The sequence below is a fragment of the Sphingomonas degradans genome (assembly GCF_053502645.1).
In genome coordinates this window covers 3,271,135-3,386,477 of sequence record NZ_CP177172.1, presented here as the reverse complement: position 1 = coordinate 3,386,477, position 115,343 = coordinate 3,271,135, and the positions used below count along the sequence as shown (strand labels likewise).

The following is a 115,343-nucleotide window of genomic DNA, read 5'->3' as shown; positions in this document are numbered from 1 at the left end:
CCCTGCCGCTGAAAGAAGGCCGCGCCACGCTGACGCCAGCCCTCCCGTACGATCATATCGGACGCGTTAGCAGCGGCGAGCAACGCGCCCGCCAGCTGCTCGACTGCCAGCGTATCGGCACCGGTCGCGACCACCAGTTCGCCGAGCTGTTGGAACTTGGCTTGTTTGAGCTGTCGCGCCTTGTTGTCGAGCGCCTTCAGTTCCGAATCAAAGTCACGTGGCTTGCGCATCGAGCCCTCCGCAGTTGATGGATGATGTTCGGTGATTTAGGAACCACGTCGATCAGCGCAAATGTTGTGAAACATCTTGGGATCATCACGTCGCGAAAAAGATGAAATCTTTTGAGGGCGCGCTTATACGTCGTGCCGACGTCGCTTGTTTTAGTGTAAGTGAAGTGTCGCTATGGCGATCTACCACTTCTCGGCAAAGATCATCAGCCGCGCCAGCGGATCGTCGGCGCTGGCCACTGCTGCCTATCGCTCCGCTTCGCGGCTGCACGACCAGCGGTTGGATCGGCACCACGATTTCTCGAACAAGGCCGGCGTCGTGCATTCCGAAGTGCTGCTGCCGGACGGCGCGCCTGAGCATCTCGCCGATCGGGAGAATCTGTGGAATGCGGTTGAAGCCGTCGAGCTGCGCAAGGACGCGCAGCTTGCCCGCGAAATCGAATTCGCCATCCCACGCGAGCTGAACCAGGCTGAGGGCATTCGGCTGGCGCGGGAGTTCGTCCAAGCAGAATTCGTGGACCGAGGCATGGTCGCCGATCTCAATGTGCATTGGGATATCGGCGCCGACGGCGAGCCGAAGCCGCATGCACATGTCATGCTGGCGTTGCGCGAGGTGGATGTCGACGGGTTCGGCAAGAAGAACCGCGACTGGAACCGCACGGACCTGCTGGAGAAATGGCGCGAGCGCTGGGCTGGGCACGTCAATGCTCGGCTGGCCGAACTCGACATCGACGCGCGCGTCGATCATCGGTCGCTGGAAGCGCAGGGGATCGATCTGGAGCCGCAGCACAAGATCGGCCCGGCGGCAGCACGGATGGCCGAGCAGGGGCTCACGTCCGAGCGGCTGGAAGAACATCACGAGATTGCGCGCGCCAATGGTGAGAAGCTGCTCGCCAGTCCGGCGCTGGCGCTCGACGGGATCACTCGTACCCAGGCGACCTTCACCACGCGCGATCTGGCGATGTTCGTGCATCGCCATAGCGAAGGGAAGGAGCAGTTCGACCAGGTGATGGCGGCGGTGCGTGCGTCGCCCGAACTGGTGAAGCTCGGCAAGGACGGGCGCGGCGAAGACCGCTTCACCAGCCGCGACATGATCGAAACCGAAGCGCGGCTGGAACGCGCGACGGTGAAGCTCGATGCCAGTCGCGGGCATGGCATGGACGAACGGCATCGCAAGCTGGCGCTGGCCCGCGCCAAAATGCGCGGGCTGGTCCTGTCGAGCGAGCAGCGCAGCGCCTTCGATCATGTTACCAGTGGTAAGGATCTGGGTGTGGTCGTCGGCTATGCCGGCACTGGCAAATCAGCGATGCTCGGTGTTGCGCGGGAAGCGTGGGAAAGCGCGGGCTACCAGGTGCAAGGGCTGGCGCTGTCCGGCATCGCCGCCGAGAATCTGGAGAGCGGCTCTGGCATCGCGTCGCGCACCATTGCCAGCATCGAGCATCAATGGGGGCAGGGGCGCGAGTTGCTGACCGACAGGTCGATCCTCGTGATCGACGAAGCCGGCATGATCGGTTCGCGACAGATGGAGCGGGTGATCGCCGAAGCCGAAAAGCGCGGCGCCAAGGTCGTGCTGGTCGGTGATCCTGAGCAGTTGCAGGCAATTGAAGCGGGCGCCGCTTTCCGTTCGGTCGCCGAGCGGCATGGCGCGATCGAGATCACCGACATTCGTCGACAGCGCGAGGACTGGCAGCGGCTGGCGACCCGGCAACTCGCAACCGGCCGCACCGCCGAGGCGCTGGAGGCCTATTCGCAAGCCGGCATGATCATCGACTCGGAGACCAGAGTCGAGGCGCGAACGGCATTGATTGCGCGCTGGGATCGCGGGCGGATCGCCGATCCGGGCGCGTCGCGCATGATTCTCACCCACACCAACCAGGAATGCGATGAACTGAATGCGCTGGCTCGGGATGCGATGAAACGCAGTGGGGCGTTAGATACTGATATTGCCGTGGAAACCACCGGTGGAGAACGCTTGTTCGGGGCTGGCGACAGGGTCATGTTCCTGCGCAACGAACGCAGCCTGGGTGTGAAGAATGGTAGTCTCGGCACCATTGAACAGGTCAATCACGCCCGCATGGCCGTGCGGCTCGACGATGGCCGCCAGATCGCCTTCGACCACAAAAACTATGGCGATGTCGCCCATGGCTATGCGGCCACGATCCACAAGGCGCAGGGTGTCACCGTCGATCGCGTCCACGTGCTGGCGACGCCGGGGCTCGACCGGCACGCTGCATATGTCGCGCTGTCGCGGCACCGCGATGCGGTGCAGCTTCATTATGGCCGTGACGATTTCGCCGACCAGGGCAAGCTGGCCCGCACTCTGTCGCGCGATCGGCCGAAGGACAATGCCCTCGACTATGATGCCGCTGCCGAGCGCTTCGCCGCGCGGCGCGGTGTCGAGCGGTCGCGCATCCTCGATACGCTTGCCAAAGTGTCACTTACCGAACTCGAGCGCAGCGCGCCTGCACCGGCACGGCGCCGAAGCATGTTTGACGGGTTGCGGCTGTCCATCCCCGAGCCCGAACGGGTCCCAACCAAGCTGCGCTTCGATGGACTCAAGCTGTCGGTGCCAGCCGCGGCGGCCGAGGTGTCCGCAACGCAGAAGCTGGAGCGGGCGGTCGAAGGCTATGCACGTGCCGTGCAGGATGCAGGCCGCATGACCGGCCAGGGCCGGGCCCCGCTCGAAGTGCAGAAGGCGGCGCTTGCGCGCACCGCCAACGCCGTCAACGCGCTGCAACCCCATGGTGCGCGCGATCTTGACGCAGCATTCGAGCGGACGCCGGGTCTGGTCAGCGAAGCGGCCAATGGTCGCACCGCCAACGCCATTCGCCAGATGCAGCTGGAGGCCGACGTGCGCACCAATCCCGAGCTGCGCGCAGACCGGTTCGTCCAGGCCTGGCAACAGCTTCAGGCGCGTCGGGGCAAGCTGAGCGGGTGGGAGAATGAAGACAAGCGCGCCGGTGTCGAGAACGCCATGCGATCGATGGCGAAGGGGCTGGAGAAAGACCCGGCGCTAGGCGCCGCGCTCAGCCGCAGAGGCAGTCAGCTGCTCGGGCGGCAGTGGTCGCCTGAATGGGCGCCGGGCAGCCGGGATGGCGGTGTCAGCCGGGCGCTCGGCGACGATGCTCGCACGCGTTCGGTCATCCGCCAGCTCACCTTCTCGATCGATCGCGATCGGGGCCTTGGGATTGGCCTATAGCATGGGTATCCACGAACCTCCCGTAGAAGCGGACCAGACCGTCCAGGCGTTCAACGACATCTCGCGCAAGCTCGCCGGGCTGACCGCTGCGATTGACGGCTTTGCGGCCCGACAGCAGGAATTGCAGGCGCGAGATTACGGCCCAGACCTGGAGAAGATCCGCGACGGCTACGACAAGGTATGTGGCGCGATCAACACTCTCGCGAAGCGCCCGGCGATGACGTTGACGCCGCAGGACATCGCCAAGCAAATCGAATCGGCTGGCGCGCCGGGGCGTGCGGACGATCATCGCGCTTGGACCGGCGCCAACCATGCCCTGAGCAGCACAGTGCAAGAGCTGAAAGGGATGGTCGCGTCGGCCCATTCCGCGGAGACCCAGCAGCTGTGGATCGCGGGCGCAGCCGCTTTGGCACTGTTGGTGGGCTTCGCGTTTGGCACTGTCGTTCCATCGGTAATTGCTCAGCTCGCGCCAGAGGGCTGGCATTGGCCAGAGGAACAAGCTGCAGCAGTTCTGAGGCGCACACCTTGGGACGCGGGCGTTAGGCTCATGCAGGTCGCGAACCCGCAGCAGGCGCGTGCGCTGGCCGAGGCAGCGCGGATTTCGAAGGATAATGCTGACGTTCTTGAAGGGTGCCGGAAACGCGCAGAGCAGTTCAGAGTCACGGTAAAGTGCTCAATAGCTATTTCCGACGCTAGGCTCGATCGAAGATTTCCCTTCGTTGCCGCCAGTTAGAAAAGGCACATTCCGCCGCAAGATAGAAATGGCACAACCCGCTCGAGGCAGCGGGGGCTGCGTGGAGCCCTCCTCACAGCGCAGCGCTGCCCCCGCTGATGCCTCAACCTCCCGGCTCCTGTCCCCGGACCCGCTGCGCACGCAGCGGGCCCGGTCACACCGCCTCAACGATGGAGCTCGTGCTATCGGGTAAGGCGTTGAAGCTCTTGATCAGGAATGACGCGGCGCCTCGCTTTAAGCGAACGTTCACCAGCAGGTAACTGTTTTCATTTAGAGATCGTGATGGCTTCTGTCCGAAGTTTTACGCAACAGGTGGGGTTGGCTGTGCAATTGGGATCGATCCTTTCCGGTAACCTCTCGGCGTTGAGGCAAAACAGAACCTCGGTCGACGTGAAGGCGGCGGCGAGCTCTCCGGGGATCGAATCTAATCCGGCGAAGGCAATCGATACGCCGTCCCAGCCTGCCACGCCGAGCAAGTCACCCGCCGAAACTGCGAGAGAGAAAATCAACTCGGACTATAAGAAGGCTGAAGCTGAAGGGACACATATCGTCGACGATGTCGCCAACGGCGGACGTTTTCTTGATGTCTCTAAGTTAGATGATGAAGAACTCGCTTCTGTTGTGAATGGAAAGGGCTTTTCGGAAACGGAGAGCACCGCTGCGAAGGCCGAGTTTGGAACCAGAGTTAAGGCTACGCTGGCACCGTTCAGCAATAGCCCACGCGAGACGGCTATGGCCGTGAAGGCAATCTATCCGACGCTTAGCCCAGCTATCAGAAAGGCAATGGGCTGGAACGAATCGATGCTCGATATGGGTGAGCGGATCATAAAAGATCAGGGCGGCGCTCTGAGATCTGATGAAAGCGAAGCGTTTTTCAATAAGCTACGGCAAGCCGCTCGAGCTCGTGGCGGGCTCAAGTTCGACATCAGTCTCGTCAATCAGCCAGGTGCGTCGGTAAATCTCGTCGCTTAGACGGCTTTATTTATCAAGCGCTGGGTGACGGCTTCACCGGCGCGATACGTTTGAGCTTCGGCGTGCATAGCGTCCTGCGGTCGATCTTCGGTTCTGCCGGGGTAGGGACCGCGAACACGCCCACCGACTTCGAACTACGCACCGGCTCGCTGTTGTTCCGCTTGCGGTGGTGCGGCCTGGCCGCCTGCATCGCCTGCGCCATTGCGAGCGCCGCGCCGAGGCGCTTGTTCTCGACGATCTCGGCTTGGTTCACCCGCTGCATCTTGTCGTAAACCCGGTAGGGCAGGACGACCTCGCCGTGCCGCACCTCGATCCGGCCATCCGGGAACTCGCAGACATGGACGCGCTTGCGGGCCAGCGTTCGTGCCAGCGGCGTCGGCTCCAGGATGAACATTGCCTTATTGTAGTGGAGCGCCAGGGCGCCGGTGACCGAGCGCTCGACACGCCAGACCAGCTCCGCCTCGACATTCTCGTGTGCGGCCAGCGGGCGATGCGCGTCCCGCGGATCCGCCGGCACGCAGGCGAAGCGGGCATTGTGCTGGGCAAGGTACGAGGGGAGGAAGCGATTGGCTTGCGCGATACTGGAGACGCCCTCGAGCCGCATCGCCTTGACCAGCCTGTCCTGCAGCGTGCTGTTGGCGCGCTCGACCCGGCCCTTGGCCTGCGGCGAGTTGGCGCAGATGATCTCGATGTTGAGCGCGTCCAGGGCTCGGCCGAGATGCGTCATGCCGTCGCTGTCGGCCGCGGCGCGGTTGTTGCGGAACACGCTGTGCTTGTCCGAATAGAAGGCAATCGGCTTGCCGTGCCGCTCCAGATAGGTGCGGGTGGCCTGCATGTAGGAGAGGGCGGTTTCGGCCTCGGCCATCTCCAGGTGCATCAGCTCGCTGGTGGCGTCGTCGATATAGACCAGCAGGCTGCAGCGTGGGCCGCGACCCTCGAACCAGTCATGGTCCGAGCCGTCGACCTGGATGAGCTCGCCGCGGCGCTCGCGCCGGTTGCGGGTCTGGTGGAGTTTGGCGCGCTTGGCAGCCTTGGCCTTCCACAGGCCGGCGCCGATCATCAGCTGGCGCAGCGTCTCGTGCGAAAGCGTGATGCCGTGGCGCTCGGCCAGATACTCGGCCGCCAGTGTAGGACCGAAATCGGCATAGCGCTCGCGGACAATGTCGAGGACCTGCTCGCGAAAGGCATCGCTGAAACGCCGGTTGCTGGGGCGGCCGCGCTTGCGGGATACCAGGCCAGCGGCGCCGTCGGACCGTAATCGGCGCAGCAGCCGGTAGAGCTGGCTGCGCTCCAGCCTCAGCACCTGCATGGCCTCAGCGGGCCGAAGCTCGCCGCGGTCGAGCCGCATCAAGGTGTCGAACCGGGAGATCTCGGCATCGCTCATTGCCATCACCGCCATCGCTGCACGCCCTCATTTTCGAGAGCGTCCATGGACACGATCGGCTCAGCGGACGCACGCGTGTGCCATCTCTATTTTGCTGAGCTGTGCCATTTGTACGTTGCGCTTACACTCTGAAAAATTTCAGCGAACGAAAGGCTTAGTTATGTTTACCTGCGGCAGCTCGTCGCGCGTCGCGGGCGCCACATCGATTTCACAAGAACTTGGGGTATCATCAGGGGTGCCATACCCCACGAGCTGACATTTATCTATATAAATCAAGCGATTATAAAGCGTGCGGTCTCTGAAAAGATCCTGCCCCCGCAACCAACACACAAAACCGCTTCAGCAACACGCTGAGGCGGATTTTTTTTGCCCGCGCCAGACCGGCGCACACGCGCCGCCGCCGCCGCGCAACCGCCAGATCCAAGAGCCCGGCACCATCCGCACCCGTCGCGCTTCGGCTTTCCGCCAAGCTTCTCGCTCGCGTGGCCGCGATCCGAAGCCGATGGGAGGTTGTCAGACCGGAAGCGGTGCTGCCGGGTTGACGAGACCTGCCTCGCGCATGTCGGCCCAGAACGCCGCCGGGACCACTGCGTCGAATGCAGCGCGGTCTTCCGCGATCCGCTCCGGTCGGCTTGCGCCCGGTATGATCGCGGCGACGGCGGGATTGGCGAGCGAGAACTGCAGGCCGGCCGCCTTCATGGACACGCCGTGGCGATCGGCGATCGTCTTGATTGCCGCTACCTTCGCCAGCACTTCCGGGGACGTGGGCGCATATTCGAAGTTGGGTCCCCCGACGAGCGCCCCCGAGCTGTACGGGCCGCCCACGACGACACCCAGCCCGCGCGCCTGCACCTTGGGCATCAGCCGCTGCAGCGCGCGATCGTGATCGAGCAGCGTGTAGCGGCCGGCGAGCAGGAAGGCGTTGGGTTGCGGCTCGTCGAGGTCCAGCAGGATCTCGATAGGCTCGACCTTGTTGACCCCGAGGCCCCATGCCCTGATCACGCCTTCGTCGCGCAGGCGATCCAGCGCGCGGAACGCGCCGGTGCGGGCTTCCTCGAACCGGGCGATCCACTGGTCGCCCCAGAAATCCTGCGCGAGATCGTGCACGAACACGATTTCGACATGGCTGGTCTGGAGCCGGGTGAGGCTGTCCTCGATCGATTTCAGGGTCGCGTCATAGCCATAGTCGTTGACCATCTTGTTCGGGCGACCATGGGCGAACACGCCGCCCTTTTCGCCATTGTCGCGCAATGTCGCGTCTTCGACGTCGTCCAGCACGACGCGGCCGACCTTGGTGCTGAGCACATAGTCGCCCCGCGGCTTGCCCTTCAGCGCCTCGCCCATGCGCAGCTCGGCGAGACCTGCGCCGTAGAAGGGCGCATTGTCGAAATAGCGAATACCCGCGTCCCAGGCGGCGGTGACGGTTTCCAGCGCTTCTTCTTCCGGGATCGCCCGGAACATGTTGCCGAGCGGTGCGGCGCCAAAGCCGAGCTTGCCGTGCAGGATAGAATCGAGTGCCATGTCGGGTCCTTTGGTGACGGGGTTGGCGGTGGGCCCGCTAGATTGTTGGTTCGCAATCCATCCGTCGCTTCCGGGACTGGACCGCAACCTCATCCCAGTTTGGGCAATCGCTCCAGATGCTTGTCCAGCGTCAGCGGGTATTCGCGGAGCCGCACCCCCGTTGCGTTGTACATCGCGTTCGCGACCGCAGCGCCGACGCCGCACAGACCCAGCTCACCGACGCCCTTGGCCTTCATCGGCGAGGTCTTGTCGTCGGCACCCTCCAGGAAAATCACCTCCTGGTGCGGAATGTCGGCATGGACCGGGACTTCATAGCCGGCCAGGTCGTGATTGACGAAGAAGCCGAAGCGCGTGTCGACCGCCAGTTCCTCCATCAGCGCGCCACCGACGCCCATGGTCATCGCGCCGATCACCTGGCTGCGTGCCGTCTTGGGATTGAGGATGCGGCCCGCATCGCACACGGCAAGCATCCGCCGCACGCGCGTCTCGCCGGTATAGGCGTCCACCCCGACTTCGACGAAATGCCCGGCGAAGGTCGATTGCTGGAACTTCCTGGCGAGGTCGCCATACTCCATCATGTCCACCGCGACGATCTCGCCCTCGCGCGCCGCGTCGGCAAGCGGGACGCTGCGTCCGCCGCTGGAGACCCGCCCGTCCGCGAACGCGACGTCGGCGGAGTTGAACCCCAGCCGCTGCGCCACCGTATCGCGCAGCCGCACACAGGCCGCATAGACGCCCGCCGTCGCGCTGTTGCCGCCCCATTGGCCGCCCGAGCCCGCAGAAACGGGAAAGGCGGAATCGCCCAGCGTCACGCGGACACGGTCCAGGTCGACGCCCATCATCTCGGCCGCAGTCTGCGCCAGGATCGTGTAGCTGCCGGTGCCGATGTCGGTCATGTCGGTCTCGACCGTCACGATTCCCTGCGGGTCCAGCCGCACGCGCGCGCCCGATCGCATGTTCATATTGTTGCGGAACCCCGCGGCCACGCCCATGCCGACAAGCCAACGGCCGTCGCGCACCTGTGCGGGCTTGGGGTTGCGGCGCGACCAGCCAAAGCGTTCCGCACCGGTGCGCAGGCATTCGACCAGCCGGCGCTGCGAATAGGGGCGGTCGGGCTTTTCGGGATCGACCTGAGTGTCGTTCAGGATGCGGAATGCAACGGGGTCCATGCCCAGCTTTTCCGCCATTTCGTCCATCGCGATTTCCAGGACCATCAGCCCCGGTGCCTCGCCCGGCGCGCGCATGGCGTTGCCCTCGGGCAGGTCCAGTTCCGCCAGCCGCATGAAGGTCTGGCGGTTGGCGCCGGCGTAGAGGAGCTTGGTCTGGGAGACGGCGGTTTCCGCGTCGCCACCGGGCAAATTGCCCGACGCGCTTTCGTGCGCGATCGCGGTCAGCTTGCCATCGCGTGTCGCGCCCAGCCGGACGCGCTGGATCGTCGCCGGGCGATGCGTCGTGTTGTTGGCGATCTGGGGGCGTGCCAGCATCACCTTGACCGCGCGCTTCGCCGCGCGGGCGCCCACCGCCGCCAGCACCGCATCGGCGCGCAGGAACAGCTTCCCGCCGAAGCCGCCGCCGATATAGGGCGAATCGACGCGGACATTCTCCAGCTTCATCCCGAATGCCTGGGCAAGCTCGCGGCGGTTCCACGCGATCATCTGGTTCGAGGTCCAGATGGTGAGCTTCTCGCCTTCCCACGCCGCGATGGTCGCGTGCGGCTCCATCATCGCATGACTCTCGTCGGGCGTGGAATAATGCTGGTCCAGCGTCACCGGCGCGGCGGCAAAGGCGGCGTCGAAGTCGCCGGTCTCGTCGATCTTGCCGCCCTCCAGCGGGGCGTTCGGCGCCTCCTTGGCGAGGTCGAACTTGCCGGAGGCGCGGACATACTCGACCCGGACGAGCGCAGCAGCGGCGCGCGCCTGCTCAAAGGTTTCGGCGACCACCACGGCGACTGCCTGGTGATAATGCTCGACCTGCGCCCCGCCGAACAGGGCCGCCGTGTTCATGCTGCCTTTCATCGGCTTGTCGATGTCCAGCGCGGTTACCACGGCGAGCACGCCCGGTGCGCGCTTGGCCTGGGCGGTATCGATGCTCTTGATCCGGCCCTTCGCGATCGCGCTGGCGACCATGTGGCCATAGGCGGCACCCGGCGCGACATCGTGGCGTTCATAGGCATAGGGTGCCCGGCCGGTCGCCTTGAGCGGGCCGTCGATGCGGTCATGGGGGCGGCCCACGACCTTCATCTGGTCGATCGGGTTGGTGCCTGCGGGCGTATCGAACTTCATGGATCAGCGCTCCACTTGGGCAAGGACGGAGGCGAGGGTGCGTTCGGCCAGCGTGACCTTGAACGCATTGTCCGGGGTGGGGCGTGCGCCGGCGAAGGCGCCTGCCGCGACGGCGCGCGCGCCTTGGGGCATCGCCGCCTCCGCCGCCTCGACGCGCCACGGCCTGTGCGCGACGCCCCCGAAGGCGACCCGGCCGGAACCGTCCTTTTGAATCACCGCCGCCACCGATACCAGGGCAAAGGCGTAGGAGGCGCGGTCGCGGACCTTCTGGTAGAAATGCTGCCCGCCGATGGGGCGGGGCAGGACCACCGCCGTGATGAGTTCGCCGCGTTCGAGCACATTGTCGCGATGCGGCGTGTCACCAGGCAGCGTGTGGAAATCGGCCATCGGGATGGCGCGCGTGGCGCCGTCGGCCTTCACGGTTTCCACCGTCGCGTCCAGCAGCCGCATCGCAATCGCCATGTCGCCGGGATAGGTGGCGATGCACTGGTCGCTCGATCCGATCACGGCCAGCTGTCGGCTGATCCCGCCGATCGCGGCACAGCCCGAACCCGGCTGGCGTTTGTTGCACGCCTGGTTGGTGTCGTAGAAATAGGGGCAGCGCGTCCGCTGGAGCAGATTGCCGGCGGTCGTCGCCTTGTTGCGCAGCTGGCCGCTGGCGCCTGCCACGATCGCGCGCGTCAACACGCCATAGTCGCGCCGTACGCGGTCATCCGACGCAAGGCGCGTGTTGCTGACCAGCGCGCCGATCCGCAGCCCGCCGTCCGACATCTTCTCGATCTGGTCGAGGCCCAGATCCTGGACGTCGACCAGATGCGTCGGCGTCTCGATCTCCAGCTTCATCAGGTCGAGCAGATTGGTGCCGCCCGCCAGGAACTTGGCGCCGGGAGTGCGCGCGACGATCGCTGCGGCCTGGGCGGGGGAGGTCGCCCGTTCATAAGTGAACGCCCTCATGCCCGCTTCTCCGCCACTTCGGCCATCGCCTCGGCAATGTTGGAATAGGCGCCACATCGGCAGATGTTGCCGCTCATCCGCTCGCGCATCTCGATATTGGTCGGCTTGGGCGCGCGGGTGATGTCCGCCTGGACATGGCTGGGTACGCCGCGCTTGATCTCGTCGAGCACCGCGACTGCCGAGCAGATCTGGCCGGGCGTGCAATAGCCGCACTGGAACCCGTCATGCTTGACGAACGCCGCCTGCATCGGATGCAGCTTGTCGGGCGTGCCCAGCCCTTCGATCGTGGTGATCCGGTCGCCCTGATGCTGGACGGCGAGGCTGAGACAGGCATTGATCCGATCGCCATTGACGATGACGGTGCACGCCCCGCACTGGCCGTGGTCGCACCCCTTTTTGGTGCCCGTCAGGTGCAGATGCTCGCGCAGCGCATCGAGCAGCGTCGTGCGGGTATCGAGCGTGAGCGTATGCGGCTGGCCGTTCACGTCGAACGCGACCTTCGCCATGGCGGTGGAGGTCGGGTCGGGCAGCGGCGGCGCGCCGACGGCGGGAACCGCAGCCGCGGCGGCGGACGCCGTGCCGACGACGAGAACGCCGCGACGCGAGAGGGAAAGCGGGTCTGTCGCCATGTCGTGGTTCCTTGCGCCGATCCGCGCCAACCTGCCCGAAATCGCATAGCCTGAACAAACGTTCATTTCTTCGAACTGATCCCAGGGTAGCGGATTTCTTACGCCTTACCCATGCGCCTCTTCGGCTTCAGCGCAGATCGTCCAGCGCGGTACAGATATGGTAGAGCGAGCTTGCCGGCATGTGATCGACCAGCGCGCCGCCCTGCGCGTCCACGCGGTCGATCCAGCCCCCCGGCGTCGCGCTGGCGAAGAATGCGGGCCATGCCGCCGCCAGTACGGCGCCGATGCCGCCCTGCCGGACGGCGCGCCCCTGCGGCGTGTTCAGCGCCTTTGCCGCCTCCATCGCGGGCCATAGCCGGCAGCTTGCCGCCGCCGGTGCGTCCGGCCCCATCGCGTCGACAATGCGCCCGCGCGCATCGATGCCGCGCAGGCCGCTGCGCACCAGCCGCTCGATCCGGGCGTCCATCGCGGTGCCGGTCATCGCCGCATGGCGCGCGAGCAGCCAGGCCCATTCGAAATGATGCCCCGGCTCGAACGTGCGCCGGGGGTTCAGCGGGGTCCAGTCCGCGTCGTAATATTCGGACAGCACATCGTCCTCGGCAGAGAAGAAGCGCCGGTCGAACAAGGCGAGCATCGCCGCGATATGCGGCGTGAAATCGCCACAGGCGCCGCCCGCTTGCAGGGCAAGGAACGCTTCGAGCAGGTGCATGTGCGGGTTCTGGCGGCGGGGCAGCGCGTCGGCGGGCCATTGTTCGGCATAGCCGCCGGCGGGGTGGGCCAGTTCGCGATCCAGGAAGGCCATCGTCTCATGCACCAGCGCGATGCGGCGCGGGGTGGGGGCAAGGGCAATCAGGCTGGCGAGCGCGAGCAGGACAAAGGCATGGGCATACAGGTCGCGCCGATCATCGACGCGCGCGCCCTGGCGGGTGCAGGAAAACGCCCAGCCGCTGCGGCCATCGGAGTCGCAATAGTGCCGGATCATCGCATCGCCTGCGCGCTCGGCCAGTTCCGCCCCGCCGGGAAACCAGCCGTTGCGCGCGGCGGTGGCAAAGACGAAGATCTGGCGCGCCTGCACCATCACTCGCCGGGGCACGTCGCGCTGGGGCGTGCCGTCCAGCGAGAGCCGCTCGACAAAGCTGTCGCTGTCCCGGTCGAATCCGACGTCGCTCCACAGCGGCAGGGCCGTCGTGCGCAGCCAGTCGATCCAGAAGCCCGGCGACGAGGGTGTCATGCGCGGTCCAGGATGCGCGTCACGAACGCGTCGAGATCGCCCCCGGTGAACAGGAAGCCCGCGATCCCGGCCCGCGTGGCGGCCTCCACGTCGCTGGCCTTGTCGCCGATCAGGAAGCTGCCGGCGCGATCGATGCGATGCGTTGCGGTCAGGCGCTCGATCATGCCCGGCGCGGGTTTCCGGCAATCGCAGGCAAGGGCATAGCGCGCCACGCTGCCGTCGGGATGATGGGGGCAATAGGCGAAGGCATCGATCCGCGCCGGTGGCGGCAAGGCGGCCTGCATGGCCGCATGCACGCGGTCCACGGCCGCTTCCTCGAAATAGCCGCGCGCGACGCCGGACTGGTTGGTGACCACGAACAGCCGGTATCCCTGCGCCGCCAGCCGCGCCAACGCCTGCTGCGCGCCGTCGACCCAGCGCATGTCGGCGGGGTCGGACAGATAGCCGGTGTCGACGATCAGCACGCCGTCACGGTCGAAGAACGCCGCCCGCGCGCCGGGGCTATCTGCCGGTTCTGAAGGGAGTATGTCGCCCAGGGCCATTTTTTCCGTTCATTGCGCTATCGGTTCGTTGAACAAGCCGGTCGATCACTGATAGACAAGCGCATTGCTTTGGCAATCGGTAGGGGAGAGCGGGAGTGTCGATGGGCAATCATATGGGCGTTGTGCCTTGATGCGCATCGGTAAACTACTTGCCGCCCTGTTCCTGATCCTCGCCGGCAATGCCGCAGCCACGCGGTCCGGCGCGCCGGAAATTGTCCGCAAGGCGGGTTGGAACTGGGCAGTCATTCCCGCCGGGGACTTCGATCTCGCGTCTGCCCGGCGCCCGGTCGGCGCGCGTTCGGATGTTCTCACCGTGTATATCGAAGGCGATGGCTTCGCCTATGCCTCGCCCGGCCGTCGCGCGATGGACCCGACGCCCACCGATCCGCTGGCGTTGCGGCTGGCCTTGCAGCATCCCGGCGGCGGCGCGGTCGCGTGGCTGGCCCGGCCCTGCCAATATGGCCCGCGCGCGCGCAATTGTCGCAGCGATTACTGGAGCATCGCGCGCTATGCCCCGGAAGTGATCGACAGTGCGGGCGCGGCGCTGGATCGGCTGAAGGCGGAGACCGAGGGCGCGACCCGGCTGATCCTGGTCGGCTATTCGGGGGGCGGGGCGCTCGCGGCGCTGCTGGCGGAGCGGCGGCAGGACGTGGCGGGGCTGGTGACGGTGGCCGCCAATCTCGATGTCGCCGCCTGGGTACAGGCGCATGGCCTGACGCCGCTGTCGCGATCGATCGATCCGGCCGTCGATGCCGCTCGGTTGTCGCGCATGCCACAGGTCCATTTTGTCGGCGCGCGCGATCGGATCGTCGGGGCGGAGATCGCCCGCAGCTTTGTCGCGCGCATGGCGGCGGATGCCCCGGCGACGATAACGCTGGTGCCCGATCAGGAGCACGGCTGCTGCTGGGCGAAGCAGTGGCCCGCACTTGCCGCCGATCCCGCGGTGCTGCGGATCGCCGGCTGGCGGAGCGCTCCGCGATGACTGCCATGCCCATCGGAAACTCGCGCCCGCACGTCCTGGTGGTCGGCGATGCGATGATCGACCGCTATATCATCGGCGACACCAGCCGCATCTCGCCCGAAGCGCCGGTGCCGGTCGTGAAGGCCGGGCGGGAAGAGATGCGCGCGGGCGGCGCTGCGAACGTCGCGGCGAACGTCGCCGGGCTGGGCCCGCGCTGCAGCCTGCTCACCATCCGGGGCGACGACGGCGCGGGCGAGGATCTGGCCGGCTTGATGGCGGCGCACGGCGTCGCGTTCGACGGCGTCATCGATCCGGGCCAGCGGACGACGCAGAAGACTCGCCTGATTTCGGGCGTCCAGCAGATTGCGCGCATCGACCAGGACGGCGGCGCCAGCGACGCGGCGCGGCAGGAGCTGGCGCGCCGGTTCGAGGCGAGCCTGGACGGAGTCGCGGCGGTGATCTTCTCCGATTACGACAAGGGCGCGCTCGCTGATCTTCCCGCGCTGCTCGCGATTGCCCGCCGACGCGGCGTGCCGAGCTTTGTCGATCCCAAGGCGGCCGACCCCAAGCGCTATGCCGGCGCGTTCCTGCTCAAGCCCAATGCCAGCGAGTTCCACGCGCTGTTCGGCGAATGCCCCGAGGAGCGGATCGCCGAGCATGCCCGATCGGCGCTGGCCGCGCTGGGCCTGGAATATATCGTCGTCACGCGCGGCGCGAAGGGGATCATGCTGGTGTCGCGCGGCGGCGACGTGGTGGACCACCCGACCGAGGCGCTCGAAGTCTTCGACGTGACCGGCGCGGGCGATACCATCATCGCCGCGCTGGTGGCCGGCATCGTCGAGGGGCTGCCGATCGCCGCCGCGGTCGACCGGGCGAACCTGGCAGCGAGCATCGCGGTGTCGCGGCCGGGCACCTATGTGGTCACGCGCGCCGATCTGGACGAGCGGCTGCATCGGCGCAGCCATTCGATGACCAAGCTGGTGCCGCTGCCGCTGCTGGCCGCCCGGCTCGATCATGCACGGGCCGGCGGCGCGCGCATCGTCTTTACCAACGGGTGTTTCGACGTGCTCCACGCCGGGCATGTCCGCCTGCTCGATCTGGCCCGGCGCAAGGGCGACGTGCTGGTCGTGGGGCTCAATTCGGACGAGTCGGTACGGCGGCTGAAGGGGCCGCAACGCCCGGTGAACGCGCTTGTCGACCGCGCAGAAGTACTTAGTGGTCTGGCGGCGGTGGATCATGTCGTTCTGTTCGAGGAGGATACGCCGCTGGAATTGATCCGCGCCATCCGCCCCGACGTGCTGGTCAAGGGGGGTGATTATGATGCGGATACCATCGTCGGCGCCGATATCGTCCGCGCGGGTGGGGGAGAGGTGTGCATCGCGCCCTTGCTGGCGGGGCGATCGACGACAGCGATCCTTGCGGCGCTTGATCGGTGATGACGCCCGGAAATGGGGCTTGGAACAGGGGGGATGGATGACAGTGTACTCCAGTGAAAGCCGCGCGCGCGGGCGCCGGACGGCACCCGTTCCTCCTTTCATCGCTTCGTCGGATCGATCGCCCCTATGACCACCCAACAGAACATCTCCGTCGAACAGGCGATCCAGCAGGCGCATGCCCATTGGAATGCCGGGCAGGTCGATCAGGCGGAACGGCTGTGCCAGCAGGTGCTGGCGATGTGGCCGGGCCATTCGGATGCATCGCACCTGATGGGGCTGATGGCGCACGCCTATGGCAATCTGGACCTTGCGATCGATCATCTGCGCAACGCCTGCCAGTCGCCGCGCGTGCCCGCCATCTACCTCAGCAATCTGGCCGAGATGTCGCGCCAGGCGGGCCAGCTCGCCGAAGCCGAACAGGCCGCGCGCCGGGCCGTGGCGATGGACACCATGCTGGTAGCGGCGTGGAACAACCTGGGCATCATCCTGCAGGAATCGGGCAAGCTGGAAGAGAGCCTGACCTGCCTCCAGCGCGTCGCCGCGCTCCAGCCCGATTATGCGGAGGCGCACAACAATCTGGGCAACACGCTGAAACGGCTGGGGCGGCTGGACCAGGCACGGGCCGAGTATGAGGAGGCGCTAAAGCTCGCGCCTCTCTATGCCGAGGCGCACAGCAACCTTGCCAACCTGCTCAACGATCTGGGGCATCCCGACGAAGCGCTGGCGGCGGCGCGGCGCGCCATCGATACCAATCCCCGCCTGTCCGATGCCTATATCAACGCGGCGGCCGTCGAAGTGGCGCGCGATCGGTATGAGGATGCGCTGCGCTGGGTCGATGCGCTGCTGGTCTCCACGCCGCTGCACGTCGGCGCGCTGGGCGTGCGGGCGACGGTGTTGCGCCGGCTGGGGCGGCTGGACGAGGCGCTGGCCGATGCCCGGCGCGCAGTGACGGCGGCGCCCGACAATGGCGAGGCGCAGAATATCCTGGGCGAAGTGCTGCAGGCGCAGGACAAGGTCGACGAGGCGCTCGCCGCGTTCGATCGCGCGGCCCAGTCGATCGGCCTGGCGCCGGAAAAGGCGCTGGTGAACCGGGGCATCCTGCACATGGAGCAGGGCGACAAGGCGGGGGCGGAGGCCGTGTTCCGCGACGTGCTGGCCCGGTTCCCGCGCTCTGCCTCGGCATGGTTCAACCTGGCCGACCTGCACCGCTTCGCCCCCGGCGACCCCGGCATCGCGGCGATGGAAGCGCTGCTCGCCTCGGGCGCGGTGCAGAGCCGGAGCGATCGCACGGCGCTGTACTTCGCGATCGGCAAGGCATGGCTGGACGCCGGCGATGCCGAACGCGCCTTCACCTATCTGGACGAAGGCAATCGCCAGAAGCGCGCGACCTTTGCCTATGATGCCGGGGCCATCGATGCCTGGTTCACCAGCATCATCGCTGCCTTCCCGGCGGAGATGTTCCAGCGGCCAAGGGCGGCGACGCCGGACAGCGAGCAGCCGGTGTTCGTGCTCGGCATGCCGCGATCGGGCACGACGCTGATCGAACAGATCCTGGCCTCGCACCCGGCGACGGTGGGCGCGGGCGAGCTGGCGACGCTGCAGACGCTGGTCAACCAGTCGGGCGGCTACCCCGCGATCGCCGCGCAGCTGACGCCGGAGAACGAGGCGCTGTTCGGCCGGCACTATCTGGATGCCATCCGCCCGCTGATCGGCAACCATCGTCGCCTGATCGACAAGATGCCGTCCAACTTCATCTTCGCCGGGTTGATCCACCGGACCCTGCCCGATGCGCGCATCGTCCACGTCCGGCGGGATGCGGCCGATACCTGCCTGTCGTGCTATACCAAGCTGTTCACGCGCGAGCAGTTGTTCAGCTATGATCAGGCGGAACTGGCCGGGTTCTACAACAATTATGCCCGGCTCATGGCGCATTGGCGCGCGGTTCTGCCGGCGGATCGCTTCATCGAAGTCGATTACGAGGATGTCGTCGCCGATCTGGAGACCCAGTCACGCCGCCTGATCGATTTCTGCGGGCTGGAGTGGGACGCCGCCTGCCTTGATTTCCACCAGACCGCGCGGACGATCCGTACCGCCAGCATCAACCAGGTGCGCAGCCCGCTCTATGCCAGCAGCATCGGGCGCTGGCGGTCCTATGCACCCTATCTGCGCCCGCTGCTTGCGGGGCTGGGCATCGATCCCGATGCGCCGGCGGCGGAAGCGGCTGCCCCTGCGCGCAAGCCCGCGGCGAAGCGCAGCAAGAAGCCGGTGGGTGCCCATTGAGCAGCGCTACCCAGCCCGGGAAGGACTTCGAGGATCGGGCCCGCGCGCTGCTAGCGGAAGGACGCGGCGTCGAGGTTGAGGCGATGATCCGCCCGTTGCTGGTCAACGGAAGCGGACCGATCGTGCTGTGGGCGATGTTGGCGCAGGCCTATCGCGTGCAGGGGCGCGTGGCAGAGGCGCGGCCGATCCAGGAAATGCTGGTCGATGCGCTGCCGGGGCATCTGCCGACGCGCTTCGACTTGTCGGAAACGCTGTTGCTGCTCGGCGATTTCGAGCGCGGCTGGCGCGAATATGGCTATCGCTACAGCCTGGCCCACACCACGCGCATCGAGCGCAAGGTCCAGCGCCCGCGCTGGGATGGGCGCCCGATCCCCGGCCAGACGCTGCTGATCCATGACGAGCAGGGCTATGGCGACACGTTCCAGTTCATGCGGATGGTCGCCTGGGCCAAGGAACGCAGCCAGGCGCAGGTGGTGCTGGAAATCAACCACGAAATGGCCAGCATCGCGCGCCGCATGCCGGGATTCGACGCGATAACGCTGCGCGGCGAGCTGCCGCCGCCTTTCCATGTCCATTGCGAGATGATGAGCCTGCCGATGGCGATGGGGCTCAAGCTGAGCGACCTGCCCGGCGATCCGATGCCGTATCTGACCGCGCTGCCCGATCGCCGCGCGGTCTGGCGCGAGCGGTTGGCGCGCTATCCGGGGTTCAAGGTCGCGTGCCTGTGGGCCGGGCGGCCGACGCATATGAACGATGCCAACCGCTCGATCGCGCTGGCAACGCTTGCCCCGCTGGCGCAGGAGGGCGTGACCTTCTTCTCGATCCAGAAGGGCCCGACCGAGGGGGATGCGGCCAACCCGCCGCCGGGAATGAACCTGGTCAACCTGAGCCCGGACATCGGCGATTTCGAAGATACCGCCGCAATATTGGCGGAAGTCGACTTGCTGATTTCGATAGACAGTTCACCGGTGCATCTTGCCGGCGCGCTCGGTCGTCCTGCGTGGGTGATGTTGCCCCTGCTGCCGGACTGGCGCTGGCTGCAAGGTCGCAACGACACACCCTGGTATCCCTCTGTCCGGCTATTCCGTCAGACGGAATGGGGAAGATGGGACGAAGTTGTCTCCAGAGTTGCAACTGCACTCAAAGAAGAGAAAATTCGCCAGAAATAGAGCGCCGTCCACTACGGGAAAATACAATGCCCAAAAAGGCGAAAATGGCCCGGGATTTCGCGTAGAGGTTATTGACGTAGCATGCCGCTCGGATCAAACGTGCCGCGACAAACGTGTGTCGATCAGGAAAATCGGCGCGCATCGGCAGGTGCTATATAGAGGGGCATTCGAAAACCCGTTGTAAACAACAGGCTGGGGCATCTTCGATTTATTAACCATGCCTCGATACGCGTTGTAAGCGGCTTTTGGTGTGCCTGAAGTAGCGTAACAGGGGTGGGGAAAAGATGACGAAAACTAATCGCAACAGGGCAATCCTGAGCGGAACGTCTCTTCTCACAGTCGCGCTGGTGGGCGCGCAGCCCGTGCTGGCGCAGGACACGACGATCGCTACGTCGATCACCACCGGAACGGTCTGGAGCGCCGCAGGGGCGCCCGGCAGCAACTTCACGATCACGTCCACCGGCACGATCAACACCGCGAATCCGAGCGCCCTCACCATCACCGCCGGCGTCGGTACCGTGACGGGCACGGTTGGCACGCTGTCGAATGCTGGGCTGGTCAACAACACGTCCGCCGTCGGCAACGGGATTCGTATCAGCACGTCGAACAGCGACACGATCACGGTCGGCGCGCTTGACAACGCCGCCACCGGCACGATCTCGTCGGTCGCGACGGGTCTCCTTCTCAGCAACGCCGGTAGACTCGGTGTGCTGACCAACGCCGGGCGGATCAGCGGTTTTTCAGGCATAAGCAGCAACGGATCGATCGGATCGCTCAGCAACACCGGGGTGATTGCGGGCAATAAGCGCGGTATTGTCAACTTCAACAACGGCAGAATCGGCACGCTGAACAATGCCGGCACGATCACCGTAGCCCCAGGGGCCGCTGGGGCCGCTGGCGGCGTCGCCAACTATGGCGGTTCGATCCTGACGCTGATCAACACCGGGACGATCATCAGCAGTTCCAGCAGCGGCATCGGCAATAATCAGGCCGGCGCCTCGATCGGCCAGATCACCAATAGCGGCCTGATCAGCGGCGCCACCGGCGGTCTCTGGAATTCGGGGACGATGTCCCAGGTGACCAATACCGGGCGGATCATCGGCGCGATGGCCGGCGTCTTCCACGAGAGCGGCACGATCGGCACGATCAACAACAGCGGCACGATCAGCGGCGGCTCCTACGGTATTTCGATCGGCACCGGCGCGTTCAATTCGCTGATCAACAGCGGAACGGTACGCGGCGCCATCGCGCTGTATTTCGCATCGGGCGTGTCCGTGCCCAACATCACCAACAGCGGGGTGATCGCGGGCAGCATCAATAATCGAAGCGTCAACGTGCTGACGATCAGCGGTGGTACCGGCGCCACCTTCGGCACCCTGACCGGCAACACGCTGACCAACAAGGGCACCATCATCAGCACGCTGGCGAATCTGGAATTCGCATCGGGCAACCTCGTGCTCAACGACAATATCAACGCCACGGGCCAGACGGTCGTCAATAGCGGCGCGAACTTGGTGCTCAACAGCGGCATCAACGTTGCCGGCGCCTTTAACCAGACCGCCGGTACGCTCGTGGTGAACCCGCTGGGCGGCCTGATCGCCACCGGCGTGGCGACCGCCAGCAGCGGCTCGATCCAGTCGAACTTCGTCAGCACCGGTAACTATCTGGCGGGCACCTACACGCTGCTCGGTGGTTCCAGCCTGAACATCTTCGGCTTGACGGTCGACGTCGGCACGCTCGCCAATCTGGACCGGTCGGTCAACGCGACCGGCACGGCGCTGCAGTTGCTGATCAACAACAGCTATGTCGGCGGCACGCTGGCTACGGGCACCAACGCTGCGGCGCTGACCAGCAGCGACACCGCCCTGTATGTCGCGACGACGGGCAGCATCGGCACCTTCTCCAACACCGGCACGCTGGGTGGCGCACGGTACGGGGTGAACAACCTCGGCACGATCGGGCTTTTGAGCAACGCGGGGAGCATCAACGGCCAGACGGGGCTGTGGAACCAGGGCAGCCTCGGCAATATTTCCAATAGCGGCACGATCACCGCGACATATTGGGCAATCCAGAACTCTGGCGCCTTGGGAACATTGACGAATACTGGCGTGATCGCAGGCGGCGAAAACGCAGTCCAGAACGACAGCTTCATCACGCTGCTCGACAATAGCGGCACGATGTCGGGCTCCCTAAACGCGATTGCCGGTAATATCGGCACGATCATCAACAGCGGCGTGATCCGGGGTGATATCAACGCGGATACGGGCGGGCTGATCGGGACGATCATCGGCGGCACGGGCGGCACCGTCGGTACCTTCACGGGGTTCAACCCCGGCACGCAAGACACGATCGGCCTGAGCGGCAATCTCACCTTTGCCTCGGGTGCGCTGCTGCTCGACAATTCGATCTCTGCATTGGGCATTGCGGCGAGTGCGCTGATCGTCAGCAATGCCGGCGCGGACATCACTCTGTCGACGATCGTCAACGTCAACGGCAATTTCCGCCAGAGCGCCGGTTTGCTCAATCTGGGCACTGCCGGCAAGCTGGCGGTCACCCAGGCGGCCAGCATCACCGGCGGCACGATTACCACCGGCGCCAACGGCTTCTCCGCCAACGCGACCTATCTGAAGGGGGCGGCCGGCGGGACGCTGGTCAGCGGCGGCGTCGGATCGAGCTATTCGGGCGTCAGCATCGTGTCGAGCGGCGGGTTTACCGGCCTGGCCTTTGGCAGCGCGACCAGCGGCACCAACCTGCTGCTGTCGGCCAACAACATCTATGTCGGCGATACGCAGGCCTCGATCAACAATAGCGATTCGATCAGCGGCACGACCTGGGCTCTCTACGTCGCCAACACCGGCGCGATCGGCACCCTCATCAACAGCGGCACGCTGACCGGCCTGAACGATGGCCTCAGCAGCAATGGCAGCATCGGCAGCCTGTCCAACAGCGGCCTGATCAGCGGCGGGCAAAAGGGCCTGGGCAACCAGAACACGATCACCAACCTGACCAACACCTCGACCGGCACGATCCTGGGCGGCACCGCTGCCGGGCTTCAGAACGATACGTGGATGGGCACGCTCACCAATGCCGGCCTGATTTCCTCGGGCTCGGCCGGCTTCGCCAATTACGGCACGCTGGGGCTGCTGAGCAACAGCGGCAGCATCAACGGCGGGCCGCAGGGCATCTATCTCGACGGCAACAGCAATACGGGGACGATCAGCAACAGCGGCACGATCACTTCGGGGCAGACCGCCGTCCAGGTCAGCGGCACGCTGGGGGCGCTGGTCAACAGCGGCTATATCGGCAACGCCACCAACGCAGTGAACGTCGCCGGCACGCTGACCACGCTCGTCAACCAGGCTGGCGGCACGCTCAGCGGCAACAACGTGGTCTATATCTCGGGAAGCCTGGGCGGGCTTTCCAACAGCGGCGCCATCAAGGGCCGGATCGATAACCAGACCGCCAACAACCTGACGATCACCGGCGGCGCGGCGGGCACCATCGGCACGCTGACCGGCACGTCGGGCATCGGCACGATCAACAACACGCTCAGCAATGTGGTGTTCGCGTCGGGCAATCTGCTGCTGAACGACCGGATCATCGCGACCGGGCGCACCGTCAGCAACACCGGCGCCAGCCTGTCGCTGACCAGCAACATCAGCATCACCGGCAATTACAGCCAGTCGGCGGGCACGCTGAGCCTGACGCCGGGCACCAGCAGCCTGATCGTCAGCGGCGCGGCGAACCTGAGCGGCGGCACGGTTCTCGCGAACCTGTCCAGCACCGGGAATTACCTGGCGAGCAGCTATACGCTGGTTTCCGGCGGCGCGAGTTCGTCGCTTTCCGGCGCGACCGTTTCGGCCGGCAGCATCACCGGCCTGGCGAGTTCGTCGAGCATCAGCGGGAACAACCTGCTGCTGGCAATTGCGAACGATTATGTTGGCGGCTCGCTTTCGACGCTCGCCAACGCGGCGGCGCTCACCAGCGCCGCCACCGGCCTGTACGTGGCGACGACCGGCAGCATCGGCACGGTGTCGAACACCGGTACGCTGGGCGGCACGCAGTTCGGCGTCAACAATCGCGGCACGATTGGCATCCTGAGCAACGCGGGCCGCATCACCAACGCCAATTTCACGGCGCTGTGGAACCAGGGCAGCATTGGCCAGATCGTCAACACCGGCACGATCACCAACAGCAGCTGGGCGATCCGGAACAGCGGCACGATCGGCACCGTCACCAACAGCGGCGTCATCACCGGCGCCGGGGTCGGGATTCAGAACAACGCCGTCGTCAACGTGGTCAACAACAGTGGCACGCTGTCGGGCCAGAACGCGCTTGCCGGCACGTTCGGCACCGTGATCAACAGCGGCCTGATCCGCGGCAATATCAACCCGTTTGGCGGCGTAGTCGGCACCATCCTCGGCGGCACGGGCGGTGCCGTTGGCACCTTCACCGGATCTTCGGGGACGACGCAGGGCACGATCGGTGCGAGCGGCAATCTGACGTTCGCGTCGGGCGCGCTGTTGCTCAACGACACGATCAAGGCGGTCAACATCGCCCCCAGCGCGCTGACCGTCAGCAACAGCGGCGCCAACATCGCGCTGTCGACGATCGTCAGTATCGATGGCAATTTCAGCCAGAGCGCCGGCACGCTGAGCCTGGGCACCGCAGGCCAGCTGGTCGTCAGCCAGGCGGCGACCTTCACGGGCGGCACCATCGCGGTCGGCGGCGGCTTCTCCGCCACGGCCAATTATCTGGCCGGCAGCACGGCAGGCACGTTGGTTTCGGGCGGCGTGGGATCCAGCTATACCGGCGTAGACGTCAACCTGTCCGGTGTGACCGGTCTCGCGGGGGGCGCCTTCACCAGCGGCACCAACCTCGTCCTCGGCGTGGCCAATAACTATGTCGGCGGCACGCTCGGCGCTATCGACAATAGCGGCAGCATCGGCGGTGTTTCTCATGCGGTTTATGTCGCGGCGACGGGCAATCTGGGCACGCTGGGCAACAGCGGCACGCTATCGGGTGCCAGCAACGGCGTGTACAATGCCGGACAGATCGGACTGCTGACCAACGCCGGGCTGATCGAAGGCGGCGGCCAAGGCCTCTACAACAGCGGCGTCATCAACGCGCTGGTCAATACCGGCACGATCCAGGCGGCCAGCTCGATGGCGGGCACCGGGCTGCAGAATACCGGCACCATCGGTACGCTGACCAACAGCGGGCTGATCACGATCGGCCTCTATAACAATGACGGCGCGATCGGGCTGCTGGACAATAGCGGCACGCTCAGCGGCGGTGCCCAGGCATTGTTCGTTACCGCCAACGCCACGCTGGGCGGCATCGCCAACAGCGGCGTGATCCGCGGTTCGATCGTCAACAACTCGGCGCAGAACCTGACCATTTCGGGCGGCACCGGGACGACCTTCGGTACGCTCACCGGCATGGGCGGCAGCGGCGTCATCAGCAACACCGCCAGCGACCTGGTGTTCAGCGGCGGCAACCTGTGGCTCGATGACTCGATCGACGTAACCGGACACACCGTCGTCAACAGCGGTGCTACGCTGGCGCTGCCCGGCCTTACCAGCATCACGGGCAATTATAGCCAGTCGGCGGGCTCGCTGCTGGTCGATGCGGGCGTGGGCGGGCTTTCGGTCAGCGGCACCGCCAACCTCAGCGGCGGCACGGTGGTCGCCGCGCTGTCGGACACCGGCAACTATCTGGTGGGCGCAACCTATGCGCTGGTCCATGCCGGCGCGGGCTCGTCCTATGCGGGGGCGAACGTCATTGTCGGCAACGTCACGGGCCTGGGTGTCACCGGATCGGTGGCGACCAGCGGCAGCAATGTCGATCTGCTGCTGGCGGTGACGAACGATTATATCGGCGGCACGCTCGGCACGCTCGCCAACAGCGCCTCGCGCGGCGGCGACACGCCAGTGTATGTGGCGAGCAGCGGCAATCTGGGCCTGTTGTCGAACAGCGGCACGCTGACCGGCAGCGTGGCGGCCATCAACGCGCTGGGCACGATCGGAACGATCGCCAACAGCGGCGTGATCCAGGGGCCGAACGCCGTGGTCGATGCCGGCGGCATCGGCGTGCTGGCGAACAGCGGCACCGTGATGGGCAATGTGCTCAACACGTCGGGCACCGCGCTGACGCTGACTGGCGGCAACAACGCCAATGGCGTCTTCACCGGCCAGGCGGGTGCGCAAGGATCCATCGTGAGCAACGCCAATGTGGTGTTGGCATCGGGCAGGATCCTGCTCGACGACAGCGTATCCCTTGCCGGGCACACGCTGGTCAACGCGGGCGCGCTGGTGCAGCTCGACCGCACCGTCAACGTCACGGGCGACTATAGCCAGACCGGCGGCGCGCTGGGCATCAGCCTGAACACGAGCATGCTGGCGGTCAGCGGCGCGGCCAATCTGAGCGGGGGCGCGATCGTTGTCGGCGGGTTCTCCGCCACGGACAATTATCTGGCTGGCAGCACCGCAGGCACGCTCGTGGCCGGTGGGGCGGGCTCCAGCTATGCTGGCGTCACGGTCGGCTCCAATGTCGGGCCGATCGAAATCACCGGTGCGACGGCGGGCACCAACCTGGTCGCTAATGTCACCAACAATTATGTCGGCGGCACCCTTGCGGCGCTCGACAATACAAGCAACCTGAACGCAGGCACGGCATTCTATGTTGCCGGGACGGGCTCGATCGGGGCGCTGAGCAACGCTGCTACGGTCACCGGCGTCAACGGCGTGGTCACGCAGGGCGCGATCGGCGCGCTGTCCAACAGCGGCGTGTTCAACGTCGGCGGTACCGCGATCGTCAACAATGGTAGCATCGGCCAGCTCAACAACAGCGGCAGCCTGGTCGCGGCGGGCACCGCGGGCATCTATAACGGCGGCACGATCACCGCGATCAACAACAGCGGCGCGCTGCTCAACAGTCAGGCGTCGGCGGGGTCGGGTGTAGTCGGCGCGATCGTCAACACAGGCGCTATCGGCGCGATCACCAACAGCGGCACGATTGCCGGGCTGGCCGCGCTGTACAATGCGGGCACGCTGGGATCGATCGTCAACAGCGGCACGATCGCCGGCAACATCGTCAACGATGCGGCGCAGGACCTCGTCTTCGTCGGCGGCAGTGATGGCGCGGTGGGCGTGCTGACCGGCCAGGGCGGCAGCCAGGGCACGATCGTCAACACCCAGGGCAATGTCGTGCTGGCGTCGGGCGGCATCCTGCTCAATGACGCCGTCATTCTTGGTTCGGGCACCCTGGTAAACGGCGGCGCGACGGTGCAGCTGACCAGCAGCGTCAACGTCACGGGCAATTATGCCCAGGCGTCGGGCACGCTGGCGCTAGGGCTTTCCTCGCTGCTGGTCAGCGGCGTCGCCAATATCACCGGCGGTCGCATCACGACCGACCAGTTCGACACTAGTGCCAATTACATCGCCGGCAACGGCGCGGGCACGCTGGTTTCCGGCGGGCTGGGCTCAAGCTATTCCGGCGTCAGCATCACGTCCGGGATCACCGGCCTTGCCGTGACAACCGCGACCGGTACGGTCGGCAGCACGGTCAACCTGCTCCTGTCCGCTCGGAACGACTATATCGGGGGCGCGCTGGACAATCTGGTCAACAGCGGCGCCATCACCGGCGTCACGACCGCCGCCTATATCGCCGCATCGGGCAGCATCGGGACGCTGTCCAACACCGGCGTGCTCGACGGCAGCCAATACGGTGTCAGCAACACCGGCACGATCGGGGTGCTCGACAATAGCGGTTCGATCGGTGGCGTCGTGGCGCTCTACAACACCGGCGCGATCGGCACGATCCTCAACAGCGGCAGCATCGTCGACAGCCCGGAAGTTCTGTCGGCGGGCCTGAACAATTCGGGCACGATCGGCGCGATCGTCAACCAGGGCACGATCAGCGGCGAATCGCGCGGTCTGTACAATACGGGCGCCATCGCCAGCGTCGCCAACAGCGGCACGATCGCGGGGGCACTGGCGCTGTTCAACGGCGGCAGCATCGGCACCTTCACCAACAGCGGCCTCTTGCTGGACTCGGCCGCCCCGACCAGCGCGGCGCTGAACAATGCCGGCACGCTGAACGTCGTGGCGAACAGCAGCACCATTACCGGCGCGACCTATGCCATCCTCAACAGCGGCACGCTGGACCAGCTCAGCAACAGCGGGCTGATCCAGGCGGTAACGGCGATTGCCAACCAGTCGACCGGCACGCTGGGTCCGATCGCCAATACCGGCGTGATCGCGGGCAATATCGAGAATGCGGCGGCGCAGGCGCTGACTTTCACCGGCGGCACGGAAAGCAGCTTCGGCACGCTGACCGGGCTGACCGGCGGGCGCGGGACGATCACGAACAGCGGCGGCAACGTCGTGTTCGCCTCGGGCAATCTGGTGCTCAACGACGATGTGGTCGCAACCGGCCATGCCGTGACCAATACCGGCGCGGTGCTGCGGCTGGACAACAGCGCAGCAGTCACCGGCGACTATAGCCAGACGGCAGGATCGCTGGTGCTGGCGACGGGCAAGCAGCTGAACGTCAGCGGCGCGGCCAGCCTGACCGGCGGCAGCGTGTCGACGACGCTGCCGGGCGCGGCGAATTACCTCGCGGGCACGACGGCGGCGACGCTGGTGACCGGCGGGGCGGGCTCGACCTATACCGGCGTGTCGGTGACGACCGCGCCGGTCACCGGGCTGGCATGGAGCGCCGGGGCGAGCGGAACCAACCTGGTGGTGACGGCGAACAACAACTATATCGGCGCGGGTCTGGACAGCCTGGCGAATACCGGCAGCCTGGTCGCCGACTATCCGGTCTATGTGGCAACGACCGGCAGCCTGGGCGCGCTGAACAACAGCGGCACGCTCAGCGGCGCGGTGGCGGCCATCTACAACGCCGGGACGCTGGGTCCGATCGCCAATAGCGGGGTGATCGCGGGCAATGTCCAGAATGTGTCGGCACAGGCGCTGACCTTCACCGGCGGCACGGGCAGCAGCTTCGGCACGCTGACCGGGCTGAACGGCGGGCGAGGGACGATCACCAACAGCGGCGGCAACGTCGTGTTCGCGTCGGGCAATCTGGTGCTCAACGACGATGTGGTCGCAACCGGCCATGCCGTGACCAACACCGGCGCGGTGCTGCGGCTGGACAACAGCGCAGCAGTCACCGGCGATTATAGCCAGACGGCGGGATCGCTGGTGCTGGCGACGGGCAAGACACTGAACGTCAGCGGCGCGGCCAGCGTGACGGGCGGCAGCGTATCGACGACGCTGCCGGGGGCGGCGAATTACCTCGCGGGCACGACGGCGGCGACGCTGATTACCGGCGGGGCGGGCTCGACCTATACCGGCGTGTCGGTGACGGCTGCGCCGGTCACCGGGTTCGCATGGACCGCCGGTGCGAGCGGCACCAACCTGGTGGTGACGGCGCGGAACAACTATATCGGCGCCGGCCTCGCCAGCCTGTCGAATAGCGGCAGCCTCGTCGCAGATTACCCCGTCTATGTGGCAACGACCGGCAGTCTGGGCGCGCTCAGCAACAGCGGCACGCTCAGCGGCGCGGTGGCGGCGATCTACAACGCCGGCACACTGGGCCCGATCGCCAATACCGGCGTGATCGCGGGCAATATCGAGAATCTCTCGACTGCGGATCTGCGCATCGCGGGCGGAGCGGGCACCAGCTTCGGCACGCTCACCGGCTATGCGGCGGGCAGCCAGGGTACGATCCGCAACCTGTCGAGCAATGTCGTGCTGACCGGCAACCTCCTGCTCAACGACGCAGTCAATGTCGGGACGCACAGCCTGATCAACAATGGCGGCACGTTGCAGGTGAACAACGCCGTCGCAGTCACCGGCAATTACAGCCAGACCGGTGGCACGCTGTTGGTCGGCGTCACGTCCAAGTCCGCGTACGGCCAGCTCAACGTCAGCGGCACGGCGAGCCTGAGCGGCGCGACGGTGAAGCTGGTCGCGCTGGGCACCGGCACGATCGCCGCAGGCGATTCCTATGCGGTGGTCAAGGCGAATGGCGGGCTGACCTATAGCAACCTGACCGCATCGATCGCCGGGCTGGGCGGAAGCTTCTTCTCCGTCGCCAGCGGCGGCAGCACCGGGCTGGTCGTGTCGGTCGGGGAGGACGTCACCCCGACCAGCTTCACTTCAACCGGGCAGGTGGCAGGTGGAGCGGGCGTGGGAACCGGCGCCGCGCTAGATGCCATTGCCGATGCAGGGGGGCCGGCGGGTACGCCGGTGATCACCAACATCCTGATCCCGCTCGCGTCGCTTACGCCGGTCGAGCAGGAACGCGGTGTCCTCCAGCTGGCTCCGACCCAGCTGACGCCGCAGGTGGTCGCGGTTGCGGTCTCGCCCGCCGTCAATGCGATCGTGCAGCATCAGGAAGTCCTGGCCGCCAATGCGAGCGGCCGCGAGGAGCGTGGGCTTTCGGCGGGCTCGCAGGGGCAGCGCGGCGCGCTGTGGGGGCAGCTGTTGTTCAACACCGCGAAGCGCAACAATGGTTCGGCAGCGTCGCCCTATGCGGCGCACACCTTTGGCGTGCTGGCCGGCGTCGACATGCCCGCCACGTCCAACCTGACCGCCGGCGCGGCGATCAGCTGGGTGAACAGCATCGCCAACGGCCGAGGGGACGTGAGCGGAAGCCGCACCAAGCTCAACAGCTTCCAGGCAACCGGCTATTTCAGCTGGCAGCCGGGCGATCCGGAGACGGCGGGGTTCACGATCGATGGGCAGTTGGGCTTCGGCTACAACGTCTATAGTCAGCGCCGTCGGATCGACTTCCTGGGCCTTACCGCGCACGCTTCGTTCGATGGACAGCAATATCTGGGCAACTTGCGCGTCAGCTATACCGTCCCGCTCGGCGACACCGCATCGGTCACGCCGTTCGCTTCGGTGCGCGAGGTCCATCTGAAGAATGCGGCCTATGACGAAAGCGGCGCGGGAACCGCGAACCTGCAGGTGCGGTCGCTGGATGCGGACTCGTTCGGGCACGAGATCGGCTTCCAGGGCGCAGCGATCCTTGGCGGGGAATCGGGACGCTTCACGCCGACGCTCAAGGTCGGCTGGGTTCACAATTATGTGAACGGCCCGATCCCGCTGACCGCGGTTCTGGGGGGCGTGGCCTTTACCAGTACCTCGGCGCGCGGGGCGCGCGATGGCGCCACCGTGGGGGCGGGGCTGACCTTCATGCAGAACGACCGGATGCGGATCGGCGTGCAATATGACGGAGAACTCCGCAGTGCCTTCCAGAGCCATTCGGCGTCGATCAAGCTGACGGCCAACTTCTGACGCGTTGAGTCCCGATCGGACACGCCTTTGCCTGACAGATCTCGTTCCGGACTGCGGGTTGATACCATCACCCGCAGTCCGGCGAGGGTTCCGGGGCGCTCGCGCGTGACTCGCCCGCTCGGTCCGCCGCTCGGCCCCTAGAGCGGGTTCACGACGGGTGGAATCACGGGGGATTCCCTTTTCGCTGATCGTGTGATTCATAGGCAGCCGTCACGAAGGAGGCGGCGATGGGTTGGCGACCTGGGCAGAGTTACTCGCAGGATTTGCGTGATCGGGTGCTGGCGGCGGTGGACAGCGGGATGCCGGTCCGCGCGGCAGCAGTAATCTTCAAGGTCAGTATTGCCTATATCTACAAGGCGCGGATTCGACGGCGGCTGACCGGTGATGCCGGGATCAACCCGAACCGCGGCCGTCCTCCGCGCAAACTCTCCCCGGCACAGGAACTGGTGCTGGCGGCGCACATCCGCTCGCGGCCTGGGATCACGCTGGCGCAGGCGCAGGCGTGGCTGCTGGCCGAACATGGGATCGGGCTCAGCACCGGTGCGATGTGGAACGCGGTTCGGCGGCTCGGCCTGTCGTTTAAAAAAAGCCCTGCACGCAGCCGAGCAGGAGCGGCCGGACGTGGCGGCACGTCGCAAGCTGTGGCGGGCAGCCCAGCCGTTCATCGACCCTGAAAGCCTCGTCTTCCTCGACGAGACAGGGGTGAACACCAAGATGGCGCGGCTCTATGGCTGGGCGCCGGTCGGCGAGCGCTGCCGCGATCGCGTGCCGTTCGGACACTGGAAGACGATGACGTTCATCGCCGGCCTGCGCCTGACCGGCATGACCGCGCCCTGGGTGCTCGATGGGCCGATGGATGGCGATGCCTTCCGGGTCTATGTCCGCGACGTCCTGGCCCCCACGCTCCGGCGCGGCGATGTCGTGGTGCTCGACAATCTGCCCGCCCACAAGGTGGCCGGCATCCGCGAGGCGATCACCGCCCGGCGCGCCCAGCTCTTCTACCTGCCTCCCTACAGCCCCGACATGAACCCGATCGAGATGGCCTTCGCCAAGCTCAAGGCACTCCTGCGCCAGCAGCCAGCCCGAACCGTCGATGCTCTTGTCGAGCGCATCGGCGAACTCCTTGATCGCTTCCCGCCCTGCGAATGTGCCAACTTCTTCCAGGCCGCTGGATATCAACGGTCAATGTGAAATTGCTCTAGCGGAGGGGCAGCGCACAGGCCGTGTTGGCGGCGCCCGTAGGCGCGCCGGTCCCGCCTGAACGGCGTTCAGCATCCAGATCGCGCCCCGTCGGGGCCCCGTATCACTACGTAATCACCACGAAAAGGTCGCCAGGACCGGCCAGTTCCCGTGTCTCCGCCTAATATAAATGATCGATGTTGCGCCAAATGTATGCCGCCCCAAGGCAGCGACAGCAGGATTGCGCATCAGGGTCTACGAAGTGGCAGCTCGGGAATCGGCGTACAAATGAAAGATCTCCGTTTCATCAGCGCGACGTGCATCGCTATTGCGTCGGGAGATTCGGACGGACCGTCGCAAGACTCCACTGCACCAGAAATCTCGCAGTCCAAGACCCAGGCTGTTGATACGCGAGCATCCACGAGCCTCCCCGCGGGGCGCGATCTGCTTCGCGCTGTGTCCTCTACCCTCCGGCGGATAGTCTTCGAAGTTCGGCCGGCGCCCGCGCCAATGCCCTGGGCGCCGACATTGCGTGCTGCTCGATCCCTTTCGTCCCGAACGTCCTGCGCTGCCAGGAAAACCACGTGAAGCCGCCCGCAAGCATCGGGCGGCGCCCGTGCACTCGCCCGTTCGTGGCAACGAACCCCAATCGAGAGTTGTGAAATGCTGAAGTCGCTGAAGATACCGCGGAAGCTGGCGCTGTCGTTCATGACAGTCTGCGCGGCCGCAGCAATCATGATGGTCGTGTTTTACAGCAATATCGCGATGATCCGCACGACGACCGATGGCAACAATCTGAGCCAGTCGATTCATGCGCGCGCGCTCACGCTCGAAACCGCGCTGCTGCGTCAGAACAGCCAGTTTCGCGGGTTCCTGGTCACGGGCGACCCGACCTATCTGAAATCCTATGGCGAAGCGCGCGACGAGTATGACAGCACCTCCGCCGAGCTGGAGAAAGTGCTGACCGATCCGGCGCAGCGCGAGGCGGTGCTGGAATCGCGCAAGGAGACGCTGGCGTGGCGCGCCAAATGGGGCGATCGGCTGATCGAGCAGGTCAAGGCCGGCGGCCGCGAGACCGCGCAGGAGGAAGTCCGCGCAGCGGGCAAGGGGGTTCTGGTCAGTGCCGCGGTGACGCCGCTGCGCAGCATCCGCGATGCCCAGAGCGCGCTGATCGACAAGAATTCACAGGACCAGAACGGTGCGATCGGATCGGCGATGACCGCGCTCATCGTCGGCGGGATTGCGCTGATCGGCGTGGCGATCGCGATGGCGGTGGTGCTGACCGGCATGATCGCGCGGCCGGTGACGCGTCTTACCACGACGATGGCAAGCCTTGCCGCAGGTCGGAACGACATCGACGTGCCCGATACCGATCGTGGCGACGAACTGGGCGACATGGCGCGCGCGGTGCTGGTGTTCCGCGACGCCGCGATCGCCAAGCGTGCCGCCGACGAAGCCAATGCCAAGGCAGAGGCAGCGCAGAAGATGGTCGTGGAGACCATCTCGGTGCACCTGTCGGAACTGGCCGGGGGTAACCTGGTCTCCGAGATCACCCGCGATTTCCCCGGCGACTATGCGGCGGTGAAGACCAATTTCAACGATGCGGTGTCGGCGCTGCGTGCGCTGATCGCGTCGGTCATGGAATCGACCACGGCGATCCGCAGCGGCTCCACCGAGATCGCCCAGGCGTCCGAGGACCTGGCGCGGCGCACCGAAAGCAATGCGGCGAGCCTGGAGGAGACCGCAGCTGCCGTCACCCAGATGGACAGCCGCCTGCGCGCCACTGCCGAGGCAGCGAACCGCACGGTCACCCAGGCGGACGCGACGATGGCGTCGGTGCAGGATGGCCGCGCGACCGCCGACGAGGCTGTGGAAGCGATGACGCGCGTGAGCGAGAGCGCCAAGGGCATCGACAGCGTGATCGAGGGGCTGGACAAGATCGCCTTCCAGACGCGCGTGCTCGCAATGAACGCCGCCGTCGAGGCGGGGCGTGCCGGGGAAGCGGGGCGTGGCTTTGCCGTCGTCGCCGATCTGGTGTCTGCGCTCGCCATGCGCGCCGAAGAGGAAGCCGGCCGCGCCCGCGACCAGCTGACCGCGACGCAGGCCGACATCGTCACGGCGGTGCAGAAGGTCCAGAAGGTCGATGGTGCGCTGGCGGATATTTCCGAGGGCGTGGGCGCCGTGCACCAGCTGCTCGGCAACATGGCGACCGACAATCGTGCCCAGTCGAGTGCGATCACCGAGATCAGCGCGTCGATCGGCAGCATGGATCATGCCACCCAGCAGAATGCGGCGATGGTCGAGGAAACCTCGGCAGCCGCCCGCAACCTGTCGAACGAAGTGACGACGCTCACCGAACAGGCGCGCCAGTTCAATGTCGGCGACCAGCGCGCGGCGCCGGCCCGCAAGGCGACGCGGTTCGACGGGCCGGTGCGCCCGCTGCCGGCGGCGGCGGTGTCCGCGCTGGTGCGTCCGCGCGCAGGCGACGACGCATCGGACGATTGGCAGTCCTTCTGACGGCCCGCCCGAGCAGGCGGTCCCCTGGCGGACCGTCGGGCGATTGCGCGGCACGGATCGGGCCGGAGGGGATTTCGGGATGAACATGATCGCGTCCATCGCGCAACAAGGTGAACTGGGGCGGCAGGCCGAAGTGGCCCGCCAGCTGGGATCGCCGTTCGTCGCGGCGGTGCTGGAGGCGGGAGAGCGCCAGCTGCACCGCGCGCCCCTGACCGCAGCCATCCTGTCCGGCTGGCCGGGCGACCCTTCGGCTGCGGCGGTGGCGATGCGCTTCAATGCGGCGCTCCACGCGCTGGCCCGGCGCGGCGTGCATCCGGCCCTGAGCGCGCTCTATCGCTGGGAGCATCAGGATTTCGACGGCGCCATTGCGATGGCGCTGGCCGCGGACGACGCCTTTGTCGCCGAATGGCTCCACCATACCCCCCAGACGAACGAGGTCGGGCGCGCTGCCGCGATCGGCGCCGCGCTGATGGCGGCAGGGCAGGGCACGCGCGTGCCGCTGGAACTGCTCGAACTGGGGTCGAGCTGCGGGCTCAACCTCAATCTGGCGCGCTATGCCTATGATCTGGGCGGACTCCATGCCGGCGACCCGGAGTCTGCGGTCAAGGTGGCGCCGGAGTGGTGCGGCGGCCCGCCGCCGGCGGCGCCGCTGGACGTCGTGTCGGCGCGCGGCGTGGACCTGAACCCGCTGGATGCGCGCGACGAACGCACGCACGAACGCCTGCTCGCCTATATCTGGGCCGATCAGCCGCGCCGCGCCGCGCGGCTCGAGGAGGCGCTGGCGCTGGCGCGACGCTATCCGCCGGCAGTCGAGCGCGGCAACGCCGTGACCTGGCTCGCCGAACGTCTCGCCGAACCGCAGCGCGCGGGAGTTTGCCGCGCGGTGTTTCATTCGATGTTCCTGCAATATCTTCGCCGCGAAGAGTGCGATACGATCGTCCAGACGATCCGCCGCGCCGGAAGCCGTGCCACGATCGCGCGCCCGCTGGTGTGGATCAGCCTGGAATGGACCGAGGGCCGCCGCGAGGTCCAGCTGTGGAGCACGCGCTGGCCGCACGGCGAAAGCCGGTTGCTGGCGACGTGCCACGCCTATGGCAATTGGGTCGACTGGCGCGGCTGAGAGTTTCGCAGCCGGCGGGATTGACGGACGCCGCGTCGCCGGTGCAACAGGCGCCCAGCATCAAGAGTCGGGCACCCGCCCGACGCCAACCTGCTCCGGGCAAGGTGGCGCCTTCCATTCGCGAAGGGATGTGGCCGTCATGGCAAACCCGGCGCCGGGCACGTCATGCGGTCGTTTCAAAGGACGAACCGTGACACAGACCGCTACTGCCCATTCCGCCGCCGCCCCGCTGGTCACCATCGACGATGTGCGCGCCGCCGCCGCGCGGATCGCGGGCGAGATTTCCGACACGCCCTTCCTCCATTCGCAGACGCTGTCGCAGCTGACCGGCGCGGAGATCTGGCTGAAGTTCGAGAACCTGCAATATACCAGCAGCTTCAAGCAGCGCGGCGCGCTGAACACGTTGTTGCTGCTGTCGCCCGAACAGCGCGCGGCGGGAGTGATCGCGGTTTCCGCCGGCAACCATGCGCAGGGGGTCGCCTATCATGCGGGCCGGCTGGGCATCCCCGCGACGATCGTGATGCCGGTGGGCACGCCCGCCGTGAAGGCCTCGCGCACTCGCGCGCTGGGCGCCGAAGTGATCCTGACCGGGCGCGACTTTGCCGAGGCCTCGGCGGCGCTGCCCGCGCTGATGGCGGAGCGCGGCGCGACACTGATCCACCCGTTCGACGATGACCGGGTGATCGCGGGGCAGGGCACGGTGGCGCTGGAGATGCTGCGCGACCAGCCCGACCTGGACAGCGTGGTGATCGCGGTCGGCGGCGGCGGGCTGATTTCGGGCGTGGGCGCCGTGGTGCGCGGCGGTGCGAAGCCTATCGAGCTGATCGGGGTGCAGAGCGCGCTGTTCCCGTCGATGGCGGCGGCGACCGGGCGCTGGGCCGGCGGGGTGCCGGGCGGTGCCACGATCGCGGAGGGCATCGCCGTCGCGGTGCCGGGCACGCGCACCCGCGCGCATGTCGATGCCTATGTCGACGACATCGTCGTGGTGGACGAGGCGCGGATCGAGACCGCGATCACGCTGCTGCTCCAGATCGAAAAGACGCTGGCCGAGGGCGCGGGCGCGGCGGGGCTGGCGGCAGTGATGGCGTACCCCGAGCGGTTTCGCGGCAAGCGCGTGGGGCTGATCCTGTGCGGCGGCAACATCGACAACCGCCTGCTCTCCACGATCCTGCGGCGCCAGCAGCTGCGCGAAGGCACGATCCTGCGGCTCGTGGCGCAGGTGCCCGACACCAGCGGCAGCCTGGGCCGGCTGTGCACTGCGATCGGAACGATGGGGGGCAACATCAACACCGTGGTCCACGACCGCACGCTGATGAGCGTCGATGCCAAGACGACGCAGGTCGCGGTCGAGTTCGAGCTGGCCGACCCGGAACTCTACGCGCCGCTCAGTGCCCATCTGGAGCGCGAAGGGTTCACGTTCGAGCTGGGCGCGATCGGGGGTTAGGCGTCGGTTATCGCCGCCCGACCAGCAGCGTGCGGATGCCCTCCAGCACCCAGCCATAGACGAGGTGCGATGCCGCGCCATAGGCGTGGGTAGCCAGCGGCGTTTCGGTGGGGGCGGGGCCAAGGCCGGTTGCCGATACCGCCCCTTCGTCCAGCAGCGCGGCGGTGGCGATGCCATAGGCGCTGCCGAAACCAGAGCGCGCCTCCGGGCGATATTCGGCGATGACACCATATATGCCGCCCAGCACGGCGCCGACGACATAATGCACGGCCTGCCCGGCCTCCTCGCGGTGGGGGGCGGGCACCTTGTCGCCGGTCACGGCCTCGCTGACGACATCGGCCGCTTTCACGGTCGCCGGGTCTTCATCGGTGCCGTCTTCGGGCAGCAGCTTCGCCGCCTGCGACTGGAACGCCGCCATTGCCGCCGATGCGACCAGCCCGGCGGCGATGCCTGCGGCCAGTCCGAGAAAGGGTCGCGGTGCCTTTGCCATGCGCTGCTCCTGTGTGGGTGTGGGGACAACGCGCACCGGCGCGCCGGGGTCCGCCCTCAATAGGCGATGCGAACCGCCTTCAACTTATGCTTGGCGAGCTGGACCTGGACGCTGTCCGGCCCGGCCAGATGCCCGGCGCCCACGGCGACGAACACCACGCCCGGCTTTTCCATCCGCTTTGCGATCCAGTCGGCCCAGCGGATGTTGCGATCGGTGAGCAGGATCTTGCCGATTTCGGGCGTGTCGCGCATGCTTTCGTTCATCACGGCGGCCAGCGTGTCGGGGTCGCCCTTGGCCCAGCTGACGACCATCTTGTCGAGTTCGCTGCCCATCTTGGGCATTTCGTCGATCGTCGAGACCAGGAACTTGATCTGCAGCGGCTCGGGCATCGAATCGAAATAGCCGAGCTGCTGTTCGGCGGTTTCCAGCCCCAGCACCGGCTTGTTCGCTGCCTTTGCCGCCGCCGTCAGCGTGCGCTCCGCGCCGCTTTCCGGATCATAGCCGAGCTTGGGGAGCCCCGCGACGGTCAGCGTGACGGCGGCGAACCAGGGATCGGTACGGTCGAGGAATGCGCCGGGAACCGCGATCTCGCTCACGGCCTTTGCATAGGCCGCGCGCTTGTCGGCGGGCAGCTTTTCGGTGAGCGTGGGGCCGGTGGGGTTCAGCGCTGTCTTCAGGATGATGCCCTGCATCGTCGCGGGATCGGGCTCGACCATTTCGAGCACCAGTTCGCCGCTCTTGTCGAATGCGTCCTTCACCGCCGAATCGAACCAGCTCAGGCCCGGCTTCAGGACATGGACGGTGCCGAACAGATACACGGTGGTATCCTCGTCCCTGACCACCCACAGCGCCGGGTCGGCGGGCTGGGTCGCCTGCGCGTGGGCGGCGGGCGCCAGCGGCAAGGCGAGGAACAGCGGGGCGAGATACTTCCACATCACGGGCATCCTCCGGGGGGCCTTCAGGCCAGTTCTTTGAGCGGCGTGCCGGCATCGGCGAGCCGGGCGGGATCGAGGACAAGCCCCTCGACCACCAGCTTGCGGCCCTGAACATAGTCCTTGGTCGCATTGACGCAATCGAGCGCGATCACGCGGCCTTCGCGCAGATAGACGACCGAGAAGCTGCGCGTGGCGGGATCGCCGCGCACCACCGCCGTATCGAAATCGGCCGAGATGCCCACCGTCTGGAGCTTCAGGTCATATTGGTTCGACCAAAACCACGGCGCCGCGTCATAGCCTGCATCGAGCCCGGCAATGGTCTTGGCCGCGACGCTCGCCTGGTCGTTGGCGTTCTGGACCGATTCCAGCCGGATCGTGCGATCCGCCGCATAGCGATTGGCGTGGAGCGCACAGTCGCCCACGGCGAAGATGTCGGGCAGCGAGGTGCGGCACTGCGCGTCGACCAGCACGCCATTGCCCCCGGCGGCGCCCGCATCGAGCAGAGGCCCTGTGGCGGGGACGATGCCGATGCCGACGATCGCCATGTCGGCGGGAACGACGCTGCCGTCCGCCAGCCGCACGCCGGTGACGCGATCGGTGCCCTCGATGCAGTCGACCTGAACGCCCAGCCGCACATCGACGCCATGCGCACGATGCTCGCCCTCGAAGAAGCGCGACAGCGGCTCGCCCGCGACGCGCGCCAGCACCCGGTCCTGCGCCTCCAGCACGGTCACTGCCTTGCCCAGCTTGGCGAGCACGGCGGCGGCCTCCAGCCCGATATAGCCGCCGCCGATCACCGCGACGCTGCGCACATCCGCCAGCTCGCCCATCATCGTATCGACATCGGCGCGCGACCGCACGGTATGGACACCGACCAGATCGTGCCCGGCACAGCCGATCCGCCGTGCCTTGCCACCCGCGGCCCAGATCAGGCTGCCATAGCCGATCGTCTCGCCCTCTGCCGTGGTGACGCTGTGCGCATCGGGCGCGACCGACACGACGGTGCGCCCCGGCAGCATCGTGACGGCGCGCTCCTCCCAAAAGGCGGCGGGGCGGATCAGTAGCCGCTCGAACGGCTTTTCGCCCGACAGATACTCCTTCGACAGCGGCGGGCGCTCATAGGGGAGTTCGGGTTCGTCGCCGAGTATCGCGATGGTGCCGGCGAACTTGGCCTGGCGCAGCGCGATGGCGGCCTGGGCGCCGGCATGGCCTGCGCCCACGATCAACACGTCAAAGTGATTCATGCGGTCAGTCGCTCCGCGTGCCAGCCGACATGATCGGCCATGAAGGTGGAGATGCAGTAATAGCTGTGGTCGTATCCCGGCTGGCGCCGCAGGGTGAGCGCGATGCCCGCGCTGGCGCAGGCGGATTCGAGCAGGTCGGGGCGCAGCTGGTCCAGGAACGGATCGGCATCGCCGATATCGACCAGAAGCTCGGGCAGGCGGGCGCCATCCTCGATCAGCGCGCAGGCGTCATAGGCGCGCCACGCCGCGCAATTCTCGCCGAGATAGCCGCTCAGTGCCTTTTGCCCCCACGGCACTAGGCTCGGCGCAGCGATCGGGGCGAAGGCGGAGACGCTGCGGAAGCGATCGGGGTCGCGCAGCGCGATGGTGAGCGCGCCGTGGCCGCCCATCGAATGGCCGGTAATCCCCTGTCGCGCCATTTCCGCCGGGAAATGCGCGGCGATCAGCGCGGGCAGCTCGTCCTCGATATAGGAGCGCATCCGGTAATTGGCGGACCAGGGCGCCTGCGTCGCGTCGACATAAAAGCCCGCGCCCTTGCCGAAATCATAGGCGTCGTCGTCGGGCACGCCGTCACCGCGCGGCGAGGTGTCGGGCGCGACGAAGATCACCCCGGCCTCGGCACAGGCGCGGCGATACTCGCCCTTTTCCGTCACATTGGCATGGGTGCAGGTGAGGCCGGAGAGATACCACAGCACCGGAAGCGTCGCGCCCTCCGCATGGGGCGGGACATAGACCGAGAAGGTCATGTCCGTTCCCGTGGCGGCAGAGGCGTGGCGATAGACGCCCTGGACCCCGCCGAATGCGCGGTTGGTCGCGACCGTTTCGATCGTCATTGGAACACCACTGTCTTGCCCTTGTTGAGGAAAACCCGCCGCTCGCCGACCGCGTGCACGGCGCGGGCGAGCACCTGTGCTTCGATATCGCGGCCGATGCGAATCATATCGTCGATCGACGCGCGGTGATCCACGCGCTCGACAGCCTGTTCGATGATCGGTCCTTCGTCGAGGTCCGTCGTCACGAAATGCGCGGTCGCCCCGATCAGCTTGACGCCGCGCTCATGCGCCCGGTGATAGGGGCGCGCGCCCTTGAAGCCGGGCAGGAAGCTGTGGTGGATGTTGATGCAGCGCCCGGCCAGCGCCTCCGCCAGCGCGGGGGACAGAACCTGCATATAGCGTGCGAGGATCAGATACTCGGCACGGGTTTCGCGCATCAGGGCCAGGATCGCCGCTTCCTGATCGGCGCGGTTGTCGGCATCGACGGGCAAATGGTGGAACGGCACGCCGTGCCACTCCGCCATGTCGCGCAACGCGCCATGATTGGAAACGGCGGCGACGATCTCGGCGGCAAGGGTGTTGCTGGCGTGGCGGTGGAGCAGGTCGGCGAAGCAATGCGACGCCCTGGACACCGCGACGAGGATGCGCGGGCGCGTGGCGGCCGGAGTCAGCGACCAGTCGGCCGCCATCTCCGCAGCGATCGGCGCGAATGCGGCGCGCAGGGCATCCGCCGCCGGGAAGCGCGACCCGCCGGGCTTGAAAACGAGGCGCAGGAAGAAGCGCCCCGTCTCCAGATCGGCATATTGCTGGCTGTCCAGAATGAAGCCGTCATTCGCCGCCAGAAACCCGCTGATTCCCGCGACGATGCCAACGCGGTCGGCACAGGTGAGAGTCAGCGTCCAATGATCGTCTTCGGTCCCGCGATCCATCCTGCGCTCCCCCGTCGCGGCGATGTCAGCCGACAATGCGGTGCAGCGCGCACAGCTTGTTGCCCGCCGGATCGCGCAGATAGGCGAGGTAGAGCTTGCCGAACGGGTTCTCGCGCACGCCGGGCGGGTCTTCGCAGGGCGTGCCGCCCGCGGCGATGCCCGCCGCATGCCAGGCGTCCGCCGCCTCGGGCGAGGGCATGGCGAAGCCCACGGTGCCGCCATTGGCGTGGCAGGCCGGCTCGCCGTTGATCGGCACGCTCAGCATCAGCGTGCCGCCATTGTGGCGATATATGACGCGCCCCTTGGGATCGACCATCCCGGCAGGGCTGCCGATCACGGCCAGCGTGGCGTCGTAGAACGACTTGGACGCCTCAATGTCGTTGGTCCCCAGCATGACATGGCTGAACATCGTCGCTTCCCCTCGCTGCTTTCAGGTTATTAGTACACCACCACGCTGCGGATGCTCTCGCCCGCATGCATCAGGTCGAATCCCTTGTTGATCTCGTCCAGCGTCAGGACGTGGGTGATCATCGGGTCGATCGCGATCTTGCCATTCATGTACCAGTCGACGATCTTCGGCACGTCGGTGCGGCCCTTGGCGCCGCCGAACGCCGTGCCGCGCCAGTTGCGCCCGGTGACGAGCTGGAACGGGCGGGTGCTGATTTCCTTGCCTGCCTCTGCCACGCCGATGATGATGCTGGTGCCCCAGCCGCGATGGCACGCCTCGAGCGCCTGGCGCATCACGGTCGTGTTGCCGGTGCAGTCGAACGTATAGTCCGCGCCGCCATCGGTGAGCGCGACGAGGTGCGCGACCAGATCGTCAACGTCTTTGGGATTGACGAAATGGGTCATGCCGAACTTGCGGCCCCATTCTTCGCGGTCCGGGTTGATGTCGACGCCGACGATCATGTTCGCGCCCGCCATCTTTGCGCCCTGGAGCACGTTGAGGCCGATGCCGCCCAGCCCGAAGACGATGACGTTGTCGCCGACCTGGACCTTCGCCGTGTTCACCACGGCACCGACGCCGGTGGTGACGCCGCAGCCGATATAGCAGCTGGTCTTGAACGGCGCGTCCTCGCGGATCTTCGCCACGGCGATTTCGGGCAGCACGGTGAAGTTCGAAAAGGTCGAGCAGCCCATGTAATGGAAGATCGGCTGCCCCTTGTAGCTGAAGCGCGTAGTGCCGTCGGGCATCAGCCCCTTGCCCTGCGTCGCGCGGATCGCGGTGCACAGGTTGGTCTTGCCGCTGAGGCACGACTTACACTGGCGGCATTCGGGGGTGTAGAGCGGGATGACATGGTCGCCCGGCTTCACGCTGGTGACGCCCGCGCCGACTTCGCGGACGATGCCCGCGCCTTCATGGCCGAGTACGCTGGGGAACAGCCCTTCGCCGTCGAGCCCGTCGAGCGTGTAGGCATCGGTGTGGCAGATGCCCGTCGCCATGATTTCGATCAGCACTTCGCCCGCCTTGGGGCCTTCCAGGTCGAGCTCGACGATCTCGAGGGGCTTTTTCGCTTCGAAGGCGACGGCGGCGCGGGTTTTCATGATCGGATCATCCAACAGGTTTGTCGGGCCTGATCCTCGAAAGGGGCGGCGCTGGCAAGAGGGCCAGTGCGTTCCCGGCCGGCATGCACCTATCGGCGCGGGCGGCGGGGAAAATGGTGCTGCCGGTGAGGATTGAACTCACGACCTCAGCCTTACCAAGGATGCGCTCTACCACTGAGCTACGGCAGCACTCGCCGGGCCAGGCCCGGGCGGGAGGGGCCTATGTGCAGGGCGACACCCGATTGTCAACTACAACCCGCACAGTCTAACAAAACTCTTATGCGAGAACCCGAAAACGAGGCCGATCGAAAGGCCAGGCTGGCCGCCGCGCTGCGCGAGAACCTGCGCAAGCGCAAGGCACAGGCGCGAGCACAGGCGACCGATTCGCCGCCCGAGGACAGGGACTAGCCGATCGGCGCGCATTTTGCGGCGAGCCAGGCGCGGTCGGCGTCCGACAATTGCGGGCCGACGATCGACAGCACCTGGGCGTGATAGGCGTCCAGCCAGGCCTTTTCCTGCGCCGAGAGCAAAGCAGGCACGATCAGCGTGCGTTCGATCGGCGCGAAGGTGAGCGTTTCGAACGCCAGCATCGGCTGTTCGGCGCCGGCGATCTCCGCCGGCACGATCAGCACCAGATTCTCGATCCGGATGCCGAATTCGCCGCCCTTGTAATAGCCGGGCTCGTTGGAGAGGAACATGCCCGCGCGCAGCGGCTCCAGCGCCTGGCCGCCGGGATAGAAGGGCTGGGCGATTCGCTGCGGCCCTTCGTGCACCGAAAGATAGGCGCCGACGCCGTGGCCGGTGCCGTGGCCGTAGTCGAGCCCGACTTCCCACAGCGGGCGCCGCGCGAAGCTGTCCAGCTGCGCGCCCGTCGTGCCATCGGGGAAGATCGCCGTGGCGATGCCGATATGCCCGCGCAGTACGCGAGTGAAGCGGTCCTTCATCTCGTCGCTCGCCTCGCCCACCGGCATCACGCGCGTCACATCGGTGGTGCCATCGGCGTACTGGCCGCCCGAATCGACCAGATAGAGCTGGCCGCGTTCGATCGGCAGGCTCGATTCGGCGGTCACCTTGTAATGCGGGATCGCGCCGTTGGGGCCGGTGGCGGAGATGGTGTCGAAGCTCAGATCCTTGAGCAGCCCGGTTTCCGCGCGGAACGCCTGGAGGCGATCGGCGGCGGACATTTCGGTGAGCCCGCCCTGCGGCGCGGTTTCCTCGAACCATTTCAGGAAGCGGACCAACGCCGCGCCGTCGCGCGCCTGTGCCGCCTTGTGCCCGGCGATTTCGGCGGGGTTCTTGATCGCCTTTGCCAGCACGACCGGATCGCGCACCGACAGGATCTTTGCCCCGCCCGCATCGAGCGCGTCGAAGATCGCGGCCACAGCGCGTTCGGGATCGGCGGCGACGCGCTTGCCGGCCAGCGCCTGGAGTGCGGGGGCGAAGGCGGCGCGATCCTGCACGCGAATCGCATTGCCCAGATGCTGGCGCACCGCGTCGGTGATCTTTTCCGGCGCGGCGAACAGGTCGGCGGTGCCGTCGGCATGGACGATGGCATAGGCGAGCGCGACCGGGGTGTGCGTCACGTCGGTGCCGCGCACGTTGAAGGCCCAGGCGATCGAATCGAGCGCGGACAGCACCACGGCGTCGGCCTTGCGCACCGCCAGCCAGTCAGCGATCTCGGCACGCTTGGCGGGGGAGGATTTGCCCGCCAGCGCATCGTCCTGCACCGCGAGCGTGGCATCCGACGGCGCGGGCCTGTCCTGCCACACCGCGTCGATCGGATTGGTGGCGACGGCGACCAGTTCGGCGCCCTTTTCCGCCAGCGCGCGGCGCGCTTCCTCCACCCAGGCGCGGGTGTGGAGCCACGGGTCATAGCCGATGCGCCCGCCATCGGGGGCATGGGTGCCCAGCCAGTCGGCCACGCTGGTCGCCGGCACGCCGACATAGGCCCAATCGTCGCCCGACACCTGTTGCCGCACCTGGAGCGTGTAGCGCCCGTCGGTGAAGATCGCCGCTTCCTGCGGCAGCACCACGGCAGTGCCCGCCGACCCCTGGAACCCGGTCAGCCACGCCAGCCGCTGGGCATAGTCGCCGACATATTCGGACATATGCTCATCGGTGAGCGGCACGACGAAGCCGTCGAGGCGATCGCGGGCGAGCTGTTCACGAAGGGCCTTCAGGCGGTCGGCATGGCTGGACATATCAGGCGATCCCACGGGCCGGACGCGCCGGCGCGGCAAAAATGTTGAGGAAGTTTAGGCCTGCACGGGGTGCCGGAGGCGGGCAATAAACTTCGCGACGGCTGCCCATATAGGGAGCGGTTCGGCGCGCGGCGAGGGGGTGTTGCGTCCCCATTGAAGGCGCCCCAACGCGCCGCCAACGCGCCACCGGCGCCCCGGCAAAGCGCCACCGACGCGCCTAGAACGCGACGCCGACGCACAAGTGGCGATCGGGTGCCGGCTCGCCCTTGTCAGCGTCGCGCAGCGCGACATCGACGCCCACACAGGTCCGCGCCACCTTGGGCAGCATCCGCAGGCTGAGCACATAGCCGAGCACCGCGCTGCCGCCATAGCCGACGATCGGGGTCGGGTAATTGCCGATCGCCGCCGCCAGGATCGTCGTCAGCCAGACGATGCCGAACACCGAATAGGCCTCGCGCCGGTCGACGTCATAGAGCCGCCCGACGATCGCCGGCACCAGCAGCAACACCGATCCGCCGAGCACCGCCAGCCCCGCGAGCGCATGGACATCGAACGCCGAGTACAGGATCTGGTCGACATAGGGCATCGCCGGCAGCGCGTCGGGCTGGACCAGCGTCGCGGCGAAGCCGGCGATCGCGGCGGCGAAGGCGGGCAGCACGAACCGGTCGGGGCGCAGCACTGCGAGCGCGGTCATCCCCGCCGCCAGCACGCCCGCCATCGCGCGATCGGGTTGGAGCGCGAGCGCGGCGGCGGCGACGACCATCCCGACCATCGCGAGCGGCCCCCGCGTCCGGGCAAAGCCGACCAGCATCGCGGGCAACAGGATCAGGCTGGGCTGGAGGAACAGCGGCCCGAGCTGGAACCAGCGCGCCGCACCGTCGCTGCGATAGCCGAACAGCGCCGTCACCAGCAGGACGGCTGCCATCGCCAGCGTCGCCGCGCCCGGCCAGCGCCCCGCCGCCAGCGCCATCCGCCCGACCAGCGCGAGCAGGACCAGCCCCAGCGCCAGCGCGCCCGCATTGACGCCCAGATAGTGGAACGGCGCCCCCGCCGCGGCCATATAAGCGAGCCCGAGCAGGACCGCCCCGACCGCACAGGCGATCCCGACGGCGCGCGGACGGCGCACCGCAGCAGTGTAGAAACGCATGTCTGTCATTCCCTCCGTTGAAAGCCCGTCCGCCCCGGCCAGCGCGACCGAGGGGGGCAGCAAGTGAAAAGCGAGGATGCACGGCAAAAGGCCGCGCAGGCTGTCGAGTGCGTAGCGCAGCGCGGCGCCATCGTCGGCGATGTCGGCGACTTCCAGGCGGATCGCCCATCCCCAGGAGCCGAGGTGCGGCGGCAGCACGGCCACCAGCGCGCGACAGACTGCTTCGGCGAGCCGCCGTCGCAGCCCGCTCACGACAGCGCCTTTCGCGCGGCGGCGGGCGCCGGGGCCGCGCTGGGCGGATTGTCGCGCGCGAGCTGGATGCCGCTGGCGGTCAGGCGATAGGCGTGGCGCGGCGGTCGCCCGCCTTCGGGTGGGGCCTGCCATTCGGCCTCCAGATAGCCCTGGCCCTCCAGCCGGATCAGCAGCGGATACAGCGTGCCCGAGCGGACCCCGGCGACGCGCGCCAGTTCATAGCCATGACACCACCCGCCCCCCGCGTCGAGCAGCGCGGCAAGGACGGAGCGGGCGTGATTCGATAGGGTGCGATTGCGAGCCATGCGGCTTAAATCGACCTAGGTAGATTTAACGTCAAGGGGGATTTTGGGGCGGGTCGGCATTTGGGGAGAATGCGCGCGTGCCGGCAGGGGAGTCGCGTGTGAAAACTACGCCGTCATCCTGACGAAAGTCAGGATCCATTCGGCGCTCCGGTTGCGCTCTTGACCTAAACGGAGCGGAAAATGGATCCCGGCCTTCGCCGGGATGACGAAATAGAGGGTCGCCCACCGCTTAAGCCGGAGGCGCTTTTCCACCGGGGAGAGGAGCGTGGTGCGCGCATCGCTCTGGCGATTGCGACGGTTCGGTGCGAATGCGGGGCGGCGGGGGCATCCCATCGGCACTTGCCAGCCTCGATCCGCCGCAATCCGCTTTCGTTAAGCACAAATCTTGGGCTTGCGTTCACGATGCCGTTCCCACGGCATTCCCACATCGACTTTGTACCAAAGGGCGTACCCTCCGAATGCGTTTTTACCTCGCCACGTCGTTCATTTTCCCGCGCAGTTTCCGCCTGCGGCTGTTTGCGATCTGTTTCGTGGGGACGCATGTGCCGTTGCTGACCTATATCCTGTGGGGCGTCGCGACGGGGCGGCTGGTGCTGGCCGATGTGTTGTTGCTGCTCCTGGCCACGGTGATCGGCATGGGGCTGGCGCTGTCGGGGATCGGCGCGTTGCTGGCGCCGTTGCAGGCGGCGATCGAGCAGGGCAAGGCGCCGCTGCCGCTGCCGCCGGGCAAGGACGTGGCCGGCGCGGTGCTCGACGGGGTGAACCCCGCGGGCGACGCAGCGGATCGCCGCGCCCGCGCGCTCGAACTGGCGGCGCACGAGGATGTGCTGACGGGGGCGCTCAACCGGCGCGGCTTTCTGGCCGAGATCGAGCGGGCCGAGGCGCGCAGCCACGGCGTGATCGCGCTGCTCGACCTGGATTATTTCAAGCAGGTCAACGACCGGCTGGGGCATGACACCGGCGACCTGGTGCTGCGCGGCTTTGCCGGGCGATTGTCCGCCGAGCTGCGCCGCCGCGACGTGCTGGCGCGATGGGGCGGGGAGGAGTTCTCCGTGCTGTTCTGGGACGTGACCGAGCGCGAGGCCGCGACCGTGCTGGAGCGCGTGGCGCGCTCGCTGCGCGAGGACCCGCTGGCGACGGTGGACGGGCGGCCGGTGACCTTCTCGGCCGGGCTGGCGCGGTTCCGCCAGGGCTGGCTGGAGGCGTCGCTCAACCTTGCCGACGAGGCGCTGTACGAGGCCAAGCACGCCGGCCGCGACCGCATCGTGCGCGAGGCGCCGGTGGCGGCAGGCGAAGTGGGCGCCGACTGAACGGTGTTACCAATGTTTCCTTATACCCCTCCCGCAAGCGGGAGGGGGGAAGATCGAAGGCTCCGCTGAACGCGTGGTTCCCCCGGTGCGGGCGGGCGGCTATGGGGGCGGGATGACCGATTTTCCCAAGCCCCCCGTCGCCGCGACCCGCCCCTTCAGCTTCGAGCGGCACGGTGTCACGATCGAAGACCCCTGGGCGTGGATCAAGGACCCCGGATACCCCGACGTCACCGACAAGGACGTGCTGGCCTATCTGGACGAAGAGAACGCCTATTTCGAGGCCGTGATGGCGCCGCACAAGCCGCTGTCCGACCGGCTGTTCACCGAGATGCGCGGGCGCATCAAGGAAGACGAATCGACCGTGCCGCAGCAGGACGGCGACTGGATCTACTGGACCGATTACGAGACCGGCGGCGAATATCCGCGCTGGTGGCGGCGGCACGTCAACGGCGGCGAGGACCAGCTGATCCTGGACGAGCCGGCGCTCGCGGCGGGCAAGGAATATTTCCGGCTGGGCGCGATTTCGGGCAGCCCGGACGGTCGCTGGCTGGCCTATGCGTTCGACGACAACGGGTCCGAGCGGTTCGAGGTCCGGGTGAAGGACCTGGAGACGGGCGAGCTGTTGCCCGATGTGATTTCGGGGATGCTGTCCGAGATTGTCTGGACGTCGGATTCCAAGGGGTTCCTCTACGGCCTGGCGAACGAGAACTGGCGGACCGACAATGCCCGCTGGCACAAATTGGGCGACGCGATCGAGGACGATCTGGAAATCTTCCGCGAGGCGGATGAGGGGTATCGCGTCGCCGTGGGCGAGACCCAGTCGCGCAAATATCTGCTCGTCTCGACCGGCGACCATGTGACCAGCGAAGTCTATCTGCTCCCCGCCGACAATCCGGCGGCACCGCTGGTCTGCGTCAGTCCGCGCAAGCCGGGGCGCGAATATGACGTGGACGAGCATGACGGCACGCTGTTCATCCACACCAACGACATCGACCCGCAATTCCGGCTGGTGACCGCGAGCGTGGATGCGCCCGGCGAATGGCGCGAGCGGATCGCGCCGTCGCGGCATTTCTACATGACCGGCGTCACCTGTTTCGCCGATTTCTTCGTGGTCGAGGGGCGCGAGGACGGGCTCGACCAGATCGAGCTGCACCGATACGACCCCGCCGTGCCGCCGGTGCGGCTCAAATTCCCCGAGGCGAGCTATGTCGCCGGCCTGGGCGACAATCCCGAATATGCAGTGCGCAAGCTGCGGCTGGGCTATGAATCGATGGTCACGCCGGGGACGGTGCAGGACTATCACGTCGCGACCGGCGAGCTGGAGACGCTGAAGGTCCAGGAGATCCCCAGCGGCTATGACGGCAGCAAATATGCGACCGAGCGGCTGAAGATCACCGCGCGCGACGGCACCGAAGTGCCGGTGTCGATCGTCTATCCGCGCGATTTCCCGCGCGACGGGAGCGGCAAGCTCTATCTCTATTCCTATGGCGCCTATGGCCATGCGATCGCGCCGGGATTCTCGACCAGCCGGATGTCGTTCCTCGATCGCGGCATCGCCTATGCCATCGCGCATATCCGCGGCGGCGACGATCTGGGCCAGCAATGGTATCTGGACGGCAAGCTGGAAAAGCGCACCAACACGTTCAACGATTTCGTCGATGTGGCCAGGGGGCTAATCGAACGCGGCTTTACCCATGCGGGAGGCGTCGCGATCGCCGGGCGCAGCGCGGGCGGCGAGCTGATGGGGGCGGTGGTCAATTCCGATCCCGAATTGTGGGGCGCGGTGATCGCCGACGTGCCGTTTGTCGACGTGCTCAACACGATGCTGGACGAGACGCTGCCGCTGACGCCGGGCGAGTGGCCCGAATGGGGCAACCCGGTGGAGGACCCGGCGGCGTTCGAACTGATCCGATCGTACAGCCCGTACGACAATGTGCGGGCACAGGCCTATCCGCCGCTGTTCATCTCGGGCGGGCTCAACGATCCGCGCGTGACCTATTGGGAGCCGGCCAAATGGGCGGCGAGGCTGCGCGCGACCAAGACCGACGATAACGTGCTGCTGCTCAAGACCAACATGGGCGCGGGCCATGGCGGCAAATCGGGCCGGTGGGAGAGTTTGAAGGAAGCGGCGGACGAAATGGCGTTCGTGCTGTGGCAGCTGGGGGGCGAGGGGTAATCGCAGGCGGTTTGCCCGGCGGCCCTGGGCCCCCGCTTTCGCGGGGGAACGGGGATCAGCTCAGCATGTCGCGCAGTTTCGACGAGACGAACTCGCCCTGGCCCCGCACCAGCATGTGCGCGGCGAGCCCCTCGCGGTCTGCCAGCGCCATGCCGGCGGGGCCGAGCACGCCGAGCGCGGTGGCCCAGGCGTCGGCGAGCATGCAGCGCGGGTGCAGCACCGACACCGACGCCACGCCATTCGCAAGCGGGCGGCCGGTGCGTGGGTCGATCGTGTGGGCGTAACGCTGGCCGTCCTGCGTGAAGCCGCGCCGGTAATCGCCCGAGGTCGCGATCGACAGGCCGTGGAGCGCCACGCGCAGCGGTGCTGTGGGGATGCCGGGGACGGGCTCGACATCGACCCACCAGGGCTGGCCATCGGGCTTGATCCCCTCGCCGCGCAGCTCGCCGCCGATCTCGACGAGGAAGTCGCTCAAGCCCGCGCCGTGCAGCCGCTCTGCCACGGCGTCGACGGCATGGCCCTTGGCGATCCCTGAGAAATCGAGCGCGACCGGCGCGGTGCGGTGGGCGCGGCGGCTGTCGTGGACGATATGGCGCGCGCCCGAACGGGCCAGCGCGTCGGCGATTGCGGCGTCGCTGGGCACGCCCTCGCGCGGGCCGGGCGGGCCGAAGCCCCACAGGTCCGCCAGCTGGCCCATCGCCGGATCGAATGCGCCCTCGCTGGCGGTGGCAACATCGAGCGCAGCGGCCAGCACGGTGGCGAAGCCGGGGGGCAGGGGCTGCCAGCGCCCCGGCTCGGCGCGGTTGAAGCGGCTCAGCGCGGAATCGGGTGCCCAGTGGCTCATTTCCGCGACGACGCGGTCGAGCGCGGCCTGAATCGTGGCGGGCGTGCCCGCGTCCGCTCCCACGGCGCGGACCGACCAGCCGGTGCCCATCGTCATGCCCTGGAACAGCGATACCTGCGCACCGGCCTGCCGCCTGCGGAACGCCGCGGGCGACAGGCCGGGTGGCACGGCAATGCGCGACTCGAAGGTCAGGGCGCCAGTACTTCCAGCGTGGTGGTGTAGCTCACGCGGCGCGGCTGCGGGCCGGCGGGGCGGGGTGCGCCTGCACCTGCGCCGGGACCACCGGGGCCGCCCTGGCCCATGCCCGGACCGCCGGGGCCTTCCTGCCCCTCAGGACGCGGAGCGTTGGGGGTGACGTTGAGCCAGTACATGCCCGGCGTCGGCCATTTGATCGTGACCTTGCCCTGCGCGTCGGTCTTGAGATCGATCTGGCCGAGCGAATCCCGATAGCGGTTGCCGCCGGGGATCGCCGTCACGAACATGCCGGCGGCGGGCTTGCCGTCGAGCACGAACTGGAACGTCGCGCCTTCGCCGGCAACGAGATCGTTCGGGTGCGTCACCGGCACCAGCTCCAGCCCCTTGCCGGTCGGCTTGAACACGGTGGTGGTGGGCGCGCCCTGCGTCACGAAGATTTCGTTGCGGGTGCTGTTTTCCGTCGTGACGACGTCGGTCGCGCCCGCCGGGATGGCCGAAGCCAGCGTCGCCGCCGTGGTGCCGCGCGGCAGCATCTTGCGCTCGCCGTTGAGCATATAGCTGCCCATCAGCCCCTGGTTTACGAAGCCGATCTTGTACGTGCCCTGCTGCGTCAGATGCACGTCGAAGGTCGCGCGGAACTGGCCGACGGCGTGATGCTCGACCTTGCCCTCGGTCCCGTCGGGCTGGAGCACGGTGGGGACGATCGCGAGCGGGCGGTGATCGAAGAAGAACAGGTCGTTCGACACGGCGGCGTCCACCGTCACCCAATTGTCGGTGCCCGACACGGTGGTGGACGACGGCAACAGCCACATGCGGTGGGCGATGGCGGCGGGGGCGACGATCGCGGTCACGGCGGCAAGCGCGATCAGGGGGGTACGGAAGTGCATCATGGCAGGACTCCGGGTTAACGCTTGACGGTGAGCGAGACGGCGCCCAGCTCGCTCGCGCCCTTGGCACTCGCGGTGGCGCTGGTGCCGTTCCAGGTGAAGGGCACGCGGACGACTTCGCGGCCGCCGACTTCGCGCGCAGCCTCGATCACCAGCGTGTAGGTGCCGCCCGACAGCGCGGGCATTGCGCCGCTGCCGGCGGTCAGGCGCAGCTTCTGCACGCCCGGCGCGCGCGTGGCGCCGCTGACGCCGTCCGCCGGGAACTGCATCGTGCGGCCCGAGGCGCGCCACCATTGGCGGATGTCGCGCAGCCATTTGGTGCCTTCGCCGCCGCGCTTGTTCACGTCGTACCAGACCGAAAGCGTGCGCGGTGCCGCGCCTTCCTTCTCCAGCCAGATCGCGACATAGGGGCGGTGATATTCGGCGACGGTCAGCTTGGGGATGGTGATGCTGACGTCCAGCGTCTGGGCGGCGGCCCCGGCGGGGAAGACCGCCACCCCGCCCAGCGCGGCGGTGGCAAGTCCGGTCAGGCGAAACTGCATGGCGACGCTTTCCTTTAGTGAATGAAGAACAGGGCGATCAGCGCCGGGATGAGCAGCCCCAGGCCGACCAGCGGCCAGGTGCTCTTGCGGTGCTTCGAATGCATCTGGAGCAGGACCAGGCCCGTCAGCGAGAAGATGACGCAGGCGAGCACGAAGATGTCGAGGAACCATTTCCACACCGTGCCGGCGTTGCGCCCCTTGTGGAGATCGTTGAGGTACGCGATCCAGCCGCGCGACGTGACTTCGGACGTGACCGCGCCGGTCTCGCGATCGATCGAGATCCAGCCGTCGCCGCCGGGACGCGGCAGCGCGAGGTAGATTTCGTCGGCGGACCATTCGGCGATGCCGGCTGCCTTGAGCGGCAGCTTGCTTTCGACAAAGGCGGCGACGGGCGCGGGCAGCGGCTTCTTCGCATCGGGCGCGTCGTCGGGCTTCACCTGCGCCAGCAACGCAGGCGGCAATTGCGCCGCAGTCTCAACCGATTTGGGCGACCCTTCGATGTCGGCGGCGTGATTGAGCGTGAAGCCGGTGATCGCGAACAGCATCAGCCCGACCAGGCTGATCGCCGAACTCATCCAGTGCCAGGTATGAAGCTGCTTCAGCCAGAAGCTCTTGCGGCTGCGCTTGGCTTTAGCGGCGCGCGCAGCGTCGGCAGGGGCAGTTCCATGCATGGGGCGGGTAGGACTCGTGCGAAGTTGCTACCGCCGGATAAAGAGAACGATTCGCAATTGCAATGCGATTGGGGTGGGGACGTTCGGGTTTCTGTTCTCCTGCGAAGGCAGGAGTCCGGGGTTACGGGCGGTGTGCTCGGGGCTCTAGACCCCCGCTTTCGCGGGGGAACGGCGGGGCGGGTCGTGGCAGGCGGGTGCCCATCGCGGTTTCTGTTCTCCTGCGAAGGCAGGAGCCCAGGGTTACGGGCGGTGCGCTCGGGGCCCTGGGCCCCCGCTTTCGCGGGGGAACGGCGGGGCGGGTCGTGGCAGGCGGGTGCCCATCGCGGTTTCTGTTCTCCTGCGCAGGCAGGAGTTCAGGGTTACGGGCGGTGCGCTCGGGGCTCTGGGCCCCCGCTTTCGCGGGGGAACCAATGGCGGGTTCCCGAGAGCGGAACGGTCCCCCGGTCACCCTCTCCCCGGGACACGGGGAGAGAGTGTTGGTTCAGCGTCCCAGCAGGACGCGGGCCTGGCCGGCGATCTGGGCGAGCATCGCGGCGTTGGGGCTGGCGACCTGGCGCGCGCGGCGGACGAGGTTGGCGAACTGGTCGACGCGCGGTGCGTTTTCCGCGAGCCATGCGTCGAGCCCCTGTTGCGGATCGTCGCCCGGAATGCGACCCAGGAATTCCAGCCGCAATTGCTGGAAGTCGCGCGCGAGCCCCGCCAGCAACAGCCGCTCCCACGGATCGCCGGTGGTGATCCGCGCCGCCGTCGACTGCGCCCAATCGAGCCCCAGCGCGCTGCCGAGTTCGGTAAAGGCGCGGGCGAGCACGGTCTCGTCGATATGGCTGCGCACGCTGAGGTCGGCGAGCCCGATCACGCCGTCCAGCTCGAACAGGCGCACCACCTTGGTCACCAGCTCGGTCGGCGCGCCGGTCGCTTCGAGCCGCTGGGCCAGCTGGCCGCTCTGGTTGCGCACTTCCTCCAGGATCAGCGCCTGGGCCTGGTGATCGAGGGTGGCGATGCCCGGCAACAGGCGTTCGACCACCGCGCCGGGTGCCGTGCCCGGCTTGCACAGCCGGAGCAGGTCGGCGATGTGGCCGCGCGTCGTGACCGCGACTTCGTCGAACAGGGCGATGCGCGCGCCTTCGGCCATCGGCGTGGTTTCGATCGTCTCCCACAATTCGGGCAGGCCGAACAGCCGCTCGGCGACGACGAACATCGCCGCGATATCAGCCATCGCCGCGCCTTCCTCTTCCGCCAGCTCGAACGGGTGAAGCACGCCCAGCCGGTTGATGATGCGGTTGGCCAGCTTGGTCGCGACGATTTCGCCGCGCAGCCGGTGGTCGTCGATCGCGGCAGCGAAGCGCGCCTGCATCGCGCGCGGGAAGGCGGCGTGGAGATCCTCGGCCAGTTCGGGCAGCAGCCCCAGCTCGCGCCGCTCGATCGCGTCCTGCAACGCCAGCTTGGCCGAGGCGAGCAGCACGGCGAGTTCGGGCCGGGTCAGGCCATGGCCCTCCTGCGCGCGGCGCAGCAGATCGTCGTTGCCCGCCAGCCCCTCGACCGCACGGTCGAGCCGGCCGTTGCTTTCCAGCATTTCGATGACGCGCACATAGCTGGGCAACGCCACCGGCCCCGCCGCTTCCATGACCGACAGCGCCAGCGTCTGGAGGCGGTTATCCTCCAGCACCAGATGCGCGACATCGTCGGTCATCTCGGACAACAGGACGTTGCGGTCGGCGAAGGCCAGACGCCCTTCGATCATCTCGCGGTTGAGCGCGATCTTGATGTTCACTTCATTGTCCGAACAATCGACGCCCGCCGAATTGTCGATGAAGTCGGTGTTGAGGCGCCCGCCATGCGCGGCAAAGACAATGCGCGCGGCCTGGGTGACGCCCAGATTGGCGCCTTCGCCGATCACCTTGGCGCGGACATCCTCGGCATTGACGCGCAGCCGGTCGTTGGCGGGATCGCCCACGTCGACATGGCTCTCGACCGCCGCCTTGATATAGGTGCCGATGCCGCCGAACCACAGCAGGTCGACCTGCGACTTGAGGATCGCAGTGATGAGCGAGGTGGGATCGATTTCGGTGACGCCCAGCCCCAGCATCGCCTGGACCTCGGGCGTCAGCTTGATCGACTTTTCGGTGCGGGCGAACACGCCGCCGCCCTGCGAGATCAGGCTGGGGTCGTAATCGGCCCAGCTCGAGCGCGGCAGCGCGAACATGCGCGCGCGTTCGGCCCAGCTCTTCGCCGGATCGGGATCGGGATCGAGGAAGATGTGGCGGTGATCGAACGCGGCCACGACCTTCAGCGCCTTGGACAGCAGCATCCCGTTGCCGAACACGTCGCCCGACATGTCGCCGCAGCCGGCGACGCGGACCGACTCCGCCTGCACGTCGATGCCCATTTCCAGGAAATGCCGCGTGACCGAGACCCAGGCCCCCTTGGCGGTGATGCCCATCGCCTTATGGTCATAGCCATGCGACCCGCCCGAGGCGAAGGCATCGCCCAGCCAGAAATTGCGATCGGTCGCGATTCTGTTGGCAACGTCGGAGAAGGTTGCCGTGCCCTTGTCGGCGGCTACGACGAAATAGGGGTCCTGGCCGTCGTGGATCACGACGCCTTCGGGATGCACGACTTCGTTCGCGACGATATTGTCGGTGATCGACAGCAGCGATCGGATGAAGATGCGATAGCTCTCGGTCCCCTCGGCCAGCCACGCGTCGCGATCGGTGGCGGGGGAGGGGAGCAGCTTGGGATAGAAGCCGCCCTTCGCGCCGGTGGGCACGATCACCGCGTTCTTCACGCGCTGCGCCTTCATCAGCCCCAATATCTCGGTGCGGAAATCGTCGCGCCGGTCGGACCAGCGTAGCCCGCCGCGCGCGACCGGGCCGGCGCGCAGGTGGATGCCCTCGACGCGGGGGCTGTATACCCAGATCTCGCGCCAAGGCAGCGGCGCGGGCAGGCCGGGGACCTTGGCCGAATCGAGCTTGAACGCCAGTGCTTCGGCTGCGGCGGGGGCAAAGGCATTGGTGCGCAGCGTGGCGAGCACCACGCCCTTGAGCATGCGCAGGATGCGGTCGTCGTCGATCGCGGAGACCAGGTCGAGCCCGGCGTCGATCGCGCGCGTTGCCTCTTCGACCAGTTCGGTGTCGCCCTGGCGCGCGGGATTGTGTGCGCCCTCGAACCGGTCGATCAGCCCGGCGGCGACCAGCGGCGCGCGGCGCAGCGCGTCGACCACGGTCGCCATGCCATAGTTCATGCCGGTCTGGCGCAGATAGCGGAACCAGGCGCGGAACAGCACCACGGCGGACGGGGCCATGCCCGCCTCGACGATCAGCCGGTTGAACAGATCGTTCTCGGCGCGCCCTTCGAGTACTGCGGCGATCGCGCGCTCGACGGTGCCGGGGTCACGGTCCAGCGTTTCCGCCGGGCTGGTCGGCTCGACTTCGAAATCATGGATGAAGGCGCCGTTGAGCAGCTCGGTCGGCACTTCGTCGACGACGCGGAAGCCGAAATTCTCGAACACCGGCACTGCATCGGACAGCGGCAGCGCGCCGCCCAGCCGGTACAGCTTGATGCGATAGCTGCCCGCCTTTTTCGCGTGCGGCACGATCCGCACGCCACGATTTTCGGGCGTCTCCAGCGCGCCGATGCCGAGCACGTCCTGCGCCGCTTCCTCGGGCGTGTGGGTGGCGCGATAGACCTGGGGGAAGGCGTTGGCGAAGCGCAGTGTCAGGCGATAGGCGCCGCTGCCGATCTGGTCGGCAAGCACGGCCTCCACCGCCGGCACCCAGCCGCGCACCATCCGCCCCAGCCGCGCGTCGAGCGCTTCGGCATCGGGCATCACCCCGCCATTGCGCAGATCGAGCGTGTAGCGGATCTGCGCCGTCACGCCGTCTTCCAGCGCGATCGACCAGCTGATGAGCTGGGCATGCGCGGCCTTTTCCAGCATGTCGCCGATCGCCTCGCGGTGGCCGGTGGCGATCTGGTCGCGCGGCAGCCAGACGAACGCGAACAGATGGCGCCCCAGCGGGCTGCGCACCAGCACCAGCTTCGAGCGCGGGCGATCCGCGACCGACATGGCGGTGAGCACCAGGTTTTCGAGCGACGCCGTGTCGAACGCCGTGGTCAGGTCGTGCGGGAGCGCGGTGAGCGCGTGGGTCATCGCCTTGCCGGTATGGCCATTGGGGTCGAAGCCGAACTTCTCCTCCAGCGTCTCCAGCCGGTTGCGCAGCATCGGCACCAGCTGGGGCGGGGTGAACAGCGCCTGGCTGGTCCACAGGCCGATATGGATCGACAGCCCGGTGACGGTCTCGCCCGCCTTGACCGGCACGACGATGATGTCGAGCGGGGCGCTGCGATGCACCGTCGACAGCGCGTTCGACTTGAGCAGCAGCGGCGCTTCGCCGCCCTCCCGGAAATAGCGCAGCGCCGCCTGGCGCGAGCTTTCCGCCAGCAGCGGCACGTCGAGCGTGTAGCGCGACAGCCCCAGATGGTCGGCGGCCTCGCCCTCGGCGGTCCACGTTTCGTGCCCGAGCAGCGTCATCGCATCGTCGGCGAACCAGCGCAGCAGCGCCTCTCCCTCGCGCGAGGGGATCTGGACCGCGTCGGCGCCCATCGCGCGCTGGAGCGGGCGCCAGTCGTCCACCACGTCGCGGACGTGCTCGAGGATGCGTTCCAGTTCGCTCGCCAGGTTGCGGCGGCGCTTGGAATCGGCGCGCTCCATTTCGATGTAGATGATCGATTCGGGCACCGCGCCGGGGGCGTCGCCCAGCCCGGTGATCGCCCCGCTCGCGTCGCGCGCGATCGGCATGACCGGATGGATGATGCGGTGGATGCCCAGATCGTGCGCCGCGATCGCCGCAGAGATCGAATCGACCAGGAAGGGCATGTCGTCGTTGACGACCGCGAGCCGCATCTGGCGCCGGTCCTCGTCCCGATAGGATTCGAGCCGGATCTGCGGCGTGCGCGCAGACCGTACGGCGGCGGCGCCGGCGACGAAATCCGCCGCCTCGGCCCGCTCGGCCGCATCGAAACCTTCCAACTCTCCCGGCAGGGCCCCTTCGAGCAGCCGTTCCTCGAACGCCTGCATCAGCGACGTCATCATGTTTTTCATGGAGCGCATATGCGCCCCTCAGCGGCCTAGCTCAAGGCTTTGGAGGCTGGAAAGCAGCGATCGAAACTACGTTCCGTAACCGTACGGAGGCGGTTTTGCGTCAGGCGGCCGCCTTGCGGATCGCGCGCTGGGTAAGGGCGTCGTCGTCCTCCACCCGTGCCACGATATCCAGCCCGTTGCTGCCGGCGCGGGCAAGCAGCACGACGAATTCGTCGCCCCCCGCATCGATCGCGACATGCGCGAGCGGCGCGCGGGCGCGCAGTTCGGCGGCGGCGCGGGCATAGATGTCCGCCACGGTCGGGCGGCGATGCAGGCGCTCGGCCTTAACCACGCCCTTGATCCCGCCTTCGACCGAATCGAGGAACGCATCGAGCCCGCCCTGCGGCACGCCGGTGCGGCGGGCATGGCTGAGCACGGCGGCGAATTCGGTCAGCCGGGTCTTGTCGTACTCGGCGCCGAACACGAGCTTGACCGGCGGGGTCATCGGCGCGCGCGCCTGGGCCGTCAGCCCGGCATCGGCGAGCAGAGCGGCATAGGCTTCGCCATCGTGATCGGCGGCAAGCGCGAAGTCATAGGCGCGGCTGAGCGCGCGATACAGCGATGCGCGGCTGCGCGTGTCCGATGCGCGTGCGGCGGCCGCCGATTCGCGTGCCAGCAGCAGCCGGTCCGAAAGCGATGCCTGGTCGGACAGCGGGGCGGGGGCGGCGGGCTCGGGCAGGTCGACCGGCGCCGTGAAGCCGGCGCTGGGGCCATCCGCCCAGATCGTCGCGACAGGCGCGCGCGGCAGCGTGCGGCGCGCCTGCTCGACCTCGGCGGTCAGCTTCGCCTGGGTCTCGGCGTCGACCAGTTCCTTCCAGTTGATGACGCCATAGATGAAATCGATCGTGTCCGAGTCGGACGAGAAGGGCATCAGGATGCCGCGATAGACGGTGTTATGGCCCCGCTGGCCCACGAACTCCGCCTCGAACCCGATTGGCGCGCGATTCGCGATGATCTGGAGATAATGGTCGGTGAGGCGCGACAGCAGCGAGCGGCTGGGCACTTCGGCGACTTTCTTGATCGACCCGTCGACGCCGCATTCCTCGCGCAGCGCCCGGCCGAGATAGGCAATCCCCGGGTCCTCGACCCCGCGCGTGAAATCGAGCAGCACGCTGTGCGGCCCGAAATCGACGATGCTGCCCGGGTCCAGATCCTCGATCGAGGGATAGGGGCGGCCGTGCAGCAGCGACACCCAATGATTGTACGCACGCACATGCATGCGCCGCTCGTCGGTGCCGATTTCAAGCGGGCGATCCGACACCGCCGCATTCTCGTCATCGGGCTCGTGCGCCGAATCGAATCGATCGTTGATCCCGCGGGCGATGTCCATGCGCTGCTCCAATTCGGGCATACACGCCCGTACCATCCGTACGCCTATGCATCGTCCGTGGTAAACGACGCGTAAAGGCGGGGCGAAGATGATTTTATGCGTCCGATGCGCGCGAGGTGCTTGTCAGGCGCGAATCCTGCTGGTAAGCGCGCCGCTCTCTTCCGGACGCAACCGCGCTTCGGACGGGCCGCTTTAGCTCAGCTGGTAGAGCATCGCATTCGTAATGCGGGGGTCACAGGTTCGAGTCCTGTAAGCGGCACCACTACATCTAGTGAACATCGCTGGAAACCGCAGAAATATGCGGTAAAATGGGCGCAATGCGGTCTCATGCTTTCTCATTATGTTCCGCTGTGGCCCACGCAATAGGGGCCGCGAATCCTGGGGCCACGAACGCTTCAGGAGCCTTGGCCCCATGCCGTGCAGCCATCGCGACAGGTGCTGAACCTGCTCCGGGATCTGCGGTCGCTTGCCCGATCCAGCGAACTCCTGTTCCCCGCGCTGCATACGACGTTGCGTCCGATCTCCGGCAACACCTTGAGCGTCGCGCTGCGGCGGCTGGGCTTCGGACATGACGAAATGGCCAGCCACTGCTTCCGCGCCCTGGCGAGCGTGCTGCTCAACGAGTCAGGCCTTTGGCATCCCGATGCGATCGAGCGCGCATTGGCCCATGGCGAAAGGGATCGGGTTCGGGCAGCCTATCATCGGGGTGCCCATTGGGAGGAGCGGGTCCGGATGGCGCAGTGGTGGTCCGACTACCTTAATCAACGGCGCGTGGGCGAAACGGTGATCAAGGCATGGCATGCGGTTCTGGTGCTGCACGCACGAGCATCACGACGCGGACGATCGCGCCGATCGCCAGCCACGCCCCCAGCAAGACATAGGGGCGCCAGTCGGCTTCGAGCCCGACAAAGATCAGCACAAGGGCGCACAGCGTACCCGCATAGGAAACCAGTCGCATAGGGCGCGGCGCCAGCTTGAATGCAGCGGCCGAGTACAGTTCGGGATGCCGCTCGGTCACGCGGGCGGCGGACAGGCAGATGCTGGCGTATTTAAGCAGGTTCGGAATGTTGACCGCGAGGAACAGGAACGTGAGCTCCATTGGCAGTAGCAGGCCGAAACAGCCGATCCCGAAGACCGCGAGCAATGCGACGTACGGTGTCTTCCAGCGTGGATGGACGCGGGCGAAAGCGGCTGGGAGCATCCCTGCGGCGCCCATCGCGTAGAGGCTGCGGCTGAACATCGCGAACATCGCATTCAGCGACTTGCCGATCGACAGCACCGCCGCGAGCACGATCGCCGGCGTCGCGACCGGCCCCATGAACTGCCGGGCGGCGTCGAGGATCGGCGCCTGGCTCGCGCCCAGCGCGGGCGCCCCGAGCACGCCGAGCGCGACGAAACCGACGGCAAGGTACAGCAGCGTCGCCGAACCGATCGACAGGGCGATGCCGAGCGGAATGGTCCTGCGGCTATCGGCGACTTCGGCCCCCGCCTCGGTCGCGGCCTCGATGCCGAAGAAGAGGCCCATCAGCAGCGGGGTGGCGGCGATCATGCCGTGCCAGCCCTGGGGAAACATCGGCTCGAAATGGTCGAGCCGCACCGACGTCGCGCCGCCCCAGACCACGAAGATCGCAAACAGGATCAGCATGCCGGTCAACAGGATCTTCTGCGCACGGGTGGCGATGTGGACGCCGAACAGGTTGAGCAGCAGCGCCGCAAGCAATGCCAGGAACATGGTCGGCTTGACCGGCAACGGCACCAGCATCGACCCGTAGCGGACCAGCACCAGCGCCAGCACCACCATCGCTCCCATATTCGCGATAATCCGGGCCCAGGCGATGAAAAAGCCCCAGCTCGGGCTCAGGAACCGTGCGGGCCACGCGAAGGACGCGCCCGACACTGGCAGCGCCGAGCCGAGAAAGGCATAGCTCACGGCAATCAGGTACATCGGCAACGCGGCGATCAGCGCGGAGAACAGCATCGCGGGGCCGGCGATGGCCGCGGCGGGCGCGATCGCCGAGAAGATCGAGACGCCCACAGCGGTGCCCAGCCCCATCGCGACCACGCCGCCCAGGTCGATGGCCTTGGTCAGCGCCGCGTCGCCGGTGCGCTCGCTCACTGCGTGGCCCCGGCCATGAGGAAGGCGCGGATTTCGGAGACGAGCTTCTGCCAGCTCGCGTCATCCGAATAGGCGACGTGACCGGCGGGATAGCGCGCGTTGAAGTAGCGCTCAGCGGGAAGAGAGGACTGGGCGAAGAGATAGTCGGCCGCGCCGACGGTGGTGGTCAGGTCGAACAGGCCGGTGCCGACGAACAGCCGCAGCTTCGGGTTTTCGGCCATGTTCTTTTCGAGCTGGGCCATGAACGGCCAGTCGTTGAACGGCGAATCCCCCGAGCCATAGGCCCAGTCGCCGGGGAAGCGCGTGATCACCTTGTACGGCGACGGATCGGCCACGCCGATACGCTTGAGCGCGCCCAGCACGGCCTTGGCGTACAGGTCCGAAACGGGCGAGAAGGCGTCGGGCCCAACGATCTCGCCGGCATTGGCGGGGCGGGGGGCGGTGTAGCGCGCATCGTAACGGCCCAGCACCTTGCCGTCCGTCCGCAGCAGCTCCGTGCGGAACTGCTCCTTCGAGATGCGCAGGTCGTGTGCCAGATAGTAAGCGCGGGGGATGCCGGTCAGGTCTTCGAGCCGGGCCGCAACCTCGGCGCGCGTGCCGGCATCGAGCGCCGCACCCCGGAAAAGCGCGTCGAGATAGGCGGGGCCGAACGCGCTCGCCTCGGCAGCGCTCGCGGCAGGATCGCAGGGTGCGGGCCGCTTGCGGTGGTAGCAGGCGATCGCCGACAGCGTGGGCAGCGAGATCGGATAGGTGATGACGTTGTCGGGCCGCTGTGACGTCTCGATCATGTTGAGCGCCTGGCCGAGCAGCAGCACGCCGCGCACCTGCAGGGCGGGATCGCGCAGGCGCAGTGCCTCGACCATCGCCGCAGCGCGGATCGTGCCGTAGCTCTCCCCCAATATGTAAAGCGGCGCGCGGGTGCGGCCATGCGCGGTCAGCCACGCCTGCGCGAGCTGCGCGACGGCGTCGGCATCGCCCTTTACCGACTGGTACACGCTGCGATCGGCATCGTCGGCAATCGTGGAGAAGCCCGTGCCCGGTGGATCGACGAAGACGAGATCGGCGAGATCGAGCAGCGATGCCGGGTTCTCGGAGACGGGCGCCTCGGCCGGCAGCGTCGCCGCCGGGTCCTGCGGCACCTGCGCGCGCATCGGGCCGAGCGCGCCCATGTGGAGATAGGCAGAGGCGGCACCGGGGCCGCCGTTGAAGATGAAGAGCACCGGTCGATCGGCGCGGGCCGGGCCGGTATAGGAGATGTATCCGGCGGTCGCATCCTGCCTGCCCGGTTTGCTGGCGACGGGCTCCAGCCCAACCTCGGCCTGCACCTTCACGGTCTTGCCAGCGACCTTCACTGTCTGCGCGCTGCGGGCCTGGACCTGCGCCAGCACCGGGTTGGCAAGCAGGGCGGCCGCCATGAGCGCCGCGCTGCCCAACAGGTGCCTGATGTTCCGGCGCATGTTCATCCTCCCTGCTGCTCCCGATAGCGGATCAGGCCGTCCGTCAAGGCTTGCAGGCCATAATCCACTTCCGACGACGCGCGGGCAAAGCCGATCCGGATATGCCCGGGCGCGCCGAAATACTCTCCCGGCGCGACGATCACGCCGCACCGCTCGGCCAGCCATTCGGAAAAGGCGACGGTATCCTGAATCCCGACCAGCCGGGGGAAGGCGATGCAGCCGAAATCGGGCAGGGCGCCTTCGATCAGCCCCTCTTCCAGCCAGTGGCGATGATAGGATTCGATAATCGGCCGCGCGCGCGACATGATCCGGCTGCGATAGCCGTCGAACATCTTGGGCTGTTCAAGCACCAGCGCGGCAAAGGCATGGGCGAGGTTGGATACGCCGAAGTCGATTTCCTCGGCCAGCGCGCGGATCGTTGCCACGCGCCCCGCCTCTCCGACGATCCAGCCGCAGCGCAGCGTGCTGAGCCCGTGCGACTTGGTGAGGCTGCTCACGCTGATCAGCGCGGGCGACAGGCTGGCGGCGGGCAGCGGGCGCAGCGCGGCGTCGACATAGTCGCCATAGACCTCATCGACGATCACGCTGATGCCCCGCGCCTCGGCGATTGTGCCGATCGCGATCAGGGTCTCGCGGTCCAGCGCCATGCCCGAGGGATTGTGAAGATCGGACAGTACGATCAGCTTCGTCCTGGGCCCGATCCGCGCGGCAAGCGCGTCCGGGTCGATCGTGAACCGGTCGCCCCGCCGCTCGAAGCGGTCCACGCCGAAGCCATGGGCCTCGGCGATCTTGTGAAACAGGTCGAAGCCCGGATTTTCCACCAGCACGCGATCGCCCGGCGCCAGCATCGCGCGGTAGATCAGCGACAGCGCGCCGGTTGCGCCCGTGGTGCACAGCACCTGCTCCGCCGGCACGGCATAGCGCCGGGCCAGCTGCTCCACGACATAGGGGTTCCCGCTGGCGAAGGCGCTGGTGTAGCGCGAGGTGATCGGTTCCGAGAAGCCTTCGAGAATGATCTGGCGCAGCAGGTCGAAAGGTTCCGGCACGGAACTGTCGAACAGGCTCACCAGCAAATTGCGCTCCGAACGGACGGCGCGGATCACCCGGCGCACCCAATGCGAATAGGATTCCCCAACCGGCGCCCCGGCGCCAGGGATTTCCGCTTCGCCGAAGGGTGCGGGGAAAAGGTCGGTAGGTTCCGGCCGGTTCATGTTCTGGTTCGTTTTCCGTCCGTGCCTGGGGTCACGCCTGTGGGTGCCGCCCGGCACGGTGCCGGGCGGCGTGAGGGTCACTTGAGCTTGATGGTCGCGCCGACGAAGAAGCGCCGCCCGAGGATGTCGCCATAGGCGATCTGCGGATAGGACGGTGCCTTGTCGGTGAGGTTGTCGACGCCGGCGCGCAGCGCAAAGGTGCCGAGATCATATTGCGTCGAGATGCTGTGGACCACGTTCGCGTCCAGCATCGGCGTCGGCGTCGTCTCGATCGTCGCGTTCGCCGCCGAGCGGGTGCGGCCGCGATAGTCGAGCTGATAGGTCAGCCTGAACGGCCCATTGTCGTACGCCGCGTTGAACTGCCCCACCCATTTCGGGCTGAGATAGGTATCGTCGGTCCGCGTGAAGGTGGTGCCGGTAACCGACCGCGTCAGCAGCGCATTGTGCGTCGCCACCGCCCGCAGCCCCAGCTTGCCAATATCGCCGCCCCCGAACACATCGGCCAGCGCGAAGCGATAGTCGATCATGTAGGTCTCGCCGCGATACTTGATCACGCCGGCGTTGAACGTGGTGGTGGTGCCGGTCAGAACCGAGCCGCCGATCGCCGTCGCGTTCGGATTGGCGATGCGGGAGAAGGCGCTGCACACTGCGGCATCCGGGCTCGCTTCGTCATAGCAGGCCGCCATGAAGTCTTCGGTCGTGAAGGGCGACAGCCCGTCCTTCAGGTCGATCTGGACGCGGTCGGCGCTGATCGTCAGCCCGGGCACGAAGCGCGGCTGGAACACAAAGCCATAGGTCAGGGTGTCGGAGATTTCGTTGCGCAGGCTGCGATTGCCACCGCTGGTGATCGTCGCGATGCTGAAATTCTCGGCCGGATCCTGGAAACGGGCGAGCCGCTGGGCCGCGCTCAGCCCCGCGCCGGTGCCGTCGGGGTCGACGCCATAGCCGGGATTCGCGGCGAACAGGGCGAGGCAGTTGGCCCGGCGCGCCGCAGGATTGGGGCCGCTGTTGATCCGGTCGGCATCGCAAGGGTCGAAACCCACCGAGCCGAGGCCGCTCGACGTCGGCGCAAGCAGCTGAGTCAGCGTCGGCGCGCGGAAGTTGCGGCTGCGCGAGCCGCGCAACGTCAGGCCGCTGGTCACTTCCCAGCGCAGCCCGACGTCCCACACATTCTCGCTACCGGCGAGCGAATTGTCGACGTAGCGGAACGCCCCCTTCAGCTCGAGCGCGTTGACCAGCGGCAGTGTGAAGTCCTTGCCGACCAGCGGGATCGACAGTTCCGCCGAAAGCTCGTCGGTATTGTAGCCGCCGGACTGGGCGGTCTGGGTCGATCCATCGCCGAAGGTGCCCTGCACATTGGCGGCGAGCGGCGAGAAGCGCGCCTTCTCGTCGCGATGTTCATACGCGGTGCTGAACGCGACATCGCCCATCGGCAGAGTGAACAACGAGCCGCCCAGCGTGGCGAGCAGATCGACCTGCTCGTTGGTCCAGTCGATGCCCGCGCGGGTGCTGACATAGTCGCGTGCCGCCTGGCTCACATTGCCGCGGCCGAACGGATTGATCGGGGCGCAGCTCGCATCGTCGTTCGTGGTGATGGCATCGGCGTTGATCGCGCAGACGACCTTGCCGCCGCTCAGCACCGCGTTGATCGCATTGTTGTAGCGGCTGTTGATCACTTCCCAGGTGCGCTGCTTGCCCTCGACCCGGCCATAGCTGCCGGACACCGACCAGTAGAAGTTCCGCACGCCGACGTCGAAGTCGCCATCCAGCGTCAGCAGCGCGCGATAGGTATCCGTGGTGGTGGTGCGGGTGGCGTCCGGCACGAGGTCGTAGAAGTATTTCGACAGGTACATCGGGGCCCCGCCGGCGAAGCTGGGCGAGATCGCGCTCAGCGCGGCCTTGGCCTGGCTGGTCAGGAAGCCGTTGTTGATCGTGAAGGCGATCGGCCCGGCATAGGTGCCGGCGTTCAGCGTGGTGCGGCTGTTGCCCTGTGGGATCTCGCTACCTTGCGTGCGCGCGAACAGCAGCTCGGTCGAGATCTTCACGCGATCGCTCAGGTCGTAATGGCCGATCAGGTTGGCGGTGTAGCGTTCCACGCCGGTGCGCAGGCCGGCCAGCTCCTGATAGGCAAAGCCGTCCCCCCCCGAGGCAAAAGGAATGCCCTGGATCGTGCCCGTGTTGTACGGCACGACATTGCCCGCAGCATCGAACTGCAGCGCGCTGCCGCTGGCGTTGCGCGCCAGGAAGTTGGGCGGCGGCGCCGGGCGCGTGAAGATCACACCATTGCCGTTGAACGGCCAGAAGGCGGCGTTGAAGATCTCCTTCACAGAAGGGATGCCGTCGCTCGGCCCGGTGTCGGCCGAATTGCTCACGGTCAGGCGACCGAGATTGGAGAGCGGTCGATCCGAGAAGCGCAGGATCGGCGACTTGGACCAGCCCACGTCGATCGCGACATTGCCGCGCCCGCCGGCGAAGTTGGTACCGGCGGTGCCCCGCAGGCTGTGGGTGGCGTAGTCGCCGCGATCCGAGATGCCGGTCTGCCCATCGAGCACCAGTCCGGTGAAATCGCTCTTGAGGATATAGTTGACCACCCCCGCGATCGCATCCGATCCGTACACGGCGGCGCCGCCGCCCTGATAGACTTCGACGCGCTCGAGCAGGCCGAGCGGGATAATGTTGGAATCGACCTGCGCATCACCCACGCCACCGGGATCGCCGATGCCCGAGCTGCTGGTGACCATCCGGCGGCCATTGACCAGCGTCAGCGTGCGCCCGGCGCCGAGGCCGAACAGGTTCGGCGCCTGGATGCCCGATCCGCTGGCTTCGCCCGTTCCGTCCGCCTGGTTTAGCACGGGGACGTTGGAGGGCAGGTCGTTCAGTGCGTCGGCCGCGCTGGTATAGCCGCGATCGATCAACGCCTGCTGGCCGATGACGGAGACCGGCGCGGCATTATCCGATTCCGGGCGGCGGATGCGCGAACCGGTGACGATGATCGTCTCTCCGGCTTCGCTCGCGCTGGCGTCCTCTGGCGCAGCCTGCTGTGCCAGTGCCGGCATCGCCGCAATGGCAGTGAACAGTGCCGTCGATGCCATCAGCCGGCGCGCGATGCGGGTATGTGTGTTCGTCATGCTACCCCTTGCTCCCTGAAATGCGTTCCGGTGGCCTGTGCGGCTCTTTCCCGGATCGGCATCAGAATAGGCGGGCGGCGCGGAATTTTTTGCCGAAGCCGGGCCGGCAGGCGAAAAATATGAAACAAATTCGCAATGGTTGGGCAAAAGGGCGCAAGATTTATGTTCGGCGTTGCAGAAACGCCGCGAGATCCTTGCCGAAACCCAGTGTCTCGCGCGCATCCTCATACATCATATGCCCGCCGGCGTAGCAGCGCAGGGTGAAGCGGGCCGACACGTGCCCGGGCAGCGCGGCCGCCACCGCTTCGTTGCCGGCGCAGCTGTTGAGCGAATCGTACAGGCCGGTCGCCACCCAGACGCGCAGCCGCGGGGCCTTTTCCAGCGCCCGCAGCGTCCAGGGCTGGGAGGGGCTGGGCGGCCCTTCGCCGGCCCGGGCACGGGCCAGCGATTCAGGGGTGATCGGCGCCTGATCATACTGCCACTGATTGCCGGCGTCGCTCCCGGGTGCATCGATCCCGGCATAGCTGCCGGTGCGATAGTTCAGCGCGGTCCGATAATAGTCGAGCACCGCGCGGCCCTCGGCGTTTTCGTCTTCCGGCGCGCCGGTCTTGCGCATGTCGAACAGGCCCAGCGTAGTGCCCGCGATCAGCCCGGTGCGGAAAGCGCGGGGCGATACCCACAGAGTCTTGGCGTCTATTATCGCGGGGGCCAGCCCCTGGAAGCGGGCAAGCGTCGCGATCACGCGCGCACGGTCCGCCGCAGACAGCGCGTCGGGCGCAGCGAGCGCGGGGGCATAGACGTGCTCCGCCCAGCGGCGCGCTTCGGCCAGCGCGCGGGGCTGGTCGGCCTGCAGTTCGGGCGCGAGCTTCCCCAATGCAAGCGCGGTGGCGGTGCGGTTCACCAGCGACAGCGCGCGCAGCCGGTTGCGATCGGGCAGATCGCCCAGCGGTATGCCGCCCGAGATCAGCGCGATGCCGGCCACCGGCACCTTCGCATCGATCAGCCGCTCCGCCACGCCAGCGGCGCGCCAGGTGCCGAAGCTCTCGCCGGCAAGGTAAAGCGCCGAGCCGGTGCGGCGATATGCGGCGCGGAAATCGGTGACGAAGCCGGCGACCGAAGCGATGTCTGCATTGGTGCCGTAAAAGTCCGCCGCATGGGCGGGGTCGTCCGCCATGCTGAACCCGGTGCCGACCGGATCGACGAACACGAGATCGCTCACCCCGAGCGGGCTCGCTTCGTTGTCGACCAGCTTGCCCTGTTTGAGGATACGTGGCCCGACCGCGTGGAACTGGAGCGTGCGCGAATCCGCGCCAGGGCCGCCGTTCCAGACGAAGGTGAGCGGCCGCGGCCTGGCGGCGGGGACCAGATAGGCAGTGTAGAAGATCCGCCCGCGCAACTCGCCGCGCAGGTTGCGCACCGGCAGCGTGCCCGCACAGGCGATGTAGCGCAGCGTCTTGCCGCCGATCCGCGCACTATGCTGCGTCTCCACCGCGTCGTCGGCGCAGGTCCGGGCGGTGGCAGCGGTGGGCATCAGCGATCCGCCGGCGAGCAGCATCGCGCAAGATAGTGCTCGAACCTTCATCGGCTTCACTCCCTTTGCCGAACCCCTCTCTTCGTCCGTCATCCCCGCGAAGGCGGGGATCCATTCTGGCTGGCCGCAATGTGTCTCACTGTCTTCAGCGACTATGGATCCCCGCCTTCGCGGGGATGACGAAGAGAGGTTCGATCCATCCTATCCACACGCACGGGGAATTTTTATGCGCAAGCCATGGGTTTTGAGCGAAAGCGCGCGATCGGCCTCGCTGCAATCTTGCCCGAAAATCGGCAAAAACTATTCGCGCATTCGGCGCTAAGCTGGTCGGTACTTCAAGCAAGGGAAGGGCGGGCATGCGATCGGGCGTCACACGGCGCGAAATCCTGGCAGCGGCGGGCGCCACACCGCTGGCGGCGCAGGCTGCCTCTGCTGCCGGGGCCTCCACACCGCTGCCGGACAAGGCGAGCTTCGCGCCCATGCCTGGCCCCTATCTGGATTCGGGAACGATGCACCCGATCGCGCTCGGTGCCCGCGATGCGGTGCGCGCCTATCTCGATCAACGCGCCACCACCGACGGCCATTATCCCACCGACGCGGTCGAGACGCGGGTGAAAGCCAGCTTCGCCAGCCTCATCAACGCCACGCCCGAAGAGATCGCCTTCGTCCAGAGCACCACGGCGGGGGAGCAGCTGGTCATCGAAGCGCTCGATTTCCCGCGCGCAGGCGGGCGGATCGTCACCGATACGCTGCACTTCTTCGGCTCCTTTTATCTGTATCAGGAACTTGCAAAGCAGGGCGTGGACGTCGCCTGGTTGAAGCCCACAGACAATCGCATTTCGGTCGAGGCGATGGAAAAGGCGATCACCCCGGGTACGCGGCTGGTCGCGCTGTCGCTCGTCTCGACCTACAATGGCTTCGAGCATGACCTGAAGCGCGTGTGCGAGATCGCCCATGCGCGCGGCGCGCTGGTCTATGCCGACATCATCCACGCCGCCGGCACGATCCCGATCGACGTGCGTGCCAGCAACGTCGATTTCGCCGCCACCGCCAGCTACAAATGGCTGATGGGCGATTTCGGGCTGGGTTTCCTCTACGCCCGTGCCGACCTTCGCGACCGCCTCAAGCGCACCCGCTATGGCTATTACCAGCTCGCGAAGTTCGCGCCGCACGTCTATCCCTTCGATCCGCCGGGCGAGGCGATCGCCGATGTCGCGCCGCGTCCCGACATGGAGGGGCTGTTCGCTGGCGGCACCCATTCGCATACCGTCGTTGCGCAGCTCGACTGGTCGCTCGATTATATCCTCAAGCTCGGTGTCGATCGCATCGCCGCGCATCGCCAGCCGCTGATGGCCCGGCTGCGTACGGGGCTGGCGGAGCGCGGTTATACGATCGTCACGCCCGCCGGCAGCCGCACGCCGCTGCTCACCTGCGCGCTGGAGGGTGCCTATGCCAAGCTCTCCGATCCGCTGAAGGTGGCGAAGGTGCAGATTACGCTATCGCGCAACCGCTTCCGCGTCTGTCCGTCCGTTTTCAACGACATGGACGATATCGAGCGGCTGCTCGCCGCGCTTCCCCGCATTTCCTGAAAGGCCCCGTTGATGCGCCTTGCTTTGTCTGTCGCCCTGCTGCTCGCTGCCGTCAGCCCCGTCGCCGTTCATGCACAGGATGGCAATGCGCCGATGCCGCCGGCCTTCCTGCGGGCGATGGAGCCGATGGTCGCGCGCGATGCTGCCAGCGACCGGGTGGTGACGACACAGCATGTCGCGATGATTGGCGGCAAGAAGCTCGCCTATCGCGCGGTCGTCACCGAGCTGCCGATGCCGGGGGCGGACGGCGCGCCGGTCGCGGTGGCGGTCAGCTATGGCTATCTCGCCGAGGGGAAGGGCGATGCCACGAAGCGGCCCGTGCTGTTCGTGTTCAATGGCGGCCCGGGCGCTTCGTCCTCGCCGCTGCACATGCAGGCGCTGGGCCCGCGCCGGATCGTTGGCAAGGGGGATGCGGCGCATCTGGAGGACAATCGCTTCAGCCTGCTCGATGCCGCCGATCTGGTGTTCATCGATCCGGTGGGAACAGGCGCAAGCATGCCTGTAAAGGGCCAGGATGCTTCCAGCTATTGGGGCGTCGGCGGCGATGCGCGCGGCGTCGCGCTGATGATCGAGCGCTGGCTGACGGCGAACGGCCGCGCGGGCTCGCCCGTCGTGCTGGTCGGCGAAAGCTATGGCACCGCGCGGGCGCTGGCGGTGCTGCACGAGACGGCCAAGGCGAAGAAGGCGCTGCCGGACGGGGTGGCGCTGCTCTCGCTCGCGATCGGCGACAGCAGCGGCCCGGTGATCTCCGACGTGGTCAAGCTGCCGACCCTGGCTTCGGTGGCCTGGTACCATCAGGCGATCGACCGCGCCGGCAGGACGGTCGACCAGCTTTATGCCGAGGCGCTCGACTTTGCGCGGCAGGACTATGCCCTTGCGCTGCTCAAGGGCTCGGCGCTGGCGCCCGCCGAAAAGCGCAAGGTCGCCGAGCGCATGGCGGCGCTGACCGGCCTGCCGGTGTCGCTGCTCGAGGAGAAGAACCTTCGCCTCGACAATTACGACTTCATGCTCAACCTGCTTGCCGCCAACGGGCTGCGTACCGGCCAGCTCGATGGCCGCGTCACCCGGGCGATCGCGGAGTCCAATCTCCGCCCGCCGTTCGACGATCCCTCGATGACGCTCGGCGCAAGTTCGGCGCAGCTGATCGAGACCTATCTCAAGACCGAGCTGGGCTATGCGCTGCCCAGCCCTTATCGCAGCCTCAACCTGGGCATCAACTTCAAATGGAACTGGGACAAGGACTATGGTGGCAGCTACCGCGCCATGTCGTTCGCGCCCTATCTGAAAGACGCGATGGACGCCAAGCCGAGCCTGCGCGGCTTAACCGGCGGCGGCTATTACGACATCACCACGCCGGTCTATGCGGGGCAGTTCGCGCTGGAGCAGGCAGGCGTGCCGATGGACCGGGTCTCGGCGCATCACTATGCTGCGGGCCATTCGGTGTTCGAGGACGAGGCCGGACTGGCGGCGCTGAGCGCGGACCTGCATGCGTTTGTCGCGCAGGTGGTCGCGGCAAAGCGCTGACCTACTTCGTCGGGAAGTTCGCCTTCCAGCGTTCGTCCAGCTTCGCCGCCGCGCTCTTGTCCTTTGCGGCTGCGACGAAGGAGATGCCGCGCAGCGTGACGCTGTGGCCGGCGAGCAGCTTGCCCGAGACAGTGTAGCCCACATCGTACAGCGCGCTGTCCGAATGCGGTTCGCCATTGACCAGGAACTGCGTGGTGACCAGCACCGGCAGGCGTTCGTCGCCACGGCTGTTGTCGGGCAGCCGGGCCGCGTTGCGCGCCTTTTTCAGGGGTTCGTCGAACCATTTCACGTCGATCCGCGGCTCGCCGGTGGTCTCGACCGCAGCGATGCCCAGCGGCGAGGGGAAGGCGATCCTCTGGCTCTGCACGGTCTGGTCGGCGGAGGTGGGCTTGAGCGCCAGCACGCGCTCTCCGGAATCGGCCGCGATCAGCACCAGCGTGGCGGCGCGGGCCGACGCGCGCTCGGCGCTCGCGCTCTCCGCAGCCTTGCTGTCGCTGCGTTCGCTCCAGTTGTTCCACAAGGTCAGCGCCGAGATCAGGACGGCGACCACCCCCAGCACTTCGCCCAGCGTGATCCAGCGGCGGCGGATCGCGGCAGCCTCGGCGGCGCGCGCCTCGGTGTTCTGGTCGGCGGGCTTTTCGGGTTCGGGGGAATCGGTGCTCACGATGGCGGTTCGATCACTCCGCGCCCGAGCCGTCAAGCCGCTGCGCTCAGAACAGGAATTCGTCCGCGACGTCATGCGCCGGGGCGCTACCTGCTGCCCTGGCCGTCGCCGCCGGGTGCGTGATCCTGGGCGCGTCCGCAAACGGCTTCACCCCGAAGGCGGGATAGATTTCCGACGGGAAGTAGATTGTCCCGTCCTTCACCACCATCGCGATGCGATGCAGTTCGCGCAGGTCCCTGGTGGGGTCACCGGGAAGCAGCAGGAAATCGGCGCGCTTGCCACGGGCGATCGAGCCCAGTTCCTGGTCGCGGCCCATGTAGCGCTCGGGCGCCAGCGTGCCGAGGCGCAGCACCTCCGGGATCGGAATGCCTGCCTCGCCATAGATTTCCAGCTCGCGGTGGACCGAGAGGCCGGTCTGGTCGTCGGTGCCCGGGAGCAGCGTGACGCCGCGATCGTGGAGCAGCTTGAGCAGTTGCTTCACCTTGACCATCGCCCCGTCATAAGCGGCGGCATCCTCCCGCCCGGCGATCGGCGCGATCGCCTGGCGGCGGCGGCGCTGGAGGCCGATGGGCAGGTGATCGATATAGCCGGCGACCGAGGGGCTGGGCGTGCCGTTGCGGCTCAGCATCAGCAGTTCGAGCGTCACGGCGGTGGGATCATGGGCGACATGGCCGGCGACCATCGCGTCGATCGTCCGCGTCACGTTTGGCGAGGCAAGGTCGAGCGTGGCGGTGCGGCGCATCGCCGTCAGCCGCAGGGGGGTGCGGGTATCCTCGCTGGGATCGAGCACCCAGCCGAGCATCAGCTGGTTGATATGCGTGACTTCGTCATAGCCCGCCGCGATCATCGCATCGGCGTTGGTGAAGGCGGGGATATGCCCGGTCACGCCCATGCCCAGCCGGTGCGCCTCCTTGGCGATGGCGGGCACCCAGGCGGGGTTCATGCTGTTGTAAATCTTGACCTGCCAATAGCCGCGCGCGGCATACCAGCGCACCGCGTCGAGCGCCGCGCGCTCGCTGTCGGCGACGACGCCCAGCCGCGCCGAATAGGGGCTGCGGCCCTCCAGGAAGCCGTTCGGCACGACGCGCGGCCCGGCGACCTCGCCGGCGTCGATCCGCCGGATAAGCTCCGGCAGGAAGCTGTTGTCGTTCCCCATGTCGCGCACCGACGTGACGCCGGCGGCGAGGTAGAGCATCGCCGATTCCAGCCCGATATGCGCATGCATGTCGTGCAGGCCGGGCAGCAGCGTGCCGCCATTGCCCTCGATCGTCGCTTCGCCCGGCGATGCGGGCGCGTCCAGCGGCTGGATGCCGGTGATCCGCCCCTCGGCGAACAGGACCGAGACCGGTGCCCCCAGGGTGCCCGAGACGGGATCGAAGACCCGGACGTTGCGGATGCGCACCGGCGCGTCGATCCGATGGGCGAAGCGCTGCTGGAGTGCGGCGTAGCGCTTCGCGGTCAGCTCGGTCGCCAACTTCGCCAGCGCCGGAACGTCCGTTTCATGGCCCTCGCGCACAACCGCGCCGCCGGTGTCGAGCACCGCGAACAGCCGCTGCCGGTCGTCGAGCAGGATCATCTCGGGCGACAGGTCGATCCCGCTGATCGCATAGGCCTGGTAGGTGGCGGTGCCGATCCTGGCGGGCCCCAGCGTCTCGATGCGGAGCTGTCCGCCCGGCAATGCCGGCAGCGTGCCGTCCGGGCGTTTGAGCAGCACCCGGGCATAGAGTCCGAGCGCCCAGGGGCTGGCGTTCTGCCCGATATACAGGCCGGTGCCGGAAACCGGGGCGCTGCGCTCGCCCATCGAATCGGTCCAGCGCGCGGTGGCACCGTCGCGGGCGAAGCGTTCCTGCACCGCGCCGCCAAAGGTGGACGTGCCGTCGAGCGCCCAGCGTACCGGCAGGCCATCCGCGCCGAGCGTGATCGTCTCCGCCATGGTCGGACCACGACCGTTATTCTTCACGTCATACCGGATCGTGACGGCGCTGCCCTGCTGGTCTGCATCGACGAACCCGACCTTCTCGCCATTGGCGATCACGCTCAGCCGCTCCTGCTGGGCAAGGGCGGGCGGGGTAAGGAGCAGGGACGAGGCGAGCAGGGCAGACCGCAGCACGGTGGGAAACATCAGCTACGCGAACTCCGATAGAGATGGGCGGCGACCGCCAGGTCCTGAACGGCATGGCCCAGCGATTTGTAGACGGTGATCTCCTTGTCGGTCCGCCGTCCCGGCGCGGTGCCGAGCAGCACTTCCCCGATTTCGGCGACGATATGATCATCCGCGACGATGCCGGCTGCCTTTGCCGCCAAAAACTCGGCGGCGGCGTCGAGCGCGGAGGCGCGGCTGTCCGCTACATAGCGGCTCATTGCGACAAGCGCATGGTCGGCCTCGACCGGTCCGGGGCCGCTCGATCCGACCAGGTTGACGTGCGTCCCGGAGCGCAGCCACGCGCCCAGGATCACTGGCTCGGCCGAAGTGGTGAGCGTGCAGATCACGTCCGCCTCGCCAGTGGCCGCTTCAAGGTCGGAGGCCGCCTCGGCGCCGATCGATGCGAACTCCGCCGCAAGCGCAGCCGCCTTGTCGAGCGAACGGCCCCAGATCCACACGCGGTCGAAGTCGCGGACCAGCGGCAGTGCGTGCAAATGGGTGCGGGCCTGGCCGCCGGTGCCGATAATCAGCAGCGTGCGGGCATCCTTGCGGGCGAGTGCATCGGTGGCGACCGCCGTGGCCGCCGCAGTGCGGATATGGGTAATCTCCTCGGCATCGGCGATCGCGACCGGCTCGCCATTGTCGGGTTCGAACAGCAGCACGACGCCGCGATGCCGGCGGAGGCTCGGCGAGCGGGGATCGGCGAAGACGCTTATCATCTTTGCGCCGAACATCTCTCGCTCGCCGAGCGCTCCGGGCATTTGGGCAAAGGTGCGACCCGAGCCCAGGGGGATCATCGTGCGGAGGAGCTGGCGCGTGGTGCCCGCGGACAGCGCCTCCATCGCATCGCGAACGACGCGGATACAATCGGGATAGGTCAGGTGATCGCGCACATACTGGCCGTCGAAGATCGCCAGCTGCTCGCGTTTCATTCGCCTTGCCTCCCGTCGCAAACTGCAAAGGCAGAATAAGTTGGCTGGCCTGCAAATGCTTGCCTGTCATTGGACGGCAATCTAGATTTCGCGCAAAGGTGATCCAATTTGCAGTGCGAGGACGCATAAATATGGCGGACAATCTGGACCGGATGGACATCAAGATTCTGGAGCGGTTGCAGATCGACGCTTCCGAGTCCTCCAGCGAGATCGCCGAGCGGGTAGGGCTTTCGCAATCGCCGTGCTGGCGCCGGATCCAGCGGCTGCGCGAGGAAGGCTATATCAAGGCGCAGGTGGCGATCCTCGACCGCGAGAAGTTCGGCGAGAGCATGTACATCTTCGCCCAGCTCAAGATGGGCCGGCTGAGCGATGAGGGGCGCGAGCGCTTCATGCGGGCGGTGGAGGAAATCCCCGAGATCACCGAAGCCTATACGCTGTTCGGCGAAATGGACGTGATGCTGAAGGTGTTGGCGCCGAGCATGGCCTGGTATCAGAATTTCACGTTCCGCACGCTGTTGCGCCTGCCTGGTGTCGAGGACATCCGATCGGTCGCGACGCTCTCCGAGATGAAGTGCAGCCACCGGCTACCCCTTCCATCGCGCTGACAGCGCGACAATCGGCCGGACGGGGCGCCGGCCCCGCATAAATCATGTGCGAGGACGGTCTGGCGGCGGGAGAACGCAGAAATTTTTGCGGCTCCGGTCGATACTATGGGCACCGGAGGAGAATATATGACCAGGCCTGCCCGAAACACTGTCCTTGCAATGGCAATTGCTCTGGTGCCGGTTTCGGCAAGCAGCCGGGAAGCCGCCGACCCGGTGCCGGAGCTGTCGATTACCATCGCGCCCTCCGCGCCCGATGCCGCGCACAACATTCCCTATGTCGATGTGACCGTGGTCACGCAGGGCATGCGCCGCAAGGCCGGGGAAGACCTGTTCAAGCTCCCGCTGGTCGCCAACACCGTAGTCACCAGCGGCAAGGACCTGCAGGCCCTTGCGATCACCGATGCGGCCGGCAAGGTCACAGCAACGGTCAGGGATGTCGAGGAAGACGGTTCGAACCGTACCCGAATCTGGCAGGCGCCACGCGCTATCGATGGCGCGGTGACCATCCGCTACCGCGTGCCGATCGATGCAGCCGCGCCGCCGCTCGCCCTGCCGCAATATGAGATGCGGACCGAGAAGGATGGCTTCTCGGCCGCCGCCAATGCGTTCGTGATCCTCCCCGCCGACGAGATCGCCCGGCGCGCGAAGGTGCAGTGGGACTTTGCCGCCTATGGCGCGGGCGGGATCGGTGTCTCCAGCTTCGGGATTGGCGACGTCACAAGCAGCGAGCCGCTGACTCCCTCTCGCCTGTCGTCGGTCTATTACATGGCCGGCAAACCCGGCGTATTCCAGGCGCGCGGCGACGGCTTTTTCGCCGCGTGGCAGGGCACACCGCCGTTCGAGATGGCCCCGTTGATGCACTGGGCGGGCGACCTCCACCGCTTCTATGGCGCGTTCTTCGGCTATATGCCGCCCAGCTTCGGCGTGTTCGGGCGCACCAATCTCCGCAATCCGGGTAGCGGCATCGGTCTGACCGACAGCTTTGCCTTCACTTTCAACGACACGTCAAAGCCCGACGACCTCAAATCACTGCTCGCGCACGAGATGCTGCACAGCTGGGTCCGTTCGCTCGACGAGTCGATGGACGCCGCCGGCGGACTCGATCGATCCTGGTTCGGAGAGGGACTGGCGGTGCACTATCAGCGCATGCTGCCTTATCGCGCCGGCATGATTACGGCGGACGAATTCCTGGCCGACCTCAACGAGACCGCCGCACGCTATTACACGAACATCAAGATCAACGTGCCGAACGCCGAGATTCCGGCTGGCTTCTGGAAGGACACGCGCATCCGCGTGCTGCCCTACGATCGCGGTTCGCTCTATTTTGCCGCCGTGGATGCAGCGGTACGCAGGGTTTCGGGCGGCAGGCGCAGCCTCGATGACATGGTGCGGACGATGCTGGCGACCCGCCAGGCCGGAAAGCCTATGGATGAGGCGCTGTGGCGCTCTCTGCTCAAGGCGGAACTGGGGACGAAGGGAGGCGCGGATCTCGACGCGATGTTGGCTGGCGGTACCGTCACGCCGCCCTCCGATGCGTTCGGCCCGGGCTTCCGTCGCGTGTCGCGCAAGCTGCGCCGCTTTGACCTCGGCTTCGATCCGGCGTCGCTTACCGTCAGGCCGAAGCTGGTCAAGGGGCTGATCGCCGGTTCCGAGGCGGAGAAGGCGGGGCTGCGGAATGGCGATGAAATCCTCAACACGTTCTCGCAGGACGGGCTGCAAGGGGACCAGACGCGCCTGCTCACGCTGGAAGTGCGGCGCGGGTCTGAGACGCTGTCGATTCGGTATCTGCCTCGCGGGGAGACGGTGGACGCCTGGCAGTGGGAGCGCGTGCCGGTGCGCTGAGCACCGGGCTAGATACCGATTGAGGCTTCTGGCTGTTTTTTGGCGACGCTGGCGCCGTCGCCGATAGCTGGATGGCAGCTCTGGCCGGGTAGGCACTGGAGGTAGGCCGACGGCATGCGGCCCAGTTGTGCCCGCTTTTCGGCTATTGGAAAGGCGAAGTGAAACGGTGGCGCCACGAGTTGGCGGAGCGCTTCGGGGCAAGATTGCGCCGAGCAGCTGATCGGGAAAAGAGCCTGTAGGGGGCAGGAAGGGGCCACGGATTTCCTACCGCCCCAGAGCCAAAGTTTTTCTGCGGTGGGATGACGGCGACGTGGTCCCGTCTTCGGGTGGGTTCGGCCGCTCACCCGCATCCTGCAGCTAGAATTGAAAATAGTCCGCGAAGATCCGGTCTGCGTATTCACGCCGTGGCTCCTGTTGCATGCCTTGCGCCGGAAAGCGATATCGATGAGAGCTTTGTGCCTCCGCATAGGCCGAAGGTGCAGGCGCCGATAAGCGCGCGGTGCTAAGGAGCCGAGTTCTTCGCGATGGCGGCGGTGTAAGTGATCGCGTCAGGCGATACCTTTATGACGGTGATCGCGACGTCGCGGATGGTGAACGTTCTGGCGCCCAAGCGGGCTGTGTCGATCTGGCCAGAGCCGGGATGCAGCAAGTCGTCGATCGAATAGCCGCGAATCTCGAACCGCATCTCGCCACTCCGTATTCCCTGATAGGCGATGTCATAGATGCGGCCCACTTCGATCGGATCATAAGCGGCGGGGTCTGGAACCGCAGTGCCCTTGGCGTAGTCGCGGGGCGGTATCATCGGCTGGCCCAACTTCACGGTCTGCACCTGCCCAAAGGTCGCGGGGTCCGGCGCGGAAGAGCGGATGACCGGTACGGACTTGTCCTTTGACATCCGCTCGTGCAGCGCGATGGGCGGCATTGCGCGATTGCTCTGCGCGAGTAGTGCCTCTGTGAGGGCTACATCGTCGATCATGAGCGGGAAGTATCCGGCCGCGTGGCGGGCGGCTGGCCTGGAACACACAAAGTCCAGCTCCGATCGGGCGAGCGCATCGGTCGCCTCCGCCATCTCGACGCTGGCGCGCGTGGAGGTATCGATCACGCTCTCGTCATATCCGAACCGCTGCACGCCACCCCAGCCCAGCCGACGTCTTTCGCAATCGGCCTCCATGAAGCGCACGATTCTTGCGATCGGATTGCCGGGCTGCCGGATTATCTCTTTCGCAGCGAAGCGGACGACCGGGCCTTCGCGCTCGATCGTATCGGCGTCGATGAACAGGACGCGATCCTCGCCTCGACCGACATACCACCAGGGGGCAGCGGCAGCGGGCGCCGCAGCCAATACCCATGTGGCGGCGAGCAATATGCCAGACAGTTCGCGCGACAATTCCAGTCCCCTTATCGATAGCCTGCGGCGTGCTGCGAATAGAAGGTGTCGCCGCTAACGCATCGAACGAAACACTGTCGGCCAATCTCCCGGCGCGATCCCGCCACAGGATTGCTGCAGGCTCATTTCCGAGAGCTGGAACGATGCCCCGTCCCAGACCCAGCTTGCCGACACGCCGCAATCGGCAAGACCCCGGCCCTTGGCGGCCATGCTGAGCGTACCGGTCTCCGGGTCGAAGGCCCCCTCGGTGAAATAAGCAGCTTCGAAAGGGTCGGACGCGTTGCCGAGGTAAGGCGTCGGCGGAATCAAACGGCGGCTCGTGCCCTCGCGCCGGGGCGCGACGAAGGCAAGCGAGGAACCCTGATATGCCCCCATGATGCAGGGAATCAGAACAAGCGCCTGCGTGTCGTCGAGCGCGTGCGCTTCCGGCATCTGCGGTGTCTCACCGCACCCTTCCTTTTCGAAAAGAGCACCCTGGTTCGCCCGGACCGCCTGGATCAGCCGTTGCTCCTCGCCGGCGGCCAGGCGCGCCTTGACCGGACGATGGGGAACCCTCGGCAGCGCAGGCGGATCGGGAACCAGCGATGCCGGCTTCGCGCCCGTCCGGAGCAGCGCGGTCACCCCGCCGACGCGCTGCTGCCGATCGTCGAGGCGCAGAAGGGCCGCGGCGAAACCATCCAGCGGCACCGCTTGGTCTTCGCCGAGGGTGACTTCAGAAGCGTTGCGCAGCGTCAGGACGAGAGCGCGTATCGCCAGCAGATCGTCGGTCGTAGCCATGGTCTCGTCATCGGAAACCTCGATTTTCCAAGCCGGCCCCGCGAGGCCAGCCGGCTGCCCGTCGACGCGGATGTCCGCCAGCGCGAATGGATGCGCGGCGCGGATCGAAGCGATCAAAGATCCGCTTGGGCCGGCATCGCGCTCGATCCTGATCTCCGCGCCCTGATAGCTGTCGCGAAAGCCCTTTACGACGCAGCTTAGTGTGTTGTCGCACGCGACGAACCAGGAACCGTAGGTGTCATAGGACTGGATGGTCTGGACCGGCGGCGACGCTCCGACAGAAAAGAATGCCGTCGCTACGAGAAGGAGAGTCGATCCTGCGCAACGGGCTTTGGTCAATGTCGCTCGCCTTCCAAAGGGCACGCTTTCAAACGCACTCCGAAGCGCTTCGATCCTCTTCCGTGAACCGGAAAAGGACGCCGAGTGTAATCCGTCCGGTCACTTGGCCGTACCCTCATAAAAGGGGCCGATCGACCACGCCCGCCGCTGTCAGCCGGGTGACGCGGCAGAGCCAGCCAGTAGCCCGCCGTCGATGTTTATTTCCGTCCCGGTTACATAGGTCGCTTCGTCCGAAGCGAGCGTTGCGACGATGGCCGCGACTTCATCAGGCATCCCGAACCGCTTCAAGGGTGTATCTGCAACGAGCGCCTGCATCTTTGCATCCCGATCGGGGCCGTTGCCCAGCATCGGTTCCCAGATCGGCGTGAGAATCGCAGCCGGGTGGATCGAGTTGCAGCGTATCTTCCACCCCTGCTGCGCGCAGTACAGCGCAACCGTTTTGCTGTGGTTGCGGATCGCCGCCTTGGACGAGGCATAGGCCGCAGCGCCGGGTATGCCGACCAGTCCCGATCGAGAGGATATGTTGATGATCGAGCCTGTCCCCGCACTTTTCATAGCGCCGATCGCATAGCGACAGCCGAGGAACGTTCCGTCAAGATTGACGCGGTGCACCGCGCGCCAATCCGCGAGGCTGGCATGTTCCGGATCGTGGGGCACCATGCCCGCTTCGAACCCGGTCACGCCGGCATTGTTGACCACAACGTCCGCCACCGGAACAATGCCGGCCAACCGTCTCCAGTCGGCTTCCTCGCGCACATCGAGCGGTATGAACGCACACCCAATTTCGGCTGCCGCTGCCGATCCGGTCGCTTGGTCAATGTCGGTGAGAATAACAACGGCGCCTTCGTCATGAAAGCGGGTCGCGATCGCGCGGCCGATTCCACGCGCGGCGCCGGTGACGACGCACGTCTTATTGTTCAGTCTTTGCATAAAGTACTCGAGACAGAGTCTGGTCGGCGGATTGCTCCGCTGGCGAATGCCTTGCCGCTTTAGCGGTTACGCTGGATCATTTCGAAAGACTCCCGAGAACATGCCGTTGCTACGGCATCAATCGGCTGGCCGCAATTCCGAAAACGGACGCCTGCTCGTGCGCGGCCTGTGCCGCCCCGGCGGCGGAGTGGCGGCGCCCCGTCGCTGGATGCCCGGCCGTGTCGCACACGACCGGGCATTCCATATCAGAACCAGGTGCGGACGCCGGCCGCGACAGCGCGCCCGATCACTGGTGCCCGATAGCGCAGGAAGCTGTTGTGCGGGCGTGCGTCGCTGTCCGTCAGGTTGGTCACGTCGACAAAGGCCTCCCACTTTGCGCTCGTCGCGCCACCAAAGGCATAGGCGGCATGCGCATCGGCCATCCAATATCCGGGCGAAACGGCCTCGTTCTTGGCGACGCGTTCCTGCCCGGCATAGTAGATCGCGCCGGCCGCGAACCGCCAGCCGCCCGTGGTGAGTTGCACATCGCCACCGTATCGCGACACGGGCGTGCGGGGCAGGTATTTGCCATCCAGCGCCTGCCGGTAATATTCCGCGTCCCATTGGCGCGTCGCCCCGGAAGCGAACGGACTATAGCCGCCGGGCAGCGTGAACACCGGCTTGCCCAGCACGTGATCGGCGATGGCGTGCAGCGTCACCTGACCGAAACCGAATTCCGGAAGGCGCAACATCGCCTGGCCCTCGACCCCGTCGAAATTGGTATCGCCCTGGCGCCATTCACCAACCGACAGCGTCCTCGAGACACCCGTGTTGCCCAGATAGATGAAGTCCTTGTAGCGCACGCGATAGCCGGTCGCGGTCAGGCTGGCCCAGCCGAAATCGACGCCGCCGCCAAGCTCGAAATTCTCCGAGCGTTCCTTGCGCAGGCGCCCGTCGCCTTGCTCTTCGGTCAGCGTCGCGAAGTGATTGCCATTGGCGTAGAGTTCGTTGACGGCGGGCGCGCGTTCGCCATGGGCATAGCGTCCGTCCAGGTGCAGCCAGCCGGTCAGGTCCGCTCGCAGGGATGCCGACGCATTCCAAAGCCGGAAGCGGCGATCGCGGGCGTAGCTGACACCGAGGCCGCGCCCGGCGCGCACGCTGGTCTCGTCCAGGTCATGGTCGATCCAGTCATGCCGCCCGCCGGCATTGAGCGTGAACGGGCCGATCGCGACTTGTTCGAGCAGGAACACCGCTTTCTCGCTGGTGTCGATGCTGGGCAGATATGCCGTGGGGCTGGTGGTGTGGAAACGGCGATCGGTGATTTCGCCCCCGAACACGCCGTGCAGCGGCCCCAGCGCGTGGTGGGTTATTTCCAGTCGGGCAGTGTCGGCGTCGATATTGAAACGGCTCATATCGTTGCCGTCGATGCGTTCGCGTTCGATGTCGTGCGACGACGCCGCACGCAGGGTCACTGCGTCGATTCCCGGCAGAGGGTTATAGACGCCCCCTTTCAGATCGATGCGGAATTGCTCGGCGCGAATGTCGATGGGCGAGGGCGTCCGGTGTTGCGGCGTGACATAGCGAAAGCCCGGCACGCCATAGGCGGCATTGTAGTAGCCCGCGCTGACGCCGAGGAAGCCGCCCGTCCCGATATAGCTCAGCCCGGCGTTGGCTACGGCTGTCGTGAAACCGCTATTGTCCAGCGTGCCGTCCTGTCCGGGGGCGAGATCGGTGATCTTCTGGTTTGCCGGCGCGGTGCCATCCACCCATTTCCCGGTGGCCGGATCGCGTACCCAGGTGATGCTTCCCAGGCTTACCTGGCACGTGGCACGCAGGCCGGTGTTGCCGACCAGGCTTTTCCAGTCGCGGCATTGCGACGCCTTGCTTTGCCCCGCGATGGTGAGATCGGAGGCGTGGCGGTACAGACCGTCGACATGCCAGGCGAATTCGCCCAGCGCGCCATCCAGTCGCCCCATCGCCGTAACGCCGCTATTGTCCCCGGTGCTCAATTGCGCGCGGCCGGTGAGCGGGCGTGCCGGTAGCGTGGTCGGAATACGACCGTCCTCCACATTCACTGCGCCGCCGATTGCGTTGCCGCCATAGAGTACCGCGGCGCTCCCCTTTTGCACGATGATCCGATCGGCCAGAAATGGCTCCAGGGGCGCGGCATGATCGCCCGTGATGCCCGACAGATCCTGTGTCGGCAGCCCGTTGGTGAGCAGCGCGACGCGATTACCCGCCTGACCGCGGATTTCCGGGCGACCGGCGAGCGGCCCGTAATAGCTGTTCTGGACGCCGGGCAGCCGATCAAGCGTTTCGCCCAGCGAGGCGGCGCGCTGTTGCTCCAGTTCGGTGCCGTCGAGAACCGACGTGGCAGCGGTGGCGAGATCGGCTGCGGCGGGAACGTCGTCCCGGATGCCGGTGACGACGATGTCCCGTTTCCCCTCGGTGCCGGCCTGGTTGGACTGGGCGAAGGCAGTGCCTCCCCAGGCGAGCGCGGCAACGCTGGAAATCGCGATAGTGACGTGAGAACGCATCATACCCCCAAATTTGATGAGGGCGGGGCCGTACGGATGATATGATATAACGTCAATTGCAAAGGGGCGCGACGATGCATCTGTTGTCCGCAGCTTAACCGGGCTCGTGACCGCAGGACGAGGACCCATCCGTCTCCAGCCTTGAACGTGGTCACCGTCAGCCGGCGACCGGGGTAAAGTCCAGGCCGCCCCGGCGCGGTAGCCGACGGTCAGGTCGGCAGAGGCGCCGCCCGGCCAGCACCGCGATCGACTTCTGAAGGGCCGCCTTCGCACATCCTCTTTCCTCGGTGCGATTGGAGGCAGGCATCGGACTGATTGAAACCAATGCCGTGCTCGCGCATAGGGTCACGATGCTGTCGCAGAAGACCCGCTACACGATCCGCGCGCTCCAGCACCTTGCGGATCGCTATGGAGAGGGCCCGGTGCCCCTGAGCGAGATCGTCGCGGCGCAGAATATTCCCGCCAAGTTCCTGACCGTCATCCTGTCCGAAATGAACCGCGAAGGGCTGGTTCAGTCGCAGCGCGGTCGCGACGGCGGCTATCTGCTTGCGAAACCGCCTGCGGAGATCCGCATCGGCGATCTGGTGCGCATGACCCATGGCCCGCTGGCGCTGGTCCCCTGTGCCAGTCGGTTCAGTTATGCGCGGTGCGACAATTGCATCGCCGAGAAGGACTGCCGCCTCCACCATCTCATGCTCCACGTCCGAGACGAGACCGCGCGCATCCTCGACATGGTGACGCTCGCCAACCCGGTCCCCGACGGGATAAACTCCACTTATATGGTAGACAATTAAACCTGCTTTGCCGCCAAAGAGGTCGGCACGCTTGATTGCCTTGCGGCGAGGATGTCGCGACGCAGCAGGAGCATGTCATGTCGGGTGCCGTCGAATCGAAGGATGTGGCTGAACGCAGCCCGCTGAATTTCCTCTGGTTCATTCCCTCCGGTGGCGACAATCGCCGGCTCGCCTGGCCGGAGGGAGAGCGTGCGCCCGACCCCGATTATCTGCGACAGGTGGCAGTGGCGGCGGACAGGCTGGGCTATTACGGCGTGCTGATGCCGACCGGCGCGATGTGTGCCGATGCCTGGATCACCGCCGCGTCGATCGCGCCCTTCACCGAAAACCTCAAGCTGCTGGTCGCCCTGCGTCCGGGGCTGACCGCGCCGGCCGAGGCGGTACGCCAGGCGGCGGCGCTCGACCGGCTGTCGAACGGACGCGCGCTGCTCAACGTCGTTACCGGCGGCAGCCCGCGCGCGCTGGCGCAGGACGGCATTTTTCTCGACCATGCCCAGCGCTATGCGCAGACCGCCGAGTTCCTCGACATCTGGCGCAAGCTCGCGCGCGGCGAGACCGTCAGCCAGAGGGGCGAGTATCTGGGTATCGAGGGCGGGCGGCTGATCTTCCCGTTCGTCCAGGAACCGCATGCGCCGATCTGGTTCGGCGGATCGTCCGAGATCGCGCGCGAGATCGCCGCCGAGCATGTCGACGTCTATCTCGCCTGGGGCGAGCCGCCGTCGCAGTTGAAGGCAGTGATCGACGATGTGCGCGCGCGCGCCGCCAGGCGTGGCCGCACCATCCGCTTCGGGTTGCGCATCCATTTCATCGTCCGCGAAACGGAAGGCGAGGCGTGGGACGCGGCGAACGACCTGATCCGCCATGTCACCGACGATCAGATTGCGCTGTTCCAGTCGTACCTCACCAAGGGCAGCGATTCGGTCGGCCAGTCGCGGATGCAGGCGCTGCACGGCGGGAGCCGCGCCAATCTGGAGATCGCGCCGAACCTGTGGGCGGGCATCGGGCTGGTGCGTACCGGCGCGGGCACCGCGCTGGTCGGCGATCCCGAGACGGTGGCAGAGCGGCTGCAGGAATATGCCGATATCGGCATCGATACGATCATCGGTTCGGGCTACCCGCATCTTGAGGAAGCCTATCGCGTGGCGGAACTGCTGTTCCCCAGGCTCAACCTGCCGCATCGCCGCACGCCCACGCTGCCGCCGCTGCGGCCGTTGTTCACGGCGGACGACCTTCAGTTCGCTACGGGCGCGGGCACGCCGCCGCCCGCCTTTGCCGGCCGGGTCACCTGAGGCGGATCTAGCGGCCCAGCAGCCGGTCGAGGATCCGCCCCTCCAGCGCCGCCAGCGCGGCGTCGCCGTGGCGGCGCGGGCGGGGCACGGGGATCGTCAGGTCGAGCGCGATCCGCCCGGCCTCCATCACCACGACGCGATCCGCCAGCGCGACCGCCTCGGCCACATCGTGGGTCACGAGCAGCGCGGAAAAGCCTTCGTGCGCCCACACGGTTTCGATGAGCGTCTGCATCTCGATCCGGGTGAGCGCGTCGAGCGCGCCCAGCGGTTCGTCGAGCGCCAGCAGCGTCGGCCGGCTGAGCAGCGCGCGGGCGAGGGCGACGCGCTGGCGCTGGCCGCCGGAAAGCGCGGCCGGCCAGTGTTCCGCCTTGTCGGCAAGGCCCACTTCGGCGAGGCGGGCGTCGATCAGCCGGTCACGCTCGGCCGCATCGTGCGCAGCGTGCGCGCCCACCGCGACATTGGCCCGCACCGTTGCCCAGGGGAGCAGCCGCGGCTCCTGAAAGACCAGCCGGGCGGCGGGGCGGTCGACCTGGATCTCGCCGCCGCCGATCGGCGCCAGCCCCAGGATCGCGCGCAGCAAGGTGCTCTTGCCACAGCCCGAGCGACCGACGATCGCGACGAACTCGCCCGGCGCGATCGACAGGCTGAGGCGGTCGAGCACCTGGTTGGCGCCGAACGCGACCGAGAGATCGCGGACCACCACGGGCGCGCCGCTGGTCGTGCGGTCGTTCCGTTCGACGAGGCGGAGGGCAGGGAGGTTCATGGCTCAAGCCTTTGCATAAGCGGGATTCCAGCGGAGCAGCCGGTGTTCGAGGCCGCGCGTGAGGCTGTCGGCGAGCTTGCCGAGCGCGGCATAGACGAAGATCGCCAGCACGATGATGTCGGTCTGGCTGAACTCGCGGGCCTGGATCGCCATATAGCCGATGCCCGAATTGGCCGCGATCGTCTCGGCCACGATCAGCGTCAGCCACATGATGCCCAGCCCGAAGCGCAGCCCGACCAGGATCGACGGCAGCGCGCCGGGAAAGATCACCCGGCGAAACAGCGTCCACCGGCTCATGCCATAGACGCGGCCCATTTCGATCAGCTGCGGATCGACCGAGACCACCCCGTGATAGGTGTTGAGGTAGATCGGGAAGAAGATGCCCCAGGCGACGAGCAGGATCTTTGCCTGTTCGCCGATTCCGAACCACAGAATCACCAGCGGCAGTAGCGCCAGATGCGGGATGGTGCGGACCATCTGGAGCGTCGGATCGAGCAGCCGCCGTGCAAAGGGCGAGAGGCCGGTGAGCAGCCCCAGCGCGAAGCTGATCGACCCGCCCAGGACCAGCCCGGTGAGCGCGCGCGCAGTGCTCACTGCCAAATGATGGATCAGCTCGCCATCGGCGGTGAGTTCGGCGCCCGCCTTCACTACGGCGGTGGGCGCCGGCAGGATCTGCGACGGCAGCAGCCCCGTGGTCGAGGCAAGCTGCCACGCGGCGAGCAGCGTGACCGGGACCAGCGCGGGCACGAGCGCGCTGTCCTTCCAGCCGGCGGCGCGCGTCATGCGGCGGGCTTCCAGTCGGTCCAGGCGGCCTTCGAGGCGTCGATCTTTTTCGGCAGGACGCCGGCCTCGAACAGATAGTCCGAAACCTTCTGCTGGTTGGCGATGATGTCGGGCGTGACCGGATCGACGGCGAACAGGAAGTCCTGGTACCGCGCCAGCATCCCATCGAGCACCTGCGGCGGCAGCCGCGTCGCCTTGGCGAGCTGGTCGCGATAATAGAGGCGATTGGCGTTGCCCCACCCGGCTTCGGCGCGCAATTCGTCGAGCGTGGCGCGCAGCGCGTCGGCGCGGTTGAGCACCAGATCGCCCGAGGCGATGTAGAAGGCGGTCGTATTGATGCCGGAGGCCGGCAACGGCACTTCGCGCGCGCCGCCGCGCAGCTGGGCCAGCGTGAAGAACGGGTCCCAGATCACCCAGGCATCGACCGATCCGTTGGCCAGCGCGGTCTGGGCATCGCCGGGGGCGAGATTGGCGACCGAGATGTCGCCCAGACCCAGCCCCAGTTGCTTCAGCCCGGCGGCCAGCGCGAATTCCGCAGCCGACCCCTTGGTATAGGCAATCCGCTTTCCCTTCAGCTCCGCCAGCGAGCGGACGCCCGACTTGGCCGGCACCAGCAGGCCGCTGCCGACCAGTCCGGGAAAGCTCTGCGCGGCGACGTAATAGAGATCGGTGCCTGCCGCCTGAGCATAGGCAACGGGGGTGTCGCCGACCAGGCCGATATCGACCGCCCCGGCCCGGATCGCCTCGATCAGCGGCGGGCCTGAGGCGAACTCGACCCATTTGACCGGGCCGATGCCGCGTTTCTCCAGCCGGCGGGCGAAGTCGCCCCGCGTCTCCGCAAGGAAGGGCACGCCGTTCTTCTGGGTGGCGAAGACGATATCCTTGCGCGCCGGCTTTTCCGCGCAGCCGGCAAGGGCGAGGCTAGCGGCGGTGCCGCCCAGCAGGGCGATCGATTGACGCCGCGTGATCATTCGGCCGCCTCCAGCAGCGCGTCAGGTTCGGGTTTGAGCAACCGGCTCGGCTGGCCATCGACGCCGATCGCCACCTCGCCGGCCAGCGTCACGCGGCGCACGACGCGGTGCTGGTCGCCATAATCGTCAATCGCATAATGCTGAGTCGCGCGATTGTCCCAGATCGCCACGTCGCCTTCGCTCCAGCGCCAGCGGACGGTGTTCTCCAGCCGAGTGACATAGCTTTGCAGCCGGTCATACAGCGCGCGCGAATCCTGCGGCGGGAGCCCGACGAACTGCTTGACGAAGCCGCCGAGCAGCAGCGTCCGCTCGCCGCTTTCGGGATGGACGCGAACCACGGGGTGCTCGGTCTCGTACACCACCCGCGCAAAGATCGCGGCGAACAGTTTGCGCTGCTCCTCGGTCGCATTGGGCCGTTCGGCGGCATAGTCATAGGCGTTGGTGTGGATCGCGCGCAGCCCGTCGGCGAGGCGGCGCAGCGGCTCCGGCAAGTCGTCATACGCGGTGACGGTGTTCGCCCATACGGTATCGCCGCCCGCCGGCGGGATCGTCACCGCGCGCAGGATCGAGGCGAAGGGATAGCCGGGCACGAAGGTGATGTCGGTGTGCCAGTGGTTCGCCCGCGCGCCATGGTGCGAGTCCAGTTCGAACAGGAAATTGCCGCGCGACGGCACCGTGGGATGCTCGAACGGCGTGCCGAAGGCGCGGCCAAAGGCTTCCTGTCCGGCATCGTCGAGGTGCCGCTGGTCGCGGAAGAACAAGACCTTGTGACGCACCAGCGCGGCCCGGACGGCGGCGAGCGTTTCGGCGGGCAGGTCTGCGGACAGCCGCAGGCCGCGTACTTCGGCGCCCAGCCGCCCGCCGACGGGAACGATGTCGAGCGGGATTTCGGGGTCGGGCGCGTTCAGATAGGCGCTGGTGGTGGAAGCTACGGTCATCGCAGGTCTCCTGTTCGGGGTTTCATTCGGCGGCGGCGGCAAGCGCCGGGTGTGCGGGAACGGCAAGGCCGAGATGGTCGCGCAGCGTGGTGCCGGCATAGTCGGCGCGGAACAGACCCCGGCGCCGCAACTCGGGCACGACGAGATCGGCAAAGGCCTCCAGCCCCTGCGGCAGCGTGGGGCCCATGATGTTGAAGCCGTCGGCCGCGCCGCTTTCGAACCAGTCCTGGAGCAGATCGGCGATATCGGTGGGCGTGCCGATGATCGTCTTGTGCCCACGCGCGGTAACGACGCGGGCGATCAGCTGGCGGATGGTCAGCCCTTCGGCGCGGGCGGTGTCGACGAACAGCTTCTGGCGGCTCTGCCACCCCTCGGTCGACGCAGGCTCGGGAAGGGGGCCATCGAGCGGGAATTGCGAGAGGTCGACGCCCATCAGGCCGGAGACGAGGCCCAGCCCGATGCGGGGATCGACCAATTCTTGCAGTTCGTCGTGATAGCGCTGCGCCTGTTCGCGCGTTTCGGCGACGAAGGGCATGATGCCGGGCAGGACCAGAATGTTGTCGGGATCGCGCCCCTGCGCGGCGGTGGCGTCGCGCAGCCGGGTGCGGAAGGCGATCGCATCCTCGCGCACCTGTTGTGCGGTGAACACCAGCTCGGCGGTGGCGGCGGCGAGCGCGATGCCGTCGTCGGACGAGCCGGCCTGGACGATCACCGGATGCCCCTGGGGCGTACGGTCCAGCTGGAGCGGGCCGGCGACCTTGAAGAAGCGACCGTCATGGTCGATCGGATGCACCCGCGCCGGATCGTAATAGCGCCGCGATGCCGTATCGGCGAGCAGTGCGCCTTCGTCCCAGCTGTTCCACAGCGCCTTGACCACATCGACATATTCGCCGGCGCGGGCATAGCGGTGGCCATGGTCCAGCTGGTGGTCGAGCCCGAAATTCTGCGCCTCGGCATCCGATCCCGACGTCACGCAGTTCCACCCTGCGCGCCCGCCGCTGAGGTGATCGAGCGAGGCGAATTTGCGGGCGAGGTGATAGGGCGGCAGATAGGTGGCCGACACGGTGGCGACCAGGCCGATATGCGTCGTCTGCGGCGCGATCGCGGCGAGCAGCGACAGGGGCTCGTAATAATAGACCGGGGCCGCCAGTGCGCCGATTTCCGACGGGCCGCCGAACATCGCGACATTGTCCGCGAAGAAGATCGCGTCGAACTTCGCCCGCTCGGCCACTTGCGCCAGATGCACATAATGGTCGAGCCGGGTCAGCGCGCGCGGGTCTGCCGAGGGGTGCAGCCATGCGGCGACATGGTGCCCCACGCCCATCAGGAACGCGCCCAGCCGCATCTGTCGATCCTGCGCCATGGTCAGAACCGCCCCCGCAGCGTGGCACCGAAGGTGCGCGGATCGCCGAGCACCTTGATGAACGGGCTCACTGCGCTTGCCGGCCCCAGGCCGACCGCATAGCGTTTGTCGAACACGTTGCGGCCCCAGAATTGCAGCGAATAGCGGCCGTCGCTGGAGCGGATGCCGATGCCCGCGTTGGTGAGGCCATAGCCGTCCTGATGGCCATAGGTGGAGATCGCGGAAAGCAGATTGGTTTCGCTGCGATAGGTCTGGTTGACATAGCCGGTCAGGTTGATCCGGTCCGACACCGGCGCGTCGTAATCGAGGCTGACCTGGCCGGTCCATTTCGACGCGCCGGGCACGCGCGTGCCCGACAGGTCGATCGAGGTCGGGCCGCCGGTGTAGCTATATTCGATCGGGACGGGCGCGTTCTTGTACGAGCGGAAGGTCGCGTCGTTATAGGCGCCGTTGGCCGACAGCGAGAAGCCGCCGCCCAGCCGCGCCGCGCCTTCCAGCTCGACGCCGCGCAGGCGCACGCGCCCGGCATTGCCCAGGAAATTGCCCAGCGCGACGCGCGTGGGGTCGAGCTGTGTCGCCTGGAAGTCCTTGATGTCGTTCCAGTAGAAATTGAGGTTGAGCGTCGCGCGGCCGCCCGCCAGCGTGGTCTTGATTCCCGCTTCGTAATCGGTCGATTTCTCCGGATCGATGATCACGGGCTTGTTCGGCGTCGCGCCGAGATTGGCGGCGCCCGATTTCTCGCCATAGCTGACCGAGGCATAGAGCAGCACGTCGTCGCTGAGCTTGAACGACGGGTTGACCAGCCACGACCAGCTATCGGTCGTGCGCTCGTCGGACACGCGGAACAACCCTCCGAACGCGGTCACGATCGCCGCCCGCGCGGGCGCGAGTGCCGCCGGCAGCGTCGCGCCGCCAAAGCTGGTGGCGGTATTCGACGCCTTCTTGTTCTCGCGCGTGAAGCGCAGCCCGCCTGTAAGCGCGAGCCGATCGGTGGCGTGGAGCGTCGCCTGGCCGAACGCGGCGCCGCTCGTCACCTGAAGCTGGCCCTTCTGGTCATATTCCACCCCGTCAAGGATCGAGGGCAGCAGGAAGGCCGCCGGCAGCGCGCCGGTGAGGAAGTATTTGGTCGAGTCCGACTGGAAGATCGAACGGTTGTTGCTGATCAGGTCTTCGCGCAGGAAATAGCCGCCGAACTGCCAGTCGAGCGTGCCGCCGGTCGCGCTCGCCAGGCGGATTTCCTGGGAATATTGATCGACATCGACGTCATAGCCCGCGCGCAGGATCGACAGCGGCGATGCGTCGCTGTCGTTCTTCGGGCGGAAGCGCTGCTGGCGCCACGCGGTCACGGCGGTGAGTGTCGGGCCGCCGAGATCGACGGTCAGCTCGTTGGATACGCCATTGACCTTGCTGCTGATGCGGTTCTGCGTGTTGAGGTCGGCGTTATTCCCGACGTCATAGCTGGGCGTGTAGCCGAAGATCGACTGGAGCTTGTTCTGCCACGCCCCCGCGCGGACCGTGCCGTTGGCGAAGCGGGTCGCGTCCGTGAAGCCGGGATAATAGTTGTTATACTCGCTCGTCTCGTAATGCTCGGCGATCAGGCGGCTGGTGACCGGGCCGCTCTGGAACAGCAACTGGCCGCGCGCGGCCCAGCGATTGACGTCGAGATATTTCTGGCCGTCATAGGCGTTCTTTGCCCAGCCGTCCGAACGATCGACATAGAAGGTCGCGCGATAGGCGAGCGTGTCGCCGATCACCGGGCCGGTGGCGTTGGCGCGGATCTGGAACCGGTTTTGGTTGCCATAGCCCGCCTCCAGATTGAGTTCGGGCGTGAAGCTGGGCCGCTTGGTCGTCACGACCAGCGCGCCGATCGTGGTATTCTTGCCGAGCAGCGTGCCCTGCGGCCCGCGCACCAGCTCGATATGGTCGAGATCGACGAAATCGAGCCAGCTGAAGCCGACATGGGTGAAGAAGACGTTGTCGACGATCAGCCCGACGCCCGACTCTGCGCCGTCGTTGTTCGCGTTGCCGCCGAGGCCGCGGATGTACAGGCCCGACACGCGCGTGTTCTGCTGGACGGCCGCGAAATTCGGGAGCTTCGCCGCGAAATCCGCAACGCGGTAGATATGCTGCGCACCGAGCGTGTCGCCGGATACGGCGGTGATCGCTACCGGTACGTCCTGTAGCCGTTCCTCTCGGCGGCGCGCGGTGACGAGGATGTCACTGCTGTCCTGAAGCTCCGGCCCGACGTCCTTGTCGTCGACCGTAGGGTCGGCGGCGGCAGGCGCACCGGCGGCGCGATCGTCGGTGGGTGCATTGGCGGGAGCCCTGTCCCCGGCCCAGGCTGGCACCGACGCCAGGAGGCCAAGCGCCGTGGCGCCGAGATAGAGCGAGCGAAATCTGGATGTCTGCACTGGCGTTCCCCTTTATCTCTATCATTTAGGTAGGGATTAAATTGGGCAACGGGAGTTCGGCTTGGTGCCGCCAAGCAAAAACTATCAGCCGCAACGACCGGGACGGGGTTCCACGCTATTGCCTATCAAAATAGTAGGATATAAAATCGCGCTTGGGGAGACGTGATTTGAAGGTGGATTCGGTTCTGCAAACGATCGGCAATACGCCGCACATCCGCGTGCGGCGGCTGTTTCCCCGCGCCGAGGTCTGGATCAAGTCCGAACGCTGCAATCCGAGCGGCTCGATCAAGGACCGAATCGCGCTGGCGATGATCGAGGCTGCCGAGCGCAAGGGGCTGCTGGTCCCCGGCGGGACGATCATCGAGCCGACCAGCGGCAACACCGGCGTAGGCCTTGCGATGGTCGCGGCGGTCAAGGGATACCGGCTGATCCTGGTGATGCCGGAGAGCATGTCGATCGAGCGACGGCGGCTGATGCTGGCCTATGGCGCGGCCTTCGACCTGACTCCGCGCGAGAAGGGAATGAAAGGCGCGATCGAACGCGCGATCGAGCTGGTGGCCGCCACGCCCGGCGCGTGGATGCCCCAACAGTTCGACAATCCCGCCAATATCGACGCGCATGTCCACACCACGGCGCAGGAGATACTGAGCGATTTCCAGGGCGACCCGATCGACGCGATCATCACCGGGGTAGGCACCGGCGGGCATATCACCGGCATCGCCGAGACGCTCAAGATGGAGTGGCCCAACCTCAAGGTCTTTGCCGTCGAGCCGTCGCTGTCGCCCATTCTGTCGGGCGGACAGCCGGGGCCGCACCCGATCCAGGGGATCGGCGCGGGCTTCGTTCCCACCAATCTCCATGCCGATATTCTGGATGGCGTGATCCAGGTCGCGTTCGGAGCGGCCAGGGAAATGGCGCGCCGCGCCGCTCGCGAGGAGGGGCTGCTTGTCGGCATCAGCTCGGGCGCGACGCTGGCGGCAATCGCGAGCAAGCTCCCCGACCTGCCTGGCGCGCGGGTGCTCGGCTTCGCGTATGACACCGGCGAGCGCTATCTCTCCGTCCCCGATTTCCTGCCGCAGGAAGAAGTGAACCGGGCACCGGTGAGCGCTTAGAAACCGTTTGGAAACGCGCCCCGGCGCCAAACAGGCTCTTAGGCGCTCCCCTGCCGCCAGCAACGCTTTGCGGTGGCCAAGCATTTCTTCGCTTTAAACACTATCAAAACGGTAGAGTATTAGCTGCAACGGGCTATCGAAGCGGCGCGGCGACCGTCCCGAACCGGCGTGCCCGGCGCTTCGATGCCATCAACAAACCAGAAAAAAGGGGAAGCACATGTATAAATGGACGTTCTTGCTGTCGGCAGCATTGGTCGCACCGCTCGCGGCCCAGGCGCAGGACGCAACGCCGCAAAGCGAGCCCGCGCCTGCCGAGGGCAGCGCGATCGTCGTTACGGGAACGCGCTTCGCCGGGCGCACGGTCACGACTTCGCCGGTGCCGATCGACGTGCTGAGCGGCGAGGACGTGCGCGCGTCGGGGTATAACGAGACGACCGAGATCCTTCGGCAGCAGGCCCCGTCCTTCGCCTTTGCCACGCCTACCACGCCCGACGGCAATACGCATATCCATTCCGCCTCGCTGCGCGGGCTCTCGCCAGACGAGACGCTGGTGCTGCTCAACGGCAAGCGCGTGCACACGGCCGGCTGGGTCAATACCGGCGGCACGATCGGCAAGGGTTCGGTGCCGACCGATCTCAACCAGATCCCCGCCGCCTCGATCGGCCGGGTCGAGATTCTGCGCGATGGCGCGTCGGCGCAATATGGCTCCGACGCGATCGCCGGGGTGATCAACGTGCTGCTGCGCACCGATACTGCGGTCCACGGCACGGCGAGCTTTGGCAGCACCTATGACGGTGGCGGCGACACCTATGAATTCTCGCTGGGCGGCGGCCTCAAGCTGCCCAATGACGGCTTCGTCAACATCACCGGCTATTACCGCGACCATAAGGCCGCCAATCGCGCCGAGCCCGATACGCGCCAATTCTATTTCGGGCGATCGCCTACCAACACGCCGCAGCCACTGTCGGCGCGCTATGGTGCGGGTATTGGCCTGAATCCCCCGGGGGGCGTCGCGGGCACCACGCTCGACCCGCGCGAGGCCACCGTCGACCGCAACGTCTGGCGCTTCGCCGACCAGGGGGACATCAAGGATGCGAGCGGCATCCTGAACTTCGTCCAGCCGCTGGCCGGGGACACCGAAGTCTATGGCTTTGGCGGCTACCGCGTCAGCAAGGCGCATTCTAACGCATCGTTCCGCCGACCGGGCCAGGACGAGAATGTCCGCGCGCTCTATCCCGACGGCTTCCTGCCCTTCGTGAACACCGAGAGCACCGATTACTCGTCCGCGATCGGCGTTCGCGGCGCTCTGGCTTCCTGGAACTGGGACGTTTCCACCGTCTATGGCGGCAACACGATCGAATACCGCACCGAGAACACGCTCAACGCGACGCTGGGTACTGCCAGCCCTACCCGCTTCTACAACGGCAAATATGGCAGCACGCAGTGGACCACCGACCTCAGCTTTTCGAACAGCTTCGATGCGGGGCTGGCCGGGCCGCTCAACCTCAGCGTGGGGGCGGAATACCGGCGTGACGGGTACAAGATCGGTGCGGGCGAACCGGACAGCTATGCCTTCGGCACTGCGCGCGTCCTTGATGGACCCAATGCCGGGGCGGTGCCCACGATCGGATCGCAGGGCTTTGCCGGCATCCAGCCCGGCGACGTCGTCGACGTGCACCGCGACGCGATTGGTGCCTTTGCCGAAATCGGCCTGAACCCGGTGCGCGGCTGGACTGTCGATCTTGCCGGTCGCTATGAACATTACAGCGATTTCGGCGACACCTGGAACGGCCAGGCATCGACTCGGCTCGAACTGGGGGCCGGCTTCGCGGTGCGCGGCTCGGCAGGCACGGGTTTCCACGCTCCCGCGCTGCCTCAGCAATATTTCAGCTCGACCAGCAGCCGCACGATCATCAACGGCCAGGGCTTTCCCGACTATGTCCTCGTCCGCACCGCGCCGGTCGGCTCGGCGCTGGCACGGGCATTGGGCGCGCAGGACCTGAAGCCGGAGAAATCGACCAGCTTCGGCGGCGGGCTGACCTATGCGGGCGGCGGGCTTTCCGCATCGGTCGACTATTATCACATCGACATCGACGACCGGATTTTCCTGTCCTCCAACTATGTCGATGCGGGCAGCAGCCGCCGTCTGCGCGACTATCTGGCGAGCATCGGCATCCCCGGGGTCACCAGCGTGCGGTACTTCACCAACGCCGCCGATACGCGCACCGAGGGCGTCGATGTGACGGTCGCCTATGCCGCGGCGCTGTCCGATTGGGGAAAGCTGCGCCTCACCGCCGCGTATAATCGCAACACCACCCGGCTGCGCCGCGTCGCGTCGACGCCGAGCCAGATCACCGGGCTGGGCATCACCACCCCGCTGTTCGACATCAACGAGCGGACCCGCGTTGAATATGGCCAGCCCAAGGACAAGGTGGCGCTGGGCGCCAATCTGAAGGCTGGCATCTTCACGCTGGATGCGCGCACCACACGCTATGGCAAGGTCGAGCAGGTTGCGCTCACCAACCAGTCGCCCGCCAATGTCGCGCTGGCAGGGCAGGGCGGCACGTCGTTCCGCACGCGCCCGACCGAGTCGGGCGCTGCCGGCAATCTGGACGTGATCCAGCGGCTCGACCCCAAATGGGTGACGGATATCAGCATCACCGGCCAGCTGACGAAGAACGTCGCACTCACGCTCGGTGCGAACAATGTGTTCAACGTCTATCCGACCGAGAACATCCGCTCGACCGCCGCGCTGACCGGGGCCGACACCAATGGCGCCTTCCCCTATAGCGAGTTCTCGCCTTTCGGGTTCAGCGGGGGGTATTATTACGCGCGGATCGGAGTGAACTTCTGATGGACTCGATCAGCCTCGCGCGGCGTTCGCTTGTGATCGGCGGCGGCGCTGCGGCAGTGGCGGTTGCGACCGGAGTGGGGGCCACCCCCGCTCCGGCAGGCGCGCGCCTGTCGCTGAACGAAAGCGCCTTTGGCCCGTCGCCGGCGGTGCCCAAGGCACTGCTCAGGGCGTTGCACGGGCTGGAGCGCTATGTCGACCAGGCGGAAGTCGATGCGCTCAGCCGGCAGATTGCCGCGCTGGAGGGCGTGGCGCCCGAGCAGGTGGTCATCGGCGAGGTGCTCGAACCGCTCGGCCTCTATCTGGCCCGGCAACGTCCCGGTGGGGGCGAGATCGTCTATTCGGTGCCAGGCTATACGGCGCTGGTCGACGCAGCGGCGCCGCTGGGCGGGAAGGGCGTCGGCATCCCGCTTGATGCGCGGTTCGAAAACGATCTGCCCGCGCTCCAGCACGCGATCGGTGCGGCGACGCTGGCGGTTTCGCTGGTCAATCCGCACAATCCTTCGGGCACGGTCAGCGATACCGCCGCTTTCGACCGCTTCCTCGTCGAGGCATCGCGCAAGACGCTGGTCGTCGTGGACGAAGCCTATCTCGAATATGACGATCTCGCCGCGCGCAGTGCGATCCGCCATGTCCGCTCCGGCGCCAACGTCCTTGTCTTTCGCACGCTGGCGAAGATCTACGGACTTGCGGGCCTGTCGGTCGGCTACGCGGTCGCGCCGACGGCCTTGGCGAGCGGGCTTCGCGCCGCGGGGATCGGGGCGCCGCATTCGCTTTCGCGTCTTGCACTGGTGGGCGCGGGAGCCGCGCTTGCGGACCAGGAGCATGTCCGCACGGTGCGCCGCGCCGTCGCGACCGAACGCGCGCGCCTCCATGCCGAACTGGATCGCCAGCACCTGGCGCATAGCGACAGCCGCGCCAACTTCATCTTCTTCAAGCCGAGGCGTCCCGTCGCCGATGTCCGTGCGGCATTCGGTGCGGCGGGCGTCCAGATTGCGCGACCCTTTCCGCCGCTGGAGGACTGGATCCGGATCACGACCGGGCGGCCGGAGGAGAATGATCTGGTGCTGAAGGTACTGCGCGGCACGGCATGAATACCAACCCTGCCGCGATCGACGGAATGCGCCGCATACCCGGCGGTGTCTTCACAATGGGGTCGGAGCGCTTCTATCCTGAGGAAGCGCCGGTGCGGCGCGTCCGCGTCGATCCGTTCTGGATCGACGAGACGCCGGTGACCAACGACCAGTTCGCCGCCTTCGTCGCCGCGACGGGCCATGTCACGCTCGCCGAGATCGCGCCCGACCCCGCCGACTATCCGGGCCTGCTGCCCGAGCTTGCCCAGGCGGGGTCGCTGGTGTTCGAGAAGACGGCGGGGCCGGTGCCGATGCACGACGTCACGCAATGGTGGCTGTACCTGTTCGGCGCCGACTGGCGGCATCCGACCGGACCCGAAAGCACGCTTGCCGGGCTGGGAGATCATCCGGTCGTTCATATCGCGCACGCGGATGCGCTTGCCTATGCCCGATGGGCGGGCAAGGCGCTGCCGACCGAGGCAGAATGGGAGTTTGCCGCGCGCGGCGGGCTTGAAGACGCCGATTATGCCTGGGGCGACGCCCTCGCGCCCGGCGGGGCGATGCTGGCAAATTACTGGCAGGGCGCGTTTCCCCATGCCAACAGCCTGCTCGACGGGTGGGAGCGGACGTCGCCGGTGCGCAGCTATCCGCCGAATGGCTATGGCCTGTACGACATGATCGCCAATGTCTGGGAATGGACCGACGATTGGTGGTCGCTTCCCGAGGGCGGGGCGAACAAGGGGCAGGGCAGTTGCTGCATCCCCGCCAATCCGCGGGGGGGCAGCGAGGCGGCGAGCATCGACCCGGCGGCACAGGCACTCGGCACGGGGCGCAAGGTGCTGAAGGGTGGATCGCATCTGTGCGCCGAAAGCTATTGCCAGCGCTATCGCCCGGCGGCGCGCCATCCCCAGCCGATCGACACATCGACCAGCCATGTCGGGTTCCGCTGCGTGGTGCGCGGCGCGGCGGGCGGATAGGGGCCGGCGCCTAGGCCGGCCCCCACGTGCTTCACTCCAGGAGTAGCCGCACCTCGCCCAGGGGCTGCGCGTAACGCTGCTGGGCGGCGGGATCGTTGCTGACCGGCGAGCCGCGATCGAGCCCGATGTCGAACCCTTCCGAATAGGCGCCGGGGGCGCTCAGGAACTTGCCGATCGGCCCGGACCCGACCTGCTTGCCGTTGACGAACAGCGTCACCGTGCCGGGCACTGCCGGCCGGAGGAAACGGCCCGTTGCCGGGGACGCCGGCGCATAGGCATAGGCGACGGTGACGGGGCCGGCGGGCAGTGCCTCGCTTGCGGCGACGGTCTGGCGCGACTGGCCATATTCGTTGTTCTCGAACACCAGCCGCCCCTGCTTCACGTAGAGCGCGAAGCCGCCGAGCCTGCCCCCTTCGGCGATCAGCACGCCGCTGGCCGATCCGGCATTGCCCTTGATGTCGACTTCGAAGCGATGCGCGACGCCCGAAAGATCGGGCAGGGCGTTGCGCGGCAACTGGCCGATTCCGGGCTGGAATGCGAAGCGCCGGGCCGTCGCATCGAACAGGGTCGGCGCACTGCCCGGCAGCGGCAGCAGCGGGAACACGCCGTTGCGGATGCCTTCCTTCTCGAATTCGGCCTTCAACTCGGCGAGCTTGCCCGGCTCGCTGGCGGCGAGGTCCCTGGCTTCGCTGAAGTCCTTGTCGACGTGATAGAGTTCCCAGCGATCGGTCGCCGGATCGCTGGCGTACACGGTCGCAAGCGCCTCGATCAGCTTCCAGGGCTGATAGGGCCGCCGTGCCGCCGCGACCCACCCGTCCTTGTAGATCGCGCGGTTGCCGAAGATCTCGAAATACTGCTCCTTGTGCGCCTCCGGCGCGGCGGCGTTGGTGAAGGTCGGCACCAGGCTGCGGCCTTCGAACGGGACCTGCTTCACGCCATCGACCGTATCGGGGAAGGCGATCCCCGCGGCGTCGAGGATGGTCGGGGCAATATCGTTGACGTGCCCGAACTGGCTCCGCACCGCGCCCGCCGCGCTGGTGTGGCCCGGCCAAGACACGATCAGGGGATTGCGCGTGCCGCCGAAGTGCGAGGCGACCTGCTTCACCCATTGGAAGGGCGTGGTGGTGGCCCAGCCCCAGCCGGCGGCATAATGGTTGGCGACCTCCGGGCCGCCGAACTTTTCGATCTGGGACAGCTGGCCGGCCACGCCGACCTGGCCACCCGTGGCCGAGCCCGCCTCATTGGCGAGCGAGCCGTCGATTCCGCCCTCCGAACTGCCGCCATTGTCGCCGACGATGTAGAAGATCAGCGTGTTCTGCCCGCCGGGCCGGCTGCGGATTTCCTTGATAAGCCGTCCGACCTCGTGGTCGGTGTGCTCGAGAAACGCCGAATACACTTCCATCTGCCGTGCGTAGAGGCGCTTCTGGTCGGGCGACAGGCTGTCCCAGGCGGGCAGGCCCTCGGGACGCGGTGTCAGCTGCGCATCGGCGGGGATCACGCCGAGCCGCTTCTGCCGGACGAACGCTTCTTCGCGATACTTGTCCCATCCGCCGTCGAACCGGCCCTTGTTCCGCGCGATCCATTCTTCGGGGACATGATGCGGCTGGTGCACCGCGCCGGGGGCGAAATAGAGGAAATAGGGCTTTTTGCCCGCAAGCGCGTCATGCTCGTCGACCCAGCCGATCGCGCGATCCACCAGATCGGCGGTCAGGTGGTAATCGGGTGAGGCCTTGTTGGGCGATTCCACCGGGGTCGTGTTCTCATAGAGATGCGGTTCCCACTGATTGTCCTCGCCGTTGAGGAAGCCGTAGAAATGGTCGAAGCCCAGCCCGGTCGGCCAATGGTTGAACGGTCCGGCGGGCGAGATTTCCCATTGCGGCGTGTTGTGCCACTTGCCGAACGCGGCGGTGCTATAGCCATTGTCGTGCAGGATGCGCGCGATCGACGCGGTCTCCTGCTTCCAGACGGTGTTGTAGGCGGGGAAGCCCGCCGCGATGTCCTGGAGATTGCCGAAACCCACCTGGTGATGGTTGCGGCCCGTGAGCAGCGCGGCGCGCGTGGGTGAGCAGATGGCAGTGGTGTTGAACCGGTTGTAGCGCACCCCGTCCGAGGCCAGCGCGTCGAGGTTGGGCGTTCGGGCGAGCCCGCCAAAGGTGGACGTCGCGGCGAAACCCACATCGTCGAGCAGGATCACGACGACATTCGGGGCCGATTTCGGCGCTTCCGCCGGCTTCGGGAATGCCGGCGACGATTGGGCGCGGGTCAGGCCGATCTTGCCGGCGAAGCCCTCCGAGCCGCCGGGCGCGGATTGCGATTGTGCCGCGAGCGGCATGGCGAGCGAGAGTGTCGATGCGGACAGCATCAGCAAGGTGCGGCGCAGGATCGTCATGGAAGCCCCTTCCGGTTGAGGCGACCATACTCAACTAAATGAGTAGAGAATGAAGACAGCATTCCCTTAGGCTCTGCAACGCCAGCTTTCGCAGGCGAGGGGACCGGATGTGCCGGGTTTGCGGAGCGACGCGCCCGGATGTGCGCGTGCCCGCGAACGGAGGATGGCGAGGCGCGATTTTCACGCGCCTCGCCACCGGTTCACCAACTGACGCCGATCCTTGCGTACAGATACCGTCCGCCAAAGCCGAACGGCGAGTAGAAGGGAAAGCCGACCACGCCGGTGCTGTTGTTCGCGGCGATCGTCGCGTCGGGATAGACGTCGAACAGGTTATTCACGCCCAGCGCGAGCTGGCCGCCCTTCACCGGCTGGAAGCGTACTTCCAGATCGGTGATGACGTGCTTGCCGGTGTTGATATCCGCCGAGCCGTTTGCCGCCGTGCCGGGCTGGTTGACGTTGCCGTAATAGCTGGCGCGCGCCGTCAGCCCGATCGGGCCGTCGGACCAGTCGATGGAGCCAGTGACTTTCTCTCCGGGCGTGCCTTCCTCAATCGTGAGGATGCGGCTGCGCGCGAACAGGACCGGGGCCGGGTTGACCGTGCCGGTCGACGTGGGAATGCTGCTGCGATCGACCTTGGTCTGGTTCACGTTGCCCGCAAGCGTCAGGTCGAACACCCCCACGCTGTCCGTCCGCAGGCGATAGTGCGCGACCGCGTCGAGCCCCCGGACGCGCGAGCGCAGCCCGTTGATGAAGAACCGGCCCGCCTGCGCCCCGGTGTTCGTGTTGGCGAGAAGCGCGGCGACCTGCGGGCTGAAGCTCGCCTGGATATTCTCCGACAGCGCGAGCTGATTGCGCAGGCGGATCTGATAGGCGTCGATCGTCAGGTCGAACCCGCCCGCGCGAATGACGGTGCCGAGCGAGAGGTTGGTCGAACGCTCGGGCTCGAGCGGCAACCCGCCCAGGGCGGCCCCGACGACGCTGGTCGAGGGGAAGGTGCCGGTCAGGATCGGCGTGCCGTTCTGGACCACCGAGGCGATCGACGTGAAATACTGTTGTTGCAGGCTGGGCGCGCGGAACCCGGTTGAGGCCGTGCCGCGCAGCGCGAACCACGGCGCGAAATCATACCGCAACGAGGCCTTGCCCGTCGCGGTGTCGCCGAAGTCGGTATAATGTTCGCCGCGTCCGGCCAGGCCGATCAACAGCTTGTCCGTCACCTGCGCCTCAAGGTCGACATATCCCGAGACATTCTTGCGATCCCGCTCGATCGCGTTCAGCGGAGAGAAGCCGCCAAAGCCCTGGGCACCGGGCGCCTGGCCCGCGACCGCGCCGCTGGCGGGATAGCCATAGGATGCCTGTTCGCCCGGCGTGATCTTGAACCCTTCGCGCCGGCCCTCGACGCCGAACGCGACGTTGAGCGACTGGAACACCTCGAAGCTGCGCGCGACATCGAGCCCGGCGACCCATTGGTCGTAGATCAACGCGCCGTCATAGAAGTTGGTCGGCGAAGCGTTGCCAAAGGCATAGTTCGCCGAATTGAGCGTGCGATATGCGATCTTGTTACGGCCATAGGCGACATTGAGATCGACGTCCCAGCCGGCAAGGTCGCCCTTCAGGCCCAGCGCGCCGTTGGCGTTGGTCGACTTGGTGTTGATGATCGGCAGGAAACCGTTCGGATAGAGCGCCGAGACGGCGGCCGCTGCGCTCGCCAGCCGTGGGAAGGCCGCGCTGCGGCTGTCGCGGTCCTGATAGCCGGCCCAGCCATATAGTTTCCAGTTGTCGCCGATGCCGGTCCCGGCATTGATATAGCCGGTGTACTGCTCGACTGCCGGATCGCCGAAGCGGCCGGTGACTCGGGTGGGGGTGACGCGCGGATCATAGTCGGCGCGGTTGGTCGGCTGGCGCTTCAGATACTCGCCGGTGACGGTCACATAGCCATCCTCGCCAAAGCCGAAGCCCTGCCAGGCCGAAGCGGTGAAGGCCGGTTCGCCGGTGGTCGAGCGGCTGCCGCGCGCCGTGTCGATATCGGTCGCGTAGAAGCCGTAGGTCGCGCTCGCGCCGCCGCCCGAGCGGGCTTCGCGCAGCCGCATGTTGATCACGCCGGCGATCGCGTCGGAGCCATATTGCGCGGAAGCGCCGTCGCGAAGCACTTCGATCCGTTCCAGCGCGGCGGTGGGGATGGTGTTGAGATCGACCGCCGCCGAGCCCCGGCCCACCGACCCATTGACGTTGAGCAGCGCCGACGCATTGGCGCGGACGCCGTTGATCAGCACGAGCGTCTGGTCGGGCGAAAGGCCACGCAGCGTCGCCGGTCGCACCGCATCGGTGCCGTCGACGGCGGAAGCGCGCGGGAAATCGATCGACGGCGCGATGGCAGCGAGCGCCGACCCTAGCTCGGTCGTGCCCTGCTGCCGAAGCGCGGTGCCGCCCAGCACATCGACCGGCGACGCGCTGTCGAGCCGCGAACGGCCCTGCGCGCGGGTGCCGGTGACGACGATCTCGTCCTGGGGCGGGGCGGCTGCCGGTTCGTCCTGCGGCGCGGCAGGTGCAGCTTCCTGGGCAAGGGCGGCCTGGCTGGCGAGCAGGGCCGTGGTGGATACGGCAAGCAGAAGGCCGTGGGAAAAGCGATACATAGCAGCCCCTTTTTCTGAATTTGTCAGGGTGCTTTATCCCCTTATCGAATAGGAATTGACGAAGAAAAGGTATCTGGCGGCCTAGCGCCACTGAGGTCGAGAGTATTGTTATTGCGTCGCGTTCGCGATAATCGGCTGCCGGTGTATATCTCGAAGCGTTCGATTCCGGAAAGAACCGGCGTGGCCAGCTTGACGCTGTCGCTCACCGTCGCCCTGCTCGGCGCGGTCGTGATGATCGCGCGGGGGGCGCCTCCCTCGCTGTCCGGCGGTGGCGCGATGCGGGTGTTCGACGTGTCGGGTGCCGAAGATGCGCAGGACCCGCCACCGCAAGCCGAAGCGAGAGGCAGGGCGGTCGAAAGCGCCGCAGCGCCGGCGGCATCCCCCCGTGTGCCGAGCCCGCCTGTTGCACAGGAATCGGCGATCCTGTCCGAGCCTGGGCCGCCGATGCCGATGCTGGTGTCCCCTGCAGGCTTGGGGGCGGGGGAGCCGGCAGGGTCGGCTGGCGCCACATCTGCCGCGCCCGCGCCCGCCGATCTTCGCGCTGGCCCGGCGGCAAGCCAGAGCGCCGAGCGGCATGCGGATGCCGACACCTATGGCCGCACCGTGTTCCGCGAAATCCGCGCGCGGCAGACCTATCCTGCCGAGCTTGCCCGCGCGGGGCTGACCGGTACGGTGGTGGTCGAGTTGCGGGTCTCGCCGCGCGGACGGATTGTCGCGGTCGCCGTGCTGGTATCGTCCGAAAGCACGCTGCTGGATCGGCTGGCGCTGGCCCAGATCCAGTCGGTGCCGCTGCCCCCGCCGCCGCGCGGCGAGGCGCGGACCTTCCGGATACCCATGACCTATCGGCTGGGCTGATCGGTCAGAGCATCTCCAGAAAAGCGACCAGCGCGGCGCGCTCCTCGGCGGTGAGCGCGACTTTCTTGAGCTGCGGGTCGGGCTGGGGCGGGGGTGCGGTGGTGGTGGTGCTCTGCACCTTGCGATCGACCCCGCCGCCCGCCGCATAGAGGTTCACGACGCCGGCCAGCGTGGGGAAGGCGCCGTTGTGCATATAGGGTCCGGTCCGGCGGATGGCGCGCAGCGAGGGGGTGCGGAACCTACCGACATCGGCCGCGTCGTGCGTCACCGCATAGCGACCGACATCCTCCTGCCGGCGGCCATAGAAGCTGATCCCCAGATTGTGGAACTTCTGGTCGGTGAACAGCGGCCCGTTATGGCAATTGGCACAGCGCGCCTTGGTCCGGAACAGGTGGAGCCCCTGCAACTGCTGGTCGGTCATCGACGCGGTGCCGCGCACGAACACCCGGTCCCACGCGCTTTGCGGCGGGCGCAACGTCCGCTCGAAGCTGGCGAGCGCGCGGGCGACGTCGGCCATCCGGATACGGCGCACGCCATATGCCTCGCGAAAGGCGGTGCGATACGCGGCGTCGGCGTTGATCCAGCGTTCGATCCGCGCGGGATCGGCGGCCATCTCCACGCGGTTGGTGATGGGTTGCAGCGCCTGGTGCTCCAGCGTGGGGCTGCGCCCATCCCAGAACAGCGTGTCCATCAGCCCGGCCGTGAACAGGCCGGGCGCATTGCGGGCACCCCGCTGGCGATCATGGCCGAACGACGTGCGCACGCCGTCGCCGAACCCCAGTTCGCGGTTGTGGCACGACGCGCAGGCGAACTGCCCGGAGGCCGAGAGCCGGGGCTCGTCGAACAGGCGCGCGCCCAGTGCCACGCGCGGCACTTCGGCCCCGGCGGGCGGCTGGAACGCCGGCATCGGCCCGAACTCGACAAAGTCCACGCCGGGATCGACCTCCGCCTTGGGCCAGGTGGCGACCGGGCCGGCATAGGCCCTGCGCAGGTCGCCGCCGCCGGGGTCCTGCCGAAAGCCCGCCGCCGTCAGGAACAGCAGCGTCGACCCCAGCAGGGCCAGCCGGGAAATACGCTCCATCGCGGTCAGAACTTGTACGACAGGCCGAACCAGGCCGAGCGCCCCGTCTGGTACGGATTGGAGGTGAGCGCATAATCCTGCATCGGCACGCGGTTGAGCAGGTTGGCGATGCGGGCGTCGAGCGTCAGCGTGCCCATTTTGCTGCGGATCACTTCCAACTGCGCGTTGAGGTTCATGTCCACGCTGGCGCGGTAGTGCTTGAGCGCCACGACGTCGTAATTCACGCCGTTTATCTTCTGCTTGGTGCCCGAAGTCTCGATCCGGTCGAAGCCATTGCGGAACCGCGCATTGACGTTGGTGGTCAGCCGATCGCCCAGCCAGCGCCCGGTCCAGGTCATGTTGGCGAGGAAGGGCGAGGCGAATTCCAGCCGCTGGTTCTGCTCATAGATCGACAGCGCCGAGACGAGTGCGCCGTTGTACACGTACATCACGTCCGCATCCTCGACGTCGTCGCTGGTCAGGAAATAGTCGGTATTGTTGGTGAAAGCCTTGGAATAGTTCACGTTCGCGGCGATGCTGTGCTTGCCGAACGCGCGCGTCCATTCCAGCGAGGCACCGCGATAGCGGCTGCGCCCGTCGTTATTGGGGGTGTAGAGCGTGTAGGTGGTCGGCAGCCCGTTGGTCAGCGTGCCCGTCACCTTGGTCGCCATCGAGCGCGAGAACTCGTCCTTGCCCCAGCGGAAAATGCCCTTGAGCCGGATCGTGCCGCCCAGCACGGTGCCGGTCACGGCGCCGGTCAGTTCGTCGGAATAGGGCGTCTTGAGGTCGCCATTGGCATAGCTGGTGGAGTGCGAGGTCTTGTAGAGCGTCCAGCCCGCGTCCGAATAGACGATGCGCCCGCCCGATTTCACGCCGACGCGGGTATAGATGAAGTTGTCCGGATACTGCTCACGCAAGGCATAGGCGAGCATCGACCGGCCATAATAGCGGTTGGCACCGGCAGTGACCGACCATCCCTCCCACGGCAGGTCCATCGTGGCCGACAGGCGCGGCGCGAAATTGTGGTTGCCGAGGAAGCTTTCATAATCATAGCGCACGCCGCCGCGCAGATCGACGGGCCCCACCTTCACCGCATATTCCGCCCAGCCGGAGACGCTGTCCAACCCCACCTCCGCGCGATAGTGGCGATACTCGCTGTATTGGGTAAGCGCATATTGGCCGGTCGTGCAGGTCAGGCTATCGCCGCTGGCGCACGTGATGGTCGCGTCGGATTTCGGGTCTGAATAGGCCAGGTTGCTCACGGGCCGACTGCGCATCGCCTCGATCCGCTGATAGTCGATGCCACCGCGCAGTTCGCCGGGGCCGATATCGCGCGCCACCGTGGCGTTCAGCCCGAAATTATTCTGCCACTGGTCGACATTGCCGAAGCCGCCGATCGTGCAGTTGGCACGGCTGCAGACCGCGCCGTTGGGCGAGGAGGAGGGGATGGAATAGTTGGTGGGTGAGGCGGTGCGGCCCGAATCATTGTGGCTGAAGCGCGCCTTCACCGTCCAGCGCGTGGCGCCGCTGTTTTCCAGCTGGAGCTGGCCGGCGACCCCGCCGCCCTTCGACGTCACCAGATTGTCGACGCCATTGTCCGCCGAGGATTCGCTTTCATAGGGCGAGTAGGTGAACTGCGCCGTCAGCTTGAGCGTGGGGGTCAGGTCGGCGACGCCGCGCAGCATCAGATTGTCGCTGACGCTGCTCTGGCCATAGGGCGTGCCGCCATAGGTTGCGGCGCGATAATAGGTCACGTCCGCGCGCGATCGGTTTGCGGCGATCAGGAAGGCGACATCGTCGGACACCGGCACGTCGACGCTCGCGCCGAAGCGCCATTTGCGGAAGCTGGGCCGGTCGGGCAGCGCGGCACCGTTGAGCGCGGCGCGCGACGCGTCGGAGATGCGATAGTCGACCAGCTCGTCGGCGGTGTAGCTGAGCGTAGCCGATCCGCCGAAGCGCCGCTTCGGATCGCGCGTGCGGATGTCGAGCGCGCCGCCGGTGAAGCGGCCATATTCGGCCGACACGTTGGAATCGCGCACCACGATCTCGCCCACCAGGTTGGAATCGAGCCAGAGATTCTGCGCGGCATTGCCCGCCGGTTCGGCGAAATGCTGGGGATTGCTCTCGGTGACGTCCAGGCGGCTGTTGGCGTCGATGCCGTCGATCGTGATCAGGTTTTCATAGGTCCGCCCGCCGGAGATCGAGATGTCGGCGGGGCGGAGGTCCTGAATGTCCTCGCGCGAGGCGCGTCCCTCGGCGCGGTCGAACTGCACCGTGGGCAGCGATTTGAGCAGCTGGTTCACGTCGCCCGAACCGGGCGCGCGCGCCTTGATTTCCTTTTCGCGGATCACGGTGGTGCCGGTGTCGTTGCCGTGCTGCAATTCGTAGCTCGGATCGGTCTTGTCCCCCTCGGCTATCGCTTCGGGAAGCACCTCTGCCTGCTGGGCATGGGCGGTGCGGGAAGACAGCAGCGCCAAGGCGATGACGGCGACCGAACAGGAAGTACGAATGTGCATGTGCGAGCCCCTTTTTTGATTGTCGGGACGCCATAGCAACGCCTTATGCTAATGCAAGTGACTCGCATTATATGTAGTATGCCCTGAAGCTACAGGCCGATGCCGCCTTGCGTGTCATAATCGTGTCATACCGCGATGCCGTAGCCACGGCGTGCGCCGCGTGGCGCGGCCCCCTGAACTACCGGAGTATCCATGCCCGCTCGCCCCCATCGCCGAATCGACGCGAGGCAGCCGGTGCCGGACCCCGATCTGGGCCCGAATGTCCTGATCCTCGATCCCGCGATGCCCGCGGCGGACGTGCAGGCGCGGCTCGACGCGATCTTTGCCGCGCAGGAAAGCGCGCATTTCGGCGACCGGCGCGACGCCGTGCTGTTCAAGCCGGGGCGCTATGCCGCCGATGTGCGAATCGGTTTCTTCACCCAGATACTGGGGCTGGGCGCCGATCCGCGCGATGTGGTGATCGACGGGCGGCTGCGCGTCGATGCCGGATGGTTCGGCGGCAATGCGCTGGTCAATTTCTGGCGCGGGGCGGAAAATCTGGCGGTGCGACCCGACGGCGGGACCGAGCAATGGGCGGTGTCACAGGCGGCGCCGTTTCGTCGCATCGACCTGGACGGCGATGTCGTGCTCGACGATGGCGGCTCGTCGAGCGGCGGGTTCCTGGCGGACAGCCGCGTGGCCGGGACGATCCGGTCGGGCACGCAGCAACAATGGCTGACGCGCAGCAGCGATATCGGCGGCTGGGACGGAGGCGCCTGGAACATGGTGTTCGCCGGCGTGACGGGCGCCCCGCCGACACGCTTTCCCGCGCCACCGCATACCAGCGTGCCAAGCGTGGCGCGGATGCGCGAAAAGCCGTTCCTGTGCATCGATGCCGCCGGGGCATGGGGCGTGTTCGTCCCCGCGCTGCGCCATGAGGGCAGGGGCCCAAGCTGGGTCGATGGTCCTGCGCCCGGCCGGTTCGTGCCGCTGGCGCAGTTCCGGATCGTCCGGCCCGGCATGGACGCGGGGCAGATCAACGCGGCGCTGGATGCAGGGCTGCACCTGCTGCTGACGCCCGGCCTCTATCCGCTCGACGCGCCGATCGCCGTGGCGCGGCCCGGCACGATCGTGCTGGGGATCGGGCTGGCGACGTTGGTGCCCGTCGCGGGCACTGCCGCGATCCGCGTCGCCGATGTCGCGGGGGTGACGATCGCCGGGCTGCTGGTCGATGCGGGGCCGGTCGAATCGCCGATGCTGGTGGAAATGGGGCCGCGCGGGGCGTGTGGCGATCATGCCGCCGATCCGTCGCTGCTCGCCGATTTGTTCTTTCGCGTGGGCGGGGCCGCGCCGGGCAGGGCGGAGACCTGTCTGGAGATCAACAGCGCGCAGGTGATCGGCGACCATTTGTGGCTGTGGCGCGCGGATCATGGCGAACTGGACCATAGCCGCGTGCATGTCGGCTGGGGCGAGAACACTGGCGCGCAGGGGCTGGTGGTCCATGGCGACGACGTTGCCATCTACGGCCTGTTCGTCGAGCATTTCCAGAAGCACCAGCTCGTCTGGAACGGCGCGCGGGGCACCACGGTCTTCTTCCAGAGCGAACTGCCCTATGACCCGCCGAGCCAGACGGCCTATCGCTCCGGCCCCGACGAAGCGCGCGGCTGGGCGGCGTACAAGGTGGCGGACGATGTGGCGGTGCACCGGGCGGTGGGGCTGGGCGTCTATGCCTATTTCAATGCGGATCCGTCGATCGTCGTCGACTGCGCGGTGGAGGCGCCGTGCCGTCCGGGCGTGCGCTTCGAATCGGTGACGACGCTGTCGCTGGGCGGCGGCGTGGGGACGATCGCGCATCTGGTGAACGAAGCCGGCGCTGCGGCCTGCCCTGGTGCTGTTCGCCAGACGCTGCTTCGTTATCCCTGAGCCGCCGCGCGGGGTTCGCGCACTGCCAGCATGATCAGCCCGCCGCCCAGCGTGAGCGCGGCCAGCGGCAGCATCAGCTGGCCGAAATCGCCCGGTGTCGCCAGCAGCCAGGCAAGCGCGGGCCCGATCAGCGACGGCAGGGTGTTGGCGAAGTTGAGCATCCCCAGGTCGCGCCCACGATGCGCTGCGCTCGGCAAGAGCTGCATCCAGAACACGGCGTGGAGCGCCAGGAAGACTTCGGTTCCGGTGGCATAGGTGATGAAGCCGATCGCGCCCATCGTGCGGTCTTCGGCGGCCCCCATGACGACCAGCCCGATCGCGCCGAACGCCGCTGCCCCCAGCAGGAAGGGGCGTCGCCGCCCGATCCGGTCCGACAGCCGCCCCAGTCCCAGCGCGAAGGGGAGCGGCACGACATAGGCGAGCGCGAACATCGCGCTGACATAGCCCGCCAGCGCCAGCGGCGCGGTGCCGGGCGCGATGCTCTGGAAATAATAGAACAGGTATAATGTCAGCGTGTTACCCGCGAACTGGAGCAGCAGCCGCGCCACCCAGGCGATGCGCAGTTCGAAGCGGGTGAGCGATTGTCCCCCGGTGGTGACTGGTGCCGGACGGATCGGATTGGCGCGCCCCAGCGCGAGCGGCAGCGTGCACAGCGCCACTGCCCCGGCGACCACTGCCAGCCGCCCGGCCTCGCCCAGATGCGGCGCGGCCACTACCATCCCCGCCACGCCGGCGGCAATCGGATTGGCGAGTGCGAGCAGTCCCCCGGCCAGTCCCTTTTGCGAATCGGGGACTTCGTCGGCCATCAGCGCCAATGCCGGGGCGAGGATGGCGTTCACTCCGACCTGGAACGCCAGCACCGCGAGGATCAGCGACAGTGGCGACGTGGCGAGCGCGACCAGCGCATACGCCATCGCGGTGCCAGCCACGCCGCCGACCAGCCAGACGCGCCGCCCGATTCCGCGCCGCAACGCCCGGTCGCTTGCCCAGCCGAAGAACAGGTTCGACGCGATCGCCGCGACGGTGCCCGCCATCGCCGTGGCGGTAAACAGGTTGAACGTGGCGTTGCCCGCCATTGCCGCGATCTTGATGGGCAGCAGGAACACGATCAGCGGCAGATACCCGATCGTGCCGCCCGCATAGGCGAGCGCCAGCACGATCAGGAAGGCGATCGATCGGCTTTCGGCAGGGCTGGAGTTGGGGGCGCGCGCTTCGCTTCGGGACGTAGGGGCGCGGATCACGGGACGGGCACCTCCGCGCTGCCCGCGGGGGCGGAGCAGATTGTACAGACGGCTGCGCCTAGGGTCTTTGCGTTACAGGATCATTACAATGCGATTACATCAATGAGAACGTTTATGATCGCTTTAATTACTTAAAATCAGGGCATTGACTTGGGCGCCCGGCATCAGCATGTGAACGTTCACATCGGCGGCGACACGCTGTCGATGGCCTGATTCACTAGACGGGGGTTTGACCATGAAGAGCTTGAAGACGCGGGTGTTCCCGCGGCTGATCCTTGGCGCGTCGGTACTTGCGTTCGCCCATGCCGGGGCGGCGCACGCACAGGACAGCGCCGCACCGCGCGACGAAGCGACCGCGCCCGACACGAGCGGCGAGATCGTCGTTACCGGCATCCGCGCCAGCCTGAGCCAGGCGGCGGCGATCAAGCGCGATGCGCAGGGTGTCGTCGATGCGATCACTGCCGAAGACATGGGCAAGTTTCCCGACACCAACCTTGCCGAATCGCTCCAGCGTATTACCGGCGTGTCGATCGACCGCTCGATCGGCGAGGGCTCGACCGTCACCGTGCGCGGCTTTGGCGCCAATTATAACCTGGTGACGCTGAACGGCCGCCAGATGCCGACGTCGACGCTGGATGGCGGGGCTACTGCGCCAACCTCGCGCCTGTTCGATTTCGCGAACCTCTCTTCGGACGGCGTCGCCGCCGTCGAAGTGTACAAGACCAGCCGCGCCGATATCGAATCGGGCGGGATCGGTTCGACCATCAACATCCGCACGCCGCGCCCGCTGGACCGGCCGGGCCTGCACGGCAGCTTTGCCGTGTCCGGCATGTATGATTCGTCCAGCAACGCCAAGAATACGCCGCTGACGCCCGAGGCCTCGGGCATCCTCAGCGATACCTTCGCCGACGACCGCATCGGCATCCTGCTCACCGGCACCTATCAGAAGCGCAAGGCCGGCAACAACGAAGCCTATGTCGGGTGGAAGAACGCCCGCACCGGCGCCGACACCGCCGGCGAACTGGCCCAGCCGACCGATCCGCGCTACACCAACATCAAGAACCGCCCGACCGGCAGCGACGTGTACAGCGTGCCGCAAAATGCCGGCATCGGCATCAACGACATCGAGCGTGAGCGGATCAATGGCCAGGCGGTGCTCCAGTTCCGCCCCACCGACACGCTGACCGGCACGGTCGACTATACCTATTCGCGCAACAAGGTGACAGTGCGCAGCAACAGCGTCGGCGTCTATTTCAACAACAACGATACCGTCAGCGAATGGACCGACGGTTCGGTCGCCAGCCCGGTCTTCTATACCGAGCGCTTCAAGACGAGCGAGGGCAAGGATCTGTCCTATGTCAGCAATCTGGCCGCCAATCGCACGCGCAACACGTCGATCGGCGCCAATCTGGCGTGGAAGCCTTCGGCGCGGTTCTCGCTGGAATTCGACGGCCACCATTCGATCGCGCAATCGGGCCCGACCAACAAATACGGCACCAGCACGTCGGTGAGCACGGCGATCTTCGGTGTCGCCAGCCAGACGATCGACTTCACCCACTATATGCCGGTGCTGTCGTACACGATGAACCCGGGAATCAGCGCGCTCGATGCGTCGAAGATCCAGGCGACGGGCAATTCGTTCCGCAACGGCTATTTCCGCGACGCGATCAACCAGGCGCAGCTGAAGGGCCGGTACGAAGTGGGCGGGCTGTTCGATAGCGTCGATTTCGGCGCCTCCTATGTCGATAACAAGGTCCATTCGGCCTATGGCTATATCCAGAACAACACCTGGGGCGGCACCGGCCCGGCATCGGACCTGCCCGACGGCATGTTCACGCTCGCGACGATTCCGGACAAATATCCCGGCCTGAAGACCGACGGCAGCCTGTTGGTGCAGCAGATCTTCACCAAGAATTTCGAGACGCTGATCTCGACGCTCGAGGGGCTGTACCATGTCTGCTCGAAGCCGCAGTCGGGCGTGGCCGCGACCGACACCTGCCTTGCCAATTATACGGTCGATCGCCGCATCCACGAAAAGACCGCCGCGCCCTATGCGCAGGCGAACTTCAAGTTCGACGCCTTTGGCCGCGCCGCGCATCTCCATACCGGGCTGCGCTTTGAAAAGACCTGGGTGGATTCGTCGGCGCTGGTGCCCGTCGCCAGCGGCACGCAGTGGGTTTCGGCCAACGAGCTGGTCGTCGTGTACGCGAACAAGAGCGACTATACGACGCTCAAGGGATCGTACCAGAACTGGCTGCCCTCGATCGATTTCGACATTTCGCCGATCCGCAACGTCAAGCTGCGCGCATCCTATGGCCACACGATCGCCCGCGCCGATTACGGCAGCCTGCAGGGCGGGCAGACGATCAATTCGCTGTTCCGCGTCGATGGCGGCACCGGCAGCCAGGGGAACCCCGGACTGCTGCCGTACAAGTCGAAGAACATCGATCTGTCGGCGGAATGGTATTACAAGCCCGACAGCTATCTCTCGATCGGCTATTTCCACAAGGGCGTGTCGAACTTCATCGGCACCGGCCAGGTGAACCAGTCGGTGTTCGGGCTCACCAACCCCGCCGATGGCCCGCGCTACAAGGCTGCCGTGGCGGCGCTGGGCAAGGGAGCGACTGCGAACGACATCCGCCAGTATATCTTCGCGAACTATCCCAACTCCGTGGTGATCACCGGCGGCACGCCGGGCAATTATACCGGGACGATCAACGGCCTTCCCG

General features: G+C 66.8%; 75 protein-coding genes, 2 tRNA genes and 1 riboswitch (2 of these 78 only partly in view). Of the genes, 29 read left to right on the top strand and 48 right to left on the bottom strand.

What is annotated here, in order from left to right:
- A protein-coding gene (traD, locus tag ACG3SL_RS15390) for a conjugal transfer protein TraD (protein ID WP_448662054.1) crosses the window boundary here: on the bottom strand, positions 1–230 show its 5' portion. Its footprint begins 94 nt before the window's first position; 230 of the gene's 324 nt are visible here — the first part of the coding sequence; it begins with the start codon at positions 228–230; its stop codon lies beyond the left edge, outside the window.
- Positions 231–402: 172 nt separating this feature from the next.
- Between traD and traA the strand changes: the two genes are divergently transcribed.
- From traA to ACG3SL_RS15375, 3 genes are all read left to right on the top strand, one after another.
- Positions 403–3,426 carry a Ti-type conjugative transfer relaxase TraA gene (gene traA / locus ACG3SL_RS15385; RefSeq protein WP_448662053.1) on the top strand — a complete coding sequence of 1,008 codons (3,024 nt, stop codon included), beginning with the start codon at positions 403–405 and terminating at the stop codon, positions 3,424–3,426.
- A 1-nt stretch (position 3,427) separates the two neighbouring features.
- Positions 3,428–4,159 (top strand): DUF6118 family protein, encoded by a 732-nt coding sequence (locus ACG3SL_RS15380; RefSeq protein ID WP_448662052.1) that lies wholly within the window; start codon positions 3,428–3,430, stop codon positions 4,157–4,159.
- A 216-nt stretch (positions 4,160–4,375) separates the two neighbouring features.
- Complete coding sequence (locus tag ACG3SL_RS15375; RefSeq protein ID WP_448662051.1) at positions 4,376–5,131, top strand: hypothetical protein; 756 nt, start codon at positions 4,376–4,378, stop codon at positions 5,129–5,131.
- Between the two features lie 13 nt (positions 5,132–5,144).
- Here ACG3SL_RS15375 and ACG3SL_RS15370 read toward each other — a convergent pair whose 3' ends face one another.
- The 7 genes from ACG3SL_RS15370 to ACG3SL_RS15340 form a co-directional block, all read right to left on the bottom strand.
- A complete protein-coding gene (locus ACG3SL_RS15370; protein ID WP_448662050.1) occupies positions 5,145–6,530 on the bottom strand; it encodes an ISNCY family transposase in 1,386 nt (461 codons plus the stop codon).
- Positions 6,531–7,028: 498 nt separating this feature from the next.
- On the bottom strand, positions 7,029–8,036 hold the full coding sequence (locus ACG3SL_RS15365; RefSeq protein WP_448662049.1) for an aldo/keto reductase: 1,008 nt from the start codon (positions 8,034–8,036) through the stop codon (positions 7,029–7,031).
- 89 nt (positions 8,037–8,125) lie between these two features.
- A complete protein-coding gene (gene paoC, locus ACG3SL_RS15360) occupies positions 8,126–10,318 on the bottom strand; it encodes an aldehyde oxidoreductase molybdenum-binding subunit PaoC (protein WP_448662048.1) in 2,193 nt (730 codons plus the stop codon).
- Positions 10,319–10,321: 3 nt separating this feature from the next.
- Positions 10,322–11,272 (bottom strand): FAD binding domain-containing protein, encoded by a 951-nt coding sequence (locus ACG3SL_RS15355; RefSeq protein WP_448662047.1) that lies wholly within the window; start codon positions 11,270–11,272, stop codon positions 10,322–10,324.
- Complete coding sequence (paoA, locus tag ACG3SL_RS15350) at positions 11,269–11,901, bottom strand: aldehyde dehydrogenase iron-sulfur subunit PaoA (RefSeq protein WP_448662046.1); 633 nt, start codon at positions 11,899–11,901, stop codon at positions 11,269–11,271. Before paoA ends, ACG3SL_RS15355 begins: the two co-directional genes overlap by 4 nt.
- A 127-nt stretch (positions 11,902–12,028) precedes the next feature.
- Positions 12,029–13,132 (bottom strand): AGE family epimerase/isomerase, encoded by a 1,104-nt coding sequence (locus ACG3SL_RS15345; RefSeq protein ID WP_448662045.1) that lies wholly within the window; start codon positions 13,130–13,132, stop codon positions 12,029–12,031.
- Positions 13,129–13,674 (bottom strand): D-glycero-alpha-D-manno-heptose-1,7-bisphosphate 7-phosphatase, encoded by a 546-nt coding sequence (locus ACG3SL_RS15340; protein WP_448662044.1) that lies wholly within the window; start codon positions 13,672–13,674, stop codon positions 13,129–13,131. The genes ACG3SL_RS15345 and ACG3SL_RS15340 overlap by 4 nt, the downstream gene beginning before the upstream one ends.
- Before the next feature lie 130 nt (positions 13,675–13,804).
- On the opposite strand from ACG3SL_RS15340, the gene ACG3SL_RS15335 reads away from it, so the two are divergent.
- The 9 genes from ACG3SL_RS15335 to ACG3SL_RS15295 all read left to right on the top strand — a co-directional run bounded on the left by ACG3SL_RS15335 (position 13,805) and on the right by ACG3SL_RS15295 (position 37,092).
- Positions 13,805–14,656: a dienelactone hydrolase family protein gene (locus tag ACG3SL_RS15335; protein WP_448665143.1), complete on the top strand. Its 852-nt coding sequence runs from the start codon at positions 13,805–13,807 to the stop codon at positions 14,654–14,656.
- Positions 14,653–16,071 (top strand): D-glycero-beta-D-manno-heptose 1-phosphate adenylyltransferase, encoded by a 1,419-nt coding sequence (gene rfaE2 / locus ACG3SL_RS15330; protein ID WP_448662043.1) that lies wholly within the window; start codon positions 14,653–14,655, stop codon positions 16,069–16,071. The genes ACG3SL_RS15335 and rfaE2 overlap by 4 nt, the downstream gene beginning before the upstream one ends.
- Before the next feature lie 126 nt (positions 16,072–16,197).
- Positions 16,198–18,351, top strand: a complete 2,154-nt coding sequence (locus ACG3SL_RS15325) for a sulfotransferase (protein WP_448662042.1) — start codon at positions 16,198–16,200, stop codon at positions 18,349–18,351.
- Positions 18,348–19,520 (top strand): glycosyltransferase family 9 protein, encoded by a 1,173-nt coding sequence (locus tag ACG3SL_RS15320; protein ID WP_448662041.1) that lies wholly within the window; start codon positions 18,348–18,350, stop codon positions 19,518–19,520. Before ACG3SL_RS15325 ends, ACG3SL_RS15320 begins: the two co-directional genes overlap by 4 nt.
- Positions 19,521–19,804: 284 nt before the next feature.
- Positions 19,805–30,832 (top strand): hypothetical protein, encoded by an 11,028-nt coding sequence (locus tag ACG3SL_RS15315; RefSeq protein WP_448662040.1) that lies wholly within the window; start codon positions 19,805–19,807, stop codon positions 30,830–30,832.
- A 227-nt stretch (positions 30,833–31,059) separates the two neighbouring features.
- A protein-coding gene (locus ACG3SL_RS15310) for an IS630 family transposase (RefSeq protein WP_448661465.1) occupies positions 31,060–32,023 on the top strand; the annotation gives its coding sequence in 2 pieces (ribosomal slippage) (positions 31,060–31,410 and positions 31,412–32,023; 963 coding nt in all).
- 651 nt (positions 32,024–32,674) lie between these two features.
- Positions 32,675–34,528, top strand: a complete 1,854-nt coding sequence (locus tag ACG3SL_RS15305) for a methyl-accepting chemotaxis protein (protein ID WP_448662039.1) — start codon at positions 32,675–32,677, stop codon at positions 34,526–34,528.
- A gap of 79 nt (positions 34,529–34,607) precedes the next feature.
- Entirely contained in the window at positions 34,608–35,648 is a 1,041-nt protein-coding gene (locus ACG3SL_RS15300) for a DUF2332 domain-containing protein (RefSeq protein ID WP_448662038.1), read from the top strand.
- Between the two features lie 52 nt (positions 35,649–35,700).
- A riboswitch (SAM-I-IV-variant riboswitch) is annotated at positions 35,701–35,808 on the top strand.
- 30 nt (positions 35,809–35,838) lie between these two features.
- Positions 35,839–37,092: a threonine ammonia-lyase gene (locus ACG3SL_RS15295; protein ID WP_448662037.1), complete on the top strand. Its 1,254-nt coding sequence runs from the start codon at positions 35,839–35,841 to the stop codon at positions 37,090–37,092.
- A 7-nt stretch (positions 37,093–37,099) separates the two neighbouring features.
- Here ACG3SL_RS15295 and ACG3SL_RS15290 read toward each other — a convergent pair whose 3' ends face one another.
- From ACG3SL_RS15290 to ACG3SL_RS15255, 8 genes are all read right to left on the bottom strand, one after another.
- Positions 37,100–37,582 (bottom strand): DUF1440 domain-containing protein, encoded by a 483-nt coding sequence (locus ACG3SL_RS15290; RefSeq protein ID WP_448662036.1) that lies wholly within the window; start codon positions 37,580–37,582, stop codon positions 37,100–37,102.
- 56 nt (positions 37,583–37,638) lie between these two features.
- A complete protein-coding gene (locus ACG3SL_RS15285; protein ID WP_448662035.1) occupies positions 37,639–38,517 on the bottom strand; it encodes a TraB/GumN family protein in 879 nt (292 codons plus the stop codon).
- Positions 38,518–38,540: 23 nt separating this feature from the next.
- A complete protein-coding gene (locus ACG3SL_RS15280; RefSeq protein ID WP_448662034.1) occupies positions 38,541–39,761 on the bottom strand; it encodes an NAD(P)/FAD-dependent oxidoreductase in 1,221 nt (406 codons plus the stop codon).
- Complete coding sequence (gene fghA, locus ACG3SL_RS15275; RefSeq protein WP_448662033.1) at positions 39,758–40,594, bottom strand: S-formylglutathione hydrolase; 837 nt, start codon at positions 40,592–40,594, stop codon at positions 39,758–39,760. Before fghA ends, ACG3SL_RS15280 begins: the two co-directional genes overlap by 4 nt.
- Positions 40,591–41,463 (bottom strand): formyltetrahydrofolate deformylase, encoded by an 873-nt coding sequence (purU, locus tag ACG3SL_RS15270; protein ID WP_448662032.1) that lies wholly within the window; start codon positions 41,461–41,463, stop codon positions 40,591–40,593. The genes fghA and purU overlap by 4 nt, the downstream gene beginning before the upstream one ends.
- Before the next feature lie 25 nt (positions 41,464–41,488).
- Positions 41,489–41,872 (bottom strand): VOC family protein, encoded by a 384-nt coding sequence (locus tag ACG3SL_RS15265; RefSeq protein ID WP_448662031.1) that lies wholly within the window; start codon positions 41,870–41,872, stop codon positions 41,489–41,491.
- A gap of 29 nt (positions 41,873–41,901) precedes the next feature.
- Positions 41,902–43,008, bottom strand: coding sequence for an S-(hydroxymethyl)glutathione dehydrogenase/class III alcohol dehydrogenase (locus ACG3SL_RS15260; RefSeq protein ID WP_448662030.1), 1,107 nt, complete (start codon positions 43,006–43,008; stop codon positions 41,902–41,904).
- Positions 43,009–43,122: 114 nt separating this feature from the next.
- A tRNA-Thr gene (locus ACG3SL_RS15255) sits at positions 43,123–43,197 on the bottom strand.
- A 90-nt stretch (positions 43,198–43,287) separates the two neighbouring features.
- Here ACG3SL_RS15255 and ACG3SL_RS15250 point away from each other — a divergent pair.
- A complete protein-coding gene (locus tag ACG3SL_RS15250) occupies positions 43,288–43,416 on the top strand; it encodes a hypothetical protein (protein WP_448662029.1) in 129 nt (42 codons plus the stop codon).
- Here ACG3SL_RS15250 and ACG3SL_RS15245 read toward each other — a convergent pair.
- The 3 genes from ACG3SL_RS15245 to ACG3SL_RS15235 form a co-directional block, all read right to left on the bottom strand.
- Positions 43,413–45,209, bottom strand: a complete 1,797-nt coding sequence (locus ACG3SL_RS15245; protein ID WP_448662028.1) for an aminopeptidase P family protein — start codon at positions 45,207–45,209, stop codon at positions 43,413–43,415. The two genes, ACG3SL_RS15250 and ACG3SL_RS15245, sit on opposite strands and share 4 nt — an antisense overlap.
- Before the next feature lie 217 nt (positions 45,210–45,426).
- Complete coding sequence (locus tag ACG3SL_RS15240) at positions 45,427–46,608, bottom strand: hypothetical protein (RefSeq protein ID WP_448662027.1); 1,182 nt, start codon at positions 46,606–46,608, stop codon at positions 45,427–45,429.
- Positions 46,605–46,913 (bottom strand): PadR family transcriptional regulator, encoded by a 309-nt coding sequence (locus ACG3SL_RS15235; protein ID WP_448662026.1) that lies wholly within the window; start codon positions 46,911–46,913, stop codon positions 46,605–46,607. Before ACG3SL_RS15235 ends, ACG3SL_RS15240 begins: the two co-directional genes overlap by 4 nt.
- A 458-nt stretch (positions 46,914–47,371) precedes the next feature.
- Here ACG3SL_RS15235 and ACG3SL_RS15230 point away from each other — a divergent pair, with 458 nt between their 5' ends.
- Positions 47,372–48,223 (top strand): GGDEF domain-containing protein, encoded by an 852-nt coding sequence (locus ACG3SL_RS15230; protein WP_448662025.1) that lies wholly within the window; start codon positions 47,372–47,374, stop codon positions 48,221–48,223.
- A 112-nt stretch (positions 48,224–48,335) separates the two neighbouring features.
- A complete protein-coding gene (locus ACG3SL_RS15225; RefSeq protein ID WP_448662024.1) occupies positions 48,336–50,399 on the top strand; it encodes a S9 family peptidase in 2,064 nt (687 codons plus the stop codon).
- Between the two features lie 55 nt (positions 50,400–50,454).
- Here the strand turns inward: ACG3SL_RS15225 and ACG3SL_RS15220 are convergent, their stop codons facing one another.
- From ACG3SL_RS15220 to ACG3SL_RS15195, 6 genes are all read right to left on the bottom strand, one after another.
- Positions 50,455–51,411, bottom strand: coding sequence for an FAD:protein FMN transferase (locus ACG3SL_RS15220; protein ID WP_448662023.1), 957 nt, complete (start codon positions 51,409–51,411; stop codon positions 50,455–50,457).
- A 20-nt stretch (positions 51,412–51,431) separates the two neighbouring features.
- Entirely contained in the window at positions 51,432–52,325 is an 894-nt protein-coding gene (locus ACG3SL_RS15215) for a DUF4198 domain-containing protein (protein WP_448665142.1), read from the bottom strand.
- 17 nt (positions 52,326–52,342) lie between these two features.
- On the bottom strand, positions 52,343–52,867 hold the full coding sequence (locus tag ACG3SL_RS15210) for a DUF2271 domain-containing protein (RefSeq protein WP_448662022.1): 525 nt from the start codon (positions 52,865–52,867) through the stop codon (positions 52,343–52,345).
- Positions 52,868–52,881: 14 nt separating this feature from the next.
- Positions 52,882–53,538 carry a PepSY-associated TM helix domain-containing protein gene (locus ACG3SL_RS15205; RefSeq protein WP_448662021.1) on the bottom strand — a complete coding sequence of 219 codons (657 nt, stop codon included), beginning with the start codon at positions 53,536–53,538 and terminating at the stop codon, positions 52,882–52,884.
- Between the two features lie 481 nt (positions 53,539–54,019).
- Positions 54,020–58,636 (bottom strand): NAD-glutamate dehydrogenase, encoded by a 4,617-nt coding sequence (locus ACG3SL_RS15200; RefSeq protein ID WP_448665141.1) that lies wholly within the window; start codon positions 58,634–58,636, stop codon positions 54,020–54,022.
- A gap of 100 nt (positions 58,637–58,736) precedes the next feature.
- A complete protein-coding gene (locus ACG3SL_RS15195) occupies positions 58,737–60,005 on the bottom strand; it encodes a PAS domain-containing protein (RefSeq protein ID WP_448662020.1) in 1,269 nt (422 codons plus the stop codon).
- A 186-nt stretch (positions 60,006–60,191) separates the two neighbouring features.
- Here ACG3SL_RS15195 and ACG3SL_RS15190 point away from each other — a divergent pair.
- Positions 60,192–60,267 (top strand) — tRNA-Thr (locus ACG3SL_RS15190).
- Positions 60,268–60,792: 525 nt separating this feature from the next.
- Here the strand turns inward: ACG3SL_RS15190 and ACG3SL_RS15185 are convergent.
- The 5 genes from ACG3SL_RS15185 to ACG3SL_RS15165 all read right to left on the bottom strand — a co-directional run bounded on the left by ACG3SL_RS15185 (position 60,793) and on the right by ACG3SL_RS15165 (position 69,499).
- Complete coding sequence (locus ACG3SL_RS15185; protein ID WP_448662019.1) at positions 60,793–62,121, bottom strand: APC family permease; 1,329 nt, start codon at positions 62,119–62,121, stop codon at positions 60,793–60,795.
- Complete coding sequence (locus ACG3SL_RS15180; RefSeq protein WP_448662018.1) at positions 62,118–63,578, bottom strand: S10 family serine carboxypeptidase-like protein; 1,461 nt, start codon at positions 63,576–63,578, stop codon at positions 62,118–62,120. Before ACG3SL_RS15180 ends, ACG3SL_RS15185 begins: the two co-directional genes overlap by 4 nt.
- A gap of 2 nt (positions 63,579–63,580) precedes the next feature.
- Positions 63,581–64,789 carry a pyridoxal phosphate-dependent aminotransferase gene (locus ACG3SL_RS15175; protein WP_448662017.1) on the bottom strand — a complete coding sequence of 403 codons (1,209 nt, stop codon included), beginning with the start codon at positions 64,787–64,789 and terminating at the stop codon, positions 63,581–63,583.
- 77 nt (positions 64,790–64,866) lie between these two features.
- Positions 64,867–67,917 (bottom strand): TonB-dependent receptor domain-containing protein, encoded by a 3,051-nt coding sequence (locus ACG3SL_RS15170; protein ID WP_448662016.1) that lies wholly within the window; start codon positions 67,915–67,917, stop codon positions 64,867–64,869.
- Positions 67,918–68,077: 160 nt separating this feature from the next.
- Positions 68,078–69,499: a S10 family serine carboxypeptidase-like protein gene (locus ACG3SL_RS15165; protein WP_448662015.1), complete on the bottom strand. Its 1,422-nt coding sequence runs from the start codon at positions 69,497–69,499 to the stop codon at positions 68,078–68,080.
- 305 nt (positions 69,500–69,804) lie between these two features.
- Here ACG3SL_RS15165 and ACG3SL_RS15160 point away from each other — a divergent pair, with 305 nt between their 5' ends.
- Together ACG3SL_RS15160 and ACG3SL_RS15155 are read left to right on the top strand one after the other, a co-directional pair.
- The gene (locus tag ACG3SL_RS15160) at positions 69,805–71,037 is read left to right on the top strand and encodes an aminotransferase class V-fold PLP-dependent enzyme (RefSeq protein ID WP_448662014.1); all 1,233 of its coding nucleotides are present in this window, start codon (positions 69,805–69,807) and stop codon (positions 71,035–71,037) included.
- Positions 71,038–71,049: 12 nt separating this feature from the next.
- Positions 71,050–72,561: a S10 family serine carboxypeptidase-like protein gene (locus ACG3SL_RS15155; RefSeq protein ID WP_448662013.1), complete on the top strand. Its 1,512-nt coding sequence runs from the start codon at positions 71,050–71,052 to the stop codon at positions 72,559–72,561.
- Position 72,562: 1 nt separating this feature from the next.
- Here ACG3SL_RS15155 and ACG3SL_RS15150 read toward each other — a convergent pair whose 3' ends face one another.
- Genes ACG3SL_RS15150 through ACG3SL_RS15140 form a run of 3 tightly spaced genes read right to left on the bottom strand, consistent with a single transcriptional unit; the run spans position 72,563 to position 76,300 of the window.
- Positions 72,563–73,225, bottom strand: a complete 663-nt coding sequence (locus ACG3SL_RS15150) for a hypothetical protein (protein WP_448662012.1) — start codon at positions 73,223–73,225, stop codon at positions 72,563–72,565.
- Between the two features lie 46 nt (positions 73,226–73,271).
- The gene (locus ACG3SL_RS15145; RefSeq protein ID WP_448662011.1) at positions 73,272–75,347 is read right to left on the bottom strand and encodes an amidohydrolase family protein; all 2,076 of its coding nucleotides are present in this window, start codon (positions 75,345–75,347) and stop codon (positions 73,272–73,274) included.
- Positions 75,347–76,300 carry an ornithine cyclodeaminase family protein gene (locus tag ACG3SL_RS15140; RefSeq protein ID WP_448662010.1) on the bottom strand — a complete coding sequence of 318 codons (954 nt, stop codon included), beginning with the start codon at positions 76,298–76,300 and terminating at the stop codon, positions 75,347–75,349. The genes ACG3SL_RS15145 and ACG3SL_RS15140 overlap by 1 nt, the downstream gene beginning before the upstream one ends.
- A gap of 131 nt (positions 76,301–76,431) precedes the next feature.
- Here ACG3SL_RS15140 and ACG3SL_RS15135 point away from each other — a divergent pair, with 131 nt between their 5' ends.
- Together ACG3SL_RS15135 and ACG3SL_RS15130 are read left to right on the top strand one after the other, a co-directional pair.
- Positions 76,432–76,905 (top strand): Lrp/AsnC family transcriptional regulator, encoded by a 474-nt coding sequence (locus tag ACG3SL_RS15135; protein WP_183998663.1) that lies wholly within the window; start codon positions 76,432–76,434, stop codon positions 76,903–76,905.
- Between the two features lie 159 nt (positions 76,906–77,064).
- Entirely contained in the window at positions 77,065–78,747 is a 1,683-nt protein-coding gene (locus ACG3SL_RS15130) for a M61 family metallopeptidase (protein WP_448662009.1), read from the top strand.
- A 502-nt stretch (positions 78,748–79,249) separates the two neighbouring features.
- On the opposite strand, the gene ACG3SL_RS15125 is transcribed toward ACG3SL_RS15130, so the two are convergent.
- The 4 genes from ACG3SL_RS15125 to ACG3SL_RS15110 all read right to left on the bottom strand — a co-directional run bounded on the left by ACG3SL_RS15125 (position 79,250) and on the right by ACG3SL_RS15110 (position 84,696).
- Entirely contained in the window at positions 79,250–80,134 is an 885-nt protein-coding gene (locus ACG3SL_RS15125) for a hypothetical protein (protein WP_448662008.1), read from the bottom strand.
- Positions 80,135–80,188: 54 nt separating this feature from the next.
- On the bottom strand, positions 80,189–81,250 hold the full coding sequence (locus tag ACG3SL_RS15120; protein WP_448662007.1) for a DUF1176 domain-containing protein: 1,062 nt from the start codon (positions 81,248–81,250) through the stop codon (positions 80,189–80,191).
- A gap of 150 nt (positions 81,251–81,400) precedes the next feature.
- Positions 81,401–82,180, bottom strand: coding sequence for an SDR family oxidoreductase (locus ACG3SL_RS15115; RefSeq protein WP_448662006.1), 780 nt, complete (start codon positions 82,178–82,180; stop codon positions 81,401–81,403).
- A 245-nt stretch (positions 82,181–82,425) separates the two neighbouring features.
- A complete protein-coding gene (locus ACG3SL_RS15110) occupies positions 82,426–84,696 on the bottom strand; it encodes a TonB-dependent receptor (RefSeq protein WP_448662005.1) in 2,271 nt (756 codons plus the stop codon).
- Positions 84,697–85,046: 350 nt separating this feature from the next.
- Here ACG3SL_RS15110 and ACG3SL_RS15105 point away from each other — a divergent pair, with 350 nt between their 5' ends.
- Positions 85,047–85,490, top strand: coding sequence for an RrF2 family transcriptional regulator (locus ACG3SL_RS15105; RefSeq protein WP_448665140.1), 444 nt, complete (start codon positions 85,047–85,049; stop codon positions 85,488–85,490).
- 77 nt (positions 85,491–85,567) lie between these two features.
- Complete coding sequence (ssuD, locus tag ACG3SL_RS15100) at positions 85,568–86,779, top strand: FMNH2-dependent alkanesulfonate monooxygenase (protein WP_448662004.1); 1,212 nt, start codon at positions 85,568–85,570, stop codon at positions 86,777–86,779.
- Between the two features lie 7 nt (positions 86,780–86,786).
- On the opposite strand, the gene ACG3SL_RS15095 is transcribed toward ssuD, so the two are convergent.
- The 6 genes from ACG3SL_RS15095 to ACG3SL_RS15070 are packed head-to-tail and all read right to left on the bottom strand — an operon-like array spanning position 86,787 to position 94,008.
- Positions 86,787–87,542 (bottom strand): ABC transporter ATP-binding protein, encoded by a 756-nt coding sequence (locus ACG3SL_RS15095; RefSeq protein ID WP_448662003.1) that lies wholly within the window; start codon positions 87,540–87,542, stop codon positions 86,787–86,789.
- Positions 87,543–87,545: 3 nt separating this feature from the next.
- Complete coding sequence (locus ACG3SL_RS15090; RefSeq protein ID WP_448662002.1) at positions 87,546–88,325, bottom strand: ABC transporter permease subunit; 780 nt, start codon at positions 88,323–88,325, stop codon at positions 87,546–87,548.
- Positions 88,322–89,296, bottom strand: coding sequence for an aliphatic sulfonate ABC transporter substrate-binding protein (locus tag ACG3SL_RS15085; RefSeq protein WP_448662001.1), 975 nt, complete (start codon positions 89,294–89,296; stop codon positions 88,322–88,324). Before ACG3SL_RS15085 ends, ACG3SL_RS15090 begins: the two co-directional genes overlap by 4 nt.
- Positions 89,293–90,234 (bottom strand): TauD/TfdA dioxygenase family protein, encoded by a 942-nt coding sequence (locus ACG3SL_RS15080; protein WP_448662000.1) that lies wholly within the window; start codon positions 90,232–90,234, stop codon positions 89,293–89,295. The genes ACG3SL_RS15085 and ACG3SL_RS15080 overlap by 4 nt, the downstream gene beginning before the upstream one ends.
- 22 nt (positions 90,235–90,256) lie before the next feature.
- Positions 90,257–91,597 (bottom strand): LLM class flavin-dependent oxidoreductase, encoded by a 1,341-nt coding sequence (locus ACG3SL_RS15075; RefSeq protein ID WP_448661999.1) that lies wholly within the window; start codon positions 91,595–91,597, stop codon positions 90,257–90,259.
- A 2-nt stretch (positions 91,598–91,599) separates the two neighbouring features.
- Positions 91,600–94,008 (bottom strand): TonB-dependent receptor, encoded by a 2,409-nt coding sequence (locus ACG3SL_RS15070; protein WP_448661998.1) that lies wholly within the window; start codon positions 94,006–94,008, stop codon positions 91,600–91,602.
- A 167-nt stretch (positions 94,009–94,175) separates the two neighbouring features.
- Between ACG3SL_RS15070 and cysK the strand changes: the two genes are divergently transcribed.
- The 4 genes from cysK (at position 94,176) to ACG3SL_RS15050 (ending at position 100,021) form a co-directional block, all read left to right on the top strand.
- Complete coding sequence (gene cysK, locus ACG3SL_RS15065) at positions 94,176–95,120, top strand: cysteine synthase A (protein ID WP_448661997.1); 945 nt, start codon at positions 94,176–94,178, stop codon at positions 95,118–95,120.
- Positions 95,121–95,337: 217 nt separating this feature from the next.
- Entirely contained in the window at positions 95,338–97,974 is a 2,637-nt protein-coding gene (locus ACG3SL_RS15060; RefSeq protein ID WP_448661996.1) for a TonB-dependent receptor plug domain-containing protein, read from the top strand.
- Positions 97,974–99,065 (top strand): pyridoxal phosphate-dependent aminotransferase, encoded by a 1,092-nt coding sequence (locus tag ACG3SL_RS15055; protein ID WP_448661995.1) that lies wholly within the window; start codon positions 97,974–97,976, stop codon positions 99,063–99,065. The genes ACG3SL_RS15060 and ACG3SL_RS15055 overlap by 1 nt, the downstream gene beginning before the upstream one ends.
- Before the next feature lie 26 nt (positions 99,066–99,091).
- Positions 99,092–100,021 carry a formylglycine-generating enzyme family protein gene (locus tag ACG3SL_RS15050; RefSeq protein ID WP_448665139.1) on the top strand — a complete coding sequence of 310 codons (930 nt, stop codon included), beginning with the start codon at positions 99,092–99,094 and terminating at the stop codon, positions 100,019–100,021.
- Positions 100,022–100,052: 31 nt separating this feature from the next.
- Here the strand turns inward: ACG3SL_RS15050 and ACG3SL_RS15045 are convergent, their stop codons facing one another.
- Positions 100,053–102,410, bottom strand: a complete 2,358-nt coding sequence (locus tag ACG3SL_RS15045) for an arylsulfatase (RefSeq protein ID WP_448661994.1) — start codon at positions 102,408–102,410, stop codon at positions 100,053–100,055.
- Between the two features lie 200 nt (positions 102,411–102,610).
- Positions 102,611–105,040, bottom strand: a complete 2,430-nt coding sequence (locus tag ACG3SL_RS15040; RefSeq protein ID WP_448661993.1) for a TonB-dependent receptor plug domain-containing protein — start codon at positions 105,038–105,040, stop codon at positions 102,611–102,613.
- A gap of 180 nt (positions 105,041–105,220) precedes the next feature.
- On the opposite strand from ACG3SL_RS15040, the gene ACG3SL_RS15035 reads away from it, so the two are divergent.
- Positions 105,221–105,895 (top strand): energy transducer TonB, encoded by a 675-nt coding sequence (locus ACG3SL_RS15035; protein ID WP_448661992.1) that lies wholly within the window; start codon positions 105,221–105,223, stop codon positions 105,893–105,895.
- A gap of 4 nt (positions 105,896–105,899) precedes the next feature.
- On the opposite strand, the gene ACG3SL_RS15030 is transcribed toward ACG3SL_RS15035, so the two are convergent.
- Together ACG3SL_RS15030 and ACG3SL_RS15025 are read right to left on the bottom strand one after the other, a co-directional pair.
- Positions 105,900–106,976: a cytochrome-c peroxidase gene (locus tag ACG3SL_RS15030; RefSeq protein ID WP_448661991.1), complete on the bottom strand. Its 1,077-nt coding sequence runs from the start codon at positions 106,974–106,976 to the stop codon at positions 105,900–105,902.
- Positions 106,977–106,981: 5 nt separating this feature from the next.
- Positions 106,982–109,471, bottom strand: coding sequence for a TonB-dependent receptor plug domain-containing protein (locus ACG3SL_RS15025; RefSeq protein WP_448661990.1), 2,490 nt, complete (start codon positions 109,469–109,471; stop codon positions 106,982–106,984).
- A 192-nt stretch (positions 109,472–109,663) separates the two neighbouring features.
- Between ACG3SL_RS15025 and ACG3SL_RS15020 the strand changes: the two genes are divergently transcribed.
- Positions 109,664–111,373 carry an adenylyl cyclase gene (locus ACG3SL_RS15020; RefSeq protein WP_448661989.1) on the top strand — a complete coding sequence of 570 codons (1,710 nt, stop codon included), beginning with the start codon at positions 109,664–109,666 and terminating at the stop codon, positions 111,371–111,373.
- On the opposite strand, the gene ACG3SL_RS15015 is transcribed toward ACG3SL_RS15020, so the two are convergent.
- Positions 111,364–112,614, bottom strand: a complete 1,251-nt coding sequence (locus ACG3SL_RS15015; RefSeq protein ID WP_448661988.1) for an MFS transporter — start codon at positions 112,612–112,614, stop codon at positions 111,364–111,366. The genes ACG3SL_RS15020 and ACG3SL_RS15015 overlap by 10 nt on opposite strands.
- A gap of 235 nt (positions 112,615–112,849) precedes the next feature.
- Between ACG3SL_RS15015 and ACG3SL_RS15010 the strand changes: the two genes are divergently transcribed.
- Positions 112,850–115,343 carry the 5' portion of a TonB-dependent receptor gene (locus tag ACG3SL_RS15010; protein WP_448661987.1) on the top strand. The gene runs 500 nt beyond the window's last position, so only the first 2,494 of its 2,994 coding nucleotides appear in the window; its start codon is at positions 112,850–112,852; its stop codon lies beyond the right edge, outside the window.

What these genes read in the sequence shown, in the direction of transcription:
- ACG3SL_RS15080 (WP_448662000.1), bottom strand. Translation starts at nt 90,234, where the DNA reads ATGACCGTAGCTTCCACCACCAGCGCCTATCTGAACGCGCCCGACCCC.
- ACG3SL_RS15160 (WP_448662014.1), top strand. Translation starts at nt 69,805, where the DNA reads ATGCGATCGGGCGTCACACGGCGCGAAATCCTGGCAGCGGCGGGCGCC.
- ACG3SL_RS15025 (WP_448661990.1), bottom strand. Translation starts at nt 109,471, where the DNA reads ATGCACATTCGTACTTCCTGTTCGGTCGCCGTCATCGCCTTGGCGCTG.
- rfaE2 (WP_448662043.1), top strand. Translation starts at nt 14,653, where the DNA reads ATGACTGCCATGCCCATCGGAAACTCGCGCCCGCACGTCCTGGTGGTC.
- ACG3SL_RS15135 (WP_183998663.1), top strand. Translation starts at nt 76,432, where the DNA reads ATGGCGGACAATCTGGACCGGATGGACATCAAGATTCTGGAGCGGTTG.
- ACG3SL_RS15115 (WP_448662006.1), bottom strand. Translation starts at nt 82,180, where the DNA reads ATGCAAAGACTGAACAATAAGACGTGCGTCGTCACCGGCGCCGCGCGT.
- ACG3SL_RS15285 (WP_448662035.1), bottom strand. Translation starts at nt 38,517, where the DNA reads ATGTGGAAGTATCTCGCCCCGCTGTTCCTCGCCTTGCCGCTGGCGCCC.
- ACG3SL_RS15155 (WP_448662013.1), top strand. Translation starts at nt 71,050, where the DNA reads ATGCGCCTTGCTTTGTCTGTCGCCCTGCTGCTCGCTGCCGTCAGCCCC.
- ACG3SL_RS15105 (WP_448665140.1), top strand. Translation starts at nt 85,047, where the DNA reads ATGCTGTCGCAGAAGACCCGCTACACGATCCGCGCGCTCCAGCACCTT.
- ACG3SL_RS15315 (WP_448662040.1), top strand. Translation starts at nt 19,805, where the DNA reads ATGACGAAAACTAATCGCAACAGGGCAATCCTGAGCGGAACGTCTCTT.
- ACG3SL_RS15280 (WP_448662034.1), bottom strand. Translation starts at nt 39,761, where the DNA reads ATGAATCACTTTGACGTGTTGATCGTGGGCGCAGGCCATGCCGGCGCC.
- ACG3SL_RS15040 (WP_448661993.1), bottom strand. Translation starts at nt 105,040, where the DNA reads ATGTATCGCTTTTCCCACGGCCTTCTGCTTGCCGTATCCACCACGGCC.
- ACG3SL_RS15050 (WP_448665139.1), top strand. Translation starts at nt 99,092, where the DNA reads ATGCGCCGCATACCCGGCGGTGTCTTCACAATGGGGTCGGAGCGCTTC.
- ACG3SL_RS15210 (WP_448662022.1), bottom strand. Translation starts at nt 52,867, where the DNA reads ATGCAGTTTCGCCTGACCGGACTTGCCACCGCCGCGCTGGGCGGGGTG.
- ACG3SL_RS15230 (WP_448662025.1), top strand. Translation starts at nt 47,372, where the DNA reads ATGCGTTTTTACCTCGCCACGTCGTTCATTTTCCCGCGCAGTTTCCGC.
- ACG3SL_RS15225 (WP_448662024.1), top strand. Translation starts at nt 48,336, where the DNA reads ATGACCGATTTTCCCAAGCCCCCCGTCGCCGCGACCCGCCCCTTCAGC.
- ACG3SL_RS15250 (WP_448662029.1), top strand. Translation starts at nt 43,288, where the DNA reads ATGCGAGAACCCGAAAACGAGGCCGATCGAAAGGCCAGGCTGGCCGCC.
- ACG3SL_RS15030 (WP_448661991.1), bottom strand. Translation starts at nt 106,976, where the DNA reads ATGGAGCGTATTTCCCGGCTGGCCCTGCTGGGGTCGACGCTGCTGTTC.
- ACG3SL_RS15055 (WP_448661995.1), top strand. Translation starts at nt 97,974, where the DNA reads ATGGACTCGATCAGCCTCGCGCGGCGTTCGCTTGTGATCGGCGGCGGC.
- ACG3SL_RS15335 (WP_448665143.1), top strand. Translation starts at nt 13,805, where the DNA reads ATGCGCATCGGTAAACTACTTGCCGCCCTGTTCCTGATCCTCGCCGGC.
- ACG3SL_RS15305 (WP_448662039.1), top strand. Translation starts at nt 32,675, where the DNA reads ATGCTGAAGTCGCTGAAGATACCGCGGAAGCTGGCGCTGTCGTTCATG.
- ACG3SL_RS15365 (WP_448662049.1), bottom strand. Translation starts at nt 8,036, where the DNA reads ATGGCACTCGATTCTATCCTGCACGGCAAGCTCGGCTTTGGCGCCGCA.
- ACG3SL_RS15085 (WP_448662001.1), bottom strand. Translation starts at nt 89,296, where the DNA reads ATGATCACGCGGCGTCAATCGATCGCCCTGCTGGGCGGCACCGCCGCT.
- ACG3SL_RS15020 (WP_448661989.1), top strand. Translation starts at nt 109,664, where the DNA reads ATGCCCGCTCGCCCCCATCGCCGAATCGACGCGAGGCAGCCGGTGCCG.
- ACG3SL_RS15260 (WP_448662030.1), bottom strand. Translation starts at nt 43,008, where the DNA reads ATGAAAACCCGCGCCGCCGTCGCCTTCGAAGCGAAAAAGCCCCTCGAG.
- ACG3SL_RS15075 (WP_448661999.1), bottom strand. Translation starts at nt 91,597, where the DNA reads ATGGCGCAGGATCGACAGATGCGGCTGGGCGCGTTCCTGATGGGCGTG.
- ACG3SL_RS15205 (WP_448662021.1), bottom strand. Translation starts at nt 53,538, where the DNA reads ATGCATGGAACTGCCCCTGCCGACGCTGCGCGCGCCGCTAAAGCCAAG.
- ACG3SL_RS15060 (WP_448661996.1), top strand. Translation starts at nt 95,338, where the DNA reads ATGTATAAATGGACGTTCTTGCTGTCGGCAGCATTGGTCGCACCGCTC.
- ACG3SL_RS15130 (WP_448662009.1), top strand. Translation starts at nt 77,065, where the DNA reads ATGGCAATTGCTCTGGTGCCGGTTTCGGCAAGCAGCCGGGAAGCCGCC.
- traA (WP_448662053.1), top strand. Translation starts at nt 403, where the DNA reads ATGGCGATCTACCACTTCTCGGCAAAGATCATCAGCCGCGCCAGCGGA.
- ACG3SL_RS15110 (WP_448662005.1), bottom strand. Translation starts at nt 84,696, where the DNA reads ATGCGTTCTCACGTCACTATCGCGATTTCCAGCGTTGCCGCGCTCGCC.
- ACG3SL_RS15045 (WP_448661994.1), bottom strand. Translation starts at nt 102,410, where the DNA reads ATGACGATCCTGCGCCGCACCTTGCTGATGCTGTCCGCATCGACACTC.
- purU (WP_448662032.1), bottom strand. Translation starts at nt 41,463, where the DNA reads ATGGATCGCGGGACCGAAGACGATCATTGGACGCTGACTCTCACCTGT.
- ACG3SL_RS15140 (WP_448662010.1), bottom strand. Translation starts at nt 76,300, where the DNA reads ATGAAACGCGAGCAGCTGGCGATCTTCGACGGCCAGTATGTGCGCGAT.
- ACG3SL_RS15170 (WP_448662016.1), bottom strand. Translation starts at nt 67,917, where the DNA reads ATGACGAACACACATACCCGCATCGCGCGCCGGCTGATGGCATCGACG.
- ACG3SL_RS15090 (WP_448662002.1), bottom strand. Translation starts at nt 88,325, where the DNA reads ATGACGCGCGCCGCCGGCTGGAAGGACAGCGCGCTCGTGCCCGCGCTG.
- ACG3SL_RS15215 (WP_448665142.1), bottom strand. Translation starts at nt 52,325, where the DNA reads ATGCACTTCCGTACCCCCCTGATCGCGCTTGCCGCCGTGACCGCGATC.
- ACG3SL_RS15095 (WP_448662003.1), bottom strand. Translation starts at nt 87,542, where the DNA reads ATGAACCTCCCTGCCCTCCGCCTCGTCGAACGGAACGACCGCACGACC.
- ACG3SL_RS15345 (WP_448662045.1), bottom strand. Translation starts at nt 13,132, where the DNA reads ATGACACCCTCGTCGCCGGGCTTCTGGATCGACTGGCTGCGCACGACG.
- ACG3SL_RS15370 (WP_448662050.1), bottom strand. Translation starts at nt 6,530, where the DNA reads ATGGCGGTGATGGCAATGAGCGATGCCGAGATCTCCCGGTTCGACACC.
- ACG3SL_RS15175 (WP_448662017.1), bottom strand. Translation starts at nt 64,789, where the DNA reads ATGAACCGGCCGGAACCTACCGACCTTTTCCCCGCACCCTTCGGCGAA.
- ACG3SL_RS15375 (WP_448662051.1), top strand. Translation starts at nt 4,376, where the DNA reads ATGACGCGGCGCCTCGCTTTAAGCGAACGTTCACCAGCAGGTAACTGT.
- paoC (WP_448662048.1), bottom strand. Translation starts at nt 10,318, where the DNA reads ATGAAGTTCGATACGCCCGCAGGCACCAACCCGATCGACCAGATGAAG.
- ACG3SL_RS15200 (WP_448665141.1), bottom strand. Translation starts at nt 58,636, where the DNA reads ATGAAAAACATGATGACGTCGCTGATGCAGGCGTTCGAGGAACGGCTG.
- ACG3SL_RS15235 (WP_448662026.1), bottom strand. Translation starts at nt 46,913, where the DNA reads ATGGCTCGCAATCGCACCCTATCGAATCACGCCCGCTCCGTCCTTGCC.
- ACG3SL_RS15325 (WP_448662042.1), top strand. Translation starts at nt 16,198, where the DNA reads ATGACCACCCAACAGAACATCTCCGTCGAACAGGCGATCCAGCAGGCG.
- ACG3SL_RS15380 (WP_448662052.1), top strand. Translation starts at nt 3,428, where the DNA reads ATGGGTATCCACGAACCTCCCGTAGAAGCGGACCAGACCGTCCAGGCG.
- ACG3SL_RS15180 (WP_448662018.1), bottom strand. Translation starts at nt 63,578, where the DNA reads ATGCGCCGGAACATCAGGCACCTGTTGGGCAGCGCGGCGCTCATGGCG.
- paoA (WP_448662046.1), bottom strand. Translation starts at nt 11,901, where the DNA reads ATGGCGACAGACCCGCTTTCCCTCTCGCGTCGCGGCGTTCTCGTCGTC.
- fghA (WP_448662033.1), bottom strand. Translation starts at nt 40,594, where the DNA reads ATGACGATCGAAACGGTCGCGACCAACCGCGCATTCGGCGGGGTCCAG.
- ACG3SL_RS15290 (WP_448662036.1), bottom strand. Translation starts at nt 37,582, where the DNA reads ATGGCAAAGGCACCGCGACCCTTTCTCGGACTGGCCGCAGGCATCGCC.
- ACG3SL_RS15340 (WP_448662044.1), bottom strand. Translation starts at nt 13,674, where the DNA reads ATGGCCCTGGGCGACATACTCCCTTCAGAACCGGCAGATAGCCCCGGC.
- ACG3SL_RS15165 (WP_448662015.1), bottom strand. Translation starts at nt 69,499, where the DNA reads ATGAAGGTTCGAGCACTATCTTGCGCGATGCTGCTCGCCGGCGGATCG.
- ACG3SL_RS15300 (WP_448662038.1), top strand. Translation starts at nt 34,608, where the DNA reads ATGAACATGATCGCGTCCATCGCGCAACAAGGTGAACTGGGGCGGCAG.
- ACG3SL_RS15145 (WP_448662011.1), bottom strand. Translation starts at nt 75,347, where the DNA reads ATGTTTCCCACCGTGCTGCGGTCTGCCCTGCTCGCCTCGTCCCTGCTC.
- ACG3SL_RS15195 (WP_448662020.1), bottom strand. Translation starts at nt 60,005, where the DNA reads ATGGACATCGCCCGCGGGATCAACGATCGATTCGATTCGGCGCACGAG.
- ACG3SL_RS15265 (WP_448662031.1), bottom strand. Translation starts at nt 41,872, where the DNA reads ATGTTCAGCCATGTCATGCTGGGGACCAACGACATTGAGGCGTCCAAG.
- ssuD (WP_448662004.1), top strand. Translation starts at nt 85,568, where the DNA reads ATGTCGGGTGCCGTCGAATCGAAGGATGTGGCTGAACGCAGCCCGCTG.
- ACG3SL_RS15245 (WP_448662028.1), bottom strand. Translation starts at nt 45,209, where the DNA reads ATGTCCAGCCATGCCGACCGCCTGAAGGCCCTTCGTGAACAGCTCGCC.
- ACG3SL_RS15355 (WP_448662047.1), bottom strand. Translation starts at nt 11,272, where the DNA reads ATGAGGGCGTTCACTTATGAACGGGCGACCTCCCCCGCCCAGGCCGCA.